At 65.0% G+C, this 113,497-nt stretch carries 104 protein-coding genes (2 of these 104 running past the window's edge); 52 read left to right on the forward strand and 52 right to left on the reverse strand.

All coding sequences use genetic code 11. From position 1 onward, the window contains the following. A protein-coding gene (locus tag ACTUWL_RS08545) for an OmpA family protein (protein ID WP_021075964.1) crosses the window boundary here: on the forward strand, positions 1-234 show its end. The gene continues 399 nt to the left of window position 1, outside the view; 234 of the gene's 633 nt are visible here — the last part of the coding sequence; its start codon lies off the left edge, out of view; it ends in the stop codon at positions 232-234. Between the two features lie 60 nt (positions 235-294). Here the strand turns inward: ACTUWL_RS08545 and ACTUWL_RS08550 are convergent, their stop codons facing one another. Further along, a complete protein-coding gene (locus ACTUWL_RS08550) occupies positions 295-1,599 on the reverse strand; it encodes a phospholipid carrier-dependent glycosyltransferase (RefSeq protein WP_021075963.1) in 1,305 nt (434 codons plus the stop codon). A 350-nt stretch (positions 1,600-1,949) separates the two neighbouring features. On the opposite strand from ACTUWL_RS08550, the gene ACTUWL_RS08555 reads away from it, so the two are divergent. Both ACTUWL_RS08555 and ACTUWL_RS08560 read left to right on the forward strand, forming a co-directional pair. Further along, a complete protein-coding gene (locus ACTUWL_RS08555; RefSeq protein ID WP_021075962.1) occupies positions 1,950-2,546 on the forward strand; it encodes a FecR family protein in 597 nt (198 codons plus the stop codon). Positions 2,547-2,548: 2 nt separating this feature from the next. Beyond that, positions 2,549-3,721 (forward strand): hypothetical protein, encoded by a 1,173-nt coding sequence (locus tag ACTUWL_RS08560; RefSeq protein ID WP_021075961.1) that lies wholly within the window; start codon positions 2,549-2,551, stop codon positions 3,719-3,721. Positions 3,722-3,781: 60 nt separating this feature from the next. Here the strand turns inward: ACTUWL_RS08560 and ACTUWL_RS08565 are convergent, their stop codons facing one another. The 5 genes from ACTUWL_RS08565 to ACTUWL_RS08585 all read right to left on the reverse strand — a co-directional run bounded on the left by ACTUWL_RS08565 (position 3,782) and on the right by ACTUWL_RS08585 (position 8,055). Further along, complete coding sequence (locus ACTUWL_RS08565) at positions 3,782-4,147, reverse strand: cache domain-containing protein (protein WP_146160296.1); 366 nt, start codon at positions 4,145-4,147, stop codon at positions 3,782-3,784. 247 nt (positions 4,148-4,394) lie between these two features. After that, entirely contained in the window at positions 4,395-5,246 is an 852-nt protein-coding gene (locus tag ACTUWL_RS08570) for a carotenoid biosynthesis protein (protein WP_021075959.1), read from the reverse strand. Positions 5,247-5,436: 190 nt separating this feature from the next. Continuing rightward, positions 5,437-5,766: a hypothetical protein gene (locus ACTUWL_RS08575; protein ID WP_021075958.1), complete on the reverse strand. Its 330-nt coding sequence runs from the start codon at positions 5,764-5,766 to the stop codon at positions 5,437-5,439. Positions 5,767-5,941: 175 nt separating this feature from the next. Beyond that, a complete protein-coding gene (locus ACTUWL_RS08580) occupies positions 5,942-6,184 on the reverse strand; it encodes a helix-hairpin-helix domain-containing protein (protein WP_035649357.1) in 243 nt (80 codons plus the stop codon). A 221-nt stretch (positions 6,185-6,405) separates the two neighbouring features. Then, positions 6,406-8,055, reverse strand: coding sequence for a glycosyltransferase family 39 protein (locus ACTUWL_RS08585; protein ID WP_106939868.1), 1,650 nt, complete (start codon positions 8,053-8,055; stop codon positions 6,406-6,408). Between the two features lie 722 nt (positions 8,056-8,777). On the opposite strand from ACTUWL_RS08585, the gene ACTUWL_RS08590 reads away from it, so the two are divergent. The 3 genes from ACTUWL_RS08590 (at position 8,778) to ACTUWL_RS08600 (ending at position 11,740) form a co-directional block, all read left to right on the forward strand. Next, positions 8,778-9,449, forward strand: coding sequence for a response regulator (locus tag ACTUWL_RS08590; protein WP_021075955.1), 672 nt, complete (start codon positions 8,778-8,780; stop codon positions 9,447-9,449). Next, positions 9,446-10,048: a hypothetical protein gene (locus tag ACTUWL_RS08595; protein WP_021075954.1), complete on the forward strand. Its 603-nt coding sequence runs from the start codon at positions 9,446-9,448 to the stop codon at positions 10,046-10,048. Before ACTUWL_RS08590 ends, ACTUWL_RS08595 begins: the two co-directional genes overlap by 4 nt. A gap of 165 nt (positions 10,049-10,213) precedes the next feature. Continuing rightward, positions 10,214-11,740 (forward strand): amidohydrolase family protein, encoded by a 1,527-nt coding sequence (locus ACTUWL_RS08600; protein ID WP_021075953.1) that lies wholly within the window; start codon positions 10,214-10,216, stop codon positions 11,738-11,740. Positions 11,741-11,865: 125 nt separating this feature from the next. Here ACTUWL_RS08600 and ACTUWL_RS08605 read toward each other — a convergent pair whose 3' ends face one another. Together ACTUWL_RS08605 and ACTUWL_RS08610 are read right to left on the reverse strand one after the other, a co-directional pair. Next, entirely contained in the window at positions 11,866-12,603 is a 738-nt protein-coding gene (locus ACTUWL_RS08605; RefSeq protein WP_021075952.1) for an enoyl-CoA hydratase/isomerase family protein, read from the reverse strand. A gap of 55 nt (positions 12,604-12,658) precedes the next feature. Next, on the reverse strand, positions 12,659-13,189 hold the full coding sequence (locus ACTUWL_RS08610) for a cupin domain-containing protein (protein WP_021075951.1): 531 nt from the start codon (positions 13,187-13,189) through the stop codon (positions 12,659-12,661). 140 nt (positions 13,190-13,329) lie between these two features. Here ACTUWL_RS08610 and ACTUWL_RS08615 point away from each other — a divergent pair, with 140 nt between their 5' ends. After that, positions 13,330-13,545, forward strand: coding sequence for a CsbD family protein (locus tag ACTUWL_RS08615; protein WP_021075950.1), 216 nt, complete (start codon positions 13,330-13,332; stop codon positions 13,543-13,545). A 67-nt stretch (positions 13,546-13,612) separates the two neighbouring features. Here ACTUWL_RS08615 and ACTUWL_RS08620 read toward each other — a convergent pair whose 3' ends face one another. Genes ACTUWL_RS08620 through ggt form a run of 3 tightly spaced genes read right to left on the reverse strand, consistent with a single transcriptional unit; the run spans position 13,613 to position 16,711 of the window. Next, positions 13,613-14,602 carry a D-2-hydroxyacid dehydrogenase family protein gene (locus ACTUWL_RS08620; protein ID WP_021075949.1) on the reverse strand — a complete coding sequence of 330 codons (990 nt, stop codon included), beginning with the start codon at positions 14,600-14,602 and terminating at the stop codon, positions 13,613-13,615. A gap of 28 nt (positions 14,603-14,630) precedes the next feature. After that, on the reverse strand, positions 14,631-15,089 hold the full coding sequence (locus ACTUWL_RS08625; protein ID WP_106939867.1) for an FKBP-type peptidyl-prolyl cis-trans isomerase: 459 nt from the start codon (positions 15,087-15,089) through the stop codon (positions 14,631-14,633). 35 nt (positions 15,090-15,124) lie between these two features. Then, positions 15,125-16,711 carry a gamma-glutamyltransferase gene (ggt, locus tag ACTUWL_RS08630; protein ID WP_021075947.1) on the reverse strand — a complete coding sequence of 529 codons (1,587 nt, stop codon included), beginning with the start codon at positions 16,709-16,711 and terminating at the stop codon, positions 15,125-15,127. A gap of 171 nt (positions 16,712-16,882) precedes the next feature. Here ggt and trhO point away from each other — a divergent pair, with 171 nt between their 5' ends. Then, complete coding sequence (gene trhO / locus ACTUWL_RS08635; protein WP_021075946.1) at positions 16,883-17,635, forward strand: oxygen-dependent tRNA uridine(34) hydroxylase TrhO; 753 nt, start codon at positions 16,883-16,885, stop codon at positions 17,633-17,635. Further along, the gene (locus tag ACTUWL_RS08640; RefSeq protein WP_021075945.1) at positions 17,628-17,843 is read left to right on the forward strand and encodes a SlyX family protein; all 216 of its coding nucleotides are present in this window, start codon (positions 17,628-17,630) and stop codon (positions 17,841-17,843) included. The genes trhO and ACTUWL_RS08640 overlap by 8 nt, the downstream gene beginning before the upstream one ends. 15 nt (positions 17,844-17,858) lie before the next feature. On the opposite strand, the gene ACTUWL_RS08645 is transcribed toward ACTUWL_RS08640, so the two are convergent. Then, positions 17,859-18,746: a LysR family transcriptional regulator gene (locus tag ACTUWL_RS08645; protein WP_021075944.1), complete on the reverse strand. Its 888-nt coding sequence runs from the start codon at positions 18,744-18,746 to the stop codon at positions 17,859-17,861. A gap of 395 nt (positions 18,747-19,141) precedes the next feature. On the opposite strand from ACTUWL_RS08645, the gene ACTUWL_RS08650 reads away from it, so the two are divergent. The 4 genes from ACTUWL_RS08650 to hemE all read left to right on the forward strand — a co-directional run bounded on the left by ACTUWL_RS08650 (position 19,142) and on the right by hemE (position 23,038). Continuing rightward, positions 19,142-19,555, forward strand: a complete 414-nt coding sequence (locus tag ACTUWL_RS08650; RefSeq protein WP_021075943.1) for a TadE/TadG family type IV pilus assembly protein — start codon at positions 19,142-19,144, stop codon at positions 19,553-19,555. Position 19,556: 1 nt separating this feature from the next. Beyond that, complete coding sequence (locus tag ACTUWL_RS08655; protein WP_021075942.1) at positions 19,557-21,215, forward strand: pilus assembly protein TadG-related protein; 1,659 nt, start codon at positions 19,557-19,559, stop codon at positions 21,213-21,215. A gap of 92 nt (positions 21,216-21,307) precedes the next feature. Beyond that, on the forward strand, positions 21,308-21,598 hold the full coding sequence (locus ACTUWL_RS08660) for a PilZ domain-containing protein (RefSeq protein ID WP_021075941.1): 291 nt from the start codon (positions 21,308-21,310) through the stop codon (positions 21,596-21,598). 408 nt (positions 21,599-22,006) lie between these two features. Further along, a complete protein-coding gene (gene hemE / locus ACTUWL_RS08665) occupies positions 22,007-23,038 on the forward strand; it encodes a uroporphyrinogen decarboxylase (RefSeq protein WP_199196567.1) in 1,032 nt (343 codons plus the stop codon). A gap of 272 nt (positions 23,039-23,310) precedes the next feature. Here hemE and ACTUWL_RS08670 read toward each other — a convergent pair whose 3' ends face one another. The 6 genes from ACTUWL_RS08670 to ACTUWL_RS08695 all read right to left on the reverse strand — a co-directional run bounded on the left by ACTUWL_RS08670 (position 23,311) and on the right by ACTUWL_RS08695 (position 27,835). Further along, entirely contained in the window at positions 23,311-24,942 is a 1,632-nt protein-coding gene (locus ACTUWL_RS08670; RefSeq protein WP_021075939.1) for a GMC family oxidoreductase, read from the reverse strand. Between the two features lie 181 nt (positions 24,943-25,123). Next, positions 25,124-25,933 carry a GntR family transcriptional regulator gene (locus ACTUWL_RS08675; RefSeq protein ID WP_021075938.1) on the reverse strand — a complete coding sequence of 270 codons (810 nt, stop codon included), beginning with the start codon at positions 25,931-25,933 and terminating at the stop codon, positions 25,124-25,126. A gap of 127 nt (positions 25,934-26,060) precedes the next feature. Beyond that, on the reverse strand, positions 26,061-26,390 hold the full coding sequence (locus tag ACTUWL_RS08680) for a 2Fe-2S iron-sulfur cluster-binding protein (RefSeq protein ID WP_021075937.1): 330 nt from the start codon (positions 26,388-26,390) through the stop codon (positions 26,061-26,063). Between the two features lie 12 nt (positions 26,391-26,402). After that, the gene (locus ACTUWL_RS08685; protein ID WP_021075936.1) at positions 26,403-26,699 is read right to left on the reverse strand and encodes a hypothetical protein; all 297 of its coding nucleotides are present in this window, start codon (positions 26,697-26,699) and stop codon (positions 26,403-26,405) included. Positions 26,700-26,702: 3 nt separating this feature from the next. Continuing rightward, entirely contained in the window at positions 26,703-27,047 is a 345-nt protein-coding gene (locus ACTUWL_RS08690) for a 2Fe-2S iron-sulfur cluster-binding protein (protein ID WP_021075935.1), read from the reverse strand. A gap of 20 nt (positions 27,048-27,067) precedes the next feature. Next, positions 27,068-27,835, reverse strand: a complete 768-nt coding sequence (locus ACTUWL_RS08695; protein ID WP_021075934.1) for a TenA family transcriptional regulator — start codon at positions 27,833-27,835, stop codon at positions 27,068-27,070. A 312-nt stretch (positions 27,836-28,147) separates the two neighbouring features. Here ACTUWL_RS08695 and ACTUWL_RS08700 point away from each other — a divergent pair, with 312 nt between their 5' ends. The 3 genes from ACTUWL_RS08700 to ACTUWL_RS08710 are packed head-to-tail and all read left to right on the forward strand — an operon-like array spanning position 28,148 to position 31,717. Further along, positions 28,148-29,689: a hypothetical protein gene (locus ACTUWL_RS08700; protein WP_021075933.1), complete on the forward strand. Its 1,542-nt coding sequence runs from the start codon at positions 28,148-28,150 to the stop codon at positions 29,687-29,689. Positions 29,690-29,699: 10 nt separating this feature from the next. Next, a complete protein-coding gene (locus ACTUWL_RS08705) occupies positions 29,700-31,205 on the forward strand; it encodes an aldehyde dehydrogenase family protein (RefSeq protein WP_021075932.1) in 1,506 nt (501 codons plus the stop codon). A gap of 38 nt (positions 31,206-31,243) precedes the next feature. Further along, positions 31,244-31,717, forward strand: coding sequence for a GlcG/HbpS family heme-binding protein (locus ACTUWL_RS08710; protein WP_021075931.1), 474 nt, complete (start codon positions 31,244-31,246; stop codon positions 31,715-31,717). On the opposite strand, the gene mhpA is transcribed toward ACTUWL_RS08710, so the two are convergent. Together mhpA and ACTUWL_RS08720 are read right to left on the reverse strand one after the other, a co-directional pair. Further along, positions 31,707-33,320: a bifunctional 3-(3-hydroxy-phenyl)propionate/3-hydroxycinnamic acid hydroxylase MhpA gene (mhpA, locus tag ACTUWL_RS08715; RefSeq protein ID WP_035649348.1), complete on the reverse strand. Its 1,614-nt coding sequence runs from the start codon at positions 33,318-33,320 to the stop codon at positions 31,707-31,709. The genes ACTUWL_RS08710 and mhpA overlap by 11 nt on opposite strands. Position 33,321: 1 nt before the next feature. Continuing rightward, complete coding sequence (locus tag ACTUWL_RS08720; RefSeq protein ID WP_021075929.1) at positions 33,322-34,317, reverse strand: VOC family protein; 996 nt, start codon at positions 34,315-34,317, stop codon at positions 33,322-33,324. A 277-nt stretch (positions 34,318-34,594) separates the two neighbouring features. On the opposite strand from ACTUWL_RS08720, the gene ACTUWL_RS08725 reads away from it, so the two are divergent. Further along, the gene (locus ACTUWL_RS08725; protein WP_021075928.1) at positions 34,595-36,556 is read left to right on the forward strand and encodes a putative bifunctional diguanylate cyclase/phosphodiesterase; all 1,962 of its coding nucleotides are present in this window, start codon (positions 34,595-34,597) and stop codon (positions 36,554-36,556) included. A 245-nt stretch (positions 36,557-36,801) separates the two neighbouring features. Here ACTUWL_RS08725 and ACTUWL_RS08730 read toward each other — a convergent pair whose 3' ends face one another. The 4 genes from ACTUWL_RS08730 to ACTUWL_RS08745 all read right to left on the reverse strand — a co-directional run bounded on the left by ACTUWL_RS08730 (position 36,802) and on the right by ACTUWL_RS08745 (position 41,055). Next, entirely contained in the window at positions 36,802-37,794 is a 993-nt protein-coding gene (locus ACTUWL_RS08730; RefSeq protein ID WP_021075927.1) for a PDR/VanB family oxidoreductase, read from the reverse strand. A gap of 12 nt (positions 37,795-37,806) precedes the next feature. Next, on the reverse strand, positions 37,807-38,553 hold the full coding sequence (locus ACTUWL_RS08735; protein ID WP_021075926.1) for a GntR family transcriptional regulator: 747 nt from the start codon (positions 38,551-38,553) through the stop codon (positions 37,807-37,809). 5 nt (positions 38,554-38,558) lie between these two features. Further along, entirely contained in the window at positions 38,559-39,605 is a 1,047-nt protein-coding gene (locus ACTUWL_RS08740) for an aromatic ring-hydroxylating dioxygenase subunit alpha (RefSeq protein ID WP_021075925.1), read from the reverse strand. A gap of 193 nt (positions 39,606-39,798) precedes the next feature. After that, on the reverse strand, positions 39,799-41,055 hold the full coding sequence (locus ACTUWL_RS08745; protein WP_106939865.1) for an acyl-CoA dehydrogenase family protein: 1,257 nt from the start codon (positions 41,053-41,055) through the stop codon (positions 39,799-39,801). Positions 41,056-41,226: 171 nt separating this feature from the next. Between ACTUWL_RS08745 and ACTUWL_RS08750 the strand changes: the two genes are divergently transcribed. Further along, positions 41,227-42,174 carry an AraC-like ligand-binding domain-containing protein gene (locus tag ACTUWL_RS08750; RefSeq protein ID WP_021075922.1) on the forward strand — a complete coding sequence of 316 codons (948 nt, stop codon included), beginning with the start codon at positions 41,227-41,229 and terminating at the stop codon, positions 42,172-42,174. Positions 42,175-42,212: 38 nt separating this feature from the next. Here ACTUWL_RS08750 and ACTUWL_RS08755 read toward each other — a convergent pair whose 3' ends face one another. The 4 genes from ACTUWL_RS08755 to ACTUWL_RS08770 form a co-directional block, all read right to left on the reverse strand. Continuing rightward, positions 42,213-43,205 carry a DUF2778 domain-containing protein gene (locus tag ACTUWL_RS08755; protein WP_021075921.1) on the reverse strand — a complete coding sequence of 331 codons (993 nt, stop codon included), beginning with the start codon at positions 43,203-43,205 and terminating at the stop codon, positions 42,213-42,215. Between the two features lie 261 nt (positions 43,206-43,466). Next, positions 43,467-45,848, reverse strand: coding sequence for a putative bifunctional diguanylate cyclase/phosphodiesterase (locus ACTUWL_RS08760; protein ID WP_021075920.1), 2,382 nt, complete (start codon positions 45,846-45,848; stop codon positions 43,467-43,469). A gap of 146 nt (positions 45,849-45,994) precedes the next feature. Continuing rightward, positions 45,995-46,405 (reverse strand): DOPA 4,5-dioxygenase family protein, encoded by a 411-nt coding sequence (locus ACTUWL_RS08765; protein WP_021075919.1) that lies wholly within the window; start codon positions 46,403-46,405, stop codon positions 45,995-45,997. Positions 46,406-46,428: 23 nt separating this feature from the next. Further along, positions 46,429-47,049 (reverse strand): class I SAM-dependent methyltransferase, encoded by a 621-nt coding sequence (locus ACTUWL_RS08770; RefSeq protein WP_021075918.1) that lies wholly within the window; start codon positions 47,047-47,049, stop codon positions 46,429-46,431. Between the two features lie 179 nt (positions 47,050-47,228). Between ACTUWL_RS08770 and ACTUWL_RS08775 the strand changes: the two genes are divergently transcribed. Beyond that, entirely contained in the window at positions 47,229-47,933 is a 705-nt protein-coding gene (locus ACTUWL_RS08775) for a hypothetical protein (RefSeq protein WP_021075917.1), read from the forward strand. 153 nt (positions 47,934-48,086) lie between these two features. Then, positions 48,087-48,899 carry an enoyl-CoA hydratase gene (locus ACTUWL_RS08780; RefSeq protein ID WP_021075916.1) on the forward strand — a complete coding sequence of 271 codons (813 nt, stop codon included), beginning with the start codon at positions 48,087-48,089 and terminating at the stop codon, positions 48,897-48,899. A gap of 422 nt (positions 48,900-49,321) precedes the next feature. On the opposite strand, the gene ACTUWL_RS08785 is transcribed toward ACTUWL_RS08780, so the two are convergent. The 7 genes from ACTUWL_RS08785 to ACTUWL_RS08815 all read right to left on the reverse strand — a co-directional run bounded on the left by ACTUWL_RS08785 (position 49,322) and on the right by ACTUWL_RS08815 (position 55,723). After that, entirely contained in the window at positions 49,322-50,104 is a 783-nt protein-coding gene (locus ACTUWL_RS08785) for an SDR family NAD(P)-dependent oxidoreductase (protein WP_021075915.1), read from the reverse strand. 86 nt (positions 50,105-50,190) lie between these two features. Continuing rightward, complete coding sequence (locus tag ACTUWL_RS08790) at positions 50,191-51,114, reverse strand: DUF1932 domain-containing protein (RefSeq protein ID WP_021075914.1); 924 nt, start codon at positions 51,112-51,114, stop codon at positions 50,191-50,193. Continuing rightward, the gene (locus ACTUWL_RS08795; RefSeq protein WP_021075913.1) at positions 51,114-51,983 is read right to left on the reverse strand and encodes an ABC transporter substrate-binding protein; all 870 of its coding nucleotides are present in this window, start codon (positions 51,981-51,983) and stop codon (positions 51,114-51,116) included. The genes ACTUWL_RS08790 and ACTUWL_RS08795 overlap by 1 nt, the downstream gene beginning before the upstream one ends. A 19-nt stretch (positions 51,984-52,002) precedes the next feature. Beyond that, the gene (locus ACTUWL_RS08800; protein ID WP_021075912.1) at positions 52,003-52,749 is read right to left on the reverse strand and encodes a TetR/AcrR family transcriptional regulator; all 747 of its coding nucleotides are present in this window, start codon (positions 52,747-52,749) and stop codon (positions 52,003-52,005) included. Between the two features lie 57 nt (positions 52,750-52,806). Beyond that, entirely contained in the window at positions 52,807-53,712 is a 906-nt protein-coding gene (locus tag ACTUWL_RS08805; RefSeq protein WP_021075911.1) for an SMP-30/gluconolactonase/LRE family protein, read from the reverse strand. A gap of 8 nt (positions 53,713-53,720) precedes the next feature. Continuing rightward, complete coding sequence (locus ACTUWL_RS08810) at positions 53,721-54,791, reverse strand: aldose epimerase family protein (protein ID WP_021075910.1); 1,071 nt, start codon at positions 54,789-54,791, stop codon at positions 53,721-53,723. Positions 54,792-54,793: 2 nt separating this feature from the next. Beyond that, positions 54,794-55,723: a Gfo/Idh/MocA family protein gene (locus tag ACTUWL_RS08815; protein WP_021075909.1), complete on the reverse strand. Its 930-nt coding sequence runs from the start codon at positions 55,721-55,723 to the stop codon at positions 54,794-54,796. Between the two features lie 223 nt (positions 55,724-55,946). On the opposite strand from ACTUWL_RS08815, the gene ACTUWL_RS08820 reads away from it, so the two are divergent. Next, positions 55,947-56,558, forward strand: a complete 612-nt coding sequence (locus ACTUWL_RS08820; protein WP_035649511.1) for a TetR/AcrR family transcriptional regulator — start codon at positions 55,947-55,949, stop codon at positions 56,556-56,558. Here ACTUWL_RS08820 and ACTUWL_RS08825 read toward each other — a convergent pair. After that, positions 56,555-57,505: a fatty acid desaturase gene (locus ACTUWL_RS08825; RefSeq protein WP_021075907.1), complete on the reverse strand. Its 951-nt coding sequence runs from the start codon at positions 57,503-57,505 to the stop codon at positions 56,555-56,557. The genes ACTUWL_RS08820 and ACTUWL_RS08825 overlap by 4 nt on opposite strands. A gap of 14 nt (positions 57,506-57,519) precedes the next feature. Beyond that, positions 57,520-58,551 carry an alpha/beta fold hydrolase gene (locus ACTUWL_RS08830; protein WP_021075906.1) on the reverse strand — a complete coding sequence of 344 codons (1,032 nt, stop codon included), beginning with the start codon at positions 58,549-58,551 and terminating at the stop codon, positions 57,520-57,522. A gap of 212 nt (positions 58,552-58,763) precedes the next feature. On the opposite strand from ACTUWL_RS08830, the gene ACTUWL_RS08835 reads away from it, so the two are divergent. The 7 genes from ACTUWL_RS08835 to ACTUWL_RS08865 all read left to right on the forward strand — a co-directional run bounded on the left by ACTUWL_RS08835 (position 58,764) and on the right by ACTUWL_RS08865 (position 67,223). Further along, positions 58,764-60,101, forward strand: a complete 1,338-nt coding sequence (locus ACTUWL_RS08835; RefSeq protein ID WP_021075905.1) for an MFS transporter — start codon at positions 58,764-58,766, stop codon at positions 60,099-60,101. A gap of 133 nt (positions 60,102-60,234) precedes the next feature. Next, positions 60,235-61,140, forward strand: coding sequence for a LysR substrate-binding domain-containing protein (locus tag ACTUWL_RS08840; RefSeq protein WP_035649342.1), 906 nt, complete (start codon positions 60,235-60,237; stop codon positions 61,138-61,140). A 123-nt stretch (positions 61,141-61,263) separates the two neighbouring features. After that, a complete protein-coding gene (kdgD, locus tag ACTUWL_RS08845; protein ID WP_021075903.1) occupies positions 61,264-62,205 on the forward strand; it encodes a 5-dehydro-4-deoxyglucarate dehydratase in 942 nt (313 codons plus the stop codon). Between the two features lie 31 nt (positions 62,206-62,236). Next, entirely contained in the window at positions 62,237-63,592 is a 1,356-nt protein-coding gene (gudD, locus tag ACTUWL_RS08850) for a glucarate dehydratase (RefSeq protein WP_021075902.1), read from the forward strand. A gap of 22 nt (positions 63,593-63,614) precedes the next feature. Further along, a complete protein-coding gene (locus tag ACTUWL_RS08855) occupies positions 63,615-65,063 on the forward strand; it encodes an aldehyde dehydrogenase family protein (protein WP_021075901.1) in 1,449 nt (482 codons plus the stop codon). A 225-nt stretch (positions 65,064-65,288) separates the two neighbouring features. After that, positions 65,289-66,830: a galactarate dehydratase gene (gene garD, locus ACTUWL_RS08860; protein ID WP_021075900.1), complete on the forward strand. Its 1,542-nt coding sequence runs from the start codon at positions 65,289-65,291 to the stop codon at positions 66,828-66,830. 216 nt (positions 66,831-67,046) lie between these two features. Next, on the forward strand, positions 67,047-67,223 hold the full coding sequence (locus ACTUWL_RS08865) for a hypothetical protein (RefSeq protein WP_021075899.1): 177 nt from the start codon (positions 67,047-67,049) through the stop codon (positions 67,221-67,223). Between the two features lie 45 nt (positions 67,224-67,268). On the opposite strand, the gene ACTUWL_RS08870 is transcribed toward ACTUWL_RS08865, so the two are convergent. From ACTUWL_RS08870 to leuC, 6 genes are read right to left on the reverse strand one after another with little or no spacing between them, the layout of a single operon-like run. Next, positions 67,269-68,141, reverse strand: coding sequence for an ABC transporter permease (locus tag ACTUWL_RS08870; RefSeq protein WP_021075898.1), 873 nt, complete (start codon positions 68,139-68,141; stop codon positions 67,269-67,271). After that, positions 68,138-68,971 carry an ABC transporter ATP-binding protein gene (locus ACTUWL_RS08875; RefSeq protein WP_021075897.1) on the reverse strand — a complete coding sequence of 278 codons (834 nt, stop codon included), beginning with the start codon at positions 68,969-68,971 and terminating at the stop codon, positions 68,138-68,140. Before ACTUWL_RS08875 ends, ACTUWL_RS08870 begins: the two co-directional genes overlap by 4 nt. After that, positions 68,968-70,029 carry an ABC transporter substrate-binding protein gene (locus ACTUWL_RS08880; RefSeq protein WP_021075896.1) on the reverse strand — a complete coding sequence of 354 codons (1,062 nt, stop codon included), beginning with the start codon at positions 70,027-70,029 and terminating at the stop codon, positions 68,968-68,970. Before ACTUWL_RS08880 ends, ACTUWL_RS08875 begins: the two co-directional genes overlap by 4 nt. Then, entirely contained in the window at positions 70,029-71,162 is a 1,134-nt protein-coding gene (gene leuB / locus ACTUWL_RS08885) for a 3-isopropylmalate dehydrogenase (protein WP_021075895.1), read from the reverse strand. The genes ACTUWL_RS08880 and leuB overlap by 1 nt, the downstream gene beginning before the upstream one ends. Continuing rightward, on the reverse strand, positions 71,159-71,794 hold the full coding sequence (gene leuD / locus ACTUWL_RS08890) for a 3-isopropylmalate dehydratase small subunit (RefSeq protein ID WP_021075894.1): 636 nt from the start codon (positions 71,792-71,794) through the stop codon (positions 71,159-71,161). Before leuD ends, leuB begins: the two co-directional genes overlap by 4 nt. A gap of 2 nt (positions 71,795-71,796) precedes the next feature. Further along, positions 71,797-73,200, reverse strand: coding sequence for a 3-isopropylmalate dehydratase large subunit (leuC, locus tag ACTUWL_RS08895; protein WP_021075893.1), 1,404 nt, complete (start codon positions 73,198-73,200; stop codon positions 71,797-71,799). Positions 73,201-73,345: 145 nt separating this feature from the next. On the opposite strand from leuC, the gene ACTUWL_RS08900 reads away from it, so the two are divergent. Next, entirely contained in the window at positions 73,346-74,134 is a 789-nt protein-coding gene (locus tag ACTUWL_RS08900) for an IclR family transcriptional regulator (protein WP_021075892.1), read from the forward strand. 209 nt (positions 74,135-74,343) lie between these two features. Here the strand turns inward: ACTUWL_RS08900 and ald are convergent, their stop codons facing one another. Beyond that, positions 74,344-75,459 carry an alanine dehydrogenase gene (ald, locus tag ACTUWL_RS08905; RefSeq protein ID WP_021075891.1) on the reverse strand — a complete coding sequence of 372 codons (1,116 nt, stop codon included), beginning with the start codon at positions 75,457-75,459 and terminating at the stop codon, positions 74,344-74,346. 126 nt (positions 75,460-75,585) lie between these two features. Between ald and ACTUWL_RS08910 the strand changes: the two genes are divergently transcribed. Further along, the gene (locus ACTUWL_RS08910) at positions 75,586-76,074 is read left to right on the forward strand and encodes an Lrp/AsnC family transcriptional regulator (RefSeq protein WP_035649339.1); all 489 of its coding nucleotides are present in this window, start codon (positions 75,586-75,588) and stop codon (positions 76,072-76,074) included. Between the two features lie 15 nt (positions 76,075-76,089). On the opposite strand, the gene ACTUWL_RS08915 is transcribed toward ACTUWL_RS08910, so the two are convergent. Then, on the reverse strand, positions 76,090-76,638 hold the full coding sequence (locus tag ACTUWL_RS08915; RefSeq protein ID WP_035649507.1) for a cytochrome b: 549 nt from the start codon (positions 76,636-76,638) through the stop codon (positions 76,090-76,092). A gap of 401 nt (positions 76,639-77,039) precedes the next feature. Between ACTUWL_RS08915 and ACTUWL_RS08920 the strand changes: the two genes are divergently transcribed. From ACTUWL_RS08920 to ACTUWL_RS08935, 4 genes are all read left to right on the forward strand, one after another. Then, entirely contained in the window at positions 77,040-77,993 is a 954-nt protein-coding gene (locus ACTUWL_RS08920; RefSeq protein WP_291730132.1) for a hypothetical protein, read from the forward strand. An 85-nt stretch (positions 77,994-78,078) separates the two neighbouring features. Further along, the gene (locus ACTUWL_RS08925) at positions 78,079-78,789 is read left to right on the forward strand and encodes a type 1 glutamine amidotransferase (protein ID WP_021075887.1); all 711 of its coding nucleotides are present in this window, start codon (positions 78,079-78,081) and stop codon (positions 78,787-78,789) included. 211 nt (positions 78,790-79,000) lie between these two features. After that, positions 79,001-80,737 (forward strand): ABC transporter permease, encoded by a 1,737-nt coding sequence (locus ACTUWL_RS08930; RefSeq protein ID WP_021075886.1) that lies wholly within the window; start codon positions 79,001-79,003, stop codon positions 80,735-80,737. A 15-nt stretch (positions 80,738-80,752) separates the two neighbouring features. Continuing rightward, positions 80,753-82,063: an ABC transporter ATP-binding protein gene (locus tag ACTUWL_RS08935; RefSeq protein WP_021075885.1), complete on the forward strand. Its 1,311-nt coding sequence runs from the start codon at positions 80,753-80,755 to the stop codon at positions 82,061-82,063. 195 nt (positions 82,064-82,258) lie between these two features. On the opposite strand, the gene ACTUWL_RS08940 is transcribed toward ACTUWL_RS08935, so the two are convergent. Together ACTUWL_RS08940 and ACTUWL_RS08945 are read right to left on the reverse strand one after the other, a co-directional pair. Further along, on the reverse strand, positions 82,259-82,609 hold the full coding sequence (locus ACTUWL_RS08940; protein WP_021075884.1) for a hypothetical protein: 351 nt from the start codon (positions 82,607-82,609) through the stop codon (positions 82,259-82,261). A gap of 235 nt (positions 82,610-82,844) precedes the next feature. Next, entirely contained in the window at positions 82,845-83,780 is a 936-nt protein-coding gene (locus ACTUWL_RS08945) for a LysR substrate-binding domain-containing protein (RefSeq protein ID WP_021075883.1), read from the reverse strand. A 208-nt stretch (positions 83,781-83,988) separates the two neighbouring features. Between ACTUWL_RS08945 and ACTUWL_RS08950 the strand changes: the two genes are divergently transcribed. The 3 genes from ACTUWL_RS08950 to ACTUWL_RS08960 are packed head-to-tail and all read left to right on the forward strand — an operon-like array spanning position 83,989 to position 87,071. Beyond that, complete coding sequence (locus tag ACTUWL_RS08950; protein ID WP_021075882.1) at positions 83,989-85,317, forward strand: MFS transporter; 1,329 nt, start codon at positions 83,989-83,991, stop codon at positions 85,315-85,317. A gap of 21 nt (positions 85,318-85,338) precedes the next feature. Further along, a complete protein-coding gene (locus ACTUWL_RS08955; RefSeq protein WP_021075881.1) occupies positions 85,339-86,364 on the forward strand; it encodes an amidohydrolase family protein in 1,026 nt (341 codons plus the stop codon). A 32-nt stretch (positions 86,365-86,396) separates the two neighbouring features. Beyond that, positions 86,397-87,071 carry an RraA family protein gene (locus ACTUWL_RS08960; protein ID WP_021075880.1) on the forward strand — a complete coding sequence of 225 codons (675 nt, stop codon included), beginning with the start codon at positions 86,397-86,399 and terminating at the stop codon, positions 87,069-87,071. 174 nt (positions 87,072-87,245) lie between these two features. Here ACTUWL_RS08960 and ACTUWL_RS08965 read toward each other — a convergent pair whose 3' ends face one another. After that, positions 87,246-89,414, reverse strand: coding sequence for a PQQ-dependent dehydrogenase, methanol/ethanol family (locus ACTUWL_RS08965; RefSeq protein WP_021075879.1), 2,169 nt, complete (start codon positions 89,412-89,414; stop codon positions 87,246-87,248). 365 nt (positions 89,415-89,779) lie between these two features. Next, complete coding sequence (locus ACTUWL_RS08970; RefSeq protein WP_021075878.1) at positions 89,780-90,409, reverse strand: response regulator transcription factor; 630 nt, start codon at positions 90,407-90,409, stop codon at positions 89,780-89,782. 791 nt (positions 90,410-91,200) lie between these two features. On the opposite strand from ACTUWL_RS08970, the gene ACTUWL_RS08975 reads away from it, so the two are divergent. Further along, on the forward strand, positions 91,201-93,387 hold the full coding sequence (locus tag ACTUWL_RS08975; RefSeq protein ID WP_035649497.1) for a TonB-dependent receptor domain-containing protein: 2,187 nt from the start codon (positions 91,201-91,203) through the stop codon (positions 93,385-93,387). A 30-nt stretch (positions 93,388-93,417) separates the two neighbouring features. Here ACTUWL_RS08975 and ACTUWL_RS08980 read toward each other — a convergent pair whose 3' ends face one another. Next, a complete protein-coding gene (locus tag ACTUWL_RS08980) occupies positions 93,418-94,191 on the reverse strand; it encodes an SDR family NAD(P)-dependent oxidoreductase (protein WP_021075876.1) in 774 nt (257 codons plus the stop codon). 91 nt (positions 94,192-94,282) lie between these two features. Further along, positions 94,283-94,900, reverse strand: a complete 618-nt coding sequence (locus tag ACTUWL_RS08985) for a hypothetical protein (protein WP_021075875.1) — start codon at positions 94,898-94,900, stop codon at positions 94,283-94,285. A gap of 404 nt (positions 94,901-95,304) precedes the next feature. On the opposite strand from ACTUWL_RS08985, the gene ACTUWL_RS08990 reads away from it, so the two are divergent. Then, a complete protein-coding gene (locus tag ACTUWL_RS08990; RefSeq protein WP_021075874.1) occupies positions 95,305-95,724 on the forward strand; it encodes a DUF2946 family protein in 420 nt (139 codons plus the stop codon). Positions 95,725-95,871: 147 nt separating this feature from the next. Continuing rightward, positions 95,872-98,145 (forward strand): TonB-dependent receptor, encoded by a 2,274-nt coding sequence (locus ACTUWL_RS08995; protein WP_035649332.1) that lies wholly within the window; start codon positions 95,872-95,874, stop codon positions 98,143-98,145. 287 nt (positions 98,146-98,432) lie between these two features. Here ACTUWL_RS08995 and ACTUWL_RS09000 read toward each other — a convergent pair whose 3' ends face one another. Next, positions 98,433-99,341, reverse strand: a complete 909-nt coding sequence (locus ACTUWL_RS09000; RefSeq protein ID WP_035649494.1) for a LysR family transcriptional regulator — start codon at positions 99,339-99,341, stop codon at positions 98,433-98,435. A gap of 135 nt (positions 99,342-99,476) precedes the next feature. On the opposite strand from ACTUWL_RS09000, the gene ACTUWL_RS09005 reads away from it, so the two are divergent. From ACTUWL_RS09005 to ACTUWL_RS09060, 12 genes are all read left to right on the forward strand, one after another. Then, positions 99,477-100,250: an SDR family oxidoreductase gene (locus tag ACTUWL_RS09005; RefSeq protein ID WP_021075871.1), complete on the forward strand. Its 774-nt coding sequence runs from the start codon at positions 99,477-99,479 to the stop codon at positions 100,248-100,250. Positions 100,251-100,647: 397 nt separating this feature from the next. After that, the gene (locus ACTUWL_RS09010; protein ID WP_021075870.1) at positions 100,648-101,898 is read left to right on the forward strand and encodes an ABC transporter substrate-binding protein; all 1,251 of its coding nucleotides are present in this window, start codon (positions 100,648-100,650) and stop codon (positions 101,896-101,898) included. 138 nt (positions 101,899-102,036) lie between these two features. Beyond that, on the forward strand, positions 102,037-102,855 hold the full coding sequence (locus ACTUWL_RS09015) for a helix-turn-helix transcriptional regulator (protein ID WP_021075869.1): 819 nt from the start codon (positions 102,037-102,039) through the stop codon (positions 102,853-102,855). A 122-nt stretch (positions 102,856-102,977) separates the two neighbouring features. Beyond that, on the forward strand, positions 102,978-103,988 hold the full coding sequence (locus ACTUWL_RS09020) for a branched-chain amino acid ABC transporter permease (RefSeq protein WP_021075868.1): 1,011 nt from the start codon (positions 102,978-102,980) through the stop codon (positions 103,986-103,988). Position 103,989: 1 nt separating this feature from the next. Further along, positions 103,990-105,075, forward strand: a complete 1,086-nt coding sequence (locus tag ACTUWL_RS09025; protein ID WP_021075867.1) for a branched-chain amino acid ABC transporter permease — start codon at positions 103,990-103,992, stop codon at positions 105,073-105,075. Next, on the forward strand, positions 105,068-105,850 hold the full coding sequence (locus ACTUWL_RS09030) for an ABC transporter ATP-binding protein (RefSeq protein ID WP_021075866.1): 783 nt from the start codon (positions 105,068-105,070) through the stop codon (positions 105,848-105,850). The genes ACTUWL_RS09025 and ACTUWL_RS09030 overlap by 8 nt, the downstream gene beginning before the upstream one ends. Next, the gene (locus tag ACTUWL_RS09035) at positions 105,843-108,053 is read left to right on the forward strand and encodes an ABC transporter permease (RefSeq protein WP_021075865.1); all 2,211 of its coding nucleotides are present in this window, start codon (positions 105,843-105,845) and stop codon (positions 108,051-108,053) included. The genes ACTUWL_RS09030 and ACTUWL_RS09035 overlap by 8 nt, the downstream gene beginning before the upstream one ends. 3 nt (positions 108,054-108,056) lie before the next feature. Continuing rightward, on the forward strand, positions 108,057-108,890 hold the full coding sequence (locus ACTUWL_RS09040; RefSeq protein WP_021075864.1) for a phosphoenolpyruvate hydrolase family protein: 834 nt from the start codon (positions 108,057-108,059) through the stop codon (positions 108,888-108,890). Between the two features lie 26 nt (positions 108,891-108,916). Further along, positions 108,917-111,808, forward strand: a complete 2,892-nt coding sequence (locus ACTUWL_RS09045) for a flotillin family protein (RefSeq protein WP_021075863.1) — start codon at positions 108,917-108,919, stop codon at positions 111,806-111,808. Between the two features lie 9 nt (positions 111,809-111,817). Beyond that, positions 111,818-112,255, forward strand: a complete 438-nt coding sequence (locus ACTUWL_RS09050) for an SRPBCC family protein (protein ID WP_016847814.1) — start codon at positions 111,818-111,820, stop codon at positions 112,253-112,255. A gap of 216 nt (positions 112,256-112,471) precedes the next feature. Next, the gene (locus ACTUWL_RS09055; RefSeq protein ID WP_021075862.1) at positions 112,472-112,915 is read left to right on the forward strand and encodes an SRPBCC family protein; all 444 of its coding nucleotides are present in this window, start codon (positions 112,472-112,474) and stop codon (positions 112,913-112,915) included. A gap of 14 nt (positions 112,916-112,929) precedes the next feature. Continuing rightward, positions 112,930-113,497: the 5' portion of an FAD binding domain-containing protein gene (locus tag ACTUWL_RS09060; protein ID WP_021075861.1), read on the forward strand. Its footprint extends 251 nt past the window's final position; the window shows 568 of its 819 coding nt (coding positions 1-568); the start codon lies at positions 112,930-112,932; its stop codon lies beyond the right edge, outside the window.

The following is a 113,497-nucleotide window of genomic DNA, read 5'->3' on the forward strand; positions in this document are numbered from 1 at the left end:
GTCCTCGCCGGCCACACCGATGCAATCGGCAGCGAAGCTTATAATCAGGACCTCTCGGAACGCCGTGCCGACACCATCAAGAAATACCTGGTCGAGCATTACGGCCTGAACGGCTCTGATCTCGTGACCGTAGGCTACGGCAAGACCCGGCCCAAGGATCCGAACGCGCCGATGGATCCGACCAACCGTCGGGTGCAGGTGGTCAACATGGATACCAAGACGGCACAGCAGTAATCTCCCGCACCTTCGATCCGCCGGCCAAGCCGGCAGGCGGATCGCCTGTTCCCAACAGATTCAAATCCAGTTCTGGAACAGCATCAGCCGATTGAAGGTCGCGATCGAGGTCCCGATCGCGGCGACAGTGATCGGCAGCATCGCGATGAACCCTGCGCATCCGACTGCCACGAAGGCCCACAGCAGCCAGCGCGGCGCCCCTTTGCGCGTCAAGGCGTAGACCAGCACGAAGCTCGCTGTGGTGGCCGCCGGCAGATAGTAATAGATGAAGCCAAGCGTGCGCGGCAGCAGCGCCCAGGCGAGATACGGGCCGAGGTAGAACGCAAGCACGAGAAACGCATCGCGGCTGCGGTCGACGATCCAGTCGCGCAGCGCGACGATCAGCGCGATCAATGCCGGCCACAGCACCAGCGGATTGCCGAGAAACACCACCGCCGCGAACCTGTCATCGCCGGCCTTCTCGAACAGATACCAGACCGGGCGCACCAGCAACGGCCAGGTCGGCCATGAACTCATATAGGTATGGCCCGCAATCGCGGTCGTCGTGTTGTCGGCAAAGATGCGGCGCTGCGCCTCGACGAGGCCGCTGAACGAGAGGCCGACCAACGGCACGAAGGTCGCGAGATAGACGGCCGACGGGATCAGAACGAAACAGACGATGACGTGCGGAAGACGGAAATCCGGCCACAGGTCCGGCTGGTACCAGTCCTGCGCATTGGCATCGGCAAAGCGCGTGCGCCAGCCCTGCATCAGGCGGATCACTACGACGATCGCGATGCAGGTCGCGAGCACGAACAGCCCGCTCCATTTGCAGGCGCTCGCCAGCCCCACGGCCAATCCCGCCAGCGCGAAGGCAGAGTGCGGCCGCGTTTGCCTGAAGCCGCGGATGAAAGCTGCGATCGCGAACAGACAGAAAGCGAGCGCGAAAATATCCAGCATCGCGATCCGCGACTGCACGAAGAGCATCTGGTTGAAGAAGGCGATCAGCACGGCCGCGATCGCGCGTTCCTGCGATGCGAACAGCGCGAGCGCGGCGAGATAGACGCCGACCAGTGCCAGCGCCCCGAACAGCGCGGCGGGATAGCGCCATCCGAGCGGCCCATCGCCGAACGCCTTGATCGACAGCGCGACGATCTCCTTGGCAAGCGGCGGATGCATCGGGTTGAGGATCGGGCCCTCGACCACCGGCTGGAGCATCTGCCGCGCCGCCGGCACGTAATGCACCTCATCGAAATAGAGCTTGTCGGGCGTCGTGATTCCGAGCAGCAGCAAGACATGGGCAACAACGAAGATGATGGCCGCAACGATCGCCGCACGGGCGGCAGGGCGGCGGTCAGCGGACGAGGATTTGGTTGCGATGCTCAAAGGGCGGGCACGGTGAGAAGGGAACAAGTGTGAGCGAAGTGTGAGCTACGCGTGCATACGTCGCACGTGACGCGGGTGACTATGTGACGTGCGTGATCTGAACTCACTTTCACAGCCACATCGTTGAACGTGGTCGAATCGACAGACACCCACCATCCAGTCAGCTCGGTACCGCTTGTGACATATATACAATATCAGATGCGTACACGATCCGGTACGATGACGACATTAACTCGATCGGTATTGCAATGAATTCGCCTCACCGCTTTTTCTTGTTACCAGCAATCGGTCTTGCCGTCGTACTGACGGCCCATCCCGCTCAGGCGCAAAGTCGCGTCGGCGAAGCGGCGATGGTGAAGAACGAAGTTCTCCGCGTCGCGGCTGCAACCACGCCGATCAATGTCGGCGATGCGCTGCTGCGCGACGAGACGGTGCGCACCGGCCTCGAGAGCGCCGCGCGACTGGTGATGGCCGACAGCACCAACCTCTCGCTCGGGCCAAATGCCTCGCTCAAGCTCGACCGCACCGTGTTCGACGACGAGCATCACTATCGCGATGTCGCGGTCCGCCTGACCTCGGGCGCGTTCCGCTTCGTCACCGGCCATTCCGAAAAGGCCGCCTACAAGATCACGACGCCGCTTGCGACGATCGGCGTTCGCGGCACGGTGCTCGATATCCTGTCACAGCGCGGCCAGACCATTGTGGTGCTGCAGGAAGGCGCGTCGACGGTCTGCACGTCGAGCCGGCAATGCATCGACCTGACCCAGCCCGGCGACACCGCGATCATCACCTCGAGCGGCGGCCGCACCACGATCCAGAAGACCAACAACCCGCCCTGGACCTTTGCCGCGACCTGTAGCCAGGCGGCGGGGCTCTGCACCGTGACCCAGTTCGCCGATGCGACACCGGTCGGCGACGATCCCGCCGGCATGCTGTGCGGACGGTGATCATGGCACGCCGAATCTATCAGCTGATCCTGCCGGCAGCCCTGACGATGGCGCTGTCGCTTGCGATGCTGCAGGCGCCGGTTGCGCCGGCCCAGGCTCAGACTCCAACGCCGAGCTGCACCTCGATTCCGTCGGAGTCGCTGTCGGCCGCGCCAGGCTGCACGTCGACACCGACGCCGACGCCGACACCGACGCCTACACCAACTACCGTACCATCGCCGACGCCGACGCCCACCCCCACGCCGACACCAACACCGAGCCCCTCACCGACGCCGATCACCGGCGCGCCGTCGAGCGGCAGTTCGATCAACAACCTCGCCGGCCAGCGCTTCAACCAGATGATCACCAACCGTGTGCTCGGCACGGTGCTGCTCGGCGTCAACGAGCAGATCAATTGCGACGATTGCATCAGCGCGTTCGGCTCCGCCGGCTCGTTCTCGGCCGGCATCCATGGCCGCAAGACCATCACGCCGAATTTGTCGCTGCTCGCCGGCATCGCCTACACGCAGTATGGCGAAGGCGGCTACAACGTCACCAGCGCGCCGATCGGCGCCTTCGCGCTACGCTACGACTTTGTCGACTGGGGCTCGTCGCGGCCGTTCGTCGACATCGGCACCATCCTCTCGCCGTCCGAGAAGGTGCGCTACACCCGCAGCTACGCAACGAGCCTTGGTCCGGTGTCGGTCACCGGCCAGACCTCGAGCGAGAATTACGGCGTGTACGGCCGCGCGGGCTGGATCGGCCGGCTGTCGGCGCGTGACGAGGTCGCGGCATCCGTCGAGGTCTGGCAGCTTTGGCAACGGGTCAAGGGCTACAGCGATCCTGCTGTCGCCTTCAATCCGTTCGATGCCACCATCGCCGACGGCACCGACCGCACCAGCCTGGTCAAGATCGGCGGCCAGTGGACGCATCTGTTCGGATCGAACATCGAAACCAACATCAATGGCGGCTGGGTGCAATCCTTCGCCACCCATTCCGGCATCGTCGCCACGGTGACCGGCGACGGCACCATCGTGCCGACGATGGGCAACCAGGGCTGGTTCGAGTATGGCGGCCGCGTCGGCTTCCGCATCACCAAGGGCTGGGTCGCCGACATCTTCCTGAACGGCACCGCCGGACCGCAGCCGGTCGGCAACACGGTCCATGGCGGCGTCGGGCTGCGGATCAGTTACTAGGATAGGGCCTCGTCAAGGCGCAGCTATTGACGAGGGCTGAACGAAGGCAAGCAGACCGAACTACTTGTAGTAACCGAGGCCACATCCCAGACCGGCGACCGCGGCAACAAAGCTCGCCTTCGGCACCCAGGTCTTGTCAGCGCCGGCCTTGGGAGACATGTAGCCGACCTCATTGACCTGGCCCTCTTTGGCCGCGTCATAGAGCCTTGGGCCATACAGGTCGCCCGTCGGGTCCTTGAATGTCCTCGCATCCTTGCCGAGCAAGCTCTTGACGTTGGGATTGCCGACCGCGACCAGGAGCCCGTCGCTCAGATTGAAGCAGAACGGATAGAGGTCACCAACGAGGAAGCCGCCTTCGCCCTTGTTGATCTGGTCGAGCGTCCTGGCCCTATCGGCCTTGATGCCCGCAACCGTTTTTTCAAGCATGGCCTTGGCATCCGCCGCAGACCCTTGCGCGAATGCCGTTGTCGAGAACAAGACGGCCAGGGCGCCCAGCGCGCCAATCATGAGCTTACGGAACATGGACATTCCTCCCTGCTCTTCGAGCAATTTGAAACTGTCATGCAGCGTGCGCAGGCCGGCCAGGCATCATATCCAAACCCTGAGCCAACTGACCAGTCTACTCATGCCCGCCGACCGGCGGATAAAAAGGGGTAGGGTGAGGATTTCCGGATCAGGCCCCAGGACCTGGCCTGCCGTCTCGCGGCGCGCTGTCGAGCAGCCGGATCAGCGCCAGCAGCGACGTGAAGCACATGGTGAACACCATGATCACGACGGTCGCTCCACGGAGATCCTGCAAGCGCCAGGACTGGCCCGCGGCGTCCACGACGTCACCCGACTGCCCAAGCATCCATGGCACCACGTGCGTAATGCCGCCGGAGACGTAGAACAGGATGCCGACGAGGCGCAACTTGCGATCGGCGGCGTGATCGGGCCTGACCGGATCGTTGCGATGGTGCAGGTACAAGGCAAAGCCCTGAAAGAACAGCCATGAGGTCAGCAGCCAGCCGAAGAAATTCGACGGCGGCACACCGAACACGGCTCCGCCGTCGTGCCAAATCCACGCCTTGGCGATCGTCGCGCTGGGAGGATCGACCACCAGATCCCACTGCGCAGTGACGAACGCCGCAACGACCGGCAAGGCGATCAGGTTGAACCGGCGATCCAGCTTGCGGTCGGCCTCGCCGAGCAGGGTCGCGGCAACGATCCAGGAGAAATAGCCGGCACCGAACCACATCGGTCCGACGATGAACGGGATACGTCCCACGTTCGGAAGATCGGCACCGATCTCGAAATGATATCTGCCGAACGGGAAACCGGTGGCGACACCGATATTCTCCATTGCGAATCCGACCGCGACGCAGGTTGCGAAGAAGACGAGCGCGGCCCGCGATCCATAGGAGATGACCGCGTGCATGATCCCGCAGACAACGAACACGGCCGCAAGCAACTGCGCCATCGGCGTCGGATTCCAGGAAAAGCCGATGCCCGCCGCAAGGATGACCACGATAGCCGGCCAGATCACGGCGTCCGCCCTCGATCCAAAGGAAGCACCGTCAGTCCGGCCGCGCATCACCCTGCCCCACCCATGCCCACCGGTCGACGGTAGTCAATCGGTTCGGCGGCGACAAGCCGAACCCGGCAAACGACCCGCGCCAACAGCACCGAAGTCGATCGCAGGCTCAGCCTCTCGTGATCGCGACGCGCGGCCAGGTTCAATCGTTATCCCAATAGCCGTCCGAGTAGCCTTCGCGGTACCCATACGAATAGCCGCGATCATATCCGCCCGGATACTCGTCGCCGTATTCGTACACGTGACGATGATAGTGGACGACGGGGGCCGGCGAATAATAGTCCCTCTCATAGACATAGGCTGGAGCCGACCGCGCGGTCATGGTCGAGCCCAACAGGGCACCGACGGCCAGGCCGCCGACGATGCCGGCGGCTACGGCATCGCCCCGCCGGCCACCCGCGGTGGCTTCCGTCGACGCAAGACACCCCACGACGATGACCGCTACGATCGTGCGAACAGCTACTCGTTTCATTGCAAGCATATCCTTATTTGAGTTCAACGACCGCGCCGTCCGGCAGCGGCGATCGACCGACGAGCTTACCGCAGCATGACATCGTCGCGGGATCGGCACTCCGCTCCGCCGCGCCCTTCGGGTTCTTGCGTCGGCTCTCCTGCGCCGAACGGTCGGCACGCGGACAACAGACGCTCTAGAACGTGACAAGCTCCTTGAGCTCGCTCCTGACAAAGCGCGGCACGACCCGTCTGCCCACGAAGTCGTTCCAGTCCTTGAACTTCGACTTCGCTCTCGCTTCGGTGATGGCAGTCACGGCGCGAACGCTGAGGTGCGGAAGCTTCACCAGTTCGCTGACAGGGGCGGTGTTGAGGTTGATCTTTTCAGCCCGGCTGACCGGCTCCTGTGTCGCGGGTTTCTGGCGGGTCGAACCGGTCATGGATGGAGATGTCTGCGCGAGTGCGGTCGCACCGATGATACAAACACCGACGCAGATGCAAACGAATCGAGTGAACATGGACCATTGTCCTTTGATACGACGCCCTTGACCCGGTCGCCGATAAAGCGGGCATCGATTACCGCAAGCTTACGGTCGCGATCGCAGATCGATCGTCTGCGTCACATCTCGAGGAAAACAGCTTTCGAGGCGCGGAATCCGGCTCAGCGCGCAGCGGCGAATCTGCGCGCGGAGACACGCGCCTTGGCCCTGGCGAACGTCGCTGCGAGGCGTGACGCCGCGCTATCCGGCTCGCGATGCGGCGCCACCATGAATGCAACGAGGCTTCGCCTGGCGCCGGGAATCCCGAACAGGCTCGATTGAACGGAAAATTCGCGTTTGACGTAACCGCCGGCCTCGGCCGCCATTGCCTCGGTCCATTCGATGCAATCGTCTTGATGGTCGAAGCAGAGCGCCGCCCAGCCGCGCTCCGGCGTCACGTGACGAGGCAGTTCCAATGAATATTGGTAGGCGAACGGGTCGCCATAGTATGGGTGATCGGAGCTGTAGAAGGCCACTGCGAGCCCGAGGCTATCGTTGCCTCCGACGATCGACAGAGGGGTCCCCATCTGCTCGTGCCACAGACGGGTGAGTTCGGCTGCCGCCTGGTGATAAAAGCTGCGCCCCTCCTCATAGCCGTGGCTGTTGCGGTAGAGCGCGTGAACCGGAGCCGCCACCACGGCGGCGACGATCGCTATTCCGGCGACGAGGAGCGTGGCATTGACGGTGTAGAAGCGCTCGATCCGACGGCGCGTGCTGCAGACAACGGGCACGGCAACCAGGAACAATCCTTGAAGCGCCCATAACGACGGCAAGTCGGTGCGAAGGAAAACGGACGTAATGAACGGAAGCACGATCGTGCCGATCGCGACATGGCAGATCAGCTTCAGGTTCGGATCCGACGCCGCAAGATCCCGGGCAAGGCGCTTGATTCGATACCCGGCGATCATCACCCAGGTCGCGGCCGACACCCCTACCGCCGCGGCAAGGCCCATCAGGAAATTGACGGCATCCTGCAGAGCCGTCAGGAAATCGGCCCGCACATGTGTCGCTGCGTAGTAGACCGGCTCCGCACCCGTCGTGGCCAACCAGTGGAGATGCGGAAACAGCGCAATCAGTCCGGCGGCGGTCGAGATCCAGGGCGAACCTGAGGTGAAATAGGCACGCCGCGACGGGTGGATCATTGCCGACAGCGCGAAGCTCGCCACCAGAAAGATGGAATAGTACTTGCCCAACATTGCAAGCGCAGCCGTCAGACCTGCGGCAACCGCCCAGAGCGGGGCCCTTGTTTCGAAGGCGCGGAGGAAACAGTAGGTGGCAAGGGGCCAGACAGCGAGCAACACGGCGTTCGCATTGAAGCGCTGAGCATGAAACTGGTATGCCGGGGTCAGCATGAGCAGGAGCAGCACGAGCAGGCGCTTGTGTCCGCTGACAAACCTTCTTGCAATCAAATCGACGAACCACAACGCCAACGCTGCATTCGTCATCGCCATCAACTGTAACGACCAGTCGGTCAGCGGAAACACCGCAGTCCACGCACCGGTCACCCAGCCCATCAAGGGTGGGTGCTTGGGATACCCCCACGCGAAATGCCTGCCATAAGTCCAGGTCTCCAGCACGTCGGGATGCAGGCCCGCGCCGTGATAGGCCACTGCCAGATACACCGTCCAGATGCCGACGAAGCAGGCGAGCAGCAGCGGGACCGACCACCCTGCTTCGACCCCTTCGAGCCACCGATTGAACGGGCGGCGCCAATACGCCGGGCAGCGATCCGACCGCTTGGCCATCGCCGACAAAGCAAAATCTACCGGCATGCAGTCTTCGTTTTCATATCGCGAGCGCCGTGTCGGCGACTTCCATCGACATGCTCTTCACAGCTAGCATTACGGTAGCCTGACGTGGCTCGGCTCATTTCTCCAAGGTGCCGCCGCAAACGCTCGTGGCTGTCATTTGCCGGTAACGTTGATCGATGCCTCTAGCGGAGAAATCCCATCGAGGAGACATCCATGAGACGACTCGCCATCATGATGGTCATGACGCTGATTGGCTTAGGAGCGCTTGGTGCCCGGAGCCGACGCCGATTGCATGGCAAAGGTAGCCACAACAGTCATTGACGCTTCGGCGATCGGCTGCGCATGTGCCGGTGCAGCGGTTGCGGGATTCCGGCCCGCTCCTGCCGATGAGCATACGGCCGCGATGCCAGCCTTGCGCGTCGAGCGCGTCGAAGCGCTGCTGCTCACGCGTACAGGTGACGGACCAAGGCACGAGACGACCTGGCAGCCATCTGAAGTCCAGCGCTGACGAGGAAGCCGAACCGTCGATGGAGCTTCGGCGCCCCCCGACGTGCCTCTCAGGCACCCCCCGTCGGGCGGCGATCTCATCCCTCCCGCCATTCGAGAAAGCTGATGGAATCACCAAGAAAAGACCAATTACGTCAGTGTATTGCGAAGAAATATCGCACTTTCCCGGGCGGACGTAATCTTATTGTAATCTGTCCGTAATGGTAGAAGCCGTGTCTCATGCTTGGGAGAATGCGGTGCGAGTTCTGGTCGTGGAGGATGACCCTCAGCTTGGGCCATGGCTGCGGGATACTCTGGGAACGGCCTTCGGCTCGTCCGATATGGTCACAACCCTCGAGGAAGGCCGAGCGGCGGTCGCTGTCCGCAGTTTCGAACTCGTCGTGATCGACCGCGGCCTGCCGGACGGCGATGGCCTGGCCTTGCTGCGCGACCTGAAGCAACAGAAGCCGAGCCCGGCAACCATCGTGCTGACGGCGCTCGACGATCCCATCGATATTGCGCGCGCCCTCGACGAAGGGGCGGATGATTACGTGGCCAAGCCGTTCGAACCGATCGAGCTGGTTGCGCGCGCAAAGGCCGTGCTCCGGCGTCTCTTTCTGGATCGAGGGGCGATCGTTCGCATCGGCAATCTGAGCTACGACGTCCTCAATCGCGAGGTCTGCGTCGATCACCAGCCGATTGTCGTCCCGCGACGTGAATTGGCGATTCTGGAAGCAATGGTTCGGCGAATAGGGCGCGTCGTCCTGCGGGAGACGCTTGAAGTTGCGGCTTATGATTTTGACGATGAAATACAGTCAAACGCGATCGAGGCGCATGTTTCGCGGCTGCGCCGACGCCTGCGCGCGGCCAACTGCAGGATCGTCATCAAACCAGTCCGCGGCCTCGGATATCTGTTGAGTGGCGAATGATGACTTTCAAGTGGCAAACGCTCAAGCGCATCCATCGCTCGATTGCGGTGCTGTCGGCGACGCTCATCGGTGCGGTGACGACCATCATGCTGATCTGCGCAGCCGCTCTGCTCATCCGGTTCGGCGGTGACGATGACGGCACCTGGGCGGCGGCCGACGTCGCCGATGCATTGAAGGAAGCCGTCATACGCAACGAGGCCGGGCAGCTGGCCCTCAAGCCGACGTCGAGGCTGGACGAGATCACCCGCAATTTCCCGACATTCTGGTACGTGGTGTCCGACAAGAGCGGTGAGGTCAGCTACGGCCCGGTGCCAAAGTGGCGTCCACCGAAGACTCAGGCGTCTCGTGACGGGACGAGTTTCCTCGCCTACGCGTTCGATGGCGAAACCACGAAGCTGAAGAAGATGGCCGCGGTCAGAAATACGCCTGCGGGTGAGGTGTGGATCGAAACCGGCGGCGTGGCCTATACGGCAAGCCAACTGACGACCGGAATGCTCACCGACGCGACGATCGTTGCGCTTCCCATCATCATGCATCATAACCGCCTCCCCGTCTCATTGCGTCCGGACTCTTTGACGATCCGGTACGACCGAGCATAACAGCGCACACGACTTGATGCGCGACGCCGCTGGTTCACGATCGCAAATGCGACGCACGATTTTGTGAACGCTGATAGCGGCAATCGGCACGGACGATCGACGCACTTGGTCCTAGTCTCCGGCGCGGTCCGACCGGAAAAATCCGGCGAGAAGCGGGAGCAAAGAATGAGCAGCAATCTCACCGACGAAGAACTTGCCGCCTTGATGCCCTCCGAACTGTGCCAATACCAGACCCCGATCCCGACCCAGATCGTCGCCAGCAACGAGTTCTATCCCGACCCGCAGAACGAGCGACAGCGCCAGGTCGAGTCGCGGTTGCTGGCGATGGCTGACGATCTCGGCGGCAAGCAAGGTCTCGACCGCCGCAAATTCTTCCAGACCGCGGCCGGCATGGCCGCCTCCTTTGTCGCGATGAACCAGGTCTACGGCGAGCTGTTCGACGTGACGCCGGCAGAAGCCGCGACACCCGCGATGGCGCAGGAGCGCGCCAACGGGTTGAAGGACCAGTTCATCATGGACATGCACACGCATTTCCTGCGCGACGACACCCGCATCATGGGCTTCGTTGAAATGCGCAAGTCGGTCGGCAAGGCCGGCTGGAACAAGGAGCTCAACGATCACGAGCAAACCATCGAGGATCTCAAGTTCAACAACTACAAGAAGGAGATGTTTCTCGATTCCGACACCAAGATCGCGCTGATCTCCTCGGCGCCGTCGGATATCGAGCAGGACTGGTTCCTGACCAACGAGCAGATGGCCGACGCGCGCAAGAAGATCAACGACGAGGCCGGCTCGCGGCGCGTGTTCTGTCACGCGATCTTCACGCCGGGGCAACCCGGCTGGCTCGACAAGCTCGATGCGGCGCTGGCCTTGAAGCCGGAATCCTGCAAGGGCTACACGATCGGCGACAACACCCACAAGGAGATCAGCCGCTATCCCTGGCGGCTCGACGATGAGAAGGTCGCCTACAAGGGCTACGAGAAGATGGTGAAGGCGGGCATCAAGAATGTCTGCGTCCACAAGGGACTGTTCCCGCCCGGGATCGAGAAGCAATATCCGAACCTGCGCGGCTTCGCCGACGTTGCCGATGTCGGCCAGGCGGCCAAGGACTGGCCGCAGCTCAATTTCGTGATCTATCACTCGGCCTATCGCCATGTCGGCGGCGATCCGCGGGTCGCGCTCGCCGAGTTCGAGCGCACCGGCCGGATCGCATGGACCTCCGATCTCGCCGACATCCCGGCGCAGTATGGCGTCAACAATGTCTATGGCGATGTCGGGCAGTTGTTCGCGACCACGCTGGTCGCCGAGCCCAATGTCTGCGCTGCGCTGATGGGCACCCTGATCAAGGGGCTCGGCGCCGATCATGTCGTCTGGGGCACGGATGCGCTGTGGACCGGCGCGCCGCAATGGCAGATCGAGGGCCTGCGGCGGCTCGAGATCCCCGAAATGATGCAGAAGAAGTTCGGATATGCGCCGCTCGGTCCTGCCGACGGGCCGGTGAAGACCGCCATCTTCGGCGACAACAACGCCCGGCTCTACAACATCCAGCCGAAGCGCGCGATGCTCGACCTCAAGGGCGACCGCTTCGCGATGATGAAGGCCCAGTATGAGAAGGCCGGCCCCGAGCCGTCGAACACACGCTACGGCTATGTGGTGCCGAACGGGGTGATCGACCACCGGGTGTTTGTGTAGCCCATCGTCACGTCATTCCGGGGCGACGCGCAGCGTCGAGCCCGGAATCCATTTGGCCACGTATCGTTTGGCGGGATGGATTCCGGGCTCTCGCTTCGCGAGCCCCGAGGAGAGAGCGCGCTGATCTACTTCCCCGTGAACCTCGGCTTCCGCTTCTCGCTGAATGCCTTGACACCTTCCTTGAGATCGTCGCTGTCGCGCACTTCGTCGAGCAGCCGCCGCACGTCGGCGACGGTCTCCAGCGGCCCCTTCGGCATGGCTTCACGAGCGAGCTTCTTCAACGCGCGGACCACGAGCGGCGCGTTGCCGGCGATCTTCGCGGCCATCTGCCGCGCCATCGCGACATGCTGACCTTTCGGAGCGACCTTGTTGACGAAGCCGATCTGGAAGGCGCGCTCCGCCGACATTTCCTCGCCGACCAGGAGGAATTCCATGGCGATCTTGTGCGGCATCCGCGCCATCACCGACGAGACGCCACCAGCCGTGGTGCCGATCTTGCCCTCTGGATAAATGAAGCGCGTCGTCTCGGACGCCACGCATAGATCGGCCATCTGGACCAGCACGAAGGCCCCGCCGACGACCCAGCCTGAGGTCGCCGCGATGACCGGCTTGTCCAGCTCGATGCCGAGGCCAGGAACCGCGTGCCACATGTTGGCGGGAAGATCGGCCACATCGGCGCCGACCGAGAAATACGTCTCCTCCGCGGAAGCCAGCACCGCGACGCGATCGTCGCTGTCGCGGAAGCGCAGCCAGGCGTCACGCAACTCGCTGCACAGCGCGTTGTTCAGCGCATTGTGCTTTTCGCTGCGAGCCATCGTGATGGTGGCGACGTAATCCGCGCTCTCGTAATGGACGAGCGTCATGCTGGCCTCCCTGATCTTGCTGTTATTATCGTTCGCCTCGGGCCGCGCCGCGACGTTATTTTTTCTCGTCGGGATGCCGGTGCACCGGATCGACCCACAGCACGTTCTCCGGCTTCTCGACCGGCTCAATGTCGAGATTGATCGCAACTGCCTCGCCGTCGGAGCGCACCAGCACGCATTCCAGCACCTCGTCCGGACTGGCGTTGATCTCCTGGTGCGGCACGTAGGGCGGCACGAAGATGAAATCGCCGGGACCGGCTTCGGCGGTGAACTGCAGCTTCTCGCCCCAGCGCATCCGCGCCTTGCCCTTCACGACATAGATGATGCTTTCGAGATGGCCGTGATGATGCGCACCGGTCTTGGCATCCGGCTTGATGCTGACGGTCCCTGCCCACAATTTCTGTGCACCGACGCGGGCGAAATTGATGGCGGCCTTGCGGTCCATACCGGCGGTCGACGGCACGTTCGGGTCGAGCTGGTTGCCGGGGATCACGCGGACGCCGTCATGCTTCCAGCGCTCGTCGTCGTGATGGTGGTGATCATGGGAGTGATCGTGGGAATGGGTGTGATCGTGGGAACCGGTCATCGTTCTTGCTTTCGGTGCTCAAGTTTTCGTGCGTGGAACGCTACCCAAAAGCAGGCGCGCAGGCGAGCAGAAAATGGGAACGTTCCGGCGCCGCCGCGCGTTGCCTGCTCGAAGCTTCCATACAGTCAGAGGAGAGACCGATGAGCAGCACCACCGACAAGATCAAGGGTACCGCCAACGAGGCGATAGGCAAGGTCAAGCAGAAGATCGGCGAAGCCACTGGAGACCGAAAAATGCAGGGTGAAGGCGCGCTGCAGGAGGCGAAGGGCAGGGGCCAAAAGGTGCTGGGCGACGCCAAGGATCTTGCCAGGGATGCAGTCGACAAGGCGACCGGCGCGGCGGGCCGCAAGCCTTGATCTCTTGCGCGATCGAGTACCGAGCGGACCGGCCCATTCGGCCGGTCTTTTTCGTGCCGCTTATTGATTAGCTGCGCGGACGCGCATGCGTTAGCACATCGGGATTGACCACGTTGGTCGGCGCGCCGGCCGCATAGGCCACGATCTGGTCGAAGATATCGGTGAACTGAATCTCGTATTCGTCGCGCGAGACGTAGCCGAGATGCGGCGTGCAAACCACATTGTCCATGTTGAGCAAGGGGTCCGACGTGTCACGCAGCGGCTCCTTCTCATAGACGTCGATCGCGGCCATGCCGGGCCGGCCGGCGCGCAGCGCATTGACCAGCGCACCCGGTTCGATCAGCGGCGCGCGGCTGGTGTTGACGATCAGCGCGGTCTGTTTCATCCGCGCGAGATCGTCCGCCTTGACGATGCCGCGCGTCGCGTCGACCAGCCGCATGTGCAGCGACAGCACGTCGCAGCGGGTGAAGAAATCCGCCTTGCTGGCCGCGGTCTCATAGCCGTCGGCGCGCGCCTTCGCCAGCGCGGCCTCGCGCGCCCAGACCAGCACGTTCATGCCGAACGCCTTGCCGTAGCCCGCGACCACCGCGCCGATGCGGCCGTAGCCATAGATGCCGAGCGTCTTGCCGCGCAGGGTATGGCCGACACCGATCTGCCACTTGCCTGCCTTCAGCGCCGCCATTTGCTGCGGGATCGCGCGCATCGCGGCGAGGATCAGGCCCCAGGTGAATTCAGCAGTCGCGTAGGACGGCGTATCGGCATGCTGGCTCGACGACACGATGATGCCGAGCCGCGTGCAGGTATCGATATCGATATGCGGATAGACGCTGCGCTGGCTGATCAGCCTCAGCTTCGGCAGCCTTTCGAGCAGCGGCGTGCGGATCTGGGTGCGCTCGCGGATCAGCACGAGTGCGTCGGTGTCGCGCAGCCGCTCGGCGAGCGCATCGACGTCCTGGACATGGTCGTTCCAGATCGTGACGTCGTAGCCGTCGAGCTTGTGGAAGCAATCGAGGGTGCGCAGCGTGTCGAAATAATCATCGAGGATCGAGATCTTCATCGCTGCGCCTCCTCTTCCCGGGTACCGCCTATTTCACGCCCAGCAGTTCGACGTCGAACATCAGCGTGGCATTCGGCGGGATCACGCCGCCGGCGCCGCGTGCACCATAGCCGAGATCCGGCGGGATGATCAGCGTGCGCTTGCCGCCGACCTTCATGGTGGCGACGCCCTCGTCCCAGCCCTTGATCACGCGCCCCTGGCCGATCGGAAACTCGAACGGTTCGTTGCGGTCGACCGAGGAGTCGAACTTCTTGCCCTTCTGGCCGTTCTCGTAGAGCCAGCCGGTGTAGTGCATGACGCAGGTCTGGCCGGGCTTCGGCGAGGCGCCGGTGCCGACCTTGCTGTCGATGATCTGAAGGCCTGAAGCTGTGGTCATGGGTTTCCCTGCAGTTTGGGCCATTGCCGGTCCACCGGCAACGGACGTGGAGACTGCCGCCGCAAGGCCGGCGAACGCAGTCTTGATGATCGTGCGTCGTGAAGATTGCATCCGGGACGTCCTTCCTTGATTGATATCGATCGCGATCAATAGCCGAGTGCGCAGCCGTCCTTGCGCGGATCGGAGCCGCCGGTCAGCGTGCCCTTGTCCCAATCGATCCAGATCCCCTGCCCGCCGCCGAGCGGCCCGACCACGCTGGTGGTCTTGTGGCCGATCTTCTTCAGGCCTTCGACGATCTCCGCCGGCACGCTGTCCTCGAGCTGATAGACGCCCTCGTAATGCAGGCCGCGCGGCATGTCGATCGCTTCCTGGATGTCGCAGCCATAGTCGAGCATGTTGGTCAACACATGGGTCTGGCCGACCGGCTGATACTGCCCGCCCATCACGCCGTACGGCATCACGGCGCGGCCGTTCCTGGTGGCCAGCGCCGGGATGATGGTGTGCAGCGGACGCTTGCCCGGCGCGATACAGTTCGGATGGCCGGGCTGGATGCGGAAGCCGCCGGCGCGGTTCTGCAGCAGGATGCCGGTCTTGTTGGTGACGATCGCCGAGCCGAACGAATGCGCGATCGAGTTGATGAAGGAGCAGACGTTGCGATCCTTGTCGACCACCGTGATGTAGACGGTCGACGGATTCATCGGCGGCGCGACGTTCGGCAGCTCGAGCAGCCGGTCCATCCGGATGTTCCTGATGTGCTCGTCGGCGAATTCCTTCGACAGGATACCGGCGACATCGACATGCGCGTGCTGCGGGTCGCCGATATACTGCTCGCGCATCATGTAGGCGATGCGTGCGGCCTCCGCCTCGAGGTGGAAGCGCTCGATGCTGAGCGGCTTGAACTGTGTCAGATCGAAGCGCGACAGGATGTTGAGCATCACCAGCATGGTGATGCCCGGGCCGTTCGGCGGGCACTGCCAGACGTCGTAGCCCTTGTACATCGTGCCGATCGGCGAGGTCGTCTCGGTCGAGTGCGCGGCAAAGTCCTCCAACGTATGCAGGCCGCCGATGCCGCGCAGCGTGTCGACCATGTCGGCGGCGATCTCGCCGCTGTAGAACGCGTCGCGGCCATTCTGCGCGATCGCGCGCAGCGTCTTGCCGAGCTCGGGCTGGCGGATCACGTCGCCGGCCACCGCCGGCTTGCCGTGCGGCAGCAGATAGCGCTCGGTGTTGGTGCCGTTCTTCAGCTTCTCGAAGCCGTTCTTCCAGTCGAACGCGATGCGCGGAGCGACGACATAGCCTTCTTCGGCGGCCTTGATCGCGGGCTGCAGCAGCCGGTCGAAGCCGAACCTGCCGTGATCCCTCAGGATCACATCCCAGGCGTCGATCGAGCCGGGAATGCTGACGGCATGCGCCGAGGTCAGCGGCACCGAATGGATCTTGCGTTCGAGGTACCAGTCGGCGGTCGCCGCCATCGGCGCCCGGCCGCTGCCATTGTAGGCCGTGATCTTGCCCTCGCCCTTCGGCTGGATCAGCGCAAAGCAGTCGCCGCCGATGCCGGTCGATTGCGGTTCGATGACGCCGAGCAGCGCGCAGGCGGCGACCGCAGCGTCAGCGGCCGTGCCGCCCTCGCGCATCACCTCGATCGCCGCAAGCGCCGCCTGCGGGTGCGATGTTGCGACCATCGCGTTCTGAGCATGGACCGTGGAGCGGCCGGCGAAGTGGAAATTCCTCATAACGGAGAGCTCGCTTGATCGTGATGGTCTGATACTGCTGCGGCGGATGGGTGCGAGTACATGGCACATTCATCCCGGGCAGGGCAATGCCTGGCATGCCAGAGGGATTATCCCGATAATGCATGGCTTTGCGGGGTTTCGCCGACACTGCCCGCCTGATAAACCCCGGCCATGCCCCTCAAGGTCGCCGCCTTCTACCAATTCGCCGCGCTGCCCGACTTCCGCGCCTTGCGCGAGCCGCTGCGTGCGCTCTGCGCGGAGCTCGAGCTCAAGGGCAGCGTGCTGCTCGCGCACGAGGGCATCAACGGCACCGTCGCCGGCAGCGACGAGGGCATCGACGGCTTCGTCGCCGAGCTCGCACACGGGCCGCTGTTCGGCGGCCGTCTCGACAATCTCGAGCTGAAATTCTCCGAAGCCGCGCAAATGCCGTTCCAGCGGCTCAAGGTGCGGTTGAAGAAGGAGATCGTCACGCTCGGCGACACCACCGTCGATCCGACGCGGCAGGTCGGCACTTATGTCGACGCCGGCGACTGGAACGAGCTGATCGCCTCGCCCGACATCCTAGTGCTCGATACCCGCAACGCGTTCGAGGTGGCGATGGGCAGCTTCGAAGGCGCGGTCGATCCCAGGATCGCGAGCTTTGGACAATTCAAGGAGTTTGCCGCCCGGCACCTCGATCCCGCGAAGCACCGCAGGATTGCAATGTTCTGCACCGGGGGGATCCGTTGCGAGAAGGCCAGCGCCTATCTGCTCGCGCAGGGCTTCAACGAGGTCTATCACCTCAAGGGCGGCATCCTGAAGTATCTCGAGGAAACACCGCAGCAGGACAGCCGCTGGCGCGGCGACTGCTTTGTGTTCGACGAGCGCGTCGCGCTCGGCCACGGGCTGCGCGAGCGGGGACGCGGGGACGCCACGCATGAATGACACGGCAAGACTGAGCGAACGGATCGATGCGCTGGAGGTTCGCCTGACCTATCAGGACGAAACCATCGAGACGCTGAACCAGACGATCACGGCGCAATGGAAGCAGATCGACGCGCTGACGCGCCAGCTCGCTGAGCTGCGCGACCGGCTTCAGGAGGCCGAACGCCAAGCGCCCGGGCCGACCAACGAGCGCCCACCGCATTATTGATCGGCGGGCACCGGACTACATGTTGCTCACCTGACGCATCGGCTTCGCGCCGCTGAAGAACAGGCTGGACAACCGCTGCACCATCGCCGTCGCGCGGCTGCCCTCGAGGCCCGGGCGAACGCACAGCAGTCGCTTCTGCATCGGGAGCTCCGGAAGATAATAGTCCTTCGCCGAAATCAGCGCGGAGGGGATCATCCGCTCGGGGCACGCCGTCAGGCCGTATCCGGCCCGTGCGGCTTCCAGTCGCAGTTGGTGGTTCGGGCTTCTGAACACGATCTTGTACGAGATGTTGTGCTTGGTGAGCGTCCGGATCATCCAGTCGTCACCCGGCCACGCCAGGATCGGGATCGGGGCACCCGGCCGCAGGACAAAATCGCGTGATCGTACCCACACCGAGCGCTCGTCGGCCTCGGCAGCGATCGTCACCTCGTCCTCGTTTTCAAGCGATGGGTTGCTGTAGACGAAGGCGATGTCGATGTAGCCGTCCATCAATCCCCTGATGACGATCGGCGACATGTCGGCGTGAACCAGCACGTCGGCGAGCGCGTCGGCGGGATGCAGCTTGAGGAATTCCTCGGCGAGCATCGTGCTCATGCCCAGCCGCAACGGCTGCGGTCCTTCGTGATTGCCGCCGAGCCGAAGCAGCTGATCATTCGCTTCGAGGATGCGCCTGGCCTGCTGCACGGCAACCTTGCCAAGCTCGGTCGTCGTGGTGCCGTTTGCCGTTCTGACAAACAGTGCGCCACCGACCAGGCTCTGCAGTCGCTTCACCTGCGAACTGATCGCCGGCTGGCTCAGGCCGAGTCGTTCCCCGGCCTTCGATAGACTTCCCGTCTCTGCAATTGCAACGACGGTGCGAACGATCTCTGTCGGAATATTCAAATGCTGACGTGGTCTGTGCATCGCGAGCCCTCCAATCTCAGCACGGGACGCAACTACGTTCTCCAGTATGTGATTCAGCTATACTAACATTTGGTTGCACTTTCGTTTAGCTTCAATTTGTTGCATCGCCGCTTTGATCGTACGTCATATGTATTGTTACGTGCATTGCCACGTAGTGCTACGGTATCCGACGGCTGCATCCGCACGCGCATGCAGCACATCGACACCATCAGACCCCGGATTTCTGCGGGTATGGCATCAAAGATTCTGATCGCCCCATAACGCATCGCGCACCCGATAAATTCGAGCGCTGCCATTGATCTGAATTGACGTCACTGATTCGCGGAAGCGTTTTCATAGTTTTCCTTAATCAAAGCCTCGCAACGTGGCGCCGTCGTTCGCGTTTGAGGTGTGCCATGACCAGGTTCTTTCGCTGTCGAAGCGGCGCTTCTGCTGTCGAATTTGCGCTGATGCTGCCGCTGTTCCTCGCCTTCATTTTCGGCATCATTGTATTCGGTTCCTATCTCGCGATGGTGCATGGCGTTCAGCAGCTCGCCGCCGAAGCGGCGCGGTCGTCCATCGCAGGCATGACCGACACCGAACGCAACAGCCTCGCGACCAATTACGTCACCGCGAACGTATCGACCTATCCGCTGCTCGTTGCCAGCAATCTCACCGTCAATGCCGCGCCGTCGCCGTCGAACGCGAACGTCTACATCGTGACGCTCAACTACAACGCGGCCGGCAACTTCATCTACAAGCTGCCCTTCGTGCCGGCGCCCGCGAGCACCATCGTACGCTCCGCGGCGATTCAGTATGGAGGGTTCTAGGATGAGCGGCATCCTCATGCTGATGCGGCGCTTCGGCGCCGACGAGCGGGGAAATTTCGCGATGATCAGCGCCGGCCTGATGACGCTCATGATCGGGTGCGCCGGGCTTGCGATCGATCTCGGCACGATCTTCGCCGATCGGCGCAAGACCCAGAGCACCGCCGACCTCGCCGCGATCGTCGCCGCCGCCAATCTGAGCAACCCGGTCAACGCCGCCACCGCGACGGTGACGCAGAACAACTATCCGGCCAGCGCGCTGGTCAAGGTCGAGACCGGGACCTACACCGCAAACAGCGCGATCGCGCCGCAAGCCCGTTTCGTGACCCCGGCGGTCGCGATTCCGAACGCCGCGCGCGTCACCCTGACGACTAAGACCCCGCTCTACTTCGCGCGCTACCTGACCGGCGCGAGCTATTTCAACATCACGACGACCGCCACCGCGACCTCGACCGAAATGGCGACGTTCGCGATCGGCTCGCGGCTGCTCTCGGTCAACGGCGGCGCACTCAATGCGCTGCTCGGCGCGATGCTCGGCACCACGCTGTCGCTCTCGGTGATGGACTATAATGCGCTGATCAGCGCCAAGATCGACGCGCTCGACTTCCTGTCGGCCCTGGCGACCCGGGTCAACCTGACCGCCGGCACCTACAACGACCTCCTGAACAGCAACGTCAAGGTCGGCGACATAATCGCAGCCGCGCTGACCACGCAGCAGATCACCAATGGCGCCAACGCCGCGACCACCGCGCTGTCGACGATCTCCCAGGCCGTCACCGGCTCATCGACCAAGATTTCGCCTGGCACCCTGATCGACCTCGGTCCGTTCGCCAATCTCACGATCGGGCAGAAACCGAAGGTCGGCGCCAGCGTTTCGGTGTTCGACCTCATCAACACGGTGGCGCAGATCGCCAACGGCAGCAACCAGATCGCGACCTCGGTCAATCTCGGCCTGCCCGGCCTCGCCAACGTCTCCGTGGTCGTAACGATCGGCGAGCGACCCGTTGGTTCCAGCTGGATCGCAATGGGCACCCAGGGCGTCAGCGTCCACACCGCGCAGACCAGGATCCTTGCGACGATCAACGTGCTCGGCTCCGGCAGCATCGCGTCGATCAATCTGCCGGTCTATGTCGAGGTCGCCTCGGGGACCGCGACGCTCAATGCGGTGTCGTGCGGCCATCCGAACATCAACACCTCGCAGGTCACCATCGGCGTGACCCCGGGAATCGTCGATGCCTGGATCGGCAACGTGACGATGGCCGACATGACCAACTTCACGACCAAGCCCAATCCACCGCCGGCGACGCTGGTCACTGTGCTGGGGATCCCGATCACTGGCCTGGCCCATGCCGGCATGGGCAACACCACGCCGACCAATGTCAATTTCAGCTACAGCGACATCCAGGCAGGGACCAAGAAGACCGTGACGACGACCAACTTCCTGACTTCGCTCACGTCAAGTCTGCTCGGCGACCTCACGCTCAACATCGGCGGCATTCCGCTCCCGGGATTGGGCGCGCTGGTCACCGGCATCCTGAGCGCCGTGACAAGTCCGATCGACCAGGTGCTGGCGTCGCTGCTCTCGACGCTCGGCATCGGGCTCGGCCAGGTCGACGTCTGGGTGCTGGGCATCCGCTGCGACGGCGCGGTGCTGGTGAACTGACGCGCGATGAGACCAGGTTGAATCGTCATCGCGCTTTGGATTCTCGTTTGGGGAACGGTCGCGACCGGGCATCACCGGGGTAGGAGACTGCCTTGAGTACAACAATAAGAAGATACAAGACCGACAGCCAGCGAATCGCCCTGATGAAGCGCGGCACGATCTTCTTCCGCAACACCAGCGTCGAATGCCTTGTGCTCAACATCTCGACCGGAGGGGCGGGGCTCGCAGTGGAAAGCGACGCCGCACTCCCGTTCGCGTTCGACCTCGAGATCGAGAGCGAGCCGATCCGGCGGCACTGCATTCTGGTCTGGCGGCTCGAGCGCCGGCTCGGCGTGACCTTCGAGTTCGACCGGATGCAGCGCCCCGGAAGCGGCCCCCTGTAAGTTGATTCCGGCATGCGGCGGCTTCGCTGAGCGGAACCGGCCGCACGGGTTTCACGCGGGCAGCATCAGCCACAGCATCACAGCAATTGCGGCCGCGACGATCGCAGGCCGGACCATGGGCGCGCTTCGCGCGTCCGCCGCCGGGCCGATCGTTCCCCGCGCGGACGAACTCATTTCGCATCGTGGTTAGCAATCGCTGCGATATAACAGCTAATTGTCGCAATTGCCGTCGCGCTTCGACGGCGCGGCCTGCGTGGCGCCGACCGGATCGGACGCCGGGAAGGTCGGCCCTGCTTCAGCCGGGAGTGCGCCGGGGGTTCCAGAACCGCCTTGGCCCGCTGCACCGCAGCGTGTATCAGGGGCCAGAATTTGACCGAGATCAGGAATTTTCGCGTGCCCCAGGATCCCATCAAGAAGCCGCTCATCGACCTCCTGTCGGGCCACCGGCAAGCCAGGCCACCGCTCTGGATGATGCGGCAGGCCGGCCGCTATTTGCCGGAGTACCGCGAGCTGCGCGCCAAGGCCGGCGGCTTCCTCGATCTCTGCTTCACGCCCGAATTCGCCACCGAGGTCACGCTGCAGCCGATCCGCAGGTTCAACTTCGACGCCGCGATCATCTTCTCCGACATCCTGGTGATCCCCCACGCGCTCGGCCGTTCGGTGCGCTTCGAGGCCGGCGAAGGCCCCCGGCTCGATCCCTTGGCGACGCCCGGCGAGATCGCGACGCTCGCAACGCAGGCCAATTTCGACACGCTCGAGCCGGTCTTCGAGGCCCTGCGCCGTGTCCGGCGCGAGCTTGAGCCCCACATCACGCTGATCGGCTTCTGCGGCGCGCCATGGACGGTTGCGACCTACATGGTGGCCGGTCAGGGCACGCCGGACCAGGCTCCGGCGCGGATGCTCGCCTATCGTCATCCGGACGCGTTTGCGGAGATCATCGACGTGCTGGTCGAGAACTCGATCCACTATCTTGTCGGCCAGCTCAAAGCCGGCGCCGGTTGCCTGCAGATCTTCGACACCTGGGCCGGCGTGCTGCCGCCGCGCGAATTCGCGCGCTGGTCGATCGAGCCGACCCGGCGCATCGTCGCCGGGGTGCGCAAGCAGGTCCCCGATGCCAGGATCATCGGCTTTCCGCGCGGCGCGGCGGGCATGCTGCCAGCCTATGTCGAGCAAACCGGGGTCGATGCCGTTTCGATCGACTGGGCAGCCGAACCGTCGATGATCCGCGAGCGGGTGCAGAGCCGCGTCGCCATCCAGGGCAACCTCGATCCGCTGGCGCTGATCGCCGGCGGCGCCACGCTCGACCGCGCGGTGGACGATGTACTGGAGAATTTCGGCCAGGGCCGGCTGATCTTCAACCTCGGCCACGGCATCCTGCAGGAGACGCCGATCGCCCATGTCGAGCAGATGGTCGCACGGGTACGCGCGTATAAGGGGTGAGTTTCCGGTAGCCCGGATGGAGCGCAGCGAAATCCATCCGATCTTGCTGCTTGTCTCACACTTTCCGTCATTCCGGGGCATCGCGAAGCGATGAGCCCGGAATCCATGTCTCCGCCAGTTATGCGGCCCGATGGATTCCGGGTTCTCGCCTCGCGAGCCCCGGAATACGAAGAGGATGCGGATAGAGCGGCAGCGTAATCCGGGTTCTTGCCACACGGAACGGACGGCCCCGGATTTTCGCGCGCTCCACTCGGGCTACGCCACCGCGATCCCTACCGCGCATCCTCCAAAATCATGTCCGACGCCTTCTCCGCGATCATGATCGTCGGCGCGTTGGTGTTGCCCGACATCAGGTCCGGCATCACCGAGGCGTCGACCACGCGCAGACCCTCGATGCCTCGCACCTTGAGCCTGTTGTCGACGACCGCGAGCGGATCATTGCCCATCCGGCAGGTCGAGGTCGGATGATAGACCGTGCTGCCGGTGCGGCGGCAGAACTCGAGCAGGTCATCGTCGCTGACCACCTTGGCGCCGGGATCGACCTCCCCGACCGAATATGACTTCAGCGCCGGCGCGGCCAGGATCTTGCGCAGGATGCGGATGCCGTCGATGAAGGCGCGGCGATCGGTTTCGGTCGCGAGATAATTGATGCGGATTTCCGGCGGCACGCTGGGGTCAGCGCTCCTGATCTTCAGCGAGCCGCGGCTCTCCGGACGCAGCTGGCAGACCGAGGCCGTGAAGCCCGAGAACGGATGCAGCTTCTCGCCCATCTTGTCGGTCGAGAACGGCAGGAAATGGATCTGGATGTCGGGCGACGCCAGCCGCGGACTGGTCTTGAAGAACGCACCCGACGTGCCGGCGGCAATGGTCAGTGGCCCCTTGCGCAACGCCGCATACCGCAGGCCGGCCATGACGCGGCGCACCGGATTGTTGACGACGTCGTTCAGCGTGACGCTCTGCGCGCAGCGCGTGACGATGCGCACCTGCATGTGATCCTGCAGATCGTTGCCGACGCCGGGCGCATCGAGCACGATCTCGATGCCGTGCTGCTTCAGCAGATCGGCCGGACCGACGCCAGAGAGCTGCAGCAATTGCGGCGAGTTGTACGCGCCGCTCGACACAAGCACTTCCTTGCGCGCCTTGGCCATGCGCAACTGCCCGTCCTGCTTGTACGCGACGCCGCTGGCGCGCTTGCCGTCGAACAGGATGCGCTGTGCCAGCGCCGAGGTCTCGACGCGCAGATTGCCGCGCGTCAACGCCGGCCGCAGATAGGACCGCGCCGTCGAGGCCCGCCGGCCGCGCCGCGTCGTGGTCTGGAAGAAGCCCGCGCCCTCCTGGGTCGCGCCATTGAAATCCGGATTGGTCGGAATGCCGACTTCGGCCGCGGCATGCACGAACGCTTCCGACAGCGGATCATGGTAGCGCCAGTCCGACACCGGCAGCGGTCCGCCGGCGCCGTGATATTTGTCGGAGCCGCGCTGCTGATCTTCCGCCTTCCTGAAGTACGGCAACACGTCGTCATAGCCCCAGCCGGCATTGCCGCGCTGCCGCCAGCGGTCATAGTCCTCGTGCTGGCCGCGCACGTAGAGCAGGCCGTTGATCGAGCTGGAACCGCCGAGCACTTTTCCCCGCGGCTGGAACACCTGCCGGCCGTTCAGACCGGGCTCGGGCTCGGTCTGGTACATCCAGTTGACGGATTTTTCCTTGAACAGCTTGCCGTAGCCGAGCGGGACATGGATCCAGATGTTGGTGTCCTTCGGCCCGGCCTCGAGCAGCAGCACCGAGTGCTTGCCGTCGGCGCTCAGGCGGTTGGCAAGCACGCAGCCGGCCGAGCCGGCACCGACGACGATGTAATCATACTCGGCGACGTCGTTCGCCGGCGCGCCATGATTGTTGTTGTTCATTGGTTTCCCCCGGCCATGCGGCGCGGCCGGCAGAGTTGCGTCCCTGCCCAGCATTGGGAAGAGAGGTAGCGAGCGAGGCAGATACGGTCAAGAAAGTAAGCGCACGATGCGGAGCGGTACCACCGGACCTCTGAACCCCGGATCGGCAGGCCATAAAACCATCAACACGCGGCGGGCGCGTTCAGCTCCCTGCCTTCCGCCGCCGCGTGCCGGCGCGCTCCTGGTTCCGGCGCACAGGCTTGGTCGCCACTTGATCGGCGCGAGAGCCGGACGGCAGGCCGTACTTCGCCGACGCCGCCTCAAGCGAAGTCTCCTCGTCAGGCACGTGCAGGCTCGAGAGAAAGTCCGCGCCGGCCCGCATCACATGCTCTGCAGCAAGCGTGGCCGCAGCACGCTCGTCGCCGGCGATGATGGCGCGCAGGATTGCAGCGTGCTCATCCCAGGTGCGGGCCTGACGCACCGGATCGGTGGGCGAGAACAGCATCGCCGTGCGTTCGCGCAGCCGCTTCAGCAGATCGGCGAGCACGCGGTTGCGGCCGGCCTCGGCCAGTTCGTGGTGGAATTGCTGGTTGAGATCCGGCAACAGGTCGTAGCGCCGCCCGGCCACCGCCTCGTTGCCCTGCTTCAACACCGCCGCGATCCGCTTGATGATGCTCTCCTCGCGGCGACGGGCGGCAAGGCGCGCGTTCTGTCCCTCGAGCAGCGCGCGCACCTCGACCGTCTCGCGCGCCTCCTCATCGCTCATCGTGATGACGGAGGCGCCGCGCCGCGCGGTCACCTCGACGAGCCCTTCCGACTCCAGCACGCGGATCGCTTCGCGCACCGGATTGCGGGACACCCCAAGCTCATCGGCGAGGCGCCCCTCGACCAGCCGCTCGCCGGGCTTCAGCCGCCGGCTCAGGATCGCCTGCCGCAGCTCCTCGATCACCCTGCCGTGGAGGGAGAGATAGTCGTCGCCGAGACGTTTGGAGCTTCCGAGCCTGCCTGCCATGAACTGACCTGTCCGGCCGCGCTTCGCTCAATGCAAGGACGCCACAGGTCCCAAGAGCCGCCAGACACCTGGCCGAATGACCGCGATTGCGTATTTAGACCGCCGGATGCAGGCCATCAAGCCGCGCTCATTCGCCGTCAACAGCTACGGACCGCGCCGCCTGCACTGCTGTCTTCGGCACCCACGACACGCTGACGCTGCCGGTGAGGAAGGTCTGGCACGCCATCCGGTAGCCGGCGGCGAACTGCTCCTCGGTGAGGTGCTTGCGCTCCTTCGGCTTGATCGCATCGGTGTTCTCGATGCCCTTCTCGATCAGGCATTTGCAGGTTCCGCACAGTCCGCCGCCGCACTTGAACGGAATGCCGCCCTGCTCGCGCAGCGAGACGCGCAGCAGGTTGCTGTTCTCCGCGGCGGTCACGGTTTTCCCGCCATTGGTCAGAAACGTGACTTCGATCATCCCGGCATCCGCTCAGCGCTTGCGCAGCTTGGTGTCCATATGGCCGAACGTGATGAGGTGCTCGAGCTCGTTCAGCGCCCGCTCCGGCGTTTCGAACTTTTCGAGGAATTTCGAGGGCACCTCGTTCACGATCGGCGGCGACCAGGCCTCGTCGATCACCTTGACCTTGGTCTCCGCGACCAGCTCGGCAATCACGAACGTCGCCTTCCTGATGCCGTAGAACAGATAGTCATAGGCCGCGAGCGGCCGCAGGCCCTCGACGATCTCGGTGCGAAACTGCCCCGGCTTGCTCGTCAGTATCACATACATTGGTCACGTCCTCCCAACCACTGTGCCGGCAGGCGCGACCACGTCGGCCAGCGGCGCCGCCTCCTGCGACAGTTCAACGTCATGCGTGAGCCAAAGCTGGCAGGCAAGGCGATATCCCTGCTCGATTCTGGCACCGAGGCGCTTCTTTTCCTTCCAGTTCGGCTCCGGCAAATGCTCGCCGCCCTTGATGATCAGCGACGCGCATTTCCCGCACTTCCCCATCCCGCAGCCGTACAGGAAGTTGGGATAGGGAAACTGGCGAATGCCGGCGCGGACGACGAGATTGGTGTTCTCCTTGACCTCGCCGACGAAGGTCTCGCCGTCGCGGTGAAAAATCACGTTGGGCATCGCGGCGCGCTCCCCGCGGCTCAGGCCTGCAACAGCACGCGCTCTTCGGCGGAGACGCCGCTGGCGAGATCGAGCTCTGCCAGCGGAATGTCGTTTGCGACATAGTCGTGATACAGCGCGGTGGTGTAGAGCAGCCGCATCTGTGCGCCGATCTCGCAGATCTTGAGGCAACGCTGCTGCAGCTCGACCGTGTTGGCGTGCTCCAGCACGATCTGGTAGCCGCGCTCGCCGTGGATCTCGTCCGACACGATGTGAAGGTCGAAGAACTCGACTTCCTCGTCGGTGAATTTGTACTTCTCGCGCAGCGTCGGCGTCTGCTTGCGATAGATCGAGGGCACCTGCGATTCCAGGCCGACCACGAGGCCGGCCACCGCGACGATCGGATCCTCGCGCATCGCGACTGCATAGCACCAGCTCTGCAGCCCGCGCGTCGTCGGCGTCATGTTGTCGGGGTCCTTGATGCGCGCCGCGGTCGTACCGCAGGCCTCCGCGAAGCGGATCAGGAGATCGGTGTGGCGGTCGCCGCCGATCTCTTCCTCGTACATGTTGGCGAGCAGGAAGTCCTTGGCCTCCTGGTACTGCTCCGGCATCCGCGCATAGATGTAGCCGAGGTAGTCGGCGAACGGGCCGACATAGTGGTAGTGGTTTTCGGCCCAGCGCGCGAGATGCGCGCGGCTGAGCTTGCCGCTGGCCCAGGCGACGCTGAACGGCGCCTTGTTGGCGCTCTTCCCCTTGATGGCGTTTTCGAGGGCCGCTCGAAATTCCACATGATCCATCATCTTCTGCATCGTGGCGCTCCTGTGCCGTGAAGAACTTGCCGTCCAGGCGACGGGCCATTGGCCGCATTCTGGCTCGACCTTATTTGTATACTGTATACGATTTATATAACTGTCAACACCGAAGACTAGGTTCTTCGCCCCGCCTTCCCTGCGGCATTATCCGCAGGACGCAGCCGCTATTTTGTGCTTATTCTGCACAAAAATGCGGTCATGATGCTTCCCGCCCTTATATGCCGCGCGGACCGCGAGCTCGGAATTTGAGCTTGCCATTCTTGAATACAGTATACATTATTTGCGCGTTAGAGGGGGAAACAAACAATCATGCAGCACGCTCCGATCGTCGCCGCACATTGGGTCTATCTGCTCGGCGTCGCCGTCATCGTTCTCACCATGATCTGGCGCGCCAACGTCGTGGTGCCGTCGGTGATCGCAACGCTGCTGGTCGCGCTGGCATGGACGCACAGTCCGGTCGCGGCGCTCGCCAGCGTCTTCAACGCGAGCTTCACCGCCGCCAAGGAGCTCTTCAACATTTTCCTGGTGATCGCGTTGATGACGGCGCTGCTGAACGCATTGAAGGCGCTGCGCTCGGACATCCGCATGGTCGAACCGTTCCGCGCCGTGATGAAGACCGGACATACAGCCTATTTCGTGCTTGCCGCGATCACCTATGTGATCTCGCTGTTCTTCTGGCCGACGCCGGCCGTGCCGCTGGTCTCCGCGGTGCTGCTGCCCGCGGCGATCGCCGCCGGCCTGTCGCCGCTCGGCGGCGCCATTGCGATCGCGATCGCGGGACAGGGCATGGCGCTGTCGTCGGACTACGTGATCGGCGTCGCGCCCGGGATCAGCGCCAAGGCGGCCGGCGCCGCGGTCAGTGCCGCCACCGTCGCGGACCGTGCGCTGGTGCTGTCCCTCATCACCGGCGGCATCGCATTGACGCTCGCCTATCTTTCGATCCGCAAGTCGATCACCAAGCCCGACGACCGGCTGCTGGAGCGCTGGCAGGCCCAGTCGAGCAACGGCGAACTGGCGCGGCTGGAGCAGGAGGGCAGCTTCGACAAGGCGGAGATCGCGCGCGGCACCGCCGAGGGACAGCGGCCGTTTGCGACCCAGGCCCAGATCGACAAGGCACTTGCCGGGGTGCCGACGCGCCGCGAAGGCTGGTCGAAATTCTTTGCGGTCGCGACCCCGCTCGCCTTCCTCTGTGTCATCGCCGTGATGGTGCTGGCCAAGCTCGGCATCGGCCATGACCTCAAGGGCGGCGACGCGGCCGCACTGGTGGGTGGCGTCGCCGCGATGCTGATGATCTGCGCATCCTCCATCTCTGAAAATCTGCGCAAGTTCCTCGACACCAGCGCCGATCACGTCACCGAAGGCTTCGTGTTCGCCTTCAAGGCGATGGGATCCGTGCTGCCGATCGCGGGCTTCTTCTTTCTCGGCGCCGAACCGGGCCTCTCTGCGCCGATCCTCGGGGTTCCGGCGGCCCAGGCGCCAAGCCTGCTTTTCGAACTGATCCAGACCGCGCAGGCCTGGATCCCCGGCAATGAATTCTTCGTCGCCTTCGGCATTTTGATCTCCGGCATGATCACCGGCATCGACGGCTCGGGTTTTGCCGGCCTGCCGCTGACCGGCTCACTGTCGGGTGCGCTCGCACCGTCGGTTGGAATGCAGCCGGCGACGCTCGCCGCGATCGGCCAGATGGGCGCGGTGTGGACCGGCGGCGGCACCCTGGTGGCCTGGTCGTCGCTGATCGCGGTGGCCGGCTTCGCGCGCGTCCCGGTCTTCCAGATCGTGCGGACCGCGATGGTCCCCGTATTGACCGGCCTGGCGGTATCGACCGTCTGCGCGGTCCTGATCTGGCACTGAGGAGAATCCCGTGACGATAGCTGACACGACGGTACGCAACGCGCACCCTTCCGCAGAGGGCGCAGCTGACATCGAGGCGTTTCCGAACCTGATCGCCGGCGAGCGCACCTCAAGCGCCTCCGGTCGATTGTTCGCGAACATCAATCCCGCCGACAACGCCGACCTGGTCGGACGCTTCCAGCAATCGACCGCCGCCGACGCTCAAGCCGCTGTCGATGCCGCCGCCGCAGCGTTCGAAGGCTGGAGACGGACGCCGATCACGAAACGCGCCGCCATCCTGAACCGGGCCGCCGATCATCTCGAGGCACGCGCAGATCACATCGCGCGGGAGATCACGCGGGAGATGGGCAAATCGCTCGGTCTCGCCCGCGACGAGGTGCTGCGCTCGGCCCAGACCCTGCGCTTCTATGCCGTCGAGGGACAGTCGCTCACCGGCGAGGTGTTTCCGAACGACGATGCGGACATGACGGTCTATACGCTGCGCGAGCCGCTCGGCGTCGTGTCGGTCATCACACCCTGGAATTTTCCGATTTCGATCCCGGCGCGCAAGATCGCCCCGGCCCTGATCACCGGCAACACTGTCGTGTTCAAGCCGTCGTCCGACGCGCCGCTCAGCGGTTATCGCCTGGCGGAGGCGCTGATTGCGGCAGGTCTGCCCAAGGGCGTGCTCAACTTCATCACCGGCAAGGCCGGCGAGATCGGGCCTGCGATCACCGAGCCGCCGGTCATTCGCGCGATTTCGTTCACGGGATCGACGTCCGCCGGCGAACAGATCTGCCGCGCGGTCAGCTTCGTGACCCGCACGCAGATGGAGCTCGGCGGCAAGAATCCGCTGATCATCATGGACGACGCCGATCTCGATCTGGCGGTCGATCTGACCGTCAAGGGCGGCCTGTCGTTGGCGGGCCAGGCCTGCACCGGCACCAGCCGCGTGCTGGTCATGAAGCAGGTGCGTGCCGAATTCACCGCGCGGCTGCTCGCCAGAGTGAAGGCGATCAGGATCGGCAGTGGCCTCACCGGCGGGATGGAGATGGGGCCGTTGGCGACGGCAAAGCAGCTTGAAACCGTGCTGCGCTATGTCGCGATCGGGAAAAAGGAAGCGACGCATCTCCATGGCGGCGACCGGCTCGCCGGCGCCGCCTATGACGGCGGATACTTCGTCTCGCCCGCGATCTTCACCGACGTGACCCAGGACATGACGATCGCACGCGAGGAGATCTTCGGCCCCGTGATCGCGATCATCACGGTCGACAGCTATGCCGATGCGATCGCCAAGGCCAATGCCAGCGAATATGGGCTGTCGGCCGCGATCGTGACCCGCAGCCCGCGCGCGATGCACGATTTCGCCAATGACATCCAGTCCGGTACGGTGAAGATCAACCGCACCACCACCGGCAATCTGATCAACGCGCCGTTCGGCGGATTGAAACGGTCGAGCACCTCGACCTTCCGCGAGTCCGGCCGCACCGGCCTCGAATTCTACACCCAGATCAAGACCGTCTACCGCGGCGTCTGAGCCACGGTCGACAGTCTATCCAATCCCGGAAGATAGCGATGAGACAGACCTTCAAACTTGAACTTGCCGAAGCCCGCCACATGATCGCCGCCGCGATCCGCAAATCCGCCGAGATCGGCGTCGCGGAGACGGTCTGCGTGACCGACGACGGCGGCTATCCGCTGGCGCTGGAGCGGATGGATGGCGCGCGGGTCACCGGCCCGCAGATCGCCTGGAACAAGGCGTTCACCGCGGCTGGGCACAAGCGCTCCACCCATTTGTTCAACCAGCCGCCGAACGGACCTGCCTTGCCCGGCAACGAGGCGTTCGGCATCCAGTGGAGCTTCGACGGAAAATTCGCCGTGTTCGTCGGCGGCTTTCCGATCGTCGTCGACGACGAGGTGGTCGGCGGCATCGGGCTGAGCGGCGGCAATGGTGAGCAGGACACCCAATGCGGCGTCGCGGCGCTGCAAGCCCTGCAGGAGCTGCTGCATGGCCATCGCGTGCTGGTCGCGGCCGACATCAAGAAGTAACTGATGTCGCCGGAATTGATGAGGGCGCCGCGCCGAGACCTTCGCGCAGCTCACCGACGAGCCTGTTGAGCTCGTCGGCATTGCCGGCGGCACCGAAGACGTAGCGGTCGGGCCGCACGATGACCGCTGCAGCACCATGCTGCCGCATCCAGTCGGCGAACAGCCCGTCGCGCTCCACCACGCTCAAGATGCCGTCGGCATCGCTGCTTTCACCTGACGTGGTGATGACGACGCGCTCGCCGGACAGGCCCTGCCAAGAGGCCACGTCCGATAGCCACGCCATCGGCGCCGCGGCCGTCGTCGCGATCGCAAATTCCGGCTTCAGCAGATCGTCGAGCCGGCATGTCCGCCCATCCGGTGCGCGCACATGCGGCTGCACGAACAGCCGCCCGGCGAGCACGGCATCGCGCGCGATCAGGCCGGAGACGAGATCGGGGATGAATCTCTGCCTGATGGTTTCGGCCTTGCCGGCCTTCAGCTCGGCGCGCAGCCGCAGGTCGCGTTCGGCTGCCGCCTCCGGATCGAGCTCGCCGATGATCTTGCCGAACTCCTTGGCGCTGGCGACGACCGCGCGGACATGCGGCTTGCGCTCGATCTCGTAGCTGTCGAGCAGCGTTTCGCCGGCATCGCCGCGCAGCACCAGTCGGAGTTTCCAGGCGAGGTTCACGGCATCGCGGATTCCGGCGCACAGCCCCTGCCCGAGGAACGGCGGCGTCTGGTGCACGGCATCGCCCATCAGCAGCACACGACGGTCGCGCCAGCGTTGCCCGAGCAGCGCGTGGAAGCGATAGACCGCCGAGCGCCAGATCGTGAGATCGGAGATGTCGGTAAAACCGTTCAGCAACCGCACGACGTTGTCGGGTGCGCCGGCCGCCTCGGGATCCTCGCCCGGCAGCAGCTTGATCTCCCAGCGCCGCAGATTGCGCGGACCCGGCACGAAGGTGCCGGGACGCGACGGCCAGCAGTATTGAAAACTCTTGGCCGGCCGCTTGGCGGGATCGCTGGTCAGCGTATCCACCACCATCCACCATTCGTCGAAGGCAAGGTCGTCCAGGCCGATATCGAGCTGCTTGCGCACGAAGCTGTTGGCGCCGTCGCAGCCGATCAGATAGCGCGCCCGGATCGGCAACTGCTCGCCGGACTCGCGGCGTACGGTCAGCGTCACCGCGTCATCGTCCTGCTGCAGCGCTACGCCGGCAGCCGCGAGCAGGACGTCCACACGCGGATATTCGGCAAGCTTGTTGCGCAGCGCCTGCTCGAGGTCGGGCTGCACGAAGGTGACGTTCGGAATCCAGCCGAGCGGAAACGGCGGCGGCATCGGATCGAAGATCTTGATGATCTCGCCGTCGACGCCGAGATAGTGCGAGCCGTTATGCGGGGCGATCGCCTGCTCCAAGAAGTCGCCGAGCCCGATCGCCTGCAGCACGCGGAGCGCCTCGTGGTCGAGCGTGATCGCGCGCGGCTTGTCGTAGATATCGGCGACGCGCTCGACGACGGCGACGCGCAAGCCGGCCTTTGCCAGCAGATTGGCGAAGACGGCGCCGACCGGCCCGAGGCCGACGATTGCCGCATCATAGGTGAGGTTCGCGACCGGCATCGACATGCTACTTCGCGAGGTAGCTCTCGAGCGTGAGCGGCCTCGGCTTCAGCTGCGGCTCGCGGATCGGAACATCGGCAAACGGCGTCGCCTCCTCGAACCAGGCCTGCCGCGCCGGCAATCCCCATGGAAACGAGACCTTGTGGTCGGACGGGTCCCAGCCGATCGGCTCGTTCTCGATATCCATGATCTGGTAGTGCGTGTTGAACAGTTCGACGCGATGCCCGTCGGGATCGCGCATGTAGACATACATCGCATGCCCCGGCCCGTGCCGACCCGGGCCACGCTCGACCGCCGCGCCGTAGCCGAGCTCGCCGGCGATATCGCAGGCGTTCAGCAGATGGTGCACCTCGGGTGCGAGGAACGCGAAATGATGCAGCCGCGGTCCGGCGCCGTTGAAGAACACGATGTCGTGCGGATTGCCCTTGCGCTGCAGGAACACACCACGCAGATCGAAGGTGCCGGCCGGCGCGATATACTCGCTGAGCCGGAAGCCTGCCGCGGTGTAGAACTCGCAGGCCTTGCGCACCTCCGGCGTCAGCACCTGATAGTGATCGAGCCGCAGCGCCGAGCCGCCGGCATGGCGGGTGAATTGGGTGATCATGCGCGGGACCACCGGCATGGTCGCGCAGAACTCCAGCGGCGTGCCGGCCGGATCGGTCGCCTGCAGTGTGCGGCCCTGATGCGGCACCTCGGCCCAAATGGCGCGGCAGCCCTGCGCTTCGAAGAACGCCTTGAGCCGGTCGAGGTCGTCGTCCCGAAACACCCGCAGGCCGAGCCGCGCGCAGGCGGCGCCCCCACCCTTGCGCAACACAAGGCTGTGATGACAGGCCTCCTCGACGCCGCGGAAGTAGAGCGCGTCGCCCTCCTCCGCGGTCAGGATCAGCCCGATCACTTTTTCGTAGAACTGCCGGCTGGCTGCGAGGTCACGCACGGTCAGGACGACATGGCTCGCCCGCGTGATCCGAAACCCGGGATCGTGGTTCGTGGTCGGGAGGCTCATGCGCACCTGATTTCATTCGCTGGGACCCAAGTCTTTGCGAAAAACCGACTGCCGATCAAGCCACGCTTCGCCCGGCAGCTCTTGCCGAGTCCGTGACATCACATCACGCAGTGTATCGATCCGGGAGCAATCCCCCTGGTGCAGCCGCGCCGCGTGCCGCGGTGGCCGGGTTCGCGCCAATAGTTCATAGTTTGTCAAAGGTTTGCATAGAATTCTTGGTCGTTGCGCCATGGCCAACCGCACTGGCGACGTAACGACGCGCAGGCAACGTGGTGAGATGCGTATCGATCTCAGATCATATTTCGCGGCCCTGTTCGCCGGTGACCTCGCGGCCCTCGGCGCACCACCGACGGATGAAGCGCTCGCCGGCCACATCCGCGCCGAGCAGGTGTCGCTCGTGCTCGGCTATTCCTTCGGCATCATGCTGGCCAACGCCTGCAACGCGCTGGTGCTCGCCATTGCACTCTGGCAATCGGCGGACTGGGCCTTTGCGCTGGTGTGGGCCGCCGCAGTCGGCAGCGCCGCGCTGTTCTTCGGCCTGCAGGCGCGCGCCTCGCGCCGCATCACCAAGCCGCAATTCGTCTCGCGCCGGACCATGTACCGGCTGGTGCGCAATGCGCTGGCGCTCGGCGCCGCCTGGGGTGTCGTCCCGGTCGCCTTCTTCGCCAACGCATCGAGCGGCGCCCAGCTGGTGATCACCTGTCTTTGCGCCGGAATGCTCGCCGGCGGCGCCTTCGCCTTCTCCACCATCCCGATCGCCGCGATTGCCTTCACCGCGCCGATCTTCGTCGGCATCGCCATCTGCCTCGGCCGCGACGGCGATTTCATCTATCTGCTGATGGCCGTCCTCGTGCTGGTTTACGGCTCGGTGCTGCTGCGCGGCGTGTTCGTCAATGCCTTCGAGTTCAGGCGTCGCATCATCGCCCAGCACGAGGCGGAGCGGACGGTGCGGCAGGATCCGCTGACGCATCTGCCGAACCGCGTCGCCTTCAACGAGGCGCTCAACGGCGCGCTGAGCCGGCTGGCGCGCTCCGGCGAGGAATTCGCCGTGCTGCTGCTCGATCTCGATCGCTTCAAGGAGATCAACGACAGGTTCGGCCGTCAGGCAGGCGACGAATTCCTGGTGCAGGTCGCGGCCCGGCTGCAGCGCTGCACCCGCGCGGCCGAGCATGTCGCGCGGATCGGCGGCGACGAGTTCGCGCTGATCATGTCCAATCTGACGCGACCCGAGGACGTGCTCGCGATCGCCGAACGCTTCGTCGCGGCGTTCGCCGATCCACTCCCGATCGACGGACTGGAGATATCAGGCGCGATCAGCGTCGGTATCGTGCTCGCGCCGCGCGACGGCAACAATCCGCACGAGCTGCTCAAGCATGTCGACATCGCGCTCTACCGGGCCAAGAAATCCGGCCCGGGCACGATCCGCTTCTTCGAAGCGAGCGACGACCAGGCGGCGCGCGACCGCCGCGCGTTGCAGCGCGATCTCGAACAGGCGATCGAAGCGAACCAGCTGTTTCTCGTCTACCAGCCGTTCCTCGACATCCGCAAAGGCCGCATCACCGGCTTCGAGGCGCTGCTGCGCTGGCAGCATCCGGCGCGCGGCCTGATCCCGCCCAGCGTCTTCATTCCGATCGCCGAGGAGAGCGGACTGATCCACCAGCTCGGCGAATGGGTGATCCGCCATGCCTGCGCGATGCTGGCGCGCTGGCCTGACGACATCAGGATCGCGGTGAATTTCTCCGCGGTCCAGTTTCAGAACGTCGGCATCCTGCAAACCATCGTCGATGCGCTTGCCGAGGCGAATGTCGCGCCGAATCGGCTGGAAATCGAGATCACGGAGTCGATGCTGATCTCGAAATATGGGTCCGCGCCCGCGATCCTGAACGGGCTGCTCGAGCTTGGGCTAACGGTTGCGCTCGATGATTTCGGCACCGGCTTCTCGTCGCTGACCTATTTGCGCAAGCTGCCGTTCAGCCGCATCAAGATCGATCAGTCCTTCATCCGGGACATGCTGACCGAGCCGGATTGCGCCGCGATCGTCAAATCGGTGATCGGCCTCGCACAGGACCTCCAGATCGGCGTCGTGGCCGAAGGCGTCGAGACCGCCGATCAGCTCGAATATCTGCGCCAGACCAGTTGCGACGAGGTCCAGGGCTATCTGATCGGCCGGCCGATGTCGGGCAGCGACATCTCCGCGCTGCTCGATCACGATCCGCGCCACTCGGTGCACGCGGCGTGAAGCCGGATGAGTTTTGGGTTGATCAGCTTGCCGCAGTCTCGGTTCACCTCTCCCCGTTGGGGAGAGGTCGGATTGCGAAGCAATCCGGGTGAGGGCTCTTGCTCTCTCGATAGACCGTAACCCCCTCACCCGATTTGCTGCGCAAATCGACCTCTCCCAAGGGAGAGGTGAACTTTCGACGCCGTTCCACCTCAACCTAATCTCGCGCTTTAACCCGGATCGAACGTCCACGCCGGCCAGGCGCGTCAGAGCGTGTCGGCGCGATGCAGCGTGTCGACCGTGATGGTGCCGCGCGCACGCGAGACGCAGGCGCAGATCTTGCGGCTTTCCCGTTTCTGGTGCGCGCTGAAGAAGACGTCGCGATGGTCGATTTCGCCATCGACATCAACCACGTCGAGCGCGCAGACGCCGCACTCGCCGCGCCGGCAGTCGCTCATCACCTCATGGCCGGCTTCGTTGAGCACGTCCAGCATCGAGCGGTCGCGCGGGATCACGAACTCGGTGCCCAGCTCGCCCCCCTGGCCCGCGAGCCGCACGCGGAACGCCTCGGTCGGCAGCAGCCCGCTCGATCCGAAAGTCTCGTAGCGTAGATCGGTCATCGGCCGGCCGGACGCCTCCCAGGCGTGCCGTGCTGCATCGAGCATCCGCATCGGGCCGCAGAACAATGTCATCGTATCCTGCGGCAGGTCTGCGAAGACGCGCTCGAGGTCGAGCCGCCGGCCCTCGTCGGCGGCGTGGACGATGAGACGGTCGCCGAGCAGGCGTTCGAGCCTGTCGAGATAGGCCGCATCGCCGCGCGTGCGCACCGCATAATGCAGCGTCACGGCGGCATCACGGCGGGCCAGCGCCTGCGCCGCACCGACGATCGGCGTGATGCCGATGCCGCCTGCGATCAGGCAGAACTGCCGCCGCGTCCAGTCGAGCTGCACCAGCGAGGCCGGCCGCGTGATGTTGAGCCGCGCTCCCGGCGCGAGCGACCACATGTATTGCGAGCCGCCGCGGGAATCCGGCGCACGCCGCACCGCAATCCGAAGACCTTCCGGATCGACCTCGCCGACCAGCGAATAGGAGCGGGTCTGTGGCTGACCGTCGATGGTGACGCCGACATCGATGTGGCTGCCGACGGGATAGGGCGCGCCGGCAAAATCGTCGGGCCGTAGCAGGAATTCGCGGATGCCGGGCGTGAGATCGCGCACGGCAAGCAGCGTGGCGGACGTCCAGGTTTCGATGAATCGCATGGCGTGCTCTGTTCAGCCGGCCGAGATCAGCGCCAGTGCCGGCAGCAGATCGAGATGGGTGCGGTTGCGCAGCGCGAGCCGCAGGTTGCGCGCCGCGAGCCGCGCATGCTCGCGCATGATCGCCTCGGCGCGCGCGCCCTCGCGGTTCTCGATGGCGTCGACCACGACGCGATGATGGTCCTGCCCGATCAGCAGGATCTGGCGCGCCTCCGGCAAGGCCGATTGCGCCATCACGAAGCCGCTCGGCGAGGCGAACGGCAGCGCCGAGGCGCGGTCGATCTGCCGGATCAGCGGCGGACTGCGCGACAGCTCGGCCAGCAGCACGTGGAAACGGGCGTTGAGTGCAACATAGGACGAAAACGCCTCCATGGAGATCGGCTCCTGCCGCACCAGGCCGTCGATCTCATTGAGGCATTCCTTCAGCGGCTCCAGATCGCGCGACGAGACGCCGCGCTCGGCCGCAAAGCGTGCGGCCAATCCCTCCAACGTGCCGCGCAGCTCGATCGAATCGAGGATGTCGCGCTCGGAGAATGCCTTGACCATGAAGCCGCCGGACGGGATCGCCTCCAGCAGGCCCTCCTCTTCCAGCCGAACCAGCGCCATCCGCACCGGCGTGCGCGAGACCCCGGTGACCTCGACCGCCTGCAGTTCCGAGATGCGCTCGCCCGGCCGCAGGCCGCCGGAAACGATCAGCTCACGCAGCGCGAGCTGCGCCCGCACGGTCTGCGATACTGAACGTTCGGCCTCGCGCTCCGCCATGCCGCCTACTCCGCCGCCTGCAGCTGCGGTGGATTCTCCTTCGCCACCATGCGGTCGATGACGCGGCGCGCCCACATCGCGCCGGCGTCGATGTTGAGATTGTAGAACACGCGGTCCGGATTCTCGTCCATCGCGCGCTGCTGCGCTTCCAGGATGATCTCGTCCTCGTGGAAGATGCCGGCGACGCCGTCGCGGATCTCCGAGGTCAGTCGCTGCTCGGTGATGCGGTGATTGCGGACGAAGGCCCAGAAGTAATGACAGGTCTTCTCGGTCTCCGGCGTGATGGTGTTGAGCACATAGCCGTTGACGCCCTGCGAGCGATCGCCCTCCGGCGCGCCCGATCCGGCCGGCGCGACGCCGACGTCGATATTGACGGTGCACGGCGCCTCGAAGCGGATGATCTGCCAGCGATCGACCGGGCCAGGCTTCTGCAACTGCCTGGCCCAGAACGGCGGCGCCTCGATGCCCTGCATCCAGCGCGTCACGGTCACGGTCTTCTCGCCATGGGTGACGTCGAACGGCGCTTCGGCGACCGCGTCATTGCCGATGCTCGAGCCGTGCACGAAGGTCTCGTGCGTCAGGTCCATCAGATTATCGACGACGAGGCGGTAGTCGCATTTGACGTGAATGGTCTTGCCGTCGCCGGCCCAGGCCGGATCGTGATTCCAGTGCATGTCGGGCACCAGCAAGGGATCAGCGAGCGCGGGATCGCCCATCCAGAGCCAGATGAAGCGATGGCGCTCGACGACGGGATAGGCGCGCACGCAGGCCGACGGATTGATGGTCTCCTGCGAGGGCATGAACGTGCAGCGGCCCTGCGCATTGTATTTCAGGCCGTGATAGCCGCAGACCACGGTGTCGCCGTCGAGCCGGCCCTTGGAGAGCGGCACCAGGCGATGCCAGCAGGCATCCTCGAGCGCCACCACCTCGCCGTCGCCCTTCCGGAACATCACGACGTGCTTGCCGCAGATCGTCCGGGGCAGCAGCGCGTGCTTGATCTCCGCGTCCCACCCGGCCGCATACCAGGCGTTCATGGGGAAGGGTTTTGGCATCGCTCGCCCTCTGGGGGTCGTTTCAGATACTTTATGTATACATAAACTCCCATTTTTTGCAAATGGAGGTATTATAATAATCTAAAAAGGCCTTTGCAGTATACAGATATCGAAATGCGGACCGCGCCACACCACCTCCAGCGGAAACTGAAGGCGATATGACGCGGTTTGCGGGAGGCTGCAGAGGGAACCGTTAGGCCGCACCGGACGCGGTCAACGGATCGTAGCCCGGACTCTTCAGGAGCGTATGCAATTGGCGGCGGCGCACGCCCATGTTGCCGCCGTCGAACAACGGATAGGCCATCGCATCCTGCAACAGACCGGCGAGCGGACATTGGTGGTCGTAGCTTCCGATGCCGACCACGCGCATCAGGTCGGTGATCACCTTCACCGCGGTTTCCGAGCCGAACACCTTGGCGTGCAGCGCGAGTTCGAAGGCGCCGGGCGCATTGCTGTCCATGGCGTGACAGGCCTTCCAGCTCAGATAGCGCGCCGCCTCGATCGCCATCTTGGCGTCGGCCAGCGCGTAGCCGACCGCCTGGTGCTCGATGATCGGCACCGCGCCGCCGCGATGCTCGCTGCGGGCGAAGTTCAGCGCGTAGTCGAAGGCGACGCGCATCAGGGCGACGCCGAACACGCCGACCAGCGCGGCGGTGCCGGCAAAGCTCATCTCCACCAGTTGCAGGCCGCCGCCGGCGCCTCCCAACACATTGTCCCTGGGCGCGCGGACCTGCTCGAGCCGGAAGCGCGGCGTCAGATGGGCGCGATGGCCCATCAGGTCGGCCGCGCGCTCGAGTGCGATGCCCTTGATGCCGCCGGCGGGCCGCGGCACTGCGATCACGGAAATCGCGCTGTCGGGCGCCGCGGCGGGATCGGTGCGGCAGACCACGCAGATCAGGTCGGCGCCGTTGCCGTCCCAGCCGGTCGCGCTCGACACCCATTGCTTGGCACCGGTGATGACCCAGTCCTCGCCGTCGAGATGCGCCGCCGTCCGCAAGCCTGTTCCCGGCACCGGCGAGGCAAAGTTCGCGCTGCCGCCGGGCTCGCTGAAGGCGAAGGCGGCGAGCGGCGCGCCGGCACGTTCGAGGAATGGCGCGATGAACGTCTTCTGCTGCGCCGGCGAGCCCGCCAGCATTACCGGCATCAGGCCGAGCAGCGAACCGAACAACGTCAGCGAGACGTTGACGTCGACGGACTGAAACTCCTCGGCGACGATGGCCATGTCGAACACGCCGGTGCCCTCGCCGCCGAGCGGCGCAGGGATCATCCGGCGCAGGAAGCCGGCCTTGACCACCTGTTCGTAGAACGGCCGCGTGGCCGCGAAGCGCTCCGCAGGCGTGGCGAGATGGCGGGTTGCGTCGGCGACGCCTGAAAGCACAGTCCGCGCGAAGCTACGGGCAGACATCTGCAGCTCGCGCTGTTCCTTGGTCAGGGTGAAATCGATCGGCATGGTCGTCTCTCCTCCGGCGGGTCGAATGACCGAAGGTGAGATGCCGGCCTGCCGAAGTCATTGACACTGCGTCCACGCCGGTTTGGCAAAATGTCCGCCTGACTGGCACGGCAATTGATTGTAAGCTCGCCGCCGGCTTCCGTCCTGACAGGCAAACTCCGGCACGCGAACATGGGCGCTACCTGGAATATGCACGACGTCGCACCGGCAGACCGCTTCGCCTATTGGCGCGAAGCGGTGCTGCAAACCTATCTGCCGCTCGAGCCGGAGAAGATCTCGCCCGACGATTTCGACGGCGCCATCACCAGCATCGGCAGCGCGGCACTGCCGTTGTCGCGCGTGCAGTCCGTGCCCAATGCCATCCATCGCACGCGGAAGGGAATCGGCAGTTTCCAGGATGGATCGTTCTTCGCGAATCTCCAGATCGCCGGCGATGCCGTGGTCGAGCAGTATGGGCAAAAGACACTGGCGCGCCCTGGCGACATCGTCCTGCTCGACACCAACGAGCCCTTCGCGATGCGGTTCGAGCAGGGCTGCGACCTGATCTGCGCTACGATTCCCGGCACGCGGCTGCGGCGGCACCTGCAGCAGATGCCGGGCCGGCCGCCGAACGTCATCGCCGGCCGCGGCGCGGGCCGGCTCGCCTCCGCCTATCTCGGCGCGCTGCGCGATATCCCCGACGATTTCGCGCTGGTCGATGACCTCGCCGCCAGCCAGCTCGAGAGCCTGCTGGTGCGCGCGACCACCATCGGCGTGCCGGCGGCCGGATCGGCATCACAGCGCGAAGTGATGCTGCGGCAGATCCAGACCTTCATCCTGGACGAGCTGCACAATCCGCAACTCTCGGCGAAATATATCTGCCGGCATCTGCAGATCTCACGCAGCCATTTGTTTGCCGTGCTCGCCGACGCCGGAACGAGCTTCGCGGCGCATGTCCGCGACGCGCGGCTCCGCCACAGCCTCAACCAGCTTCGTGATCCCCGATTGAACGATCTACCGATCGGCGAGATCGCGTTGCGTGTCGGGTTCAAGAGCCACGAGAGTTTTGCCCGTGCGTTCCGCCGCGCCTATGGCACCTCGCCCGGCGCTATCCGCGCCGGCGACCAGGAGACGAACTGAAGCAGGGGTTGACGCGCCGGCGGTGCCGGCGTGCGGATTTAGGAATTCGACGCTGCGCGGGTCGAGGCCGACTTGACGTCCTTGATGCTGATCACGACGGCAATGCGCCGGACCGTGCCGCTGCGATAGGCCTGCAGGAATTTGTCGTAGTGCTTGACCGAGATGCAGCCGTTGGAGTCGCCGTTCGGTCCGAGCATGTAGCTGTGGACGAGCAGGCCGACACGCCCGAACGTATCGCTGCCGTCGACCGGGGTCATGCGCAGTGCAGGCACCCCATGGAACAGCTTTTCGCGCGGCTTCATCTCATAGATGCCGGGCGGCGTCGCACCGGCATTGCGCGCGTTCACATGCGACGGATCATCGAGCAGATTGCCGAGACCTGAATGCGCCTCGAACTTGGTGCCGTCGGGCATGTATACGATGCGGCCGGTAATGTCATAGACCGCCGTGGTGCTGTCATAGCCGAGCGCGCCGAGATCGGGGCTCGGACCGGACAACAAGCCGTCATTCGGATCGACCGAGGCCAGCTGCAGCTTGCCCGGCATCATGTCGGCGATCTTCTGCAGGAACGTGCGGTTGTCGCCCTGCGGCACAGGTGCCTGCGGCGCCGGCATCGGCAGATCATTGCGCGCGAGCAGATTGGCCTCGGCCGGCCGCGACCGCGGCATCGGCACGCCTGATGTCGCCGTGTTGGTCGTCGCGGCGACGGACGCCGACGCCGGCTGGCTGCCGGGCAACTCGGTCTGCGTATCGCGCAGCTGGCCGGCCAGCGCGTCCTCGATCTGACCGAACTCGGAATTGAAATCGCCGCGGCTCGAACGGAATCCGCGGCGGAGGGGATAATACAGCGAGGCCGTGTTGATGGTGGAGCGCGAGCCGAAGCGATCGTCGAAGTTCAGCGATGCGGTGGTGTTGGCGAACGCTGGTCCGTGCAGCCACGCGGTCGGGTCGATGCCGACCATCCAGGCGGCAAGGCCAGACGACATGACGAGCGCCGTCACGGCGAACGCCGTGCTGCCCATCAGAGACATGCCGCGGCTCGACTTACGCCCGGCAGCTTTCGTCGTATGTTGACCCATCATCCCCAAGTTCGGTGTTCTGGGGCCTGTTGGCCGGCCCACGTGGGATTCACCGATCGCTCATCATATCAGGGAATTAGAGTAAGGCATAATCGAGACGGAGCGGGCAACGAGAGGATTTTTAAACGTTTTTCGGATGGAAAATGCCGGGGAATCAGCCCCAGAAACAGCCGAAATGACCCAAAAGTCCCGATTCGGGACAATTTCGGCGACTCAGGCGATCTTTTCTTCCCGGAGGGTCAGCACCGGGACCGGCTTCCCGATCGCGTAACCCTGGACGTAGTCGACCCCGATCTGGCGCAGCTCGTCCAGGATCGCGAGGCTCTCGACGAATTCCGCGACCACCTGCTTCTGCATGATCTTGGCGGTCTTGGTGATCATCTCGACCATCGCGCGATCGACCTTGCTGTTCAGGATCTCCTTCACGAACGACCCGTCGATCTTGATGATGTCGACCGGCAAATGCTTCAGATAGGCGATCGAGGACATGCCGGTGCCGAAATCGTCGAGCGAGAAGCTGCAGCCGATCTCGCGCAACCGCGCAATGAACGTCTGTGCCTCGTCGAGATTGGAGATCGCGCTGGTCTCGGTGATCTCGAAACAGACCAGCGCCGGCGGCACGTCGTGCTGCGCGAACAGCGCGGCGACGAAGTCGACGAAGTCGCTGTCGCCGATGGTGGCGCCGGACAGGTTGATGGCGTAGCTCGCGATCTTGCGCGGATGGTGCTTGCGCTCGGCGATGATCTCGAAGGCGCGACGCACCACCCAGCGGTCGATCAGCGGCATCAGCCCATAGCGCTCGGCGGCGGGCAGGAAGCTGCCGGGCGGCACCAGGGCGCCGCTCTCGTCGCGCAGGCGCAGCAGCAGCTCGCGGCGATCGTTGCCCTTCAGCACGCCGTTGACCGGGCGGATCTCCTGCTCGTAGAGGCAGAAGCGCCCCTCGTCCAATCCCTTGCGGATGCGATTGACCCAGCTCATCTCGGCGACCCGCACGGCCATGCCGGTATCGGACGGACGGTGCGCCTGGACGCGGTTGCGCCCCTTGTCCTTGGCAAGGAAGCAGGCGACGTCGGCAAGCCGCAGTGCGTCCTGCACGCCGGCGCTGTCGGCAAGCCCGACCAGGCCGATGCTCGCGCTGATCCTGAAGCTCGAGCCCTCATGGACGAAGTTCGACTGCTCGACCACCGCCCTGATCCGCTCCGCGACGTCGGCGGCAACGTCGTGCGTGGCGGCGCCGTCGTCGCGCAGCAGAATGCCGAATTCGTCGCCGCCGAGACGCGCAACCAGTCCGCTGCCGCCCACCTCGGCGGTCAGCAACCGCGCCACCTGTTTCAACAGCCGGTCGCCGGCCATGTGGCCGCAAGTGTCGTTGACGATCTTGAACTGGTCGAGGTCGATCAGCATCAGATCGGCGCCCGTCGCCGGCCCGCCCGACATGGCCTTGTGCAGTTCGAATTCAAACTGACGCCGGTTGGCAAGGCCGGTCAACGCGTCATGCGAGGCAGCCCACGCCAATTCCTCGACCAGCCGCCGCTCGGCGGTCATGTCGTGAATGATCATGACGCGTCCGGACGGCTCACCTTCATGCACGATCGCGGTCTCGACCACCGAGACCGGCACGCTGGAATGATCCGGCCGCACCAGCAGCCGCTGCTGCGGCCGGCTTTCGTCATCGGCATCCGCGCTCTGGAACGATCCGCGCACCGGCTGCTCGGCGATATTGAACAGCGATGAAAGCTGCCATCCCGTTACGTCCTGTTCCGCCGCGATCAACCGCTGTGCGGCGGCGTTCATGTAGCCGACGCGATCGTCCTGCGTGGTCACGATGACCGCATCGCCGATCGAAGCCAGCGTGAGCTGGGCGCGCTCCTTCTCGACGGCAAGCGCGGTCTCGGCCAGCCAGCGCCGCCACAGCATCCGCCGGGTGTGGACCAGGACGATGCCGGCAAGGCAGGCCGCGATCACGAGATTGACCAGCAAGAGCAGCGCCGAGACCTGACGCGAGGCCTTCCCCAGATGGTCGGAGAAATCGACGGCAAGCGTGCTCATTGCGGCATCGACCGTACCGATCCGCTCGGCCCAGTGCTTGATGGTCGCAGCCGAGGGATCATGCAGCGCGACGTCGTTCGCGGCCTCGTTCCTGATTTCGATCAGCTGATCGAGCAGCGCATCCGAATTGCGCCAGGCCGTCACCGCGCCGGCCACGTGGTGCATCTTGCGGAAATATTTGAACAGCCAGATCAGGCCGCCGATGTCGTCATCATGATTGCCCGCTCTGGCGAAACCGGCGCGAGCCACCGCGTCGTTGTTGCCCGGCGCCTCCAGCGCACGCCGCGCCGTGCGATCGGCCAGCGGCACCGCGATCGCGGCGTCGAACTTCTGCAGATAGAGCGGCGCGCCGGTGCTGACATAGGTCTGGAGGTAGTGAATGGCGTCCTTCTGCCCCTTCGACCACATGCTCTCGCCGGCCACATAGGCCCTGACCGCGGACATCACCTGCAGGCTGCCGGCCGACAGGCCACCCAGCAGCAGCACGATCGCCAGCAGGGGCCCAACGACCCGCCACAGCGCCCAGCTTCGGAATGAAAAGAACATGCCCAATGCGCCCAACCCTGAAATAGTCGGTTGAGCCTAGGAACGGCGACTTAACCTGACGTTGCAGAACGCGATGAGTTTGAAACGACTTGGTTGTAATTGAATTGCGTCAAACTTTACGCATCAGGCCAACGGGCTTCAGGCGCTCAGGGGCGCAATGTCGGCGACGTGTTCGGCGCCGGCGCCTGCTCCATGTCCGCCTCCTCGGGCAGCTTGTCGGCATGGACGGCGAGCGGCGTACCGATCCAGAGCGGATCGTCGCGATGATCGCGGCGCGGATTGGTCGTATTGGGATGGACCAGGATGCTCAGGCTGCCGTGGTTCAGCATCAGCCACGGCACCAGGGTCGGAAACAGCTCGGCCGCAAACGCCACCTGATACATCGCCTGATCGTGCGGGCCGACCTTGACGTCGTGCCAACGCCCGAGCGTGACCAGGAAGCGCTCGCCCATCCAGTTGCGCAGGCGTTCAGCCTCGCCCCGGCTGGTTGCGGGATCGTAATAGACATGGGCGTGATAGCTCGCGATCTCGCCGATCGTCCGTGGCGCGTCCGTCATCTCACCTCTCCCTCCGCGGCCGCTCACCTGCGCCGCAGCACATTGAACTGGAACGACTGCGTCGCGCCCCAGGGCGTGACGTGCCGGTGCGCCTCATGCGCGATCAACTCGAATGCCGGGCCGATGGTCCGGCCGAGTGTTGCGGAATCATAGCGCCGCACCGGCAGGCCGCTGCACTTCTCCGGACCGTCCGGCGCGAAGGTGCCGATCACGGCGTGGCCGCCTGCCTTGACGCCGCGATGCAGCCGGTCGAGATAGGCGGCGCGATCCTTCTCCTCGACCAGGAAATGAAACGCCGCGCGGTCGTGCCAGATGTCGAAGGCCTGCGGCGGCTGCCAGACCGTCGCATCGTCGGCGACCCAGCGCACCGCCTCGCCTCTCGCGCCGATCCGCTCTCGCGCGCTCGCCAGCGCCGCTTCGGAGAGATCGAGCACCGTCAGATCATGAAAGCCGCCGGCCACCAGCGCATCGACAAGGCGCGAGGCCCCGCCGCCGATGTCGGTGATCGACGCATCCCGTCCCGGCGCGACGGATTCGATCAGGCGCAGCGATGGCTGCGGATCGGCTTGCGACCAGCTCACCTGCTGCTCGCCCTTGGTCAGATAGACGGTCTGCCAATGCGATTGGCGATCCGAAGCGGTCATGGCGATGCGTCCCGACAGCGGCGGCAACCTGCGTTGCATGCTGTTAACCATCAGCTAGGCGCGGCGCTTTCCCGCGTCAACCGGCAGCACGCACGGGCGCGCAGTGGCAAATGCCGCATTTGCATCGCCGCATTTTCCAATTAACCTGACCGGCAGGTTGGGATCGGGGCGCCCCGGGGATGGCCAATTTCGGCTGGACACGCGTCAACAAGCCTGCACAAGCCGAGGACGCCGCCAGCGACCTGCGCGGGCTCACCGATCCCGCGGCGTTTCTCGCCGCGCTCGACAAGGTGGTGCCGCGCTATCTCGATCTCGCCGACAACGGCGTGCTGGTCTATCCGGCCTGCAAGCGCAAGCCCGGCGACCTGCTCGGCGATGCCAGGGCGGTCTGGGAGCACACCCGCCTCGAGGCGATGCGTTACATCCCGATGGTGCCGCGGAAGGAACCCGCGCTGCTGGTCGATCCTGCCAGCCAGGCCGAGACCATCGACGCTTTCCTGCGCCAGCGCGCGCACGACAGCACCGTCGTCGATTTCACGGGCACAGCGATCGAGGACTACGGCATCGCGATCTATGCGGCGCTGAACTGGCTGAACCATTGCGGCGCCATCGTGAATGCCGATCCGCAAAAATTCTCCGGCACGCTGCGCAGCTTCCGCAAGGTCATGGTCGTCGCCCGGCAGTGGTGGGCGCTCGACGGCGCTGCTGACCGCTGCCGGCAGATGCTGGAGGCACGCGAGCGGCCGCCGCTGGTGTTCTTCCTGCTGTGGGCCGAATGCACCAATCTGGCGCGCGAGATCGCGATCGCGGCGGCAGGTAGCGCAGCGACGGAGGACAGTATCGCGCGGATGCGCGCGGCCGACGATCCGGAACAGCTGGCCTAGTGGACCGGTGGGGCTCGTCCGTCGGGCAACCAATCATCGGTCGGTCTGCTCGTGGGCACATCTGCTACCGATGCAATCGCGCTGTGCCCTAAACGGCCTGCCTCGGCTTCCGCCGGGGTGCTAGGCTTAGCCGAAATCACACCGGACCCCGCCATGCCAAACACCTCAGATCGATCGCTTGCCGACGGCAAGATTTTGCAAAGCGTGGTCGACGGCGTCGGCGTCATCACCTTCAACAATCCCGACAAGCGCAATGCGATGTCGCTGGAGATGTGGGAAGGGCTCGGCGAGGCGCTGACCGCCCTGCGCGACAACCCGGCGGTCCGTGTCGTGATCCTGGTCGGCGCCGGCGACAAGGCCTTCGTGTCGGGCGCCGACATCAGCCAGTTCGAGAAGACCCGCCATAACGCGGAAGCCTCCGAGGAATATTCACGGCGCAGCGCCGCCCAGCGCGCTTTGCTCGCCGACTACCCGAAGCCGACCATCGCCTGCATCCGCGGCTTCTGTCTCGGCGGCGGCATGCAGGTCGCGATGCTGACCGATATCCGCATCTCCGGCGTCAGCGGCCAGTTCGGCATTCCCGCCGCCAAGCTCGGCATCGCCTACGGCTATGACGGGCTGCGCCATCTGGTGTCGCTGGTCGGCCCGTCATGGGCCCGGCTGATCATGTATACCGGGATGCGGATCGATTGCGCCGAAGCGCTGCGGATCGGCCTCGTCGATCGGGTGCTGCCGGATGCCGAGCTCTGGGACGCGACCATGGAGATCGCGCGTACCATCTCAGGCAACGCGCCGCTGGCGATCAAGGCCGCCAAGATCACCATCGCGCAGGTGCTGAAGGATCCCGCCGACCGCGACATGGCCGCGATCAGGCAGATCGGCATCGACTGCATGGACAGCGCCGATTTCCGCGAAGGCCGCAACGCCTTCATGGAAAAGCGCAAGCCGCAGTTCAAGGGCCGGTAGCGATGCGGTGTCATCACCGGCACGCGAAAAGCGGGTGATCCAGTATTCCTGAGACACTGGTGCGCGGCTCCCTGCGGCGTCGTCCCGGCGAAAGCTATCCTGCGTCGTCCCGGCGAAGGCCGGGACCCATACTCCGCGGCGGCTGTTGTTGAAGGGACTCGTCATTCCAGCATCGCGCAACAATCCGGATTTGTGGCTATAGGTCCCGGCCTTCGCCGGGACGACACGGGAAAGTGCGGCGCGGTCTGTGAGTCATACGCCGGCGTTCTCGCGACATTTCGGAGACGCCGTTTGCACGATTTCGGAATAATGGAATTATTCCACTGAGTTGCCCGACGCGTCAACTCCCCCTGATCGAAGACCGGCAACCGGCTACCGGCGGCTCCTTTGCATGGGGTTGTTTTCGATATTTTGGCGGCGCCCTACTTCTTCTCCGTGACCGGCACCGTGTAGTTGAGGATCAGCCGCCCGCCGTCGGGGTAGATGGTTTGTCCCGTGATGTAGGAGGCATCGTCGCTGGCGAGGAAGGCCACGACGGAAGCGACCTCGCTCGGCTCGCCGCAGCGGCCGGCCGGCGTACGCGACAGCACGCTGCGTCGCGCGTCCTCCGACGAGAAGATCGCCGTTGCCACCATCTCGGTCAGGATCGTGCCGGGCCCGACCGCCACGACGCGGATGCCGTGCGGCGCCAGCGCCACCGCGGCCACGGAGGTGAGCTGCTTCATGGCGCCCTTGGACATCGCGTAGGTCGCAAGCGAGGGGATCGCGAGCAGCGCGTTGACCGAGGACATGTTGACGACGACGCCGCCACCGCCTTGCGCGATCATCTGGCGCGCCGCGGCCTGGACGCCGAAGAACGCGCCCTTGAGGTTGATCCCCATCACGTCGTCGAACTCGGCCTCGCTGATCTCGAGGAAGTCGCGGTTGCGCGCGACGCCGGCATTGTTGACCATGACGTCGAGCCGACCGAACTCCTTCACCGCGTGAGCCACGATGCGATCGACATCGGCACGCTTGCTGACGTCGGCTTCGACGGTCCGCAGCCGATCGTCATGTCCGAGCTCCTGGGCGGCGTGGACGAGCCCGGCGGCGTCGACATCCGAGATCACGACCCTGGCGCCATCGGCCAGGAAGCGCGCGGCGCAGGCCTTGCCGATGCCGCGCGCCGCTCCGGTGATGGCGACGACCTTGGGGGAATTCTTCATGGGCGTGTCTCCAAGACAAAACTGTTCATGGAGCAATAGCGCATTGCGCGCCGACAGGGAACGCGGCGGATTCTCCGCAGCTGCCCTCAGGATTTGATGCGCGCGAGAATCCGGTCGGCCTCGGTGCGCCAATCGGCGCTGCGGGCGAATTCAGCCGTTCCCTTGGCCCCGAACACGCCCTCGTCGGCAAGATCGGCGACCCAGCCCTGCCGCTCGGCGGTGCCGGAAGCTGACCATGGCGTGAGCCCGGCCTCGCGCACTGTCTCCGCCACCTCGCGCACCTCTTCGGCGCGCCGCCGGCCGTGCTCGATCACGCGCTGGAAGAAATAGGCGCCCTGCTTCTCCCAGTCGATGCCGGGAAAAGTCTCCTTGAGCGAGGCAAGCACCGCATCCTCGACGCCATAGGCGCGGGCAGTGGTGAAGCTCTCGATCACCGTGGCCTCGAGGCCCTTGATCATGATGCTGCGGCACATCTTGACCGCCGAGGACACACCGAGCTCGTCACTCGCGACCTTTGCCGCAAAGCCGAGCGCGATCAGTGACGGCGCCAGCTCCCGCGCGCCCCGACCGCCGAGCAACAGCGGCACCTTGATCCGGGACGGCGGCAGCGAGGTCATCACCGCGCCCTCGACATAGCGGCCGCCGGCGCCGTCGATGTGGGCCGCGGCGCGTTGCTTGGCCCCGGGCGAGGCCGAGTTGAAATCGAGGAACCAGGCACCCTTGCCTATTGCCGGCGCGCAGGCTTCGGCCACGGCGACCGCCTGGCTCGCCGTCACCGCCGAGATGATGAGATCGGCCCGCGCCGCGAGATCGGCATGCGATTCCGCGAGCACGACGCCGGTCTCCGCCGCGTGCGCGCGCAATGGCGCGCCCTGGCCGCGGTCGAGCTTGATGTCGTAGGCTGCGACCTTGATACCCTGCTGGCGCAGATCCTCGGCGAGGATGCGTCCGACCTCGCCATAGCCGAGCATGCCGACCTGCCATTGCCGCGGATCGCTCGAGATTGTCATCAATTCAAGTCCCGTGTTGTGGCGTCGAACAGCTCGTCGACCGTGACGCGCCGCGGGATCAACGCCTGCTGTGCGCAATAGTCGATCATCAGTTCGAGCGGCTTGCGGTTTGCTTCGACGCCGAACGGCAGCAGGTCCGGCACACCCGCCGGACCGGCGTTCGCCTTGGCGCGCTTGAGGAGATCGTAGAGGCTCCGCACCACATCGGGCCGTGACGTCGCGAGCTGTTCGGTCACCACCACCAGATGGTTGACCGGCACGACGCCATGCCGCGCGTACCACCGCGCCGCCTCTGCCGCCGGATCGGCGAACAACGGCTTGAGCGCCGGATCACTCGAGGTTTCGCCAAGCACGGCATCGAGCTCGCCGCGCTTCAGCATCTCGATGATGGCGCTGCCCTTCGGCGCCCGTTCGGTGCGGTCGACATATTCGGCGATATGCGGATCCTCGAACGTCACCCAATTGATCCGGTCGAGGTTCACGCCATGGTCATTGGCAAGGATGCCGCGCATCCACGCCCCCGTCGTGGTCGTGAACGAACGGATGCCGACCCGCTTGCCTTCGAGATCACCAGGCGCAAGCGTGCCGCGATCGGCGCGATAGAGCGCGTGGCCATGCTGGAAGCGGCCGACCATCGCCGCCGGCAGCAGCACCAGCGGCTTGCCGTACGCCCTTGCCATCAGATAGGTCACGATCGCCATCTCGCAGACGTCGAATGCCTGCTCGCGCACCATCGGCTTGAAGGCAGCGTTGGTCGGCGTGAACTCGGTGAAGTCGAGATCGAACAGGTCGGAGCGCAGCTCACCGCGCTTCACCGCCTGGATGTGCGGGTGATTGCCAAGCACCGCGCGCAGCCGAAGTTTCTCCATGGCGATGAACTCCGCAGGGTCAGGTCAGTGCTCGTCCTGGAGTAAAGCCCGGCGCCCTGCGCGGCGCTGATATCGCCGGATCGAGCGGCGGAGCCTGCAGCGCGGCAACGGTCGCGCGCACCAGCTCCTCGATGGCATGGCCGGCATCGGTGCCCTCGGCGCTGCCGCGCGACAGCCGCGAGACGCGCTCCGGCGTCACCAGCGTGTAGTAGAGCGCGCCGAGCAGGAAGTGGCCGCGCCAGACCAGGTCGGTGCGCGGAATATGCGGCAGGCTGTCATGGATCGCGTCGATGAAGGCATGGCTGGTGTCGTCGAAGGTCTGCGCGATGATCTTGCGCACCACCTCGTTGCCCTCGGCCGACATGATCGCGCGCAACCGCGTGAACCGCGTCCCGCCGCCGGCAAGGTCGCTGCCAGAGGTGAAGGCCGGCAGCACATAGGCGCGCACGATCGCCTCCAGCCTGTCCTGCACATCGCGCACCCGCCGGGCCGCCGCCAAAAGCTCGGAGCGCCGCCGGTTCATCGGGCCGCAATGGCGCCGATAGATCTCGAGCAGCAGGCCGTCCTTGGTCTTGAAATGATAGGTCACGCTGCCGGGATTGGCGCCGGCGGCCTGCGCGATGTCGCGCACCGAGACGGCGTTGAAGCCATACGTCGAAAACAACTCCTCCGCCGCGGCAAGGATCGCCTCGCGCATGTTCGGCTTGCGGGTGCTCGTGTCCTTCGCGGCGGCCTTCACGTTGGATTTGGCAGGTTTGCGGACCATATTTGTACTATCGTCCAAATATTCAGGTCACGTCAACAAGGCGGCCATAGGCCGCAATCAGGACAGCTTGACGTCGGGCTCGGCACGGCCGCGTGCCGCGGCATCGAGCAGGAAGGTTTGACCGTGTCCGGGATCAGCGGCGCGCTGCGCCGCATCCATGTCCTGCCAGGCCGAGGTGACCAGTACGCGCGAGAAATCGCGGCCGACAAAGGCCGGACAACTCGATTGGCGCGCCGGCACCTTCAGCGAGCGCAGGTGCCGGCCTGAAGGATCGTAGACATCGACGCAGCCGCCGCCCCAGCGCGCGTTCCAGATCATCCCGTCGGCGTCGACGACCGCACCGTCGAGCCCGCCGCTGCCTTGACGTCTGATCAGATCAATCGGCTCGCCGGTCGGCAATCCCGTTGCCGGATCGAGCGGCACACGATGCAGCACGTTGGTCGCGGTGTCAGCGAAATAGCCGACATCGCCTGCGGGCGAAAAGCAGATCGCGTTCGGGATCGTGATCCCGGGATAAAGCCGCGTGATACGGCCGCCCTGCAGCGCGTAGATCGCGCCCGCGCCCTGCTCGGCCTGGCGCCCCATGGTGCCGAGCCAGAACGTGCCCGACGGGTGCACCCGCGCATCGTTGGAGCGCGTCACCGGATTGTCGGCCTCCAGCGCGGCGAACAGCTCCAGATGGCCGCCGGCGACCTGCCGCACATAAAGCCCATCTTCGGTCAGGATCAGCTGCCGCTCGCCATCGATCCGCGCCAACGCGCTCGCCATCTTCGGCAGCGCGTGAATGATCGTGCGGCCATCTGCAAGACGATGCTCGAACAGGCGACGCTCGCGGATGTCGAACCACCAGGCGGTGTCGGTCGCGGCATCATAGGTCGGGCCCTCACCGAGATGACAACGCTCGGCCGACAGCACGGATGTCGGCACCTCTTCGAGAAGCGGCTCGGCGGCACGATCGGTCATGGCGTCACTCACACGGTTGAAAAGCGGTAGACGATACTGCGCCGATAGATCTGCCCGGGATCGAGCCGCGCCGACGGAAAATCGGGCCGGTTCGGTGTATCCGGCCAGGCATGCGGCTCGAGACAAAGCGCGTCGGATTGGCGATACAGCCGATCGCCCTTACCCGCGGTCGAGCCGTCGAGGAAATTGCCGGAATAGAACTGCAATCCCGGCTGATCGGTGAACAGCTCCATCACGCGGCCGCTGTGCGGCGCCTCGAGGCGCGCGGCAAAGCGAAGGCCCGTCCCCGCGGCCAGGCAGAAATTGTGGTCGTAGCCGCGCCCGAGCCGCAGCTGCTCGTCATTCATCCTGATCCGCGCGCCGATCGCCGTCGGTTTGCGGAAGTCGAACGGCGTGCCGTCGACCGGCCGCGACGGGCCCGGCAACGGGATCGCGGTGGCGTCCACCGCGAGGAAATGGTCGGACGCGATCGTCAGCCGGTGATCCAGGATCTGCGTGCCGGAGCGCGCGCCATCGAGATTGAAGAAGCTGTGATTGGTGAGATTGAGGCAGGTCGGCCGGTCGGTCGTCGCCTCATAGGTGACCGAGAGTTCCATCGGAGCGTGCACGCGATAGGTCACCCGTGTCTGGAGAGTACCCGGATAACCCTCTTCGCCATGGGGGCTTTCGCGTTCCAGCACCAGCGTTGGCCCCGGCTGATCCGACAGTTCGACGATCCGCCACAGCCTGCGATCAAAGCCCTGCGGCCCGCCATGCAGCGCGTTGGGGCCGTTGTTGGCGTCGAGTGTCACCGCCTCCCCGTCGAGCACAAAGCGCGCGGCGGCGATGCGGTTGGCGTAGCGCCCGATGGTCGCGCCGAAGAATTTGCGCTGCGTGAGGTAACCATCGAACGCGTCGTGGCCGAGCACGACGTCGTCGCAATGCCCGCCGCGATCGGGCGCCAGTAGCGCTTGCAGCGTGGCGCCGAAGGGAAGAATCGCGGCTTCAAAGCCATGATCGCCGCGCAACGTCACGCGTTCGACCACGGTGCCGTCGTGCAATGTGCCGAAGGGGGCGCGCGCAATGCTGGCTGATGTCATGTTCAGGCCTCGAACGCCTCGACGAGGCGCCGTCGCCCCAGCATGAAGCTATCGGCCACGAGCCGCAAGGGCGTGAGGTCGACATCGGTTTTTCCACCCGATGTCAGCGCGACAAAGCGGCGATACAGCGCGGGATATTCATCGTCCGCGGCATCGACCACCAGCCCGTCGCGGTCGCGCAGCTGCCGTCCGCCTTTCGACAACGTCACGGGCCCGGCCTCGGTCTCGCACAGGATGTCCCAGCTCGGCGGCCCGGCCTGGCGAAAATCGAACTCGGCGTGGATCGGCAAGCCGCTCCCATCGGACAGTTCGATCGCTGCCGCAATCGGCGCCTCACGATTGGCGGGAAAGTCCAGCACCGCACTCTTGATGAAGACGGAGCGCGGCAGGATCTCGGTCAGGATCGACAGCGCGTTGATGCCGGGATCGAACACGCCGAAGCCGCCCGCCTCGAAGATCCAGGCCTGGCCGGGATGCCAGACACGGACGTCTTCCTTCCAGATGATGGTGACCTTGCTGATCGTGCGGCCGGCGAGCAGCTTACGCGCCGGGCCAATCGCGGGTGCGTAACGCGAATGCCATGTCGCGAACAATGTCCTGTTCGCCTCCTGTGCGGCCGCGATCAATGGCGTGAGTTCGCCGACCGTAGACCCCGGCGGCTTCTCCAGCAGCACATGCTTGCCCGCGGCGAGAGCCGTGGCAGCTTGCAAATGACGCGCCTGCGGCGGTGTGCACAGTGCGACCGCGTCGATCTCCGGCCCATCGCGCAACAATTCCTGCAGATCGCGGAAATGCGGCAGGCCCGGCGGAGTCTTGACCGGATCGACCACCGCAACGACCGCAGCGCCTGATGTCTTCGCGATCGCAGGCAGGTGCTGCCGGCCGGCGATCTCGCCGAAACCCACGATGGCGATGCGAAGCAGGTCAGTCATGGCCGTCCTCGCGCTACTGCCCACCGGCCGGCCGATGCCGAGCGGCGAGAATCACAAGCCAATGCCGATTATCAACGGCATGATCTGACTTTGGTTGCAGGCGCGCAAGCCCGCCACGTCCCGCTGTGACGGTCCGGTTTCGGCGCTGGTCTCATCCAGGGCTCGATTCCATGCTATGCCGATACATGAAACGATGATTCAAACGCAGGACGTGAATCCGGCCATGGCAGGCAGCAAGGCGGAGACTGAGGATGCGGCAACCGGGCGGCGCGGCCGGCCGCGCTCGGCTGCGACCACGGCCGCGATCCTGCAAAGTGCCTATACGCTGATGGCGACCACCGATCTTGCTGCCACCACGATCGACGCGATAGCCAGGCACTCCAACGTATCGAAGATGACGATCTACAAATGGTGGCCGTCGCGCGAGGCCTTGCTGATCGATGCCTTCCTCGACCAGGCCTCGCGGGCCGTGCCGCTGCCCGAGGCCGGCAATCCGGTGGCCCGCATCCGCCGCCATGTCGCGACCTATGTCGAGGCGTTGCAGGGCGAGTTCGGGCGGGTGCAGCTCGCAGTGATCTCGGAATGCATCTCCAGGACCGGCACGGCGGAGTTGTTCTACCAGCGTTATCTCGGCCTTCGGCGCACCAGGATGCTGGAGATCATCACCGCCGGCCAGAAGGACGGCAGCATCGGCGCGGCGGGGGTACCCGGCGACATCTACGACGCGATCTACGGCAGCCTGTTCTATCGCTACATCTTCGGCATCAAGCCGTTGACGCCGGCCTATGCCCGCAATCTCGTCAACCTCGTGCTGCGGCCGCGCGCCGACGCTTAGGCCGAGCGCTGCCGCTGGCGGCGAAACCAGGCCCAGGTCTCGCGCGTCACGGCGCGGTAGCTGCTGCCGCGATAGACGATGTGGCCATCGACGATGGCGTTCAGCTTCGGCAACGCATGGAACGGCACCGTCGGATAGGCATGGTGCTCGACATGATAGGGCATGTTCCAGGCGAACCATTTCATGATCCTGCCGGTCATCGTGGTGCGCGTGTTCTCGAACGCGCTTCGCGTTCGCTCGCAACCGGTATGCTCTGCGTAGAGATAGGGGCGCAGGATGAGCTGTCCGGCCAGCAGAGGCACAATCCACACAAAGAGCAGGATCGCACTGTGCAGCGCGAGCGACGCCGCGAGCAGCAGCAGATATCCGGCGAGATAGAGCCTCGCTTCCCGCACGATCGATGCGCGCTTGTGCTGCGGAATCCACGGCACGATCACCTTCCCGGTGAGTGCATGCCGGAACATCAGCCAAATCCGGACCAACACCTGCAGCAGCCCCGAATAGGCGATCGCAAGCTGGGTGTCGGACATCGGCCTGGGACCGACGATCAGCTCAGGATCCTTCTCCGGATCCTGCGTATGGCGATGATGATCCCAGTGAAACAGGCAGTAATATTGATAGGGCAAACCGATCATGAAGGCGGAGAGATTGCCGACGACTAGGTTGAGCACGGGGCTGCGAAATGCGGTCTTGTGCGCGGTCTCGTGCACCACCATGAACAGAAACGCAACGAAGTAGCCCTGAATGGCGATCAGCGGCAGCGCCCATGCGAGTCCATAACGCGAAGCGGCCAGCCATATCAGCGTGCCCACGATCAGGATCATCCCGTAATGGCTGGCCGCGCGCACCGCGCCGGCAAGGTTCGACTTGGTCGACAGGTCGCGCAAGGTCAGCGGGTCGAGCGGCTTCAGGCGAGGTCCGGCATTGCTGGTCTCTGTCGTGCTCATGGTCGTCTCACCTGTCAGCGTTGGAGGAGCGCCGAGATTTCGGCGTTGATGAAGGCGCGGTCTTCCGCGTTGTTGATCGGATTGCCGGCGCGGTGGCCATGGATCGAGGGGATGGCGTGCAACACGGCCGAGCGCGCATTGACCAGGCGGCTGAGCTCATCCTCGTTGTCGCGCGGGTCGAAATAGCGGTCGGTACGTCCCGGCAGCAGCAGGACATGCGCCTTGATCGCCGCCAGCGCGCGATCGAAGTCACCGCCGAATTCGTCGCAGCGGCTGATGTCGCCGGCCTGCCAGATCGCGATCTGCGCCAGCAGGTCATTGGCGTCGCGCCGCGCGAAGGCACCGTCCCACGAGCCTGCGAGGTAGCCTTCCAGCGAGTCGAAGCCGGCCGCGCGCCAGAGCTCCTCGCGATAGAATTCATGCGACATCGCCCAACCGGCGTAAACGCGTCCCATCGCACGAAGGCCCGCGGTCGGCTTGTCAACAAAGCGGCCATCCCGGTAGGCGGGATCGGCGGTCAGCGCGGCCTTCACGCCTTCGAGAAACACATAGTTGTAAGGCGAGCACCTTGCGCTGCCGCAGACCACCGCTGCGCGCTCCACCAGGTCGGGATAGCGCGCGGCCCAATGATAGGCCTGCATGCCGCCCATCGACCAGCCGTAGACCAGCGCGAGCCTGCTCACGCCGAACCGCTCGACCAGCAGCCGGTGCTGGATGGCGACCGCGTCAAAGTAAGTGAAAGCTGGAAACGGCGCGCCGCCGAGCACCTCGGCCGAGTTCGAGGGCGAGGATGACAGGCCATTGCCGAACAGATTGGCGATGACGATGAAGTAGCGCGCGGGATCGAGCGCGCCGCCCGGCTGCACCAGCCATTCGATGTCGGTATTCTGTGCCGAGAACGACGTCGGATAAAGGATGACGTTGTCCTTGGCCGCATTCAGCGTGCCGTAGGTCTGGTAGGCGAGCGAAAGCCGCGGAAACACGGCGCCGCCCTGCAAGGTCGCTGAACCTGCTTCAAACACCTGATAGTCGCGTGGCGTGGTCATGCGCGGTCACCTCGATCGGCAGGGCGCGATGCCGCGCCCTTAATAACTGTACGTATCGTACACTAATTAGGAGCCGACGCAAGTGCGACGTGGGTGGAATGACACCGGGCCGATCCATTCAAAATCGGCATCGATCAATACCCGTTTCGGCTTGGACCCATTGTCGTCATCTCTCTAGGAAAGACCCCGAGGAAATTTCCAAGGAGGCGCTAATGAGCGCAATTGTGTCCGCCACGGATGCGCGGCGATCCCGTGTCCGGCTGTTGATCGTGACGATGCTGTTTCTCGTCACCACCGTGAACTATGCCGATCGCGCCACGCTCTCGATCGCCGGCACCGCCCTCTCCAAGGAACTGCATCTCGACCCCGTCGCGATGGGTTACGTGTTTTCTGCCTTCGGCTGGTCCTATGTGATCGCCCAGGTGCCGTGCGGCTGGCTGCTCGATCGCTACGGCTCCAAATGGGTCTATGCGATCAGCATCATCGTCTGGTCGATCTTCACCGCGATGCAGGGCCTGGTCGGGTTCCTCTCCGCCGGCGCGGCCGTGGTGCTGCTGTTCGGGTTGCGCTTCCTGGTCGGCATCGCCGAGGCGCCGTCGTTTCCGGCCAATGCCCGCATCGTCGCCTCCTGGTTCCCAGGCAATGAGCGCGGCACGGCGTCGGCCTTCTTCAATTCCGGACAGTATTTCGCGACCGTGATCTTCGCGCCGCTGATGGGCTGGATCGCCCATGAGCATGGCTGGCGCCACGTGTTCTACGTGATGGGTGGGCTCGGCATCGTCATGGGCATCGCCTGGATCAAGACGATCTACGAGCCGAAGGACCATCCCGGGATCAACGAGGCCGAGTTCGACTACATCAAGCAGGGCGGCGCGCTGGTCGACATGGATGCGGCGAAGGCTGGCAAGACGCAGGACAGCGGCCCCGGCTGGGACCACATCCGCCAGTTGCTCGCCAACCGCATGATGCTCGGCGTCTATATCGGCCAGTACTGCATCAACACGCTGACCTATTTCTTCCTGACCTGGTTCCCGGTCTACCTGGTGAAGGAGCGCGGGCTCTCGATCCTGCAGGCCGGCTTCGTCGCGACCTTGCCGGCGCTGTGCGGTTTCATCGGCGGCGTGCTCGGCGGCGTGATCTCGGACTACATCCTGCGTCGTACCGGCTCGCTGACCATGGCGCGCAAGATCCCGATCGTCGGCGGCATGCTGCTGTCGATGGTAATCAACGGCTGCAACTACGTCGACAGCCAGGCGCTGGTGATCGGGTTCATGGCGCTCGCCTTCTTTGGCAAGGGCATCGGCGCGCTCGGCTGGGCCGTGGTCTCCGACACTTCACCGAAGGAAGCCGGCGGCGTCTCCGGCGGACTGTTCAACACCTTCGGCAATCTGTCCTCGATCACCACGCCGATCATCATCGGCTACATCTTCGCCGCCACCGGCTCGTTCAACAGCGCATTGGTGTTCGTCGGCGCCAACGCGCTGGTCGCCGCGATCGCCTATCTCTTCATCGTCGGCGAGATCAAACGGGTACAGCTGAAGGCGGCCTGAGCCCAGGCAGCAACAGCATATCAAAGGCGGCTTCGGTCGCCGTCTTTGTCTGCCTTTTTGTCTTCTTGGCCAGTGGGAGGCATCGATGCTAGAACGTACAAATCCCCGCGCGATCCATTCCGGTTTAGCATCGATGTTCGACCTGAGCCAGCTCCGCTGTTTCGTCACGGTGGCCGAAGAATTGCACTTCGGCCGCGCCGCGGCACGGCTCAACATGACCCAGCCGCCGCTGAGCCGGCAGATCCAGGTGCTCGAGCACATCATCGACGCGCCGCTCTTGGAACGCACCAGCCGTTCGGTGCGGCTGACCCCGGCGGGCCGCAGCTTCCTGCCCGAGGCGCGGCGCATCCTGAAGCTCGCGGAATCCGCATCGCAGGTCGCCCGCCGCATCGCACTCGGCAAAACCGGCTCGCTCAAGATCGGCTTCACCGCGGCGGCGGCCTACGGCTTCCTGCCCGACCTGATTGCAGCCGCCCGCTCCCGCCTGCCTGAAGTCGATTTTTCGCTGAAGGAGATGGTCTCCGGCGATCAGTTCGAGGCGCTGACCACCGGCCAGATCGATGCCGGCCTGCTGCGCCCGCCGATCGCACGGCCGGAATTCGCAAGCCGCCGCGTCGTCGCCGAACCGCTGCTCGCCGCGATCCCGAAGAAGCATCCGCTGGCGGCGGTCGAGACCGTCAGCATCAAGGATTTCGACGACCAGCCGTTCGTGATGTACTCGCCCTACGAGGCGCGCTACTTTCACGATCTGCTGGTGTCGATGTTCACCCGCGCCGACGTGCTGCCGCGCTATGTCCAGCACCTCAGCCAGATCCATTCGATCCTCGCGATGGTGCGCGCCGGGCTCGGCGTCGCCATCGTGCCGGAGGCCGCCGCCAGCCTCAAGATCGCGGACGTCAAGCTGAAGCCGCTGAAGCTGCGCGCGCCGGTGCCGGTCGAGTTGTTCATGGTGTGGCGGCGCGATCACGAGAACCAGCTGCTGCCGTCATTGATCGAGATCGCAACCGAAATCGCAGCGCCGCAGCTGCGCGGCGATTGATGCAGAGTTGGTATCGCTCGATACCGCGTTTGGCTTGGACGCGCATCGAAGCATTTCCTAGAAACATCGCCATGGACGCGCGCTGCTCGCGCATCCTTCCCAACATCATCAAGGAGTGGCGCCATGAGCAAGATGACCCCTCGGGAGATGGCCGCGAAGATCGGCGGCGGACTCCTGTCTTTTCCCGTGACCCCGTTCAACGCGGATTACTCGTTCGACGAGGCGACCTATCGCGCCAACATGGACTGGCTGTGCGGCTATGACGTCGCCGGCCTGTTCGCCGCCGGCGGCACCGGCGAGTTCTTCTCGCTGACCCCGGCCGAAGTTCCGCACGTCGTGAAGATCGCGGTCGAGGAGACCAAGGGCCGCGTTCCCGTGCTGGCCGGCACCGGCTACGGCACCGCGATCGCGCGCGAGATCGCCATCGGAGCCGAGAAGGCAGGCGCCGATGGCCTCTTGCTGCTACCGCCCTATCTCACGCATGCCGAGCAGGATGGCCTTGCCGCCCATGTCGAGGCTATTTGCTCGTCGGTGAAGATCGGCGTCATCGTCTACAACCGTGACAATGCGGTCCTGCAGCCCGATACGCTGGCGCGCCTCTGCGAGCGCTGCCCGAATCTCGTCGGCTACAAGGACGGCATCGGCGACATCGAGCTGATGACCCGTGTCTACACCAAGCTCGGCGACCGCCTGACCTATATCGGCGGCCTGCCGACCGCGGAGACCTTCGCACTGCCCTATCTCGACATGGGCGTGACGACGTACTCGTCGGCGGTGTTCAACTTCGTGCCGGAATTCGCCACCCAATTCTACGCCGCGGTGCGCCGGCGCGATCATCAGACCATCCATGCAGGCCTGAAGGATTTCATCCTGCCGCTGATCGCGATACGCAACCGCAAGAAGGGCTATGCGGTGTCGATCATCAAGGCCGGCATGAAGGTGATCGGCCGCAATTCCGGTCCGGTGCGGCCGCCGCTGACCGATCTCACCGAACAGGAGATTGCCGAGCTCGCGGCACTGGTGGCGAAGCTGCCGCAGGCGACGAGCCGGCAGGCCGCGGAATAAGCCGAACGACGAACAACGAAGGGAGGAGCAGATGATTCAAGACTCGATCCGCAGCGGCTTTGCCGGCGCCCCCGTCGTCACGGCGATGGAAGTGATCCCGGTCGCCGGCCGCGACGGCATGCTCCTCAATCTGAGCGGCGCGCACGCGCCGTTCTTCACCCGCAACCTCGTCATCCTCACCGACAATTCCGGCCACACCGGTGTCGGCGAGGTGCCGGGCGGTGAGAAGATCCGCAAGACGCTGGAAGATGCCCGCGACCTGGTCGTCGGCCAGACCATCGGCGCCTGCAACAACATCCTGGCCTCGATGCGCCAGACCTTCGCCGACCGCGACGCCGGCGGCCGCGGCAAGCAGACCTTTGACCTCCGCGTCACCATCCATGCGGTGACCGCGGTGGAGTGCGCGCTGCTCGATCTGCTCGGCCAGCATCTCAATCTCCCGGTCGCCGCATTGCTCGGCGAAGGCCAGCAGCGTGCCAGCGTCGAGACGCTCGGTTATCTCTTCTTCGTCGGCGACCGGCGGAAGACCAGCCTGCCCTACGTCGACGGCGAGACCGGCAAGGCGGACTGGTTCAACCTGCGCCATCAGGTAGCGATGACGCCGGAGGCGATCGTGCGCCTCGCCGAGGCGACGCAGGCGCATTACGGCTTCGCCGATTTCAAGCTCAAGGGCGGCGTGCTCGCGGGCGAGCAGGAGATCGAAGCCGTCACCGCGATTGCAAAACGCTTTCCCAAGGCGCGCGTCACGCTCGACCCGAACGGCGCCTGGTCGCTGGATGAAGCGATCCGGCTGTGCAGCAACATGCATGGCGTGCTCGCCTATGCCGAGGACCCCTGCGGCGCCGAGGCCGGCTTCTCCGGCCGCGAGATCATGGCCGAGTTCCGCCGCGCCACCGGGCTGCCGACCGCCACCAACATGATCGCGACCGACTGGCGCCAGCTCTCGCATGCACTGCGGTTAGGGGCGGTCGATATTCCGCTCGCCGATCCGCATTTCTGGACCATGCAGGGTTCGGTGCGGGTGGCGCAGACCTGCCGCGACAACGGCCTGACCTGGGGTTCGCACTCCAACAACCATTTCGACATTTCGCTGGCGATGTTCACCCATGTCGGCGCCGCCGCGCCCGGCAAGGTGACGGCGATCGACACCCACTGGATCTGGCAGGACGGCCAGGCGTTGACCAAGGAACCGCTGCAGATCAGGGACGGCAAGATCGCGATCCCGGATCGGCCGGGCCTCGGCATCGAGCTCGATCGCGGTGCCATCGAGGCGGCCAACGCGCTATACAGGCAGTATGGTCTCGGTGCCCGTGACGACGCGCTGGCCATGCAATTCCTGATCCCGGGCTGGACCTTCGACGACAAGCGTCCTTGCCTCGTGCGCTAACAACAAAAGGTTGGAGAGAAACATGACCGCTCACCAGAAGAACTTCATCGCCGGCGAATGGGTCGACGGAACCAGCATCACGCGGGACATCAATCCCTCCAACACCAAGGACGTGGTCGGCGAATACGCCAAGGCCGACAAGGCACAGACCGAAAAGGCGATCGCCGCGGCGAAGGCCGCCTTCCCGGCCTGGGCGCGCTCGACGCCGCAGGAGCGCTTCGACGCGCTGACCAAAATCTCCGTCGAAATCCTCGCCCGCAAGGAAGAGCTCGGCCGCCTGCTGGCGCGCGAGGAAGGCAAGACGCTACCCGAAGGCATCGGCGAGGTGGCGCGTGCCGGGCAGATCTTCGCATTCTTCGCCGGTGAGGCGCTGCGGCTGATGGGCGAGAAGGGCGCATCGGTGCGTCCGGGTCTCGATGTCGAGATCACCCGCGAGCCGGTCGGCGTCGCCGGCATGATCACACCGTGGAATTTCCCGATCGCGATCCCGGCCTGGAAGATCGCCCCCGCGCTGTGCTACGGCAACGCGGTGGTGTTCAAGCCGGCCGAACTCGTCCCGGGCTCAGCGCATGCGCTGTCCGAGATCATCGCGCGTTCCGGCATTCCGGCCGGGGTCTTCAACCTCGTGGTCGGCTCGGGCTCGGTGGTCGGCCAGACGCTCCTGGATCATCCCGACGTCGCCGCGATCTCCTTCACCGGCTCGGTGCAGACCGGCCGCAAGATCGCGCAGGCCTGCGTGCTGTCCAATCCGATGAAGAAATTCCAGCTCGAGATGGGCGGCAAGAACCCGCTGGTCGTGCTCGACGATGCCGACGTCAAGGTCGCGGTCGAGGTCGCCGTCAACGGCGCCTATTTCTCGACCGGCCAGCGCTGCACGGCCTCCTCGCGCCTGATCGTCACCGCAGGCATTCATGACCGCTTCGTCGAGGCGATGACCGAGCGCATGAAGGGTCTCTCGGTCGACGACGCGCTGAAGAGCGGCGTGCATGTCGGCCCGGTGGTCGACCAGAGCCAGCTCGATCAGGACCTCCGCTACATCAAGATCGGTCAGGACGAAGGCGCCCGGCTGCATTGGGGCGGCGAACTCCTGAACCGCGAGACGCCCGGCTTCTATCTGCAGCCGGCGCTGTTCACGGGCGCAACCAACCAGATGCGCATCGCCCGTGAGGAGATATTCGGCCCGGTCGCCTGCGTGATCCGCGCCAAGGACTATGAGGAAGCGCTGGCGATCTCCAACGACACCGAGTTCGGCCTCGCCTCCGGTATCTGCACCACGAGCCTGAAATACGCCTCGCATTACAAGCGCAACAGCGAGGCCGGCATGGTGATGGTCAATCTGCCGACCGCCGGCGTCGACTATCACGTGCCGTTCGGCGGCCGCAAAGGCTCGAGCTACGGCGCGCGCGAACAGGGCTCCTACGCCCGTGAGTTCTACACCACGGTGAAGACGGCTTACACGTTCCCGGGTTGAAGATGAAGTTGCATCCGTCGCCGCAACGAAAGTGCCACCTCTCCCCTTGTGGGAGAGGTCGGAACGCATCGCCAGATGCGTTCCGGGTGAGGGGTTGCGCTCTCTCGTGGGACCTGCGCCCCTCACCCGCGCCTTCGGCGCGACCTCTCCCAGCTGGGGAGAGGTGGGAATGCGCGGCGCCGCCTAGAACATCAGCCAACACATTGCTTTTGAGGAACGTGCATCATGGACCAGTCGATCGGCGCGCAGGAGCAGCCCCGCTTCATCAAGCTCAACGCCCGCGACAATGTCGCGATCGTCGTGAATGATTTCGGCCTACCCAAAGGCTCCCGCTTCGCCTGCGGCCTGACCTTGCGCGCCTTCGTGCCGCAGGGGCATAAGACGGCGCTCACAGACATCGCCGAGGGCGCGCCGATCATCCGGTATGGCGAAGTGATCGGCCATGCGCTGTCGCCGATCCTGGCCGGCGAATGGGTCGACGAGGCGCGCATTCGGATGCCCGACGCGCCGCCGCTCGATCAGCTCGAGATATCAACCGCGGTGCCGCCGGCGCTGCCGCCGCTCGAAGGCTTTACGTTCGAGGGCTTTCGCAATCCCGACGGCTCGGTGGGAACGAAGAACATCCTCGGCATCTCCTCGTCAGTGCAATGCGTCAAGGGCACGATGGAATATGCGGTGAAGCGCATCCGCGCCGAGCTGCTGCCGAAATACCCAAACGTCGACGACGTCGTGCCGCTGACCCATGCCTATGGCTGCGGCGTCGCGATCACGGCGCCCGATGCCGTGGTGCCGATCCGAACCCTGCAAAACCTCGCGCTCAATCCGAATTTCGGCGGCGAGATCCTCGTCGTCGGCCTCGGCTGCGAGAAACTTGCGCCGGAACGGCTGGTGCCGGAGGGCGTCAGTGATGCCATCGTGCGGATGCAGGACGAAGCCTTCGACGGCTTCGGCGCGATCGTCGATGCCATCATGACCCAGGCCGAGGCTCGGCTTAAGGTGCTGAATGCCCGCAAGCGCGAGACCTGTCCCGCCGCCGATCTCGTGATCGGCCTGCAATGCGGCGGCAGCGATGCGTTCTCCGGCGTCACTGCGAACCCCGCGGTCGGCTTCGCCGCCGACCTGCTGGTGCGATCAGGCGCGACCGTGATGTTCTCGGAAGTCACCGAGGTGCGCGACGCGATCCAGCTGCTGACCCGCCGCGCCGTCAACGAGGATGTCGGCCATGCGCTGATCCGCGAGATGGCCTGGTACGACGCCTATCTTGCCCGCGGCGGCGCCGATCGCAGCGCCAACACCACGCCGGGCAACAAGAAGGGCGGACTTGCCAACATCGTCGAGAAATCGCTGGGCTCGATCGTCAAGTCGGGCTCCGGCCCGATTGCGGGTGTGTTGTCGCCCGGCGAGAAGGCGCGGCAGAAGGGCATGTTGTTCGCAGCGACGCCCGCCAGCGACTTCATCTGCGGCACCCTGCAGCTCGCCTCCGGCATGACCTTGCAGGTGTTCACCACCGGCCGCGGCACGCCCTATGGCCTTGCCGCCGCCCCGGTCATCAAGGTCGCGACCCGCAGCGAGCTGGCGCGGCGCTGGAAGGACCTGATCGATTTCGACGCCGGCTGCATCGCGACCGGCGAGAAGACCATCGAGGAAACCGGCTGGGACCTGTTCCGCCTGATCCTCGACGTCGCGAGCGGACGCACCAAGCCATGGTCGGACCGCTGGGGCATCCACAACGATCTGACGTTGTTCAACCCGGCGCCGGTGACCTAACCCACTTCGTCATTCCGGGGCGATGCGTCAGCGCCGAGCCCGGAATCCATCGGGCCGCAAAACTGGTGGATGAATGGATTCCGGGTTCGCGCGAGGCGCTGCCCCGTACACGGAACTCGCTGAACAGGCATTCACCTGTATGGCGAAATGCTCATGTTCCACACGTTGAATAGCCCGATTTGATGTCCCACGTCCTCGGCAACAGGAGGACGTTCCATGAAGCAATCGCAGCACTTCCTCGACAATGCGGAGAACTGCGCGCAGCTTGCCGAGCGCGCCGACGACGCGCCGACCTACAACCGCTTCAAGCGAATGGAAGCAGCCTGGCGCGCGCTGGCGAAGGAGCAGGATTGGCTCGACGGCGAGACCTCGCCGTCGGAAACCGCGGCATGAGCCTGCGGGCCGTGGCGGCTGGAACGACGCCACCACGGCCCTCGTCTATTCGGTGCTGCGCTGCCGCTGCCAGCGCAGCAAATAGGCCTGCAGCCGCCAGATCATCGCCGAGAGCACGACGCCGACCAGCATCAGCACCACCACTGCGACCATCATGCCCGACGCTTCCCCGCGCGCCTCGGACTCGATGATGAGGCGCCCGATGCCGCGCTCGGCGCCGATGAATTCGCCGACGATCACGCCGATCAGCGCAAACGAGATCGCAGGCGTCAGCGAGGCGAACACCCAGGCCATCGTCGAGGGGATCACCACGGTGCGGGTGATCTGCCACTCGCTGGCGCCGAGCAGCCGCGCGGCATTGGTGAAGCCCTCGTCGATCGAGCGCGCGCCCTCGAAGGTGTTGAAGAACACCAGGAACACGACGACGATCCACGACGTCACGATCTTCGACATGTCGCCGATCCCGAACGCCAGCACGATGATCGGCGCCAGCGCGATCCGCGGGATCGAATTCACTGCGGTGATGAACGGCTGGAAGATCGCGCTCAGACGATCCGACCGCCCGAGGATCAGCCCGGCGACGAAGCCAGAGACCACGCCGGTGACGAAGCCGAAGAAGGTGTTCTTCAGCGTGATCGCCGTCGCCGCCCAGAGATTGTTCTCGTTGCGCGCCAGGCATTTTCCGAACTCGCCGTTGAACCAGCCGTTGAAGACGCCGAGCTTCGAGGTCAGGCAGCTCTGGATCAGGAAGTTGTCGAAGATCATCGACGGCTTCGAGATGAAATACGGATCGAGCAAATCGGGCACGAGCCAAGGCAGCTTTGCGCGCAGGTCGTAGCCCCATTGCCAGACCGACAGCACGATGGCGCAGATCAGGACCTGCCAGCCGATCGTGCCGAGCGTGCCATACCTCTTCATGCGCTGCGGCCCTTGACGAATTCCTCGCCGAGCGAGTGCCAGATATGCTGGAACAGCTCGGCATAATGCGGTGTCTCGCGCACCTTCACCGCATCGCGCGGGCGATCGAAATCGACCGTAAACATGTCCTTGATCCGGCCTGGCCGCGCCGAGAACAGGATGATGCGGTCAGCGAGGGTCAGCGCCTCGCCGAGATCGTGGGTCACGAACAGCACGGTCTGCTGCTCGCGCTCCCAGATCCGCAGCAGCACCTCGTGCATGTCGATCTTGGTGTGGGTGTCGAGCGCGCCGAACGGCTCGTCCATCAACAGGATCTGCGGCTCGACGATCAGGGTGCGCATCAGCGCCGCGCGCTGCCGCATGCCGCCCGACAGCGCCGACGGATAGGCATTCTCAAATCCCTTGAGCCCGGCCTGCGCAACGCATTCGGCGATGCGCTCCTTCCGTTCCTGAGCCGGCACGCCCGACAGCTCCAGCCCGTAGCCGATATTGTCGCCGACGGTCCGCCACGGAAACAGCGTATCGCGCTGGAAGACGTAGCCGACATCAGGTGTCGCTTTGCCGGGAACGACGCGCTTGCCATCGATCAGGATCTCGCCGCCGGTTGGGCGGATCAGCGAGGCGATCATGTTGAGCACGGTGCTCTTGCCGGAGCCCGACGGTCCAAGCAGCGCCACGAACTCGCCGCGGCGCACATCGAAAGATACATCGCGCACGGCCTCGATCGTGGTCTTCGCGAACTGGAACGACTTGCTCAGGCCCTTGACTTCGACGCGGCGCTCGGCCGAGGCGCGCGGCGATAGGGTTGCGCTTGTCTCCAGCGCGCTCAACCCGGATAGGCCTTTCGTGCCGCGTCGATGAGGTTCGAGTTGACGACGTCGGCGATCTTGAGCGGCTTGATGCCGGTCATCTCGCGGAACCAGACCTTCTCGCCGCGCGCAAAACTCGCGGCGTCGATCGACCCTTCATAGTCCGCGACCTTCTGGATCGCCGTGATCTCCAGCAGATTGGCCTCACGCGAGGTGCTGCCGACATAGGGCTCGATGGCGTCGTAGATCTCGGTCGGCTTGTGCGTCTTGATCCATTGCGACGCGCGCCACAACGCGGTCACGAAGGCCTGCATCTTGGCAGGGTCCTTGTCGATGGTCGCCTGCAAGGTGAAATGCGCCGTGACGGGCACCTTGCCGCCGATATGCTTGTTCCAGATCGCTTCATCGGTCCCGTCGAACAGCAGTTCGCCCCAGCCCTGCTGCTGCGCCTCGTTCAGCAGCGACAGCGAGCTGACGAGGATATCGACCTGCTTCGATTTCAGCGAGCCCAGCATGGTGTCGACATTGCCGGTGCCGATCCAGGTCACCTTGTCGTCGAGCCCCATGGTTTCCATGTAGTAGGACGCCCAGACATGGTTGGTGCCGCCGAGCGAGGAGACCGAGACGATCGGCTTGCGGCCATCGGGCCGCTTCCATTGTGCGAAGGCCTCCAGCGAGTTGATGCCCTGCTCTTTCAGATCCTTGCGCAGGATGAACATCACCGAGCTCGACCGGGTGTCGACCGGCAGCAGCACCCGCGCGGCGCGGCCGTGATTGGTCAGCTGCATCGGGTGGGTGACGTCGCCGATGCCGATATCGCCCTGCGACGAGGCGATGATCTCGCGGGTCTTCACGCCGCTGCCGCCCTGCACCAGCTTGCAGTCGAGCCCGGCCTCCTTGAAGTAGCCGATACGGTCCGCGACGAACTGGGTCTGATAGACCGGCACCGCGACCGGATAGATCGCGCGGCCCGGGGTCGCCTGTGCCCATGCCCGTCCGCTCGCCAGCGTCGCACCGCCGGCGGCGATCACCGTCAGGGCCGAACGCCGCGAAATGTGGGGCATGGCGACATCAGGCATCACGCGTGCTCCTTGGCCGAGATCATGTCGAGCGCGCTGAGCACCGCATCGCCCATTTGGGCGGTCGACAGCCTCTTCGCACCCGCTTCCGCAATGTCGGCCGTTCGTGCACCGGAGGCAAGCGCGGTCTGTACCGCCCGCTCCAGCAGGTCTGCATCCTCGGGGCGATTCAGCGTCAGCCGCAGCAGCATCGCGACGCTGAGAATCGAGCCGAGCGGATTGGCGATACCCTTGCCCGCGATATCGGGCGCGCTGCCATGCACCGGCTCGTACAGCGCCTTGCGGCGGCCGAAGCGATCGACCGGGCCGAGCGAGGCCGACGGCAGCATGCCGAGCGAGCCTGAGGCCATCGCCGCGCAATCGGACAGGATGTCGCCGAAGATGTTGCCGGTGACCATGACGTCGAACTGCCGCGGCTCGCGCACGATCTGCATCGCGGCGTTGTCGACATAGAGATGGGTCAGCTCGACGTCGGAGAACTCCTCCTTGTGCAGCCTGATCACCTCCTCGCGCCACACCACGCTGGTCTCCAGCACATTGGCCTTGTCGACCGAGCAGACCTTGTTGCGCCTCGTCCGTGCCAGCTCGAATGCCGAACGCGCCACGCGCCGGATCTGGTTGGTGGTGTATTGCTCGGTGTTGAAGCCGCGGCGCTGGCCGTCCGGCAAGGTCTCGATGCCGCGCGGCTCGCCGAAATAGATGCCGCTGGTCAATTCGCGGATGATGACGAAGTCGACGCCGTCGAGCACCTCGGGCTTCAGCGGCGCCGACGCCGCGAGTGCCGGGCTCGCCATGATCGGCCTCAAGTTCGCGTAGAGATCGTATTTGCTGCGCAATCCCAGAAGACTGCCGGCCTTGCGCGCCGCCGCGGGCACTTCGGTGGTCTCGGGACCGCCGGTCGCGCCCCACAGGATCGCGTCGGCCTCGTCCATCGCTTCCGCGGTGTCCTCAGGCAACACCTTGCCGGTTGCGAGATACGGGATCAGGCCATATTGCGCCTCGCGCAGCGTCATCGGCGCGCCACGCTTGGACGCGAACCAGTCGAGCACGCGGCGCGACTGCGCGGTGACCTCGGGGCCGATGCCTTCGCCGCCGACGACGGCGATCTTGACCATGTTGGATTGCGTGCTCATGCGGGTGTCCTTGTCGAATGAATCCAGGGCCGCGCCGCGCGATCGGACGCCTGAAAGGCGTGGACCTCGGCGTCGCGCTGCAATGTCAGCGCCACCTCGTCGAGCCCCTTCAAGAGGCCTTCGCGCCGGCGCGGGTCGATCTCGAAGGCATGCCGGGTGCCGGATGGCGAGACGATGGTCTGCGCCTCCAGGTCGATCGAGACCTTGCCCGCACCCTGCGTCGCCTCGATGTCGGCGGCGAGCTGATCGACCACCACCTTGTCGACGATGACCGGCAGAATTCCGTTCTGGAAGCAGTTGGCGAAGAAGATGTCGCCGAAGCTCGAGCCAATGATGGCGCGGATGCCGCGCTCCTGCAGCGACCACACCGCGCCTTCGCGCGACGAGCCGCAGCCGAAATTCGGCCCGGTCACCAGGATCTCCGCCTCCCGGTACGGCTCGCGGTTGAGGATGAAATCGGGATTCTCGGAGCCATCAGGGAGGTAGCGCAGCGAGCCGAACGCCCATTTGCCGAGCGTGCCGCGAATCGAATTGCCGACCAGGCGCTCGATGCGGATGATCACGTCGGTATCGATATTGCTGCGCATGATCGGCGCAGCCGTTGCGGTGAGCCTGTCGAACGGTTTCGGCATGATCAGCGCCCCATCATCCTGACATCGGCGATCGCACCGGCGATGGCGGAGGCCGCCGCACTCGCCGGGCTCGCCAGATGCGTCCGCGCCCGCGGCCCCTGCCGGCCGACGAAGTTGCGGTTCGAGGTCGAGACCGAGCGCTGCCCGGGCGCCACCACCTCGCCGTTGGCGGCCAGGCACATCGAGCAGCCCGGCTCGCGCCACTCGAAGCCGGCTTCGATGAAGATCTTGTCGAGCCCTTCGGCGACCGCCTCGCGCTTGACGTTCTCCGAGCCTGGCACCACCCAGGCGCGGACCCCGGCGGCGACCTTGCGGCCGCGTGCGACCTCGGCCGCAGCACGCAGATCGCTCAAGCGGCTGTTGGTGCAGGAGCCGATGAACACCCAGTCGACCGGCGTCCCGGCGATCGGCGCACCACCTTGCAGGCCCATATACTCCAGCGCGGTCTCGATCGCGGCGCGCCGCAAGGGATCGTCGACCGCCTTCGGATCGGGAATGACGCCGTCGACGCCGACGACATGCTCGGGGCTGATGCCCCAGGTGACCTGCGGAATGATCTTCTCGACGTCGATCATGACCTCGCGGTCGAACACCGCATCGGGATCGCTCGGCAGCTCGCGCCACGCTTTCACCGCGAGATCCCACATCTCGCCTTGCGGCGCGTAGGGACGGCCGCGCAGGAATTCGAAGGTTGTCTCGTCGGGCGCCACCATGCCCATCTTGGCGCCGAGCTCGATCGAGAGGTTGCAGATCGTGAGCCTCCCCTCGATCGGCAGCGCGCGGATCGCGCTCCCCGCATATTCGACCGCATAGCCGGTGCCGCCGGCGGCGCCGATCTGCCCGATCAGCGCCAGGATCATGTCCTTGGCGGTGACGCCGAGCGGCAGCTTGCCTTCGAAGCGCGCACGCAGCGTCTTCGGACGCTTCTGGATCAGCGCCTGCGTCGCCAGCACATGGGTGAGCTCGCTCGACCCGATGCCGAAGGCGAGTGCCCCCAAGCCGCCATGGGTGCAGGTATGGCTGTCGCCGCAGACGATCGTCGCGCCCGGCAGGCTCAAGCCGAGTTCGGGCCCGATGACATGGACGATGCCCTGGCCGGGCTCATCGACATCGAACAACCTGATACCGCTTGCCGCGGTCTCAGCCCGCAGCGCCGCCAGCAATTCCATGCCGATCTTGCTGGTCCCGGCGCGACCGGGCGCCGTCGACAGCGCGTGATCGGGCGTCGCGAACGTCAGCTCCGGATTGTGAACCTTGAGGCCCCGGCTCTTGAGATCGAGCAGTCCGCGCGAGCCGCCGAGATCGTGCAGCAGATGGCGATCGATATGAAGGAGATCGGTGTCCTCGCTCAAACGGGCGATGACATGCTGGTCCCAGATCTTCTCGAGCAAACTTCGGCCGGGCATTCGCCTTCCCCTGCTCTCTGCGTTTCCATGCGGCTTGATCTCATTGGCGCCAATCTGTGCCAAACTTGTCGTCAAGTGAAGCCATTTTGGCCTAACATCACATATGTGATGGAGGCGCGGTCATTGCCGCGCCGCGGAGACAACCATGCCGAGCGCGAACAAGACGGCCATTGTCAAATCTGCAATGCGCACGTTTGCAGTTCTGGAGTTCTTTCGGGAAACGAAGCGGGCTGCTTCCGTAACCGAAATAGCTTCCGCGCTGGAGATGCCACAATCGAGCACGTCGGTGTTGCTTAGCAGTCTCGTTGAATTGAACTACCTTGAATACGATCGAAAGACCCGGCGTTTCATCCCTAGCTACCGCGTCGGTCTGCTCGGTGATTGGATCCGTCGTTCTCCGTTCCGTGACACAAAGCTGACCGATCTGATGGAGGAACTCTGGAGCGCGACTGGGGGCGAAACCATCCTGCTTGGACAACAGACGGGCGCCGCCGGGATGCGGTATCTACACGTTGTGCCGAGCGGCTATCAGCTTCAGTTCATTACACATGCTGGTCAAATACGACCGATGGTTCGTACCGCGCTTGGACACGTGCTGCTGAGCCAAATGCCAAACACCAGGATTCGCGGCATCATCCGTCGCAACAATGCCGATGAGCCGAGTCCGTCGGCGCGTGTTCGCGAAACGGCGTTTCTCGAAGAAATCGAGCGCATTCGCCGCCGCGGCTTTTCCGAGTCAGGCGGCCGCACGACGCCGGGCGCAAACACCATAGGCATGCTTGTTCCGCTACCAAAGCGACGCGCGCCGCTGGCTATCGGCATCGGCGGCCCCATCGAACGGATCGCGGCAAAGCGCGAGCACATCATTGAAGTGATGCAGAGCCGGCTGAAGAAACTGACGGAAAACGCCGGATCAAGGTTCGTCGAGAAATGACATCTCGGACGCTCGGCGCGTCGTGCGGATGACTCCGCGACTGCACAACGCATTCGATGTCGTCCCGGCGAAAGCCGGGACCCATAACCACGAGCGCCTATTGTCTTGCTCGGCCGTGTCGACGAATTCCCGTAAAACATCCGCCGCAGAGTATGGGTCCCGGCTTTCGCCGGGACGACAATGGGAAAAGCTGCGAAGGCTCGCAAACGTTACGACGCCAGCGCTTCCTCCGGCATCACGGCCGCGAGATGCTGGCTCTCGGCGACGGCGCGGTTGGTGATGCGACCGCGATCGACGTTGAGGCCGGCGCGCAAATGCGGATCCTCGACCAGCGCGCGCAGTCCCTTCGAGGCCAGCGCCAGGCCGAACGGCAAGGTGGCGTGGTTGAGCGCATGGCTCGAGGTCACCGGCACCGCGCCCGGCATGTTGGCCACGCAATAATGCACGATCTCGTCGACCAGATAGGTCGGCGCCTGGTGGGTGGTCGGCTTCGAGGTCTCGAAGCAGCCGCCCTGGTCGATCGCGACGTCGACCAGCACCGCGCGGCGCTTCATGCCTGCGAGCTGCGCGCGCGACACCAGCTTCGGTGCGCTGGCGCCCGGCACCAGCACGGCACCGATCACAACGTCAGCGGCGAAAACCTCCTGCTCGATCGCTTCCAGCGTGGCGTAACGGGTGCGGATGCGCCCGAGGAAGAGGTCGTCGAGCGCACGCAGGCGCGGCAATGAGCGGTCGAGAATGGTGACGTCGCTGCCGAGACCTGCGGCCATCCGCGCCGCATGGGTGCCGACCACACCGCCGCCGATGATCGCAACGCGCGCCGGCGGCACGCCCGGTACGCCGCCGAGCAGCTTGCCCATGCCGTCGGCGGATTTGCGCAACGCGGCGCCCGCGGCCTCGATCGCCAGCCGGCCGGCGACCTCGCTCATCGGCGCCAGCAGCGGCAGCCCGCCATGCGCATCGGTGACGGTCTCATAGGCGACCGCCGTGCAGCCGGAGGCGATCAACCCCGCGGTCTGCGGCACGTCGGGCGCAAGATGCAGATAGGTGAACAGGATCTGTCCCTCGCGCAGCCTGATCCATTCGGACGGCTGCGGCTCCTTCACCTTGACGATCATCTCGGCGACGGAGAACACCTCTTCGGCGGTGTCGGCAATCCGCGCACCGGCTTGGGTATAGGCGTCATCGCCGGCACCGATGCCGTCGCCGGCGCCGCGCTGCACCACGACCTCGTGGCCGTGCGCCACATATTCCCGCACCGAGGCCGGCGTCAGCCCGACCCGATACTCCTCGACCTTGATTTCCTTGGGCACGCCGACACGCATGGTCCGCTCCTTGCAAAATTGGTTTCCGCCAACCACGAGGCTATGCCCCGCCGCACGGCGTTTCTCAGCGAATTCCGGCTTGCCCACAGCCAGATACGCCCATATCCTTCGTGGCAAGCTCAGCGGATGAAGGAAAACTGCGTGGACGGTCTCGATCGTATCGATCTCAGAATCCTCGCCGAGCTGGTCAGTGATGCCCGCGCCAGCCAGATCGAGCTTGCCGAGAAGGTCGGGCTGTCGCCGACCGCCTGCGCGCGGCGGATTCGTCATCTGGAGGAGATCGGCGTGATCCGCGGCTACCGCGTCGACCTCGAGGCATCAGCGCTTGGCCTCGTCACGACCGTCGTCGTCACCATCACGCTGGAGAAGCAGAGCGAGGACTATCTCGCAGCTTTCGAGGCCGCGATCGCGCGCTGCCCCGACGTCGTGTCCTGCCATCTGATGTCGGGCAGCGACGATTATCATCTGCAGGTCATCGCCCGCGACATCGCCGACTTCGAGCGCATCCACAAGCAGCATCTGTCGCGGATGCCGGGTGTCGCCCGCATCCATTCCAGCTTCGCGATGCGCGAGGTGGTTCGCCGCACCATTCCGGAGACTGCGCTGCGCGGATAATCCGGAAACCAGACGTCAGGACGCATTGCGGCTCGTGCGCGGCCACATCCGCGCCAGCGTCTCGTCCTTTTTCACGACGACATGCCAGAGCGTCGCGGCGATATGCAGTGCGACCACGGCGTAGACGACATAGGCGAGCGCGCCGTGCGCCAGCTCGCCGGCCTCTGCGACCGCCTTGTTATCGGCGAACAGGCGCGGCCAGCTGAAGGTCCAGAAATAGCGCAGCGAGTAGCCGCCGGCCGACGAGAACATGTAGCCGGTCACCGGCATCACGAACAGGATGGCGTAGAGCGCCCAGTGATTGAGCCGTGCCGCGATCTTCACCAGCGGCGAGAACGATCTCGGCTCCGGCGGCGCCGTGGTCGCAGCGCGCACGATCAGCCGCAGGATCGCCAGGAAGAACAGGGTGACGCCGAGCGATTTGTGTACCTCGAGCAGCTGGCGCCGTGGCGAGGTCCCCGCCGGCTGCAGCCCGCAATACAGCCCGATCAACATCGCCGCGATGAACAGCACCGCCGTCGCCCAATGGATCCTGCGCAACAGCGGGTCGTAGCTGGCCGTCATGTCCGTCGTCACGAGGCGCCTTCGCTTGAAGCCAGCCCGCGCGGGTTCGGCCAGAAAAAGGAAGCCGTTCAATAGATGATGGCGCGGGGCCTGCCTACCGGCGCGGGTGTCACATTCGATCACGATCGCGAAGGCGGGGCAGCCCGTTCTCTCCACCGTCATTCCGGGCTCGCGTTCCGCGCGCCCCGGAATGACGGGAGAGGGGTTTGGCGGGCTGCGCGTTGTCACAAACGCCGGGCCGCCGCTCACTGTCACAAACGCCGCGCTGTCACAAACACTGTCACAATCCGTAGCCGCCCGGCCCGCGCCACACGCATTTTTTAGTCGTGATTCGCGACCTTCTATGACAGAATTACTACAGTTCAATATCAATTCGGTTACAGGCGGAGCGGTGAATGAGCATGGAGCGGCAGGCACGGCCGGTTACGCTGGCTTGGTCGAATCCAGTGGTCCGGTGGTGGGGCTTCCTAAGCTTCGTCAGCGCCGCCAACATCGCGATCTGGTTCGCGCTGTACCGCCAGTTCCATGAGCAGTCGAACGGCAGCTTCAGCAACACCTCCGGCATCGGCCTGATGATGCTGCTGTGCGCGGCCTATGTGTTCGGCTGCGCCTTCCGTTCGGTGCTGCCGCGCGCCGACGTGCAGCGCATCTGCCTGTTCGACCACTGGCTGTCGAGCGTCATGGTGGGCCGCACCGTCGCCACCGTCGCCGAGGTCTGCTTCGCCGCGCAATGGGCGATCATCCTGCATCAGCTCGGCACCATGACCGGCGCCGAGACCACCGTGAATATCGCCTGGACCATCGTGCCGCTGATCGTGATCGCGGAATGCTTCTCCTGGTATGCGGTGCTGACCACGCATTATCTCTGCAACGCAATCGAGAACTCGATCTGGGCCGTGGTGTTCTTCCTGGTCGGGATCGCGCTGTGCCGGCTGCTGCCCGAGTTCCATGGTCCGGTGCGCTGGGCTTTCATCGTCGCGATCGTCGGCATTGCCGCCTTCCTCGCCTTCCTGATGACCATCGACGTCCCGATGTACCTCAACCGCTGGCGCATCAACCTCGCCGCCGGCGGCAGCCTGCTGCACCCGCTCGACGGCCTGCGCGACGTCAGCCGGCGCTGGGTCGTGACCCATGACATCGCCGAATGGCGCGAGGAAATCGCCTGGATGTCGCTGTATTTCAGCATGGCGGTGTGGTCGAGCCTCGCGCTCTGCGTCGGTTATTCGCTCGAAGATCAATTGCCGCGCTACCGCACCGAACCCGTCATCATCAGCACGGCACCTGCGGCCGCGAACACCACGCCGGCAGCGCAGCACACCGCGACGATCGACACGGCGGCGCCGTCGCGGAATTGATCGGCCGGCGCCGCAGGCGGCTTGTGACCGCAAGCGCTTTCGGATTAAAGGCTGGATCATCCCCGCTCTTCCATCAGCGCATTTCATGTCCCGCATCACCATCATCGAAACCGGGCTCGTCAGCCCGCAGTTCTGCGAGCGTCACGGCAGCTATCCGCAGATGTTCCAGCGGATGGTGGCCGCGGCCGATCCGTCTGTTGCCTGCAACGTCGTGAGCGTCGCCACGGGCGAGGCGCTGCCCGATCCGGCCACGCTGGATGCGATCCTGATCACGGGATCGGCAGCCGGCGTCTATGACGATGTCGCCTGGATCGCGCCGCTGGAAGCCTTCGTGCGCGCGGCCCACGACAGGCATGTTCCGATGGTCGGCGTCTGCTTCGGTCATCAGCTGATCGCGCAGGCGCTCGGCGGCACGGTGCGCAAATCGGAGAAGGGCTGGGGCATCGGCCGCCACGTCTACCGGCTGACGCCCGACAATGGGCTGCTCCAGGGCGAGGCGATCGCCGCCGCCTGCTCGCACCAGGACCAGGTGATCACCCCGCCCCCCTCCGCACGCACCATCATGTCGTCCGAGTTCACGCCGCATGCCGGACTGCTCTATGCCAACGGCACGACGCTGTCGGTGCAGCCGCATCCGGAATTCACCGCCGATTACGCCGATGCGCTGTGCGACCTGCGCCGCGGCCTGGCGCCCGACCGTGTGGTCGAAATCGCCAAGGCATCGCTCTCCGAGCCGCTCGACCACGCCACGCTGGGCGGCGCGGTCACCCGGTTCCTGACGCAGCCAGGGTCCTGAACCAGGGGACGACGGCTCTGCGGCGGACGTACGGCCAACCGCCCGATCTCATAAGCCACACCAGGTTCCGATATCCTCCGAAAGGGCGTCATGCGCCCATCTCCCGACTACCCTATTGTCGTGAATCCTGCCTATAAGCCGACCTTGGGGGCCGGTTCCGATGCCGTCGGGCCGCAATCAGCCGGGTTCTGCTCCCCCTGAAGGTGGCTTTATGACGTTTCGGGACGTTCGCTCAGCCGTATGGGGACCTGTCTCCCTGCGGCCCAATTTCTGGGACCTGGCGGCGCTGTTGCTGCTGGTCGGCGCGATGGTGCTCGTCGTCTACGGCGGCGAGCAGACCACCGTGCCGCTGTCCGAGCTCGAGCGGACGCCGGTGTCGCTCGATCCGGCCAACCTGCCTTACTATGCGCTCCGAACCACGATGCGGATGCTGCTGGCGATCGTCTGCTCGACGGTGTTTACGTTCATCTACGCCACCGTCGCAGCCAAGAGCCGGCGCGCCGAGATGGTGCTGATCCCGATGCTCGACATCCTGCAGTCGGTGCCGATCCTCGGTTTTCTCACCTTCACGGTGGTGTTCTTCATGAACCTGTTTCCCGGCCGCGTGCTGGGCGCGGAGTTCGCCTGCGTGTTCGCGATCTTCACGAGCCAGGCCTGGAACATGACGTTCAGCATGTATCAGTCACTGCGCAACGTGCCGAAGGACCTCGACGAGGCGACCGCGAGCTTCCACCTCTCGGGCTGGCAGCGGTTCTGGCGACTGGACGTTCCCTTTGCGATGCCCGGCCTGATCTGGAACGCGATGATGTCGATGTCCGGCGGCTGGTTCTTCGTCGTGGCGTCGGAGGCGATCACCGTCGGCAACACGACCGTGACCCTCCCCGGCGTTGGCTCCTATGTCGCCACCGCGATCGAGCAGAAGAACCTGCCTGCGATCGGCTATGCACTCATCACGATGCTGATCGTCATCATCGCCTATGACCAGCTGCTGTTTCGTCCCATCGTGGCCTGGGCCGACAAATTCCGCTTCGAGCAGACCGCCTCCGGCGAAGCTCCGACGTCGTGGATGCTCGATCTGTTCCGGCGAACGCGCGCGCTGCGCGCCCTGACCTATCCATTGGGAATGGCCAACAAGGCGATCTCCACCATGCGCATCGGCTGGCCGGTGGCGCTGCGCTCCGGCGGCAAACCCGGCCAACCTTCGCGCCTCATTGACGCCATCTGGATTACGCTGATCGTTGCCGCGGCGGCCTACGCCGCCTGGCTGGCTTACCAATACCTCTCCGCCTCGCTCGGCCTGTCCGACGTCTTCGATGCGGTCGGATACGGGCTCGTCACGCTGCTGCGCGTCATCGTGCTGATCGCGCTGGCCTCGCTGATCTGGGTGCCGGTCGGCGTCTGGATCGGCCTGCGGCCGAAGCTTGCGGAGCGGATCCAGCCGCTCGCGCAATTCCTCGCCGCGTTTCCGGCCAACCTCGCCTTTCCGGTGTTCGTCGTGCTGATCGTCCGCTTTCACCTCGACCCCAATGTCTGGCTCAGCCCGCTGATGATCCTGGGCACCCAGTGGTACATCCTGTTCAATGTGATCGCGGGCGCCGCCGCCTTCCCGACCGACCTGCGCGAGGCCGCCAACAGCCTTCATCTCGGAGGATGGCGATGGTGGGTCAAGGTCGTGCTGCCCGGCATCTTCCCCTATTACGTCACCGGCGCGATCACCGCGTCGGGCGGATCCTGGAACGCCTCGATCGTCGCGGAGGTCGCGAGCTGGGGCAACACCCATCTCGTCGCCACCGGTCTCGGCGCCTATATCGCGCACGCGACCGAGACCGGCGACTTTCCCCGGGTCGTGCTCGGCATCGTCGTCATGTGCATTCTGGTCACGTTGTTTAACCGCCTGTTGTGGCGACCGCTCTACGCCTTCGGCGAGCGCCGCCTTCGCCTCGGCTGATCGAGAGGGATCCTGATGCTCGACCAAACCAAGCAAGCCGCCCTGATCGACATCCGCAGCGTCTGCCGCTCGTTCCCGAAGGGAAGCGGCGAGCAATTGCTGGTGCTCGAGAATGTCGACCTGACGATTCATGCCGGCGAGATCGTCGGGCTGCTCGGCCGCTCGGGATCGGGCAAGTCGACCTTGCTGCGGATCATCGCAGGGCTGGTCGCGCCGTCGTCGGGGGCTGCGACCTGCCGGGGCGAGGCGATCGCCGGCCCGCCGAACGGCGTCGCCATGGTGTTCCAGTCGTTCGCACTGTTCCCCTGGCTGACGGTGCTGCAGAACGTCGAGCTCGGACTGGAAGCGCTCGGCGTCGACGCCACCGAGCGGCGCAAGCGCGCGCTCGCAGCGATCGACCTGATCGGTCTCGACGGCTTCGAATCCGCCTACCCGAAGGAACTGTCCGGCGGCATGCGCCAGAGGGTCGGCTTTGCGCGGGCGCTGGTCGTGCATCCCGACCTGCTGCTGATGGACGAACCGTTCTCGGCGCTCGACGTGCTGACCGCCGAGACGCTGCGCACCGACCTGATCGACCTCTGGATCGAAGGCCGGCTGCCGATCAAGTCGGTGCTGATGGTGACGCACAACATCGAGGAGGCCGTGCTGATGTGCGACCGCGTCCTGGTGTTCTCGTCGAATCCGGGGCGCGTCGCCGCCGAGTTCAAGATCGACCTCAAGCATCCGCGCAACCGGCTGGATCCGACCTTCCGCCAGCTGGTGGACCAGCTCTATGCCCGCATGACGCAACGTGAAGAACCCAAGGCGCTGACGCCCGGGGGAATTCCCGGCTCCGGCGTCGGCATGGTTCTCGACCATGTCTCGTCCAACGTGCTGTCGGGCCTGATCGAGACGCTGGCCGGGCCACCCTATGGCGGACATGCCGACCTGCCGGTGCTGGCGAGCCAGCTTCAACTCGAGACCGATGAAATTCTGCATCTCGGCGAGACGCTGCAACTGCTGCGCTTTGCCCAGGTCAGCGAAGGCGACGTGGTGCTGACCGAGGCCGGCGTGCGCTTTGCGCATCTCGACACCGACACGCGCAAGAAACTGTTCGCGGAGCACCTCATCAACTACGTCCCGGTGATCGGGTTGATCCGCCGCGTCCTCGACGAGCGGCCCTCGCACATGGCGCCCGCAGCACGCTTCCGCAACGAGCTCGAGGACTACATGTCCGAAGACTATGCGGATGAAACGCTCAAGACCATCGTGTCCTGGGGGCGCTATGCCGAGCTGTTCGCCTATGACGAACAGTCCGAGACCTTCAGCCTGGAGAATCCGGGCTAAAGCATGATCCGGAAAAGTGCGAAGCGGTTTTCCGAAAAGATCATGCTCAAACAAGGAGCTAAAGCCCGATGACGATTCAACCCAATCTCACCGCGCTTTAGGTGATCGCCGGACCGCCGCCCACCGAATCGCTCGACCACGCCACGCTTTGCGGCGAGGCGCGGTCCGCTCCTCCCTCAAGCGCCGCGCACGCCATCAGGTCATGCTGCCCGGCATGAAGCAGCGCACCCGTGGATGGCCATCGATATAGTGCTTCCACACCATGGTTCGCCCGATCTTGTTCGGCTCGGTGATCACGGCCTCGTTCGGCACCACAACCCACTCACTGTCGATCAGCACGCGATAATGGCCGTGATCCGACTCCCAATCGGGATCGGCGACCACATATCCGTCGGCATCCGAGCAGCACTGCCCGTAGCCGCTGTGCAGGCTTTCAAACCAAGGCTTCAATGGTGAGTTGGCGTAGCGGCCGTCGTCGCGCGCCAGGGTCGGCGATGTCAAGAACACCGCCCCAAGCAGGACTGCCGCACGTGTGAGAACGTGCATCTTGTCGTCTCCGCAGATGTCAAATAGCTGCGGGCGCGCATCACCAATCCTTCGCCCGCGACATTGCCGTCGCAGGCGGAAGCACGACGAATCGGCGCCCCAGCATCTGACATTCGGCTATGCAAGAGCGGCGCCAGACTGCGTTCCGGGAGACTACGGCCTACGAAAGTAGGGGCTGCGCGGGCCGGCAGGCAGGCGGCCTCAACCACGCGCGGTCGTCTTGCGCGCGGCGCGATCAACGGCTCGCTGCCGTGACCCCGGGGACCAGCGGCGGCGTGCTGCGCGTTGCCGCCTGCAATGCGCATTCGACGAACCGGCGCGGCAACAGCGAGGCATTCGAGCGCATCGCCACCAGCATGCGGCTTTCGGCATCAGGCGTATCGAGCGTCTTGGCGACGACGTTCATGACGCCGGCCTGCTGGTAGCAGGACGGCAGGATCGAAAGCCCGATCCCGGCCGCGACCAGACTGAGCACGGTGCGCAGCTCATGCGCCTCCTGCACGATGCGCGGCGCAAAGCCCGCCCGCCGGCAAAGCATCGCGGCCTGATCGCCGACGCCGCAGCCGCTTTCGGCCATGCCGACGAATTCGTGCTCGGCAAGATCGGCCACGGCCAGCTTGCCCGGTGCAGCGGCGAGCGGATGATCGATCGGCAGGAACACCATCAACCGATCGCGCCAGACGACGTGAACCTGCAGATCGGCCGCCGGGCGGAAATCGAGCGGCGGCCGCATGATCGCGACATCGAGCTCGGCGTCGGCGAGCGCCTGGAGCTGCTTCGCCGTCGACATGTGCCGCAGCTCGATCTTCACCCGCGGATAGCTGGCGCGGAAACTGCGGAACAGTTCGGCGAACATGTCGAGCATCGGAACGGAATCCGTGAAGCCGACGCGGACCGCGCCGGCCTCGCCGCGCGCGGCACGCCGCACGGTCTCCGACGCCAGATCGAGCTCGCTGACGGCGCGGCGCGCGTGCTCCAGCAGCAGCTGGCCGGCCTGGGTGAGCGCGACGGCACGCCGCGTCCGTGATAGCAGCTGCGTCCCGAGTTCCTCCTCCATCGCCTTGATCTGCGTGCTGAGCGGCGGCTGGCTGACATGCAGCCGCTTGGCGGCGCGGCTGAAGCTGAGCTCCTCGGCCACCGCGATGAAGTAGCGAAGCTGCCTGTAGTCCATCGCTTATTCCGATTCCCTATAAGTGACGGGTCAAAGCGGTATTTGACCTCCCAGGACCGTTTCCTGATCTTGGCGCCAAAACGCGGATGCTCCAAGGGATAACAAGGGGCAACGCGCGCAGCCGGTCAGCCATGCGAAATCGCCGCAAATAACAGGCGCTCCGCCAGGTTCGAGTCACCGGTGCCAAAAACAACAAGGGAGGATTTCGATGGCCCAACCGGCTACGAGTGAATTGGAGACCCAAACCATCCGTCGCGTCTACTTGCGGCTGATCCCGATCCTGTTCGTGATGATGTTCTTCAACTATCTCGACCGTATCAATCTCGGCTATGCCGGGCTGACGATGAACAGGTATCTCGGCCTCAGCCCCGCGATCTTCGGCTTTGCCGCCAGCATCTTCTTCCTCGGCTACATGGTGCTCGAAGTGCCGAGCAATTTGATGCTGCACTGGCTGGGCGCGCGGGTCTGGCTCGCGCGGATTCTGATCACCTGGGGCCTCGTCGCGACGCTGACCGCCTTCGTCTGGAATCCACTGAGCCTTTATGTGATGCGGTTCGGCCTCGGCATCGCGGAAGCCGGCTTCATGCCGGGCGTGGTGCTCTATCTCACCTACTGGTTCCCGTCGCGCTACCGCGCCCGCGCCGTCGCCGGATACATCATCGCCGGCTCGTTCTCGGCGGTCTTGGGCGGGCCGATCTCGACCAGCATCATGACCTTCCTCGATGGCGCCGCTGGGCTGCACGGCTGGCAATGGATGTTCATCGCCGAGGGCGTGCCGACCATTCTGCTCGGCCTGTTCACGCTCTATTATCTGACCGACCGCCCGGCCAAGGCGAGCTGGCTGACCCAACAGCAGGCCGCCTGGTTGGAGGGCGAGCTCGCCGCCGAACGGGCCGAGATCGAACAGCAGGGGCAGCACAGGTTGATCGAATGCGTGCTCGATATCAGGGTCTGGCTGCTGGCGGCGCTGTTCGGCTGCGCGCTGGTCGGCATCTACGGCCTGTTGCTGTGGCTGCCGCAGATCATCAAGGGCATGGGCGATCTCAGCAACATCGAGGTCGGCTTCCTCTCAGCGATCCCGCCGCTGCTCGGCGTCATCGGCACCATCGTGGTCAGCCGCAGCTCCGACAGGACAGGCGATCGCAAGTTTCATCTCGCGGCCGTCTATCTGCTCGCCGCAATCGCGATGCTCGGCAGCGCCTATGTCGCGAGCCCGGTGCTGGCCTTCGTGTTCCTTTGCATCGTCGGCTTCAGCCTGAACGCCGGCAATCCGCTGTTCTGGAGCATCAACGCCTCGCTCTTGACCGGCGCGGCCGGCGCCGCCTCGATCGCCATGGTCAACACGCTGGCGCAGTTCGGCGGCCTGATCGGCCCCTGGTGCATCGGCCTGATCAAGGACTCCACCGGAAGCTTCTCCTGGGCGCTGGTCGGCATCGCCGGCTTCCTGCTCGTCGCCTCCGCCATCGCCGCCACCATGCGCGTCAAACCGCGCGAGACGGAGCTTGCGGGCGCGATCCCGTCATCCGTCACCCACTGACAACTGCACAAGGAAGCCACCATGATCATCGATTGTCACGGCCACTACACCACCGAGCCGGCCAAGCTGCAGATCTTCCGCGACAAGCAGCTCGCCGGCCTTGCCGACAGGTCGCGCCGGCCGCTCACCACCAATCTCGGCATCACCGATGACGAGATCCGCACCAGCGTCGAGGGCGCGCAGCTTCGCTTGCAGAAGGAGCGCGGCACCGACGTCACCATCTTCTCGCCGCGCGCCGCCGGCATGGCGCATCATGTCGGCAAGGAAGCGACCAGCCGGGAATGGACCACGATCTGCAACGACCTCGTGCATCGGGTCTGCACGCTGTTTCCACAAAACTTCGTCCCGGTCTGCCAGTTGCCGCAGAGCCCTGGAGTGGCGCCCAAGAACTGCATCGAGGAGCTCGAGCGTTGCGTCACGCAACTCGGCTTCGTCGGCTGCAACCTCAACCCCGATCCCGCCGGCGGCTATTGGTGCGATCCGCCGCTGACAGATGAGTGGTGGTACCCGCTGTACGAGAAGATGGTCGAGCTCGACGTGCCCGCGATGGTCCATGTCTCCTCGTCCTGCAATCCCTGCTTCCACGGCACCGGCGCGCATTACCTCAACGGCGACACCACCGCCTTCATGCAGTTCCTGACCTCGGACCTGTTCAAGCGCTTCCCGACCTTGCGCTTCATCATCCCGCACGGCGGCGGCGCGGTGCCCTATCACTGGGGCCGCTACCGCGGCCTCGCACAGGACATGAAGCTGCCGCCGCTGTCGGAGCATCTGCTGAAGAACGTGTTCTTCGACACCTGCGTCTACCATTTGCCCGGCATCGAGCTGTTGACCCGGGTGATCCCGGTCGAGAACATCCTGTTCGCATCGGAGATGGTCGGTGCGGTCCGCGGCATCGATCCCGAGACAGGGCATCACTTCGACGACACCCGCCGCTATATCGATGCGTTGCCGCTCAGCGCCGAGGACAAGGCCAAGATCTTTGAAGGCAATGCCCGCCGCGTCTATCCTCGCCTCAACGCCCATCTCGACCGCCGCGCGCACTGAGCGACTGCGCCGCCAACACACCGGAGAAACCGATGGCCATAGGATTTGCAATTCACAAGGCGAAACGGAAGGTCTCGCCTGATCTCGTCACGCGCTACCGCACCCTGCCGGTCGCCAATATCAGCGATGTGATGTCGCGCATCGCGGGCACCAACCGGCTGCGGCCGATGCATGCAGGCGGCTGGCTCGGCGGCCCGGCGCTGACGGTCAAGACCCGCCCCGGCGACAATCTGATGGTGCACAAGGCGATCGACCTCGCCCAGCCCGGCGATGTGATCGTGGTCGACGCCGGCGGCGTGCTGGTCAACGCCATCATCGGCGAGATCATGTCGACGCTGGCGGAGAAGAAGGGCGTGGCGGGCTTCGTGATCGACGGCTCGATCCGCGATGCCGGCGCGATCCGCGCAGGATCGTTCCCGGTCTTCGCTGCCGGCGTCGCCCATCGCGGGCCCTACAAGGACGGGCCGGGCGAGATCAATTGCGCTGTTGCGATCGACGGCATGATCGTCGAGCCCGGCGATCTCATCGTGGCCGACGATGACGGCGTGCTCTGCGTGCCCCATGACGACGCCGAGGCCATCTGCAAGCTGACCGAGGCCAAGAAGGCCACCGAGGAAAAGGCCATCCAGCAGATCCTTGCCGGCACCAGCGACCGCCGCTGGGTCGATGAGGCCCTGCAGCGCCTCGGCTGTGAGTTCAAGGACTGATCCGCTGCCGGTCCTCGGGAGACCGATACGCGCCGGTTGGGCACGAGCCTGACGGACCGCTTCAATTCGCGCGAGCGCAGTCAAAACAACGGCCTCAGCGCAGGGAAGCGCTGAGGCCGACGGCACACAAACAAGCTGTGCGTGCTCCTTGCGACATGATCCGTTTAGGTCATGCTATTTGCTCTTCGGCCGGATCGCGTCCGCGGTCCCCTGGATGAAGGCCTGAATCTTCACCACGTCAGCTTCGGTCAGCTTGCCGGTGAAATCCGGCATGCCGCGGTCGCGGAACGGCCCGGCGAAGACGATGTCCTTCAGGTTGGCGATTTCCTCGGCAGGGACATAGCCGAGATTTCTGACATTGCCGCCGCGATCGACGCCGGGAACGCCATGACAGGTGGCGCAGGCGGCAACATAGAGCGCGGTGCCTTCGGGCACGTCCTTCGGATCGTACTTCACGCCCTGCAGCAGGCCTTCGGTCTGATACTTCACGAACTCCGGCATCTTGGCCTTGCCGTTGAGCGCGAAGGTGTAGACCGTGCCGGGATTCTGGTACTCGGTCGCGCGCGTAGCGATGCCGAACACGCCGCCCCAGCCGACCGCGATCGAGACATATTGCTGGCCGTCGATCGTGTAGGTCGATGCCGCGGCGACCACGCCGGTGCCGGTCGGCGTCTCCCACAGCGTCTTTCCGCTGGTCGCATCGTACGCCACGAAACGTCCGTCGGCGGTGCCCTGGAACACCAGATTGCCGGCAGTGGTCAGCGTGCCTCCATTCCACGGCGACACATAATCGACCTTCCAGGCTTCCTTCTGCTTGACCGGATCCCACGCGATCAACTTGCCGAACGCGGGCGCCTTCGGCGGCTCGCCGTTGAGCACGAAGCCGACGTTCCAGCCGGTCGTGCCGCCGAACTTGCCCGGCGTCGCGGCATTCTGTGCAAACGACTTTTCCGGCGTCAGATTGACCGGCACGTTCTGCGCGGGCAGGTAGACGAGGCCGGTCTGCGGATTGAACGACATCGGATGCCAGTTGTGGGCACCATACGGCCCGGGCACGGCGTCATAGGGCGCATCGCCACGCGCGGCCGGCACTTCGATTGGCCGTCCATTGGCGTCGTAGCCGGTCGCCCAGTTCACATCGACGAAATTCTTCGCCGAGATGAACTTGCCGTTGGTGCGGTCGACGACGAAGAAGAAGCCGTTCTTCGGCGCATGGAGAATCACCTTGCGCGGCGCGCCCTCGATCGTGAGGTCGGCCAGGATCATCGGCTGGGTCGAGGTGTAGTCCCAATTGTCGCCGGGCGTCTCCTGGTAGTGCCAGATGTATTTGCCGGTATCGGCATTCAGCGCCACGAGCGAGGCGAGGTAGAGATTGTCGCCGCCGGAGGGGCTGCGGATCTTGCGATTCCACGGCGCGCCGTTGCCGGTGCCGACATAGACCATGTTCAGCTCGGGATCGTAGGTGATGGTGTCCCACGGCGTGCCGCCGCCGCCATTGAGCCAGTATTTGCCGGCCGGGTCCCAGGTCTTGGCCGCGGCTTCCATCGAGGCGTCCTCGAACGGCTTCGAGGGATCGCCAGGCACGGTGAACCAGCGCCAGAGCTGGTTGCCGGTCTCGGTGTCATAGGCCGTGATGTAACCGCGCGCGCCGTATTCGGCGCCGCCCTGCCCGATCACCACCTTGCCGTTGAAGGCGCGCGGTGCGCCAGTGATGGTGTAGGAGTGATCGTGATCGATCAACGTGTCCTTTTCCCAGACCTTCTGGCCGGTGGCGGCATCGAGCGCGATCAGGCGTCCATCATAGGCGGCAACGAACACCTTGCCCTTGTAGACGGCGACGCCGCGATTGACCACATCGCAGCAACCCTTGTAGCCCTTCGAGCGGTCGACGCCCGGGTCGAACGACCAGAGCTTCTTGCCGCTGCGTGCATCGATCGCGTGAACCAGGCTCCATGACGCCGTCTGATACATGATGCCGTCGACCACGACGGGCGTCGCCTCGACGCCGCGCGACGATTCGAGATTGTAGCTCCAGACCAGCCCGAGGTCCTTCACGTTTCCGGCATTGATCTGGTTGAGCTTGCTGAACCGCGTCTCTGCGTAATCGAGACCGATCGTCGGCCAATCCTTCGATGTCGCCGCATTCGCCTTGATGAAATCGCTGTCGACTTTCGACGTGACGGCCTTGATGCGGTCGGGAGTTGCGTCCTGTGCCGAAGCACCGCAGAAAACCGCAAGACCAAGGACCGAGGCGAGAGCGATCGTCGCGAGGGCCGATCGCGGAGATGGGCTTCTCCGATCTGCAATGCAGTGCGTAGTCTCGAACGACAGCAAACGCTTCATGTGTTTCCCTCCAGCGATCTCTAACGGATCTGCCGCGAGCGTAGACGCGCATTTTTGCGACTTCAAGTTCGATGCATGATGCGACACGCAAAGCGAATGATTTGCGCAGGCACGACGCCGCGAGATTCGATTTTTTCCAAAACAGATCGGGAATAATTCCCGAAAACTGCGAGATACAATCTCGTTGATCAAAACAATCGTGACGGTACGATCCGATTTGCTACTTCCCGCGCAGTGCGCTGGATTTTATCCCAATGAACCTTTAGCCCCGCCTCAGCTATGAGAGCGGGGCTATTTTTCGGACTGATCGGGTTCGCATCGATCCGTCGAAATTTCGGAAGCCTGTCGAGCGGCAGCATGTTCATTCAGCGCGGTAGCTTTGCGGAGATTTCCGCCGCCAGCCGAACCAATTCCTTTGTCGAGCGAACGCCGAGCTTGTGTCGCATGATCGCCGTGTCGTTCGCGACGGTGCCGTAGGAAACGCCGATCAGTTTCGCGATCTCGGCCAGGCTGCGTCCGGTCGCGAGCTGACGAAGGATGCTGGCTTCCCGAGGACTGATCTGCGCGAGCCGGTTGGCCGCAACCGGCGGGTCTATCAATGCCGCATTCCGGCGACTTCGGGACGGCAGGAACGTGCCTCCGCTTCCGACTTCGCGGATGGCAATGACCAGGTCGTTGGGATCTCCGGACTTGGACACGTAGCCCTTGACACCGATGTCGACGGCGCGCGCGACGAAGACCGGATCGTCATTGATGCTGAAGATGACGATACGGGCTTCGGCATCCTTCCCGAGAATCTGCTGCGCGAGCTCGAGGCCAGACACCGACGGCAGATTGATGTCGAGGACACAGACCTCCGGGGCATCGGCGGCGAATGACGCCAGGCCGCTTGCCGCATCCGCGGCGGCCATGACGGTCATTTCGGCCTCGTCAGCCAGCAAAGCCTGGCAAGCCGCGATGACGATCGGATGATCGTCGACGATCAGGACTCGCATCAGTTCTCAGGACAGCGGTTAGGGATTGAAGTCTGGAACGACATTTACAGGCGGATGCCACGTCGGGGACAGGCGACACTTATGCGCATTGCGGCGTCGATACAATCGACGCGCAGGGACATGACTTGATCGCGCGAGGGGAGCCCGGCGCCTCGCTCACCAGCACGACCGCCTCGATTGCAGCTCCGACGTCGATCGTCGACACGCCGTCAACGCGTTGGTATCGCAAGGAAAATTCATGCGATGGAGCAACTGTTGCTGGAATGCGTCTACCGCCTCGAATCTGATCGGGAATTTTTCCCGATCATCCATGGAAAAGAATCCCGCGCCGCCGGGACACATCTTGTTTGCCAAGCCGGCATCGCTCCAGCAGTCTCGAATGCGAACGGTTCGTTGGGGACAATGACGAACCGCGGCAAGGGGTGGGCGTCATGGCTGATACGTTGTTGCGTGCGGCAACGCGGTTTCTGTCTTCTTCGGTCCACACGCGCAGCGCCGTGGCCGTGCTCACCGCCATCGGAGCTGCTGCGCCGCTGACCGCCGTGTACGCCCAGACCCCCGCTCCCGCCGAGCTGCCACCGGTCACCGTGATTGCTCCCTCGCCGTTGTCGGGCACGCGCAGCATCAAGCCCGCCGCCAAGCCGGTGGTGCAGACCTCACGAACCGCGCGAACGCGGGCCGCGCCGGCGCAAACCGCGGCGGCGCCTGAGGGCGGCACCGGCGTCCCCGGCCCCTCCGAGCGCGACGCGAGCCTGATCGATCGCGACAAGGTGCCGTCGAACACCGAGGTGCTGACATCAGACGATTTCAGCCGCAACTACTCGACCAATTTCCTGGACTCGGTGAACCGCAAGCTGCCCGGCGTCACGCTCACGGACGAGACCGGCAATCCGTTCCAGCGCAATCTCGACTACCGCGGCTTCGTTGCTTCGCCGGTCCAGGGCACGCCACAGGGCATCGCGATCTACCAGAACGGCGTGCGCATCAACGAATCCTGGGGCGACGTGGTCAACTGGGATTTCATCCCGGAGAAGGCCATCGACCGTGTTTCGCTGGTTCCCAACAATCCCGTGTACGGTCTCAACGCGATCGGCGGCGCGCTCAGCATCCAGATGAAGAACGGCTTCACCTACCAAGGCTCCGAGGCTGAACTGTTCGGCGGCTCCTACGGGCGTGTGCAGGGCAGCGTGCAGGCCGGCGGCCAGAGGGACAACATCTCCGCCTACGCGGCATTCGAATCCGCCTATGATCGCGGCTGGCGCGACTACGCCAACCAGTCTCACATCAACCGGATGTATGTCGACGTCGGCGCGCGCAACGACCAGACCGAATTTCACGTCAATTTCACCGGCGCCAGCAATCTGCTCGGCAACGTCGCGGCGACGCCGGTCGAGATGCTCAATCAGCGCTGGTCCAGCGTCTACACCTGGCCGCAATCGACGCTGCTTCAGCTCGCTTTCGTCAACGCCACCTTGAGTCACAATTTCTCGGACACCTGGTCGTTCCAGGGCAACGCCTACTTCCGTGGCTTTCGGCAGTCTCATGTCGACGGCAACGGCACCAACGTCCAGCCGTGCGACGATCCCACCACCTTGTGCATCGGCGATGGCCTTCCGATCTTTGGTCCAGCGGACGGCCCGCCGACTCCGAACACGCTGGGCAATGCGTTCCTTGGCGAAGTGGACCGCAACCAGACCGCGACTAACAGCTACGGCGGCACAGCCCAGTTGACCAACTCGGACCAGCTGTTCGGGCACGACAACCACGTCGTGATGGGCGTTAGCGTCGATCACGGCAACACGAAATTCACGGCGACCAGCGAACTCGGAACGGTCGCCCCGAACAACCTGTTCGTGACCGGCACCGGTGTCTTCATCAACCAGCCCGACGCAGGCCTCAGCCCGGTCGATCTGCGCGCCACCAACACCTACACCGGCGTCTATCTCACCGATACGTTCGACGTGACCAACAGATTCTCGGTGACCGCCGGCGGGCGCTTCAATTACGCCCAGATCGATCTGAAGGACCAGACCGGCACCAACGACCTGCTCAACAGCAGCAACCGCTTCCAGCGCTTCAACCCGGTGATCGGCGGCACCTTCAAGATCACGCCGAACCTCACCGCCTATGCCGGCTATTCGGAAGCTAACCGTGCGCCGACGCCGCTGGAACTCGGCTGCTCCGATCCCAACCATCCCTGCATGATCGACAGCTTCCTGGTGGCCGATCCGCCGCTGAAGCAGGTGGTGTCGCACACCGTGGAAGCGGGCCTCCGCGGCGGCTGGGGGCGCGATGCGAAGACGGGTGTGCTGAGCTGGGGCCTCGGCGTGTTCCACACCTTGTCCGACGACGACATCATCCGGGTCGCGAGCCCGCTCGGCGTCAACAATTTCGGCTTCTTCCAGAACGCCGGGCAGACCCTGCGGCAGGGCATCGAGGCCAAGCTCGACTATCGTCTCGATCGCTGGAACGCCTATGCCAACTACACCTATGTCGACGCGACCTATCGGAGCGCGATCACGCTGTTCTCGCCGAACAATCCGAATGCCCTGACCAACGATGCCGGCGCGGAATTCGTCAACGTCAGTCCGGGTGACCACATCCCGGGCATTCCCGCACATCGTTTCAAGGCCGGCGTCGACTACAACGTCACCGATGCGTGGAAGGTCGGCGCCGATGTCAACGTCGTCGGCAGCCAGTGGCTGATCCGTGACGACACCAACCAGAGCCCGAAGGTGCCGGCCTACTCGGTCGTCAATCTGCACACGTCATACCAGATCACGAAGAACATCGAGGTGTTCGGCCTGATCAACAATGTGTTCAACCAGCATTACTATCTGAGCGGCACGTTCTTCCAGACCGGCGGTTTCACCAGTGCCGGAGGTCTCCCCAACCTGATGGCGCAGCTGAGCGATCCACGCACCTTCGTGCCCGGCATGCCACTCGCCGCCTACGCCGGCATCAGGGCGAAGTTTTAGGAGAGCATGCCAAAGAACGGACGCGCGTCGCTACGCCACCGTCCCGCCGTCGACCGGCATCGCGATGCCGGTGACGAACGACGCCTTGTCCGACAGGAGGAACACCGCGACCTCCGCGATCTCCTCGGGACGCGCGGCGCGGCCCATCGGGTTGCGGGTGACCGCGGCCTTGATCAGTTCCTCGGCATCGGCCGTATTGTGGCCCGGCTGGTCGGGCCGGTTGACGAACACCCGCAGCATCGGCGTGTCGATCGCACCGGGACAGATCGCATTGACGCGCACGCCGTCCTTGGCGTGGCGCTTGGCGAGCGCCCGCGCCAGGCCGATGACGCCGGCCTTGGCCGCCGAATAGGTCGGGCTCCACGGCGAGCCGACCAGGCCCGAGGTCGACGCGGTGAACAGGATGCTGCCCTTGCGCCGCGCCGTCATCTGCGCGAGCGCAGCATTGGTGGTGATCAGCTGCGAGCGCAGGTTGAGATCGACGCTGAGATCCCAGCCCTCCAGATCGTCGATCACGGACGGTCCGGGAATGCCGAGATGGTTCCACACGCAGTCGAGCCCGCCGAATTCCTTGACGGTCGCCGCGACGATGTCACGCGAAAACTTGTCGTCGCGCAGATCGCCGGCCAGCGCCAGCGCGCGCCCGCCGCCTCTTTTGATCTCGTCGACCACCGCCTTCGCGCCGGCCTCGTTCTGGTCGACCACCGCAACCGCCGCGCCCTCGCGCGCGAGGATGAGCGCGCCGGCGCGGCCGGCGCCCGACGCCGCGGCGGTGACGAGTGCGATCTTGCCTTGCATGTCCATGTTTCGATCCTGACTGTGCCCGTGAGCTCGGGCCTTCTTGGTGCTGGTTGGTTGAATCAGGACCGCGGCGCCGCAGTCTTGCGCTGAAGCGCTAGCGGCCGCCGAACAGAACCGGGGACTGGCCGGGCAATAGCTGCGAATGAATGTCGCTGTCCATGCGCTCCGCCCCTTGCTGGGTGAAGCTCGCTCCGAACGACAGGCTGACATTCGAGCTCGGGCGGAACTCGATGCCTGCACGCGCCGAATAGCCGGCGTTGACACCTTGATTGCCGCTGAACGGCGCCAGCGGCCCGCCGGCACCGGGGGGATTGTATTTCAGCGAGTCGAAGCCGGCGAAGAACGTCACCGGCGTATTGCCGACGCCCTTGAAATTGTAGCCGACCTGCGCGCCCTGATATTCGAGCCCGCCGAATGCGGCGGATTGGCCGAGCCCGTTCCAGCCGACGCGGCCGCCTTCGCCGCCGACGAACCAGCCGTCCGGCCGGCCGTTCAGATAGGAGAAGTCGGCGCCCTGCGCAGCGGCGGCGTCAAAGCTCGGAAAATTGCCGTAAGTGTCGGCCTTCTGGCCATCGGCCAGGCTGCCGCCGAAGCCGAACAGCGAGCCCGGGGTCCAGTAGCGCACGGGTCCGGCCTGCGCATTGGCCTGCTGGCCGCTCAGGCAGAGCAGCAACATTGCGATTGCGAGACCGATCTTGTTTGCGAAGGACATCCCACCTGACCGCCACATCCGCCCGAACTATACCCTCCGGGCGCCGGCAATACCAGCGGGGCCGCACGACCAGGAAATCGCTTGTCCGGCCTGGTCGCGGGAACGTCGATGTCGATCGCTTTGTCATCGCTGTGACGGTCAAAGGCCGATGCCGGGCACGCACTTCGGTCATGATCGTGAACCTGACGATCACCTCACACTTCGACTAGATCACATGAGAGCGCAGCCGTGGACCGGTGTCCCCGGCGCCATCGCGATGTTGCAAATTCGTCCGATCGCCCGGAAATCGATCGCACTGCCCAGCAATGCGGATTGACAGGCTGGCACGTTTTGGAAAATGTGCGACACCGCGTCGCACGCGCCGTCCGTCGGTCCTGTGACCCTCGACGCGGAATGGCGTCGTCATGAAGTGGTTTCGCTCGAACATCAGACACGGGGCTCGGCTGGCGCTGTTGGCGCTGTCGATCCAGTTCGTGCTGTCGTTCGGGCATTTTCATGCCATTGCGCCGGCGCGGGCGGCGACCAGCGCATCGGCGCAGCGATCGCAAACTTCGATCGAGGCCGCCGTCAGCTCGCTGGCGGCGCATGTCGAGAACGCCTCGCGCGACGAGCGGCGCTCGAATCCGGATTCCGACCAGGCCGCGGACCTTTGCGCCATCTGCGCCGTCGTGGCGATGGTCAACTCGGCGATGCCGGCGCCGGCACTGCCTCCGCTGCAGCTGCCGGATGCCGCAGCGCTGCTCGCTTGGCACGTCGACAATTATGCGGCGCCGGTCGACATCGGCCGGCTGCAGCATCAGCCGCGCGCGCCTCCGATCTCCTGACACCCCAGCACAACTGAGCTTCGAACGCGGCCGTTAGCTCGGCTGCCGTTTGATCGATGGGAATCTGGCCGTCGTGCAGCGACGGCGGGCTCGACCGCGTCCTGTTCGAAGGATCCGGATGGCCGCCTCATGAGATCGGGAACCAATATGTCAGGAAACATCCGACGACACGCCGCCGGCGCGGCTTCGCTTCTGTTCTGCGGGATGCATGGCGGCGCCGCATTCGCGCAGACAACGGCGCCGACCAGCACCCTTCCGGACATCACGGTGACGGCGCCGCAAGGCCACGCCACGCCGTCAGGGCCGAAGAAGCCGAAGACGCGCGTTGCGACCGGAACCAATCACCGTGCGCGACGAACCGGCGCGGTCTCGGCAACCCCGGAATCTCCCGAGCAGGCTCAAGCCCGAGCCGTCGCGAGCCAGAATACGCGGCTCGACCAGGCTCGCGCCACCCTGCTGGCGCCGACCGGCGCCAACACCTACCAGATGAGCCAGCAGTTCCTGCAGTCCTTGCCGCAGGGAACCAACACCACGCTAGACAAGGCGCTGCTGCAGGCGCCCGGAGTCTCGCAGGATTCGGCCGCCAGCGGCGAACTGCATGTGCGCAACGAGCACGCCAACCTGCAATACCGCATCAACGGGATCATGCTGCCGGACGGCGTTGGCGCCTTCGGCCAGATCATCGACACCGGAATCGTCGGCAGCATGGCGCTGATCACCGGCGCGTTGCCGGCGCAGTACGGGTTGCGCACCGCCGGCGTGCTCGACATCCAGACCAAGCCAGATGCCTTCAACAACTCCGGCAGCATCAGCGTCTATGGCGGCAGCCATGGCAACTTCACCACCAGCGTCGACTATGGCGGCACGGTCGGACAAACCCAGTACTACATCTCGGGCCGCTATTTCGGCAGCAATGTCGGCATCGAGAACCCGACGCCGGCCTATAACGCGATCCACGACCGCACCGATCAGGAGAAAGGCTTTGCCTATGTCTCGACGGCGATCGATCCGACCAGCCGGCTGACCTATATCGGCGGCGTCTCCAACGGCAACTACCAGATCCCGAACAATCCCGGCCAGCCGCCGGCCTTCACCGCCTACGGCGTCTCCAACTTCGATTCCGCGCTGCTCAACGAGCGGCAGCGCGAGTTCAACCAGTTCAACGTCGTGGCCTATCAGAAGTCGGGCGACGGCTTCGACTACCAGGTCGCCTATTTCAACCGCTACAGCCAGTTGCACTTCACGCCGGATCCGGTCGGCGATCTCCTGTTCAACGGGGTAGCTTCGGACGTGTATCGTCAGAGCTTTGTCAACGGAATCCAGGAAGACACGTCCTACAGGCTGGGCTTCGCGCACACGCTGAAGTTCGGCATGTCGTTCAGCGCCGAGCGCTCGCTGGTCAATAATGGTTCGACCGTGCTGCCGCTCGACGATGCCGGCAACCCGATCGACGCACCATTCTCCGTGTTCGATTCCAACGCCAAGACCGGATATTTGTTCTCCACCTACATCGCCGACGAATGGAAGGTCACCAACCAGCTGACGCTCAATGCCGGCCTGCGCTTCGACCAGATGTGGCAATATGTCGACGCCAACCAGCTCAGCCCCCGGGTCAGCCTGACCTGGAAGCCTATCGAGGGCACGACCTTCCATGCCGGCTATGCGCGCAACTTCACGCCGCCCGAGCAGGTGCTGGCGGCGCCGACCAACCTCTCGCTGGTGCAGAACACGACGGCGCAGCCGGCGACATCAACCAATGATCCCGTGCTGCCGGAGCGCTCGCATGTGTTTGATATCGGTGTCACACAAAAGGTCTATGCGATCCCCGGCCTCGAAGTCGGCATGGACGCCTATTACAAGATCGCGACCGACCTGCTCGACGACGGCCAGTTCGGCCAGGCCTATGTGCTGACCGCCTTCAACTATGCGAAAGGCACCAATGAAGGCGTCGAGTTGACGGCGAGATACGACCACGACAATCTGCATCTCTACGGCAATGTCGCCATCGCCAGGCAGGTCGCCACCAACGTCGTGTCGAACCAGTATCTGTTTGATCCGGACAAACTGGCCTACATCGCCAACAACTACGTCAACACCGATCATGCCCAGGCGGTGACCGCATCGGTGGGCGGCTGGTATCAATGGCACGACACCAAGTTCAGCGCGTCGCTGATCTACGGCTCAGGCCTGCGCGACGGCTTTGCCAACACCGGCACGGTGCCGCCCTATTCGCAGGTCAACGTCGGCGTCTCGCACGACTTCAACATCGTCGCGCCGAACAAGCCGACAACGCTGCGCCTCGACGTCGTCAACCTGTTCGACACCGTCTACCAGATCCGCGACGGCTCCGGCATCGGCGTCTTCGCCGCGCAATACGGCCCGCGCCGCGGCGTCTATGCCGGCATCACGCAGAAGTTCTGACGCCGCCGACCACCAAGCGGGCGGTACGTGGAGCACTGAAAGTATTGCTCGAGATCAATCTTTGCATTTTACCGAGCAATGTGCCTGACCATGTCGGGTTCATCGAACACGTTGCACCGGGTAAGCCCGTTGCAAGCCGAATGGAGACAACTGAAATGGAGATCAATTATCTCGATACGTTCAACCCAAGGTCGAGGTGAAGCGCGCGACAAGGACTGCCGCGAGCCGCGCCGCCAACAACAGGCGATGACGCGCCGCGGCCGCCAGGCCGGCACCACGCAAAAGCTCTAGCCGGCGACAAGCAACTTCTCCTTCAACAGTGCCGTCAGCCAATCGGCAAACACCTGCAGCCGCCGCGACAGATGCTGGCGGTGCGGATAGAGCAAGGTCATCGGCATCGGCATGGCGCGGTGCTGCGGCATCACCTCGACGAGCTCGCCGGCATCGAGGTGCCGCTTCACGTCGTAGGCGGGAATCTGGATCAGGCCGAGGCCGGCAATGCAGCACGCGATATAGGCCTCCGCGCTGTTGACGGTGACGCGACCGCGCATTGCGATGCTGCGTGCCGCGCCCTGCTCGCGCCATTCCCACTCCTCGATCCGTCCGGTGGATGGCGAGGCGTAGTTGACCGCCCAATGCGCGCCGAGATCATCCGGCGTCTGCGGCGTGCCGTGGCGCGCGAGATATCTCGCGCTCGCGACGTTGATCAGCGTGAGGTTGCCGAGTGGCCGCGCGATCAGACCGGAATCACCGAGCGGGCCGACGCGCACCACGCAATCGGCGGAGTCCTCGATCAGATTGATGGCGCGATCGGTGACGCCGAGATCGATGTCGATCTGCGGATAGCGATCGAGGAAGGCCGGCAGCGCCGGCGCGATGATCAGGCGGCCGATCCGCCCGGGCACGTCGACCCTGAGCCGGCCCGACGGTTCGGCGGCGGTATGGAGGAACAGGGTCTCAGCTTCCTCGACGTCGGCAACGACGCGCAGGCACCGTTCGTAGAACGCCGCGCCATCATGCGTCGGTGACACTTTTCGTGTCGTGCGATGCAGCAGCCGGGCGCCGACGCGCTGCTCCAGCGCCGCGACGGCTGACGAGACCGACGAGCGCGGCAGCCCCAGCGTGTCCGCCGCCCGGGTAAAGCTCGCGCATTCGACGACGCGGGCGAAGATGCGGAAGAGATCGATGCGGTCCAAGATCGGGCCCCGATTGTTCGCCATTTCTGACAAGTGACGTCAGAATGCACGGCTTTATCGGCAAATCCTAGACGATATCGTTGCCTCCAGAAAGCGGCCGTAGGGCGTGGCCGCACGATCTGGAGAAGCGACGTCATGACCGACCACAGCATCAAGGACAAGACCGTCATCATCGCCGGCGGCGCCAAGAATCTCGGCGGCCTGATCGCGCGCGATCTCGCGGCCCACGGCGCGAAGGCGATCGCGATCCATTACAACAGCGCTGCAACCAAGGCCGATGCCGACGCGACCGTCACCGCGATCAAGGCTGCCGGCGCCAACGCGGTCGCCTTGCAGGCCAACCTCACGACAGCGGGCGCGATGGAGAAGCTGTTCACTGACGCCGTCGCCGCGATCGGCCGTCCCGACATCGCAATCAACACCGTCGGCAAGGTGTTGAAGAAGCCGATGGTCGAGATCTCGGAGGCGGAATACGACGCGATGAGCGCGGTCAACGCCAAGTCTGCATTCTTCTTCCTCAAGGAAGCCGGCCGTCACGTGAACGACAACGGCAAAATCTGCACGCTGGTAACGTCGCTGCTCGGCGCCTACACGCCGTTCTACGCTGCCTATGCCGGCACCAAGGCGCCGGTCGAGCATTTCACCCGCGCGGCCTCGAAAGAATTCGGCGCACGCGGCATCTCGGTCACTGCGATCGGCCCCGGCCCGATGGACACGCCGTTCTTCTATCCGGCCGAAGGCGCCGACGCGGTCGCCTATCACAAATCGGCAGCGGCGCTGTCCGGCTTCTCGAAAACCGGCCTCACCGACATCAAGGATATCGTGCCCTGGATTCGCTTGCTGGTGTCGGAGGGCTGGTGGATGACCGGCCAGACAATTCTGGTCAACGGCGGCTACACGACGAAGTGACAATGGTGGATTGGGGCTGGCGTGAGCGCCCGTCCCTCTGAGTTGCGAGAGCGCGAAGTGTGTCGACGCCGCAGCTGTCATCGCCCGGCTCAAGAGCCGGGCGATCCAGTACGCCGCGGCCTCTCAGCTCAAGCACTACGGCCTCTGGAATACTGGATCACCGCTTTCGCTTTCGCGGGTGATGACATCGAACAAGACGACACCGAACAAAACTCCGCGACATTGCGCCGCGAAGCTCGTTGCGGCGCAACAATCAAAATGAGACTGCCCGTTAAGCCACCCCGCCGCGACGACATCCGCGCCGCGCCTCCTGTCGGCTAGCTTTGCCGCCAACAACCGGACGCCCATCTCCGTCAGGCCAGATGGACGCCGGCGACAACACAGAGGGAGGAGAACGATGTTGAAGGGCAGTTTGGGACTGATTGCGTTGAGCAGCCTGTTGCTTTCAGGCACGGCGTTCGCCCAGGAGAAGATCAAGGTCGGCGTCACCGCAACGCTCGAAGGCACCTATACCGTGCTCGGCGAGGACGGCATGCGCGGCTTCCAGACCGCGCTCAACGTGCTCGGCAAGAAGATCGGCGACAAGGAGCTCGAATTCGTCGTCGCCTCGACCGACGCGACGCCGGACTCCGCGGTGCGCGCGGTGCGCAAGCTGATCGAGCAGGACAAGGTGCAGATCCTGCTGTCGCCGCTGTCCGGCGACGAAGGCATCGCGGTGAAGAATTTTGCCAAGACCCATCCGGAGCTGACCTTCGTCAATGCCGCTTCCGGCGCGCAGGAGACGACCTATGTCGATCCGGCGCCGAACTTCTTCCGCTACAACATGGACGGTGCGCAGTGGCAGGTCGGCCTCGGCAAATACGCCTATGAGACCAAGGGCTATCGCAAGATCGCGACCGTCGGCGAGGATTACTCCTTCATCTACACGCAGGTGTTCGGCCTGGTGCTGGAATTCTGCGGCGCCGGCGGCCAGGTCACCAACCGGCAATGGGTGCCGCTCGGCACCAAGGACTTCGCCTCCGTCATCGCCGCGCTGCCCGACGATGTCGATGCGATCTATCTCGGCCTCGGCGGCGCCGACGCGGTCAACTTCCTCAACCAGTACCAGCAGGCCGGCGGCAAGGCGCATCTGATGGGCGGCTCGATCATGATCGATCAGACCATCCTGTCGTCGAAGGGCAGCGCCAAGAACGCGCTGGTCGGCACCATCGCCGCGAGCGGCCAGGCCGATACCTGGGAGGATCCGGGCTGGCAGAAGTTCGTGAAGGCCTATCAGGACTCGTTCCCGGAGAGCAAACGCTTCCCGAGTCCGTCGCTGCTCGCCACCAACTATTACGGCTCGACCATGGCGCTGATCCTGGCGCTGCGGCAGGTCAATGGCGATCTCTCCAACAACCAGGCCAAGCTGAAGGACGCGCTGGCCAAGATCGAGATCGACGCACCGAACGGCAAGATCAAGCTCGATGCCAACCGCCAGGCGATCGGCACCAATTTCGTCACCGAGGTGGTCGACGACGGCAAGGGCGCGCTGTTCTCCAAGGTCGTGAAGGTGATCCCGAACGTCAACCAGACGCTGGGCTACGATCCGGCTGTTTTCGCCAAGATCGGCCTGCCGAGCCGCACGGTTCCGGAGTGCAAGAAGTACTGACGTATTTGTTGCAGGTGCGAGCAAGCCAGCCGTGACGCAGGCGCGCAGTTGCATCGAAGGCCCTGCTCGCCCTTGCTTTCCGCGGGCGGATGATGAACGCTTGTCGAAAAGACAAGAACATCCCGCGGGAGGGGAGGCATGAGCAGGGCGCTTGCCGTCTTCCACGGCCGGTTCGGTCGCGCGACGGTCTATCAGCTGAACCGCCCCTTCAACGTGCACGCGCACCGCGAAGGGCACCTGATCTTTCATGTCGGCGGGACGCCGGCGCAGATCGACGTCTCGGAGCAGCGCCTGCTGCTCAAGGACGACACCGTGGTTGCGGTCAATCCGTGGGAACCGCACAATTTCCTGCCGACCGACATGGACCACGGCGCGATCTTCTTCGTGCTCTATGTCAACGCCGAATGGTTCACGCCGCAGCCTGCCAATGTGCAGGGCCTGCGCTTCGGCCGCACCTTCTTTCCGCGCACCGAGGCGCTCGACCGATTGATCCGCCGCACCGCAGCACTGGTGTGCGGCGCGCCATCGCTACGCAGCCTCGATTGCGAGCTCCGGCAGCTGATCGACTCCTGCTACGAGGAGAGCTGGCAGGCGGCCGATGGCGCCCCCGCCGCCGCCGCGGTGACCGATTTCCGCGTCCGTAAATCGATCAGGCTGATGTCCGAAAGCCCCGGCGCCGAGATCGAGCTCGACGCGATCGCGCGCGAGGCCGGGCTGTCGCGACCGCATTTCTATCGGCTGTTCCGGACCCAAACCGGCGTCACCCCTCACCTCTACATGAACACGCTGATCATGGAGCAGGCGCTCGACGCGCTGGTCGCGACCGAAGCGCCGATCGCCGATATCGGCTTCGATCTCGGCTTCTCCTCGCAGAGCGGTTTCACTCGCTTCTTCGCCGCCAATGTCGGCATGGCCCCGACCGACTATCGCCGCGCCGCCAAGGTGTTGCGGCCGTGAGCGAGTTCCGCACCGGACGATAAAAGATACTCTCGATCAAATCCTCCGCTTTTGCCCTCGGTAGGATGCAAGGACACGCGGCCCGCCAGACGGTCGCGACCGACTGAGGGAACGCGACTGACATGGCCAGGTTCATCGAACGCCATCCGGCCTGGGCGCTGATCGTGATAATCGCGGTCGCGGTGCTGGCGTGGTTGGTGTTCGCGATCTGGCCGCCGGGACTTGAAGCCGCGATCGGGCGCAAGCGCGTGTTCCTCAATGCGGTGCTGAACGGCATCACGCTCGGTGGGCTCTACTTCCTGGTGGCCAGCGGCTTCACGCTGATCTTCGGCCTGATGCGCAACGTCAACCTCGCGCACGGCTCGCTCTATCTGTTCGGCGGCTATATCGGCTACGCCATCAGCAGCTGGACCGGATCGTGGATTCTCGCCTTCATCATTGCCTTCATCGCGGTGGCGCTGGTCGGCGTGATCCTGCAGCTTGCCGTGTTCCGCCGCATGGAGGGCCAGGACCTCCGGCAGACCATGGTCACGATCGGGCTCTCGATCGTGTTCGCCGATCTGATGCTGTGGGTGTTCGGCGGCGACTTCTACCAGGTCCAGACCCCGAGCTGGCTGATCGGCCCGGTGCAGCTGCCGCTGCTGACCGCGATCAAATCCTCCGGCGAGCCGGTCTATCTGCAATATCCGCTGGTGCGGCTGGTGATCTTCGCCGCCTCCGTCGTGATCGGGATCGCGATGTGGCTGGCGCTGAACCGGACGCGGATCGGCATGATCGTGCGCGCCGGGGTCGACGACCGCGACATCCTGGCCGCGACCGGAGTGCGGATCCAGCTGGTGTTCGTGCTGGTGTTCGCGCTCGGCGCGGGTCTCGCCGGCATCGCCGGCGTGGTCGGCGGCACCTTCCAGTCGCTGTCGCCGGGCGAGGATACCCGCTTCCTGCTCGCCTCCCTCGTGGTCGTCATCGTCGGCGGCATGGGCTCGATCCCGGGGGCCGCGCTCGGCGCCGTCATCATCGGCCTCGCCGAGCAGCTCGGCTCGGTCTACATCCCGACCTACGCCATCGTCGTCACCTTCCTGATCATGGTGCTGGTGCTGGCGCTGCGGCCGCAGGGCCTGCTCGCGAGGCGATGAGATGTCATTGCTGCAGAGCACCCAGTTCCGCACCGACCGATCCGGCAACGCGACCCGCCGCGCCCTGCTCCGCACCTGGCCGGAATTCCAGAATCCCGTGGCCTGGCTGGTCGCGCTGATCCTCGTGATCATGCCGCTGATCGCCAACGGCTTCTTCCTGATCGAGATCTTCGCCACCACGCTGATCCTCGGCGTCATCGCCCTCAGCCTGATGTTCCTCGCCGGCTATGGCGGCATGGTCAGCCTGATGCAGCTCACCATCGCGGGCTTCGCCGGCTACATGGTCGCGGTGTTCGGCGTGAGCGGCAACGCCAATATCAGCCTGGGCTGGCCGTGGTGGCTGGCAACCCCGATGGCGCTGGCGCTGGCGACGCTGTTCGGCACGCTCGGCGGCGCGCTCGCGGTGCGCACCGAGGGCATCTACACCATCATGATCACGCTCGCGATCGGCGCTGCGTTCTACTATTTCACCAACCAGAACTGGGCGATCTTCAACGGCCACACCGGCATCAACACCGTGGCGACGCCGCATTTCTGGGGCGTCGACTGGCGCAGCGACATCGCCTTCTACTATGTGACGCTCGGCGTCGCCGCGATCTCCTACTTTGCCGTCCAGTATGTCTCGCGCGCGCCGTTCGGCCTCGCGCTGCAGGGCGTCCGCGACAATCCCCGCCGGATGGGGGCGCTCGGCTTCAACCCCAATGCCCACCGCATCGCGGCCTACGCCTTCGCGGCCTTCATCGCGGCGCTCGGCGGCGTGCTGCAGGTCTGGAACTACCGGCAGATCTCGCCCGGCTCGGTCAGCGTCGGCGCCTGCATCGACGTGCTGATCATCGCCGTTGTCGGCGGCATCACACGGCCGATCGGCCCGTTCATCGGCGCGCTGATCTTCGTCCTGCTGCGTACCTTCGCGCTCGACGTGCTGATCAAGTTCGGGCTCGACGGCAACCGCTTCCGGCTGCTGATCGGGCTCGGCTTCCTCGCCATCGTGTTCTGGTCGTCCGACGGCGTGATCGGGCTGTGGGAACGCTGGCGGCGCCGCAACGCCTCCTCGACACGAGGTTCAGGCGGAGGCCGCCATGGATAGCGTCGCGCAGCGGCTGTCCGTCGTCGGCGCCGGCGCGGCGCTGGAGCTGCGCGGCGTGACCCGGCTGTTCGGCGCGCTGGCGGCGCTGACCGACGTCACCATCACGGTGCGGCCTGGCGAACGCCGTGCGGTGCTCGGCTCCAACGGCGCCGGCAAGACCACGCTGTTCAACTGCATCACCGGCGACTTCCCGCCCTCCTCCGGCACGATCCGCTTCTTCGGCGAGGACATCACCCAGTTCCCGCCCTATGAGCGCATCCGCCGCGGCCTGCGCCGCACCTACCAGATCTCGGCGCTATTCCCCGGCCTCACGGTGCAGGACAACGTCTACCTCGCCTGCCGCGGTGTCTCGCGCGGCCGGTTCTCGTTGCTGCGCCCCGGGCAGAACGATGCGCTGATGCACGCGACCGAGACGCTGGTGCAGGCGGTGCATCTCGCGGGCGTGAAGGACCAGCGCGTCGCCGAGCTGGCGCACGGCCAGCAGCGGCAGCTCGAGATCGCGCTGGCGCTGGCCGGCGCGCCGCGCTTCATCCTGTTCGACGAGCCGGCGGCGGGGCTGTCGCCGACCGAGCGGCGCGAGCTGATCGAGATCCTGACCTCGCTGCCGGCACATATCGGCTACATCATCATCGAGCACGATATGGACGTTGCGCTGCGCGTCGTCGAGAGCGTGACGATGATGCACAACGGCCGCATCTTCAAGGAAGGCCTGCCGCGCGAGATCGAATCCGATCCCGAGGTGCAGGAGCTTTACCTCGGAGGCGGCCATGAATGACCGCCGCGCCGCGCCCGCGCTCGAGGTGAAGGGCCTCGACGTCTATTACGGCCATTCGCATGCGCTGCAGGGCGTCGATCTCACACTCGACACCGGCGTATTCTCGGTGGTCGGACGCAACGGCATGGGCAAGACCACGCTGTGCAAGGCCATCATGGGACTGGTGCGCGCCAGCGGCGGCTCGATCCGGATTCGCGGTGAGGAGGTCGCGCGGCTCAATCCGGCGCGGATCGCCCGGCTCGGCGTCGGCTATGTGCCGCAGGGCCGGCGGCTGTGGCGCTCGCTGACCGTCGACGAACACCTTGCGCTCGCCGGCGGCCTGCGCCGCGGCGCCTGGACCATCGAGCGCATCTACGACATCTTCCCGCGCCTCGCCGAGCGCAAGAACAATGGCGGCAACCAGCTCTCCGGCGGCGAGCAGCAGATGCTCGCGATCTCGCGCGCGCTGCTCACCAACCCGCATCTGCTGATCATGGACGAGCCGACCGAGGGGCTTGCGCCTGTGATCGTTGCACAGGTCGAAGATATGCTGCTGCGCCTCGGCGATGAAGGCGACATCTCCGTCCTGGTCATCGAGCAGAACATCGGCGTGGCGACGGCGGTATCGCGCAACGTCGCCATCATGGTCAATGGCCGGATCAACCGCATCATCGATTCCGCCCGCCTCGCCACCGACCGCGAGCTGCAGCAGCGGCTGCTCGGCGTCGGCACCCACGGCACGGATGAGACCGACGCCGGAGCGGCTCCGGCGAAGGCCGAAGCTGCCGGCACGCCGCAACCGGAACGTAAGGGGCCGCTCCGCATCTATGTTTCCAATCTGGTGCCGCCGACGCGTTGGTCGCAGCCGGTGCCGATCGCCCGCATCGAAGCCGCCGCGCGGACGCAGTCCACCGGTGTCACCCGGCTCGAAGAGGCCACCCGCCAGCGGCGCGAACCGACGGCATCCCGAATGTCGGGGCCGCCTGTCGTGCTGGTGGTCGGCACGCTCGACACCAAGGGCGCCGAGCTGCGCTTCATCCGCGATATCATCGCGGGTAGCGGCCTGCGCACCCGACTGGTCGATGTCTCGACCAGCGGAAGAGCAGCGAGCTGCGACGTCACCGCGCAGGAGATCGCGCTGAACCACGGTCGCGGCGGCTCGGGCGTGTTCGGCGCCGATCGCGGCGCTTCGGTGACGGCGATGGCGGAAGCGTTCGAACGCTGGTTGCGGCGCCAGGGCAATATCGCCGGCATCATTTCCGCGGGCGGCTCGGGCGGCGCGTCGCTGGTCGCGCCCGGCATGCGGGCGCTGCCGGTCGGCGTGCCCAAGCTCATCATTTCCTCGGTCGCATCCGGCGACGTCGGCCCCTATGTCGGGCCCGCCGACATCACCATGATGTACTCGGTCACCGACGTGCAGGGCCTCAACTCGATCTCGCGCGCCGTGCTCGGCAACGGCGCCCATGCGCTGGTCGGCATGGTCAAGGCACGGCTCGACGACCAGGCCGGCAAGCAGCGCGAGACGAGCGCCAGCCTGCCCGCGATCGGCATCACCATGTTCGGCGTCACCACGCCGGCGGTGCAGAAGATCGCGGCCGACCTGCGCGAGGATTTCGAGTGTCTCGTGTTCCACGCCACCGGCGTCGGCGGCCGCTCGATGGAGAAGCTGGTCGAGTCCGGCCAGCTCGCCGGCGTGATCGACCTCACCACGACCGAGGTCTGCGACCTCCTGATGGGCGGCGTGTTCCCGGCCACCGAGGACCGTTTCGGCGCCATCATCCGCAGCCGCGTGCCGTATGTCGGCTCGGTCGGCGCGCTGGACATGGTGAACTTCGGCGCGACGGACACCATCCCGGAGCGCTACCGGCAGCGCAAGTTCCACGTCCATAATCCGCAGGTCACCTTGATGCGGACCACGCCGGAAGAGAACGAGCGGATGGGCCGCTGGATCGGCGAACGCCTCAACCAGATGGACGGGCCGGTGCGCTTCTTGCTGCCCGAGGGCGGCGTCTCGGCGCTCGACGCGCCCGGCCAGCCGTTCTGGGACCCGGATGCGGACGCCGCGCTGTTCCGCACGCTGGAGCGCACGGTACGCCAGACCGGCAACCGCCAGATCATCCGCGTCAAGCGCAACATCAACGATCCCGAGTTCACCGCCGCCATCGTCAGCGCGTTCCGTCCGCTGCTCGGACGCGCCGGTGGCCGGCGCAGAGTGGCGAGGTGACCCATGCCCAGGTTTGAACGCGGTGCGCTGTTGAAGAAGTTTCACGCCATGATCGCACGCGGCGAGCCGATCGTCGGCGGCGGCGCCGGCACCGGCCTGTCAGCGAAATGCGAGGAGGCCGGCGGCGTCGACCTGATCGTGATCTACAATTCCGGTCGCTACCGCATGGCCGGCCGCGGCTCGCTCGCCGGACTGATGCCCTACGGTGACGCCAACGCGATCGTCGTCGAGATGGCCGCCGAAGTGCTGCCGGTCGTGACCAACACGCCGGTGCTCGCGGGTGTCAACGGCACCGACCCGTTCCGCGACATGGACCTGTTCCTCGACCAGCTGAAAGCGCTCGGCTTTGCCGGCGTGCAGAACTTCCCGACCGTCGGGCTGATCGACGGCATCTTCCGCGCCAATCTCGAAGAAACCGGCATGTCCTACGCGCTCGAGATCGACATGATCGCGAAGGCGCATGACAAGAACATGCTGACCACGCCCTATGTGTTCAGCGAGCAGGAAGCGACCGCGATGGCGATCGCTGGCGCCGACATCATCGTCTGCCATATGGGTTTGACCACCGGCGGCACGATCGGCGCCCAGACTGCGCTGAAGCTCGAAGATTGTCCCGCCCGCATCGAGGCCTGGGCCGAGGCCGCGCTCAGCGTCAATTCCAACATCATCGTGCTCGCGCATGGCGGTCCGATCGCGGATCCCGCGGATGCCGATTTCATCATGAAGCAGACCCGCAATTGCCACGGCTTCTACGGCGCCTCCTCGATGGAGCGCCTGCCGGTCGAGCGGGCGCTGACGGAGCAGGTTCGGAAATTCAAGGCGATCGGCGCGCGCTAGAGCCGCCGTGACCAAGGGAGGAAGAGATGTCGGGGATGCTGGTCGGTGAATTGATCCTCTGGCTCATCGTCGCGATCGTCGCGATCGTCATCATCGTCTACGTCGTGAACTGGCTGTATCACCGCTCGTCGAAGGAGGTCTCCTTCGTCCGCACCGGTTTCATGGGTGAGCGGGTGGTGATCAATGGCGGCGCCTTCGTGCTGCCGTTCATCCACGACTATACGCCGGTCAACATGAACGTGCTGCCGATGGGGATCGTGCGCTCCCGGCAGGATGCCGTGATCACCCGCGACCGCATGCGCGTCGACATCGAGGCCGATTTCTATGTCCGCGTCCAGCCGACCCGCGAAGCTGTCTCGATCGCCGCCGCGACGCTCGGCCGCCGCACCATGGAGCCGGAGCAGCTGCACACCCTGCTCTCCGGCAAGTTCATCTCCGCGATCCGCTCGGTCGCATCAGAGATGACGATGGAGCAGATGCACGAGCAGCGCGGCGACTATGTCGCCCGCGTCAAGGCCAATGCAGCGGAAGCGCTGGCGCAAAACGGCCTCGAGCTCGAGTCGGTCGCGATCACCGACCTCGACCAGACCGATCTCGAATATTTCAACCCCTCGAACCGGTTCGATGCCGAAGGTTTGACCCGCCTGATGGAGGACATCGAGGCCAAGCGCAAGCTGCGCAACGACATCGAGCAGGACTCGATGATCAAGATCCGCTCCCGCAATCTGGAGGCCGAACGGCAGGCACTGGAGATCGAGCGCGAGAGCGAGACCGCCCGCCTCGAGCAGGAGCGCGACATCGAGATGCGCCGTGCCCTGCAGCGCACCGAAGTCGCCCGCGAGCGTGCACTGCGCGAGACCGAAGCCGAACAGGCCCAGATCACCGCGCGCGAAGCCATCGAGAAAGCTCGCATCGCCAACGAGCAGGCGATCACCGAAGCCCGGATCGCCTCGGAGCGCGAGACAAGGCACAAGGAGATCGAGCGGACCCGCGCCGTCGAGGAGAAGGAGCTACTGGCCCGCGAAGAGATCGAAAGGGTCCGGATCGCCAACCAGCGCTCGGTCGATACCACGCGGATCGCATCGGAGCGCGAAGTGCGCCAGCGCGAGATCGAGCGGATGCGCACGATCGAGGAAGCCGAGATCGCCGCCCGCGAGGCGATCGAGAAGGCCCGAATCCAGCAGGACCGCGTCGTCACCGATGCCCGCATCGCCAATGAGGAGGAGACCCGCCGCCGCGAAATCGAGCGCACCCGCGCGGTCGACGAAGCCGAGATCGCGGCCCGCGAGGCCACCGAGAAGGCGCGCATCGCCCAGACCATGACGGTCAACGTCGAGCGCATCTCCTCCGACGAACGCACCCGCGCGCTGGAGATCCAGCAGGTGCGCACCATCCAGGAAGCCGAGATCGAGGCGCAGAAGGCGGTCGAGGCCGCCCGGATCGTCAGGGAGAAGACGCTGGCCGCCGAGCGCATCGCCGCCGACCACACCACGCGCAAGCTCGAGATCGAGCGCAACCAGGCCGTCGAGATCGCCGGGATCAGCGCGCGCGAAGCCACCGAAGCATCCCGGATCGCCCAGGAGGAGCACGTCCGGGCACTCGAAATCGCCCGCACCCGCGCGATCGAGGAAGCCGACATCGCTTCGCGCGAGGCGATCGAGGCGGCACGGATCTCGCAGGAGAAGTCGGTCGCTGCACAGCGCATCCGCGCCGAGCGGGAGACCCGCGGGCTCGAGATCGAACGCACCGGGGCGATCGAGGCCGCCGAGCTGAAGCGCCGCGACGCCGTCGAGCGGCAGCGCATCGATGTCGAGCTGGCGCTGGAGAGCGAGCGAATCGCCTCGTCGCGAACCCGCGAAGTGCTCAACATCGACCAGAAGAAGGCGATCGAGCTCGCCGACGAGGAGCGCGTGATCGCGCTCGCCGCCAAGCGCTCCGAGCGGATCGATGCCGACCGGCAGGTCCGTCAGGCCGAGATCGTGGCGCGCAAGGACATCGACACGACGGACGTTTCGCGCGAGCAGGCGCTGGAGGCCGCCCGGATCGAACGGCGCCGGGCGATCGAGCAGCTCGAGGTCGCCCGCAACCAGTCGCTGCAGGAGGCCGAGATCGCTGCGCGTGAGGAAGTCGAGCGCGCCCGCATCGCCTCGGACCGCGGCCTCGACGAGGCGAGGGTCGGCCGCGAGCGCGAGCTGCGCAAGCTCGAGGTCAACCGCGAGAAGGACGTCGAGACCGCGCTGATGGAGAAGGCGATTGCGCTGCATCAGAAGTCGCTGGAGGAATCCGCGGCGCGCGCTGCAGCCGAAGACGCCCGGATCCGCGCCACGGAAGCGGCCGAGCGCGTCGTCACGGCGCGCGAGAGCGAGATCGCGAAACGACGCAAGACCGTCGAGGTGCTGCTGGCCGAGAAGCAGGCCGAGGAGACCAAGATTGCTGCCGATGCCGAACGGGTTCGCGCCGCGGTCGAGGCCGAGGCGCAGCGCCTGCTCAACGAGGCCGAGAACGTGCTCACCGACCAGGCGCGCTACTCGCTGTTCCGCCGCAAGCTGCTCGACCGGATCGAGGGCATCGTGCGCGAAAGCGTCAAGCCGATGGAGAAGATCGAGGGCATCCGCATCCTCCAGGTCGACGGCCTCAACGGCAACGGCAATGGCGGCGGCAACGGCCGCAGCGCCACCGACGAGGTGATCGACTCGGCGCTGCGCTACCGCGTGCAGGCGCCGCTGATCGACTCGATCCTGTCCGATATCGGTGTCGAGGGCGGCAGCCTCGCCAAGATGCCCGGCCTGATCCGCGAGGCCCGCGACATGCAGGGCATCAAGGACTCCGCGCGCAAGGGCGGCGCTGACGCCAAGCCGGCGGCGCCCGAGGGCGGCGGCGAGCCGCGGCCCGAGCGCACGCCGCGCAAGAAGGACTGAGCGCACGCCATGGCACGGGTTTACGTCTCCACCGTCGTCAACGCCCGCAACGACCGGGTTTGGGCCCGGGTCCGTGATTTCAACGGGCTGCCGAACTGGCATCCGGCGATCGCGGAAAGCCGGATCGAAGGCGGCGAGCCCTCCGACAAGATCGGCTGCGTCAGGGATTTCCGCCTGCGCAACGGCGATCGCATCCGGGAGAAGCTGCTCGGGCTGTCCGACTACGACATGTTCTGCACCTACTCGATCCTGGAATCCCCGATGGGCGTCGAGAACTATGTCGCAACCCTGCGGCTGACGCCGGTCACCGACGGCGACCAGACCTTCCTGGAATGGACCGCGGAGTTCGACTGCGCGCCGGAGCGCGAGGCCGAGCTCGTCAACAACATCGGCGGCGGCGTGTTCCAGGGCGGCTTCGACGCGCTGAAGCGGGCGTTCGGAGGATAGCGATATGTATCGTCCAGCTATCGCGACGCAGACGGTCCACCTCTCCCCCTGTGGGAGAGGTCGGATCGCATCGCAAGATGCGATCCGGGTGAGGGGTTACGGTCTCTCGCGGGACCTGAGCCCCCTCACCCGGCGCTGCGCGCCGACCTCTCCCCGATGGGGAGAGGTGAGGTTCGCGGATAGCTCCATCAAACTCGCAGACACTGGACTTTGACCGTGCCGCACATCGTCAAAAGCACGATCCTGGATGCACCGACCGATGCGGTGTGGGCCGTGCTGCGCGATTTCAACGGCCACGACCGCTGGCACCCGGCGGTCGCGAGCAGCGGCATCGAGCGCGCGCAGCCATCCGACAAGATCGGCTGCGTCAGGCGCTTCAAGCTGCAGGACGGCGCCGAGCTGCGCGAGCAGCTGCTGGCGCTCTCCGATCTCGAACAATCGTTCAGCTACTGCCTGCTCGATACGCCGATCCCGATGTTCAACTACGTGGCGCATGTCCGCCTGCTGCCAGTCACCGACGGCAACCGCACTTTCTGGCACTGGGAATCGCGCTTCACGACGCGGACCGAAGACCGGGATCGCATCACGCAGATGGTTTCGGAAGACATCTACCAGGCCGGCTTCGAGGCCATCCGCCGGCATCTGAAGGAGGCCGCGTAAGCGGGTAGGACATCATGCCAGTCACGGTGAAGACCTTCACCAGCAGCCATGACGCCGCGGCGGCGCTGTCGTCGGATCACAGCGCCCGCTATCTCGGCGGCGGCACGCTGGTGATGCGGGCGCTGAACGAGGGCGACATCTCGATCTCGACAATCGTGCGCGCCAGCGACCATGCGATGACGCGGATCGACGCTACAGGCTCGCGCATCACGCTCGGCGCCGGCGTCACCTTCGCCCGCATCCTGGCGGAACGCGATCTCGGCTTCCTGCACGCCCCCGCCCGCTCGATCGGCGGACCTGCAGTGCGCAACATGGGCACGGTCGGCGGCAATCTGTTCGCACCGGTGCCATATGGCGACTTCACGGTCGCGATGCTCGCGCTCGACGCCATGGTATCGGTGCAGGGCGGCCTCGGCGGCCGCGAGATTCCGATCGAGGAATTCCTGCAATCGCGCGACCGCCAGACCGGTGTGCTGGTTCTGGCGATCTCGTTCGTAAAACCTGGAAGCGCCGATGCGTTCCGTTACCGCAAGATCGCGCGGATCAAGCCCAAGGGCGGCGCTGTCATCACGCTGGCGGCGC

The organism is Bradyrhizobium sp. WCU1, from assembly GCF_053474805.1.

Excerpts from the sequence above, each read along its gene's own strand:
- ACTUWL_RS09005 (WP_021075871.1), top strand. The coding sequence starts at position 99,477 with ATGACCGACCACAGCATCAAGGACAAGACCGTCATCATCGCCGGCGGC.
- ACTUWL_RS08765 (WP_021075919.1), bottom strand. The coding sequence starts at position 46,405 with ATGACGGACGCGCCACGGACGATCGGCGAGATCGCGAGCTATCACGCC.
- ald (WP_021075891.1), bottom strand. The coding sequence starts at position 75,459 with ATGCGTGTCGGCGTGCCCAAGGAAATCAAGGTCGAGGAGTATCGGGTC.
- ACTUWL_RS08840 (WP_035649342.1), top strand. The coding sequence starts at position 60,235 with ATGTTCGACCTGAGCCAGCTCCGCTGTTTCGTCACGGTGGCCGAAGAA.
- ACTUWL_RS08790 (WP_021075914.1), bottom strand. The coding sequence starts at position 51,114 with ATGACAATCTCGAGCGATCCGCGGCAATGGCAGGTCGGCATGCTCGGC.
- ACTUWL_RS08625 (WP_106939867.1), bottom strand. The coding sequence starts at position 15,089 with ATGCAATCTTCACGACGCACGATCATCAAGACTGCGTTCGCCGGCCTT.
- ACTUWL_RS08820 (WP_035649511.1), top strand. The coding sequence starts at position 55,947 with ATGGCAGGCAGCAAGGCGGAGACTGAGGATGCGGCAACCGGGCGGCGC.
- ACTUWL_RS08600 (WP_021075953.1), top strand. The coding sequence starts at position 10,214 with ATGAGCAGCAATCTCACCGACGAAGAACTTGCCGCCTTGATGCCCTCC.
- garD (WP_021075900.1), top strand. The coding sequence starts at position 65,289 with ATGGACCAGTCGATCGGCGCGCAGGAGCAGCCCCGCTTCATCAAGCTC.
- ACTUWL_RS08725 (WP_021075928.1), top strand. The coding sequence starts at position 34,595 with ATGCGTATCGATCTCAGATCATATTTCGCGGCCCTGTTCGCCGGTGAC.
- ACTUWL_RS08980 (WP_021075876.1), bottom strand. The coding sequence starts at position 94,191 with ATGGACATGCAAGGCAAGATCGCACTCGTCACCGCCGCGGCGTCGGGC.
- ACTUWL_RS08830 (WP_021075906.1), bottom strand. The coding sequence starts at position 58,551 with ATGACCACGCCACGCGACTATCAGGTGTTTGAAGCAGGTTCAGCGACC.
- ACTUWL_RS08915 (WP_035649507.1), bottom strand. The coding sequence starts at position 76,638 with ATGACGGCCAGCTACGACCCGCTGTTGCGCAGGATCCATTGGGCGACG.
- ACTUWL_RS08575 (WP_021075958.1), bottom strand. The coding sequence starts at position 5,766 with ATGAAACGAGTAGCTGTTCGCACGATCGTAGCGGTCATCGTCGTGGGG.
- ACTUWL_RS08965 (WP_021075879.1), bottom strand. The coding sequence starts at position 89,414 with ATGAAGCGTTTGCTGTCGTTCGAGACTACGCACTGCATTGCAGATCGG.
- ACTUWL_RS08670 (WP_021075939.1), bottom strand. The coding sequence starts at position 24,942 with ATGAACAACAACAATCATGGCGCGCCGGCGAACGACGTCGCCGAGTAT.
- ACTUWL_RS08940 (WP_021075884.1), bottom strand. The coding sequence starts at position 82,609 with ATGCACGTTCTCACACGTGCGGCAGTCCTGCTTGGGGCGGTGTTCTTG.
- ACTUWL_RS08730 (WP_021075927.1), bottom strand. The coding sequence starts at position 37,794 with ATGCGATTCATCGAAACCTGGACGTCCGCCACGCTGCTTGCCGTGCGC.
- ACTUWL_RS08760 (WP_021075920.1), bottom strand. The coding sequence starts at position 45,848 with ATGTTCTTTTCATTCCGAAGCTGGGCGCTGTGGCGGGTCGTTGGGCCC.
- mhpA (WP_035649348.1), bottom strand. The coding sequence starts at position 33,320 with ATGTCGATGCCGGTCGCGAACCTCACCTATGATGCGGCAATCGTCGGC.
- ACTUWL_RS09050 (WP_016847814.1), top strand. The coding sequence starts at position 111,818 with ATGGCACGGGTTTACGTCTCCACCGTCGTCAACGCCCGCAACGACCGG.
- ACTUWL_RS08945 (WP_021075883.1), bottom strand. The coding sequence starts at position 83,780 with ATGGACTACAGGCAGCTTCGCTACTTCATCGCGGTGGCCGAGGAGCTC.
- ACTUWL_RS08785 (WP_021075915.1), bottom strand. The coding sequence starts at position 50,104 with ATGAAGAATTCCCCCAAGGTCGTCGCCATCACCGGAGCGGCGCGCGGC.
- ACTUWL_RS08865 (WP_021075899.1), top strand. The coding sequence starts at position 67,047 with ATGAAGCAATCGCAGCACTTCCTCGACAATGCGGAGAACTGCGCGCAG.
- ACTUWL_RS08620 (WP_021075949.1), bottom strand. The coding sequence starts at position 14,602 with ATGAAGATCTCGATCCTCGATGATTATTTCGACACGCTGCGCACCCTC.
- ggt (WP_021075947.1), bottom strand. The coding sequence starts at position 16,711 with ATGAGGAATTTCCACTTCGCCGGCCGCTCCACGGTCCATGCTCAGAAC.
- ACTUWL_RS08690 (WP_021075935.1), bottom strand. The coding sequence starts at position 27,047 with ATGCCCAACGTGATTTTTCACCGCGACGGCGAGACCTTCGTCGGCGAG.
- ACTUWL_RS08815 (WP_021075909.1), bottom strand. The coding sequence starts at position 55,723 with ATGACTGACCTGCTTCGCATCGCCATCGTGGGTTTCGGCGAGATCGCC.
- ACTUWL_RS09030 (WP_021075866.1), top strand. The coding sequence starts at position 105,068 with ATGGATAGCGTCGCGCAGCGGCTGTCCGTCGTCGGCGCCGGCGCGGCG.
- ACTUWL_RS08935 (WP_021075885.1), top strand. The coding sequence starts at position 80,753 with ATGCTCGACCAAACCAAGCAAGCCGCCCTGATCGACATCCGCAGCGTC.
- ACTUWL_RS08910 (WP_035649339.1), top strand. The coding sequence starts at position 75,586 with ATGAAGGAAAACTGCGTGGACGGTCTCGATCGTATCGATCTCAGAATC.
- ACTUWL_RS08610 (WP_021075951.1), bottom strand. The coding sequence starts at position 13,189 with ATGACCGGTTCCCACGATCACACCCATTCCCACGATCACTCCCATGAT.
- ACTUWL_RS09020 (WP_021075868.1), top strand. The coding sequence starts at position 102,978 with ATGGCCAGGTTCATCGAACGCCATCCGGCCTGGGCGCTGATCGTGATA.
- ACTUWL_RS08755 (WP_021075921.1), bottom strand. The coding sequence starts at position 43,205 with ATGTCTCTGATGGGCAGCACGGCGTTCGCCGTGACGGCGCTCGTCATG.
- ACTUWL_RS08605 (WP_021075952.1), bottom strand. The coding sequence starts at position 12,603 with ATGACGCTCGTCCATTACGAGAGCGCGGATTACGTCGCCACCATCACG.
- ACTUWL_RS08740 (WP_021075925.1), bottom strand. The coding sequence starts at position 39,605 with ATGCCAAAACCCTTCCCCATGAACGCCTGGTATGCGGCCGGGTGGGAC.
- leuD (WP_021075894.1), bottom strand. The coding sequence starts at position 71,794 with ATGCCGAAACCGTTCGACAGGCTCACCGCAACGGCTGCGCCGATCATG.
- ACTUWL_RS08795 (WP_021075913.1), bottom strand. The coding sequence starts at position 51,983 with ATGGAGAAACTTCGGCTGCGCGCGGTGCTTGGCAATCACCCGCACATC.
- ACTUWL_RS08955 (WP_021075881.1), top strand. The coding sequence starts at position 85,339 with ATGATCATCGATTGTCACGGCCACTACACCACCGAGCCGGCCAAGCTG.
- ACTUWL_RS08990 (WP_021075874.1), top strand. The coding sequence starts at position 95,305 with ATGAAGTGGTTTCGCTCGAACATCAGACACGGGGCTCGGCTGGCGCTG.
- ACTUWL_RS08585 (WP_106939868.1), bottom strand. The coding sequence starts at position 8,055 with ATGCCGGTAGATTTTGCTTTGTCGGCGATGGCCAAGCGGTCGGATCGC.
- ACTUWL_RS09025 (WP_021075867.1), top strand. The coding sequence starts at position 103,990 with ATGTCATTGCTGCAGAGCACCCAGTTCCGCACCGACCGATCCGGCAAC.
- ACTUWL_RS08750 (WP_021075922.1), top strand. The coding sequence starts at position 41,227 with ATGGGCGCTACCTGGAATATGCACGACGTCGCACCGGCAGACCGCTTC.
- ACTUWL_RS08700 (WP_021075933.1), top strand. The coding sequence starts at position 28,148 with ATGCAGCACGCTCCGATCGTCGCCGCACATTGGGTCTATCTGCTCGGC.
- ACTUWL_RS08650 (WP_021075943.1), top strand. The coding sequence starts at position 19,142 with ATGACCAGGTTCTTTCGCTGTCGAAGCGGCGCTTCTGCTGTCGAATTT.
- ACTUWL_RS08930 (WP_021075886.1), top strand. The coding sequence starts at position 79,001 with ATGACGTTTCGGGACGTTCGCTCAGCCGTATGGGGACCTGTCTCCCTG.
- ACTUWL_RS08565 (WP_146160296.1), bottom strand. The coding sequence starts at position 4,147 with ATGCTTGAAAAAACGGTTGCGGGCATCAAGGCCGATAGGGCCAGGACG.
- ACTUWL_RS08925 (WP_021075887.1), top strand. The coding sequence starts at position 78,079 with ATGTCCCGCATCACCATCATCGAAACCGGGCTCGTCAGCCCGCAGTTC.
- ACTUWL_RS08615 (WP_021075950.1), top strand. The coding sequence starts at position 13,330 with ATGAGCAGCACCACCGACAAGATCAAGGGTACCGCCAACGAGGCGATA.
- ACTUWL_RS08870 (WP_021075898.1), bottom strand. The coding sequence starts at position 68,141 with ATGAAGAGGTATGGCACGCTCGGCACGATCGGCTGGCAGGTCCTGATC.
- ACTUWL_RS08805 (WP_021075911.1), bottom strand. The coding sequence starts at position 53,712 with ATGACCGATCGTGCCGCCGAGCCGCTTCTCGAAGAGGTGCCGACATCC.
- ACTUWL_RS08900 (WP_021075892.1), top strand. The coding sequence starts at position 73,346 with ATGCCGAGCGCGAACAAGACGGCCATTGTCAAATCTGCAATGCGCACG.
- ACTUWL_RS09015 (WP_021075869.1), top strand. The coding sequence starts at position 102,037 with ATGAGCAGGGCGCTTGCCGTCTTCCACGGCCGGTTCGGTCGCGCGACG.
- ACTUWL_RS08950 (WP_021075882.1), top strand. The coding sequence starts at position 83,989 with ATGGCCCAACCGGCTACGAGTGAATTGGAGACCCAAACCATCCGTCGC.
- ACTUWL_RS08920 (WP_291730132.1), top strand. The coding sequence starts at position 77,040 with ATGGAGCGGCAGGCACGGCCGGTTACGCTGGCTTGGTCGAATCCAGTG.
- ACTUWL_RS08745 (WP_106939865.1), bottom strand. The coding sequence starts at position 41,055 with ATGCCGATCGATTTCACCCTGACCAAGGAACAGCGCGAGCTGCAGATG.
- ACTUWL_RS08645 (WP_021075944.1), bottom strand. The coding sequence starts at position 18,746 with ATGCACAGACCACGTCAGCATTTGAATATTCCGACAGAGATCGTTCGC.
- gudD (WP_021075902.1), top strand. The coding sequence starts at position 62,237 with ATGATTCAAGACTCGATCCGCAGCGGCTTTGCCGGCGCCCCCGTCGTC.
- ACTUWL_RS08880 (WP_021075896.1), bottom strand. The coding sequence starts at position 70,029 with ATGCCTGATGTCGCCATGCCCCACATTTCGCGGCGTTCGGCCCTGACG.
- ACTUWL_RS08710 (WP_021075931.1), top strand. The coding sequence starts at position 31,244 with ATGAGACAGACCTTCAAACTTGAACTTGCCGAAGCCCGCCACATGATC.
- ACTUWL_RS08855 (WP_021075901.1), top strand. The coding sequence starts at position 63,615 with ATGACCGCTCACCAGAAGAACTTCATCGCCGGCGAATGGGTCGACGGA.
- ACTUWL_RS08655 (WP_021075942.1), top strand. The coding sequence starts at position 19,557 with ATGAGCGGCATCCTCATGCTGATGCGGCGCTTCGGCGCCGACGAGCGG.
- ACTUWL_RS08680 (WP_021075937.1), bottom strand. The coding sequence starts at position 26,390 with ATGATCGAAGTCACGTTTCTGACCAATGGCGGGAAAACCGTGACCGCC.
- ACTUWL_RS09040 (WP_021075864.1), top strand. The coding sequence starts at position 108,057 with ATGCCCAGGTTTGAACGCGGTGCGCTGTTGAAGAAGTTTCACGCCATG.
- ACTUWL_RS08695 (WP_021075934.1), bottom strand. The coding sequence starts at position 27,835 with ATGCAGAAGATGATGGATCATGTGGAATTTCGAGCGGCCCTCGAAAAC.
- ACTUWL_RS09035 (WP_021075865.1), top strand. The coding sequence starts at position 105,843 with ATGAATGACCGCCGCGCCGCGCCCGCGCTCGAGGTGAAGGGCCTCGAC.
- ACTUWL_RS08580 (WP_035649357.1), bottom strand. The coding sequence starts at position 6,184 with ATGACCGGTTCGACCCGCCAGAAACCCGCGACACAGGAGCCGGTCAGC.
- leuC (WP_021075893.1), bottom strand. The coding sequence starts at position 73,200 with ATGCCCGGCCGAAGTTTGCTCGAGAAGATCTGGGACCAGCATGTCATC.
- ACTUWL_RS08685 (WP_021075936.1), bottom strand. The coding sequence starts at position 26,699 with ATGTATGTGATACTGACGAGCAAGCCGGGGCAGTTTCGCACCGAGATC.
- ACTUWL_RS08560 (WP_021075961.1), top strand. The coding sequence starts at position 2,549 with ATGGCACGCCGAATCTATCAGCTGATCCTGCCGGCAGCCCTGACGATG.
- ACTUWL_RS08835 (WP_021075905.1), top strand. The coding sequence starts at position 58,764 with ATGAGCGCAATTGTGTCCGCCACGGATGCGCGGCGATCCCGTGTCCGG.
- ACTUWL_RS08675 (WP_021075938.1), bottom strand. The coding sequence starts at position 25,933 with ATGGCAGGCAGGCTCGGAAGCTCCAAACGTCTCGGCGACGACTATCTC.
- ACTUWL_RS08780 (WP_021075916.1), top strand. The coding sequence starts at position 48,087 with ATGCCAAACACCTCAGATCGATCGCTTGCCGACGGCAAGATTTTGCAA.
- ACTUWL_RS08720 (WP_021075929.1), bottom strand. The coding sequence starts at position 34,317 with ATGAGCCTCCCGACCACGAACCACGATCCCGGGTTTCGGATCACGCGG.
- ACTUWL_RS08970 (WP_021075878.1), bottom strand. The coding sequence starts at position 90,409 with ATGCGAGTCCTGATCGTCGACGATCATCCGATCGTCATCGCGGCTTGC.
- ACTUWL_RS08735 (WP_021075926.1), bottom strand. The coding sequence starts at position 38,553 with ATGGCGGAGCGCGAGGCCGAACGTTCAGTATCGCAGACCGTGCGGGCG.
- ACTUWL_RS08640 (WP_021075945.1), top strand. The coding sequence starts at position 17,628 with ATGAATGACACGGCAAGACTGAGCGAACGGATCGATGCGCTGGAGGTT.
- trhO (WP_021075946.1), top strand. The coding sequence starts at position 16,883 with ATGCCCCTCAAGGTCGCCGCCTTCTACCAATTCGCCGCGCTGCCCGAC.
- ACTUWL_RS08995 (WP_035649332.1), top strand. The coding sequence starts at position 95,872 with ATGTCAGGAAACATCCGACGACACGCCGCCGGCGCGGCTTCGCTTCTG.
- ACTUWL_RS08960 (WP_021075880.1), top strand. The coding sequence starts at position 86,397 with ATGGCCATAGGATTTGCAATTCACAAGGCGAAACGGAAGGTCTCGCCT.
- leuB (WP_021075895.1), bottom strand. The coding sequence starts at position 71,162 with ATGAGCACGCAATCCAACATGGTCAAGATCGCCGTCGTCGGCGGCGAA.
- kdgD (WP_021075903.1), top strand. The coding sequence starts at position 61,264 with ATGAGCAAGATGACCCCTCGGGAGATGGCCGCGAAGATCGGCGGCGGA.
- ACTUWL_RS08810 (WP_021075910.1), bottom strand. The coding sequence starts at position 54,791 with ATGACATCAGCCAGCATTGCGCGCGCCCCCTTCGGCACATTGCACGAC.
- ACTUWL_RS08985 (WP_021075875.1), bottom strand. The coding sequence starts at position 94,900 with ATGTCCTTCGCAAACAAGATCGGTCTCGCAATCGCAATGTTGCTGCTC.
- ACTUWL_RS08555 (WP_021075962.1), top strand. The coding sequence starts at position 1,950 with ATGGTGAAGAACGAAGTTCTCCGCGTCGCGGCTGCAACCACGCCGATC.
- ACTUWL_RS08775 (WP_021075917.1), top strand. The coding sequence starts at position 47,229 with ATGGCCAATTTCGGCTGGACACGCGTCAACAAGCCTGCACAAGCCGAG.
- ACTUWL_RS08800 (WP_021075912.1), bottom strand. The coding sequence starts at position 52,749 with ATGGTCCGCAAACCTGCCAAATCCAACGTGAAGGCCGCCGCGAAGGAC.
- ACTUWL_RS09010 (WP_021075870.1), top strand. The coding sequence starts at position 100,648 with ATGTTGAAGGGCAGTTTGGGACTGATTGCGTTGAGCAGCCTGTTGCTT.
- ACTUWL_RS08825 (WP_021075907.1), bottom strand. The coding sequence starts at position 57,505 with ATGAGCACGACAGAGACCAGCAATGCCGGACCTCGCCTGAAGCCGCTC.
- ACTUWL_RS09045 (WP_021075863.1), top strand. The coding sequence starts at position 108,917 with ATGTCGGGGATGCTGGTCGGTGAATTGATCCTCTGGCTCATCGTCGCG.
- ACTUWL_RS08595 (WP_021075954.1), top strand. The coding sequence starts at position 9,446 with ATGATGACTTTCAAGTGGCAAACGCTCAAGCGCATCCATCGCTCGATT.
- ACTUWL_RS08770 (WP_021075918.1), bottom strand. The coding sequence starts at position 47,049 with ATGACCGCTTCGGATCGCCAATCGCATTGGCAGACCGTCTATCTGACC.